Source organism: Hymenobacter arizonensis, assembly GCF_900115775.1.
GTDB classification, from domain to species: domain Bacteria; phylum Bacteroidota; class Bacteroidia; order Cytophagales; family Hymenobacteraceae; genus Hymenobacter; species Hymenobacter arizonensis.
On record NZ_FOXS01000002.1, the window covers coordinates 1 to 113606 of the forward strand.

The 113606-nt window shown below is 59.2% G+C and carries 104 protein-coding genes and 1 riboswitch; of the genes, 65 read left to right on the forward strand and 39 right to left on the reverse strand.

The window, feature by feature from the left end:
- Positions 1-365: 365 nt before the first annotated feature.
- The 4 genes from BMZ66_RS06450 to BMZ66_RS25075 all read left to right on the forward strand — a co-directional run bounded on the left by BMZ66_RS06450 (position 366) and on the right by BMZ66_RS25075 (position 4546).
- The gene (locus BMZ66_RS06450; RefSeq protein ID WP_177204622.1) at positions 366-1931 is read left to right on the forward strand and encodes an ABC transporter substrate-binding protein; all 1566 of its coding nucleotides are present in this window, start codon (positions 366-368) and stop codon (positions 1929-1931) included.
- 3 nt (positions 1932-1934) lie between these two features.
- Positions 1935-3005 carry an ABC transporter permease gene (locus tag BMZ66_RS06455; protein ID WP_092670330.1) on the forward strand — a complete coding sequence of 357 codons (1071 nt, stop codon included), beginning with the start codon at positions 1935-1937 and terminating at the stop codon, positions 3003-3005.
- On the forward strand, positions 2993-3958 hold the full coding sequence (locus tag BMZ66_RS06460; protein WP_214606967.1) for an ABC transporter permease: 966 nt from the start codon (positions 2993-2995) through the stop codon (positions 3956-3958). The genes BMZ66_RS06455 and BMZ66_RS06460 overlap by 13 nt, the downstream gene beginning before the upstream one ends.
- 384 nt (positions 3959-4342) lie before the next feature.
- Positions 4343-4546: a hypothetical protein gene (locus BMZ66_RS25075; protein WP_143080079.1), complete on the forward strand. Its 204-nt coding sequence runs from the start codon at positions 4343-4345 to the stop codon at positions 4544-4546.
- A gap of 147 nt (positions 4547-4693) precedes the next feature.
- Here BMZ66_RS25075 and BMZ66_RS06465 read toward each other — a convergent pair whose 3' ends face one another.
- The 7 genes from BMZ66_RS06465 to BMZ66_RS06495 all read right to left on the reverse strand — a co-directional run bounded on the left by BMZ66_RS06465 (position 4694) and on the right by BMZ66_RS06495 (position 10634).
- Positions 4694-5605: an SDR family oxidoreductase gene (locus BMZ66_RS06465; RefSeq protein ID WP_092670334.1), complete on the reverse strand. Its 912-nt coding sequence runs from the start codon at positions 5603-5605 to the stop codon at positions 4694-4696.
- Positions 5606-5684: 79 nt separating this feature from the next.
- The gene (locus tag BMZ66_RS06470; RefSeq protein WP_092670336.1) at positions 5685-6335 is read right to left on the reverse strand and encodes a peptidylprolyl isomerase; all 651 of its coding nucleotides are present in this window, start codon (positions 6333-6335) and stop codon (positions 5685-5687) included.
- 91 nt (positions 6336-6426) lie between these two features.
- Positions 6427-7359 (reverse strand): hydroxymethylbilane synthase, encoded by a 933-nt coding sequence (gene hemC, locus BMZ66_RS06475; RefSeq protein WP_092670338.1) that lies wholly within the window; start codon positions 7357-7359, stop codon positions 6427-6429.
- 39 nt (positions 7360-7398) lie between these two features.
- A complete protein-coding gene (locus BMZ66_RS06480) occupies positions 7399-8544 on the reverse strand; it encodes a DNA polymerase III subunit (RefSeq protein ID WP_092670340.1) in 1146 nt (381 codons plus the stop codon).
- A complete protein-coding gene (locus tag BMZ66_RS25080) occupies positions 8544-8972 on the reverse strand; it encodes a hypothetical protein (RefSeq protein WP_143080080.1) in 429 nt (142 codons plus the stop codon). Before BMZ66_RS25080 ends, BMZ66_RS06480 begins: the two co-directional genes overlap by 1 nt.
- Before the next feature lie 8 nt (positions 8973-8980).
- The gene (locus tag BMZ66_RS06490; protein WP_092670344.1) at positions 8981-10189 is read right to left on the reverse strand and encodes a GlmU family protein; all 1209 of its coding nucleotides are present in this window, start codon (positions 10187-10189) and stop codon (positions 8981-8983) included.
- Between the two features lie 175 nt (positions 10190-10364).
- Positions 10365-10634 carry a type B 50S ribosomal protein L31 gene (locus tag BMZ66_RS06495; RefSeq protein ID WP_068191230.1) on the reverse strand — a complete coding sequence of 90 codons (270 nt, stop codon included), beginning with the start codon at positions 10632-10634 and terminating at the stop codon, positions 10365-10367.
- Between the two features lie 374 nt (positions 10635-11008).
- Here BMZ66_RS06495 and rdgB point away from each other — a divergent pair, with 374 nt between their 5' ends.
- From rdgB to secDF, 6 genes are all read left to right on the forward strand, one after another.
- Entirely contained in the window at positions 11009-11593 is a 585-nt protein-coding gene (gene rdgB, locus BMZ66_RS06500) for an RdgB/HAM1 family non-canonical purine NTP pyrophosphatase (protein ID WP_092670346.1), read from the forward strand.
- 93 nt (positions 11594-11686) lie between these two features.
- Positions 11687-12313 (forward strand): uridine kinase family protein, encoded by a 627-nt coding sequence (locus tag BMZ66_RS06505; RefSeq protein ID WP_092670348.1) that lies wholly within the window; start codon positions 11687-11689, stop codon positions 12311-12313.
- Between the two features lie 76 nt (positions 12314-12389).
- Positions 12390-12977, forward strand: a complete 588-nt coding sequence (locus BMZ66_RS06510) for a Uma2 family endonuclease (protein ID WP_092670350.1) — start codon at positions 12390-12392, stop codon at positions 12975-12977.
- Between the two features lie 12 nt (positions 12978-12989).
- Complete coding sequence (locus BMZ66_RS06515) at positions 12990-13451, forward strand: DUF4268 domain-containing protein (RefSeq protein WP_092670352.1); 462 nt, start codon at positions 12990-12992, stop codon at positions 13449-13451.
- A gap of 87 nt (positions 13452-13538) precedes the next feature.
- Positions 13539-13913, forward strand: coding sequence for a hypothetical protein (locus BMZ66_RS06520; RefSeq protein WP_092670354.1), 375 nt, complete (start codon positions 13539-13541; stop codon positions 13911-13913).
- Positions 13914-14033: 120 nt separating this feature from the next.
- Positions 14034-17018, forward strand: a complete 2985-nt coding sequence (secDF, locus tag BMZ66_RS06525) for a protein translocase subunit SecDF (protein ID WP_092670356.1) — start codon at positions 14034-14036, stop codon at positions 17016-17018.
- 247 nt (positions 17019-17265) lie between these two features.
- Here the strand turns inward: secDF and BMZ66_RS06530 are convergent, their stop codons facing one another.
- The 3 genes from BMZ66_RS06530 to BMZ66_RS06540 all read right to left on the reverse strand — a co-directional run bounded on the left by BMZ66_RS06530 (position 17266) and on the right by BMZ66_RS06540 (position 20873).
- Positions 17266-17868, reverse strand: a complete 603-nt coding sequence (locus BMZ66_RS06530) for a NifU family protein (RefSeq protein WP_092670358.1) — start codon at positions 17866-17868, stop codon at positions 17266-17268.
- 146 nt (positions 17869-18014) lie between these two features.
- On the reverse strand, positions 18015-19094 hold the full coding sequence (gene aroC / locus BMZ66_RS06535) for a chorismate synthase (protein WP_092670360.1): 1080 nt from the start codon (positions 19092-19094) through the stop codon (positions 18015-18017).
- A gap of 198 nt (positions 19095-19292) precedes the next feature.
- Positions 19293-20873, reverse strand: a complete 1581-nt coding sequence (locus tag BMZ66_RS06540) for a BatD family protein (protein WP_177204623.1) — start codon at positions 20871-20873, stop codon at positions 19293-19295.
- Between the two features lie 369 nt (positions 20874-21242).
- On the opposite strand from BMZ66_RS06540, the gene BMZ66_RS06545 reads away from it, so the two are divergent.
- The 7 genes from BMZ66_RS06545 (at position 21243) to BMZ66_RS06575 (ending at position 27378) form a co-directional block, all read left to right on the forward strand.
- On the forward strand, positions 21243-21974 hold the full coding sequence (locus BMZ66_RS06545; protein ID WP_092670364.1) for a ferritin-like domain-containing protein: 732 nt from the start codon (positions 21243-21245) through the stop codon (positions 21972-21974).
- Between the two features lie 34 nt (positions 21975-22008).
- The gene (locus BMZ66_RS06550) at positions 22009-22896 is read left to right on the forward strand and encodes a ferritin-like domain-containing protein (RefSeq protein WP_092670366.1); all 888 of its coding nucleotides are present in this window, start codon (positions 22009-22011) and stop codon (positions 22894-22896) included.
- A gap of 416 nt (positions 22897-23312) precedes the next feature.
- On the forward strand, positions 23313-24113 hold the full coding sequence (locus BMZ66_RS06555) for a ferritin-like domain-containing protein (protein WP_092670368.1): 801 nt from the start codon (positions 23313-23315) through the stop codon (positions 24111-24113).
- Positions 24114-24153: 40 nt separating this feature from the next.
- On the forward strand, positions 24154-25170 hold the full coding sequence (locus BMZ66_RS06560) for a ferritin-like domain-containing protein (protein ID WP_092670370.1): 1017 nt from the start codon (positions 24154-24156) through the stop codon (positions 25168-25170).
- 146 nt (positions 25171-25316) lie between these two features.
- A complete protein-coding gene (locus BMZ66_RS06565; RefSeq protein WP_092670372.1) occupies positions 25317-26033 on the forward strand; it encodes a ferritin-like domain-containing protein in 717 nt (238 codons plus the stop codon).
- A 23-nt stretch (positions 26034-26056) separates the two neighbouring features.
- Positions 26057-26950: a ferritin-like domain-containing protein gene (locus BMZ66_RS06570; RefSeq protein WP_092670374.1), complete on the forward strand. Its 894-nt coding sequence runs from the start codon at positions 26057-26059 to the stop codon at positions 26948-26950.
- A gap of 212 nt (positions 26951-27162) precedes the next feature.
- Entirely contained in the window at positions 27163-27378 is a 216-nt protein-coding gene (locus BMZ66_RS06575; RefSeq protein ID WP_092670376.1) for a hypothetical protein, read from the forward strand.
- A gap of 41 nt (positions 27379-27419) precedes the next feature.
- On the opposite strand, the gene queG is transcribed toward BMZ66_RS06575, so the two are convergent.
- From queG to BMZ66_RS06595, 4 genes are all read right to left on the reverse strand, one after another.
- Positions 27420-28355 (reverse strand): tRNA epoxyqueuosine(34) reductase QueG, encoded by a 936-nt coding sequence (queG, locus tag BMZ66_RS06580; protein WP_092670378.1) that lies wholly within the window; start codon positions 28353-28355, stop codon positions 27420-27422.
- A gap of 136 nt (positions 28356-28491) precedes the next feature.
- Positions 28492-29550, reverse strand: a complete 1059-nt coding sequence (ruvB, locus tag BMZ66_RS06585) for a Holliday junction branch migration DNA helicase RuvB (RefSeq protein ID WP_092670380.1) — start codon at positions 29548-29550, stop codon at positions 28492-28494.
- 207 nt (positions 29551-29757) lie between these two features.
- Positions 29758-30105, reverse strand: coding sequence for an HIRAN domain-containing protein (locus tag BMZ66_RS06590; RefSeq protein ID WP_092670382.1), 348 nt, complete (start codon positions 30103-30105; stop codon positions 29758-29760).
- Positions 30106-30260: 155 nt separating this feature from the next.
- A complete protein-coding gene (locus tag BMZ66_RS06595) occupies positions 30261-30692 on the reverse strand; it encodes a hypothetical protein (protein ID WP_092670384.1) in 432 nt (143 codons plus the stop codon).
- A 255-nt stretch (positions 30693-30947) separates the two neighbouring features.
- On the opposite strand from BMZ66_RS06595, the gene BMZ66_RS06600 reads away from it, so the two are divergent.
- The gene (locus BMZ66_RS06600; protein WP_092670386.1) at positions 30948-31364 is read left to right on the forward strand and encodes a hypothetical protein; all 417 of its coding nucleotides are present in this window, start codon (positions 30948-30950) and stop codon (positions 31362-31364) included.
- Between the two features lie 581 nt (positions 31365-31945).
- Here BMZ66_RS06600 and BMZ66_RS06605 read toward each other — a convergent pair.
- Both BMZ66_RS06605 and BMZ66_RS06610 read right to left on the reverse strand, forming a co-directional pair.
- Entirely contained in the window at positions 31946-33067 is a 1122-nt protein-coding gene (locus BMZ66_RS06605; protein ID WP_092670388.1) for an acyltransferase family protein, read from the reverse strand.
- Between the two features lie 732 nt (positions 33068-33799).
- Positions 33800-35035: an acyl-CoA dehydrogenase family protein gene (locus BMZ66_RS06610; RefSeq protein WP_234795006.1), complete on the reverse strand. Its 1236-nt coding sequence runs from the start codon at positions 35033-35035 to the stop codon at positions 33800-33802.
- Between the two features lie 225 nt (positions 35036-35260).
- Between BMZ66_RS06610 and BMZ66_RS06615 the strand changes: the two genes are divergently transcribed.
- The 3 genes from BMZ66_RS06615 to BMZ66_RS06625 all read left to right on the forward strand — a co-directional run bounded on the left by BMZ66_RS06615 (position 35261) and on the right by BMZ66_RS06625 (position 39633).
- Positions 35261-37081 (forward strand): TrkH family potassium uptake protein, encoded by a 1821-nt coding sequence (locus tag BMZ66_RS06615; protein ID WP_234795007.1) that lies wholly within the window; start codon positions 35261-35263, stop codon positions 37079-37081.
- Between the two features lie 21 nt (positions 37082-37102).
- On the forward strand, positions 37103-37783 hold the full coding sequence (locus tag BMZ66_RS06620) for a potassium channel family protein (RefSeq protein WP_092670390.1): 681 nt from the start codon (positions 37103-37105) through the stop codon (positions 37781-37783).
- 110 nt (positions 37784-37893) lie between these two features.
- Positions 37894-39633 carry an APC family permease gene (locus BMZ66_RS06625; RefSeq protein WP_092670392.1) on the forward strand — a complete coding sequence of 580 codons (1740 nt, stop codon included), beginning with the start codon at positions 37894-37896 and terminating at the stop codon, positions 39631-39633.
- 226 nt (positions 39634-39859) lie between these two features.
- Here BMZ66_RS06625 and BMZ66_RS06630 read toward each other — a convergent pair whose 3' ends face one another.
- The gene (locus BMZ66_RS06630) at positions 39860-42346 is read right to left on the reverse strand and encodes a TonB-dependent receptor (protein ID WP_092672832.1); all 2487 of its coding nucleotides are present in this window, start codon (positions 42344-42346) and stop codon (positions 39860-39862) included.
- Positions 42347-42408: 62 nt separating this feature from the next.
- Positions 42409-42513, reverse strand: a riboswitch (TPP riboswitch).
- A gap of 175 nt (positions 42514-42688) precedes the next feature.
- Between BMZ66_RS06630 and BMZ66_RS06635 the strand changes: the two genes are divergently transcribed.
- The 3 genes from BMZ66_RS06635 (at position 42689) to BMZ66_RS06645 (ending at position 45293) form a co-directional block, all read left to right on the forward strand.
- Positions 42689-42913, forward strand: coding sequence for a hypothetical protein (locus tag BMZ66_RS06635; RefSeq protein ID WP_092670394.1), 225 nt, complete (start codon positions 42689-42691; stop codon positions 42911-42913).
- A 377-nt stretch (positions 42914-43290) separates the two neighbouring features.
- Positions 43291-44064 carry a bacteriorhodopsin gene (locus BMZ66_RS06640; RefSeq protein ID WP_092670396.1) on the forward strand — a complete coding sequence of 258 codons (774 nt, stop codon included), beginning with the start codon at positions 43291-43293 and terminating at the stop codon, positions 44062-44064.
- A gap of 167 nt (positions 44065-44231) precedes the next feature.
- Positions 44232-45293: a Brp/Blh family beta-carotene 15,15'-dioxygenase gene (locus tag BMZ66_RS06645; protein ID WP_092670398.1), complete on the forward strand. Its 1062-nt coding sequence runs from the start codon at positions 44232-44234 to the stop codon at positions 45291-45293.
- A gap of 144 nt (positions 45294-45437) precedes the next feature.
- On the opposite strand, the gene BMZ66_RS06650 is transcribed toward BMZ66_RS06645, so the two are convergent.
- Together BMZ66_RS06650 and pnuC are read right to left on the reverse strand one after the other, a co-directional pair.
- A complete protein-coding gene (locus tag BMZ66_RS06650; RefSeq protein ID WP_092670400.1) occupies positions 45438-46874 on the reverse strand; it encodes an aldose epimerase family protein in 1437 nt (478 codons plus the stop codon).
- Positions 46875-46992: 118 nt separating this feature from the next.
- A complete protein-coding gene (gene pnuC / locus BMZ66_RS06655) occupies positions 46993-47667 on the reverse strand; it encodes a nicotinamide riboside transporter PnuC (protein WP_092670402.1) in 675 nt (224 codons plus the stop codon).
- A 44-nt stretch (positions 47668-47711) separates the two neighbouring features.
- Here pnuC and BMZ66_RS06660 point away from each other — a divergent pair, with 44 nt between their 5' ends.
- From BMZ66_RS06660 to BMZ66_RS06680, 5 genes are all read left to right on the forward strand, one after another.
- Positions 47712-48044, forward strand: a complete 333-nt coding sequence (locus BMZ66_RS06660; RefSeq protein WP_092670404.1) for a rhodanese-like domain-containing protein — start codon at positions 47712-47714, stop codon at positions 48042-48044.
- Between the two features lie 441 nt (positions 48045-48485).
- Positions 48486-49274, forward strand: coding sequence for a YqjF family protein (locus tag BMZ66_RS06665; protein WP_092670406.1), 789 nt, complete (start codon positions 48486-48488; stop codon positions 49272-49274).
- Positions 49275-49283: 9 nt separating this feature from the next.
- Positions 49284-51887 (forward strand): ATP-dependent helicase HrpB, encoded by a 2604-nt coding sequence (hrpB, locus tag BMZ66_RS06670; protein WP_234795008.1) that lies wholly within the window; start codon positions 49284-49286, stop codon positions 51885-51887.
- Between the two features lie 135 nt (positions 51888-52022).
- Positions 52023-52937, forward strand: a complete 915-nt coding sequence (locus tag BMZ66_RS06675) for a fatty acid desaturase (protein WP_092670408.1) — start codon at positions 52023-52025, stop codon at positions 52935-52937.
- Positions 52938-53133: 196 nt separating this feature from the next.
- Complete coding sequence (locus tag BMZ66_RS06680) at positions 53134-53871, forward strand: DUF2490 domain-containing protein (RefSeq protein WP_092670410.1); 738 nt, start codon at positions 53134-53136, stop codon at positions 53869-53871.
- Between the two features lie 8 nt (positions 53872-53879).
- Here BMZ66_RS06680 and BMZ66_RS06685 read toward each other — a convergent pair whose 3' ends face one another.
- A complete protein-coding gene (locus tag BMZ66_RS06685; RefSeq protein WP_092670412.1) occupies positions 53880-54722 on the reverse strand; it encodes an FRG domain-containing protein in 843 nt (280 codons plus the stop codon).
- A gap of 111 nt (positions 54723-54833) precedes the next feature.
- Positions 54834-55685, reverse strand: a complete 852-nt coding sequence (locus BMZ66_RS06690) for an oxidoreductase (protein ID WP_092670414.1) — start codon at positions 55683-55685, stop codon at positions 54834-54836.
- 241 nt (positions 55686-55926) lie between these two features.
- Between BMZ66_RS06690 and guaB the strand changes: the two genes are divergently transcribed.
- The 9 genes from guaB (at position 55927) to BMZ66_RS06735 (ending at position 67278) form a co-directional block, all read left to right on the forward strand.
- Positions 55927-57405 carry an IMP dehydrogenase gene (gene guaB / locus BMZ66_RS06695; RefSeq protein ID WP_092670416.1) on the forward strand — a complete coding sequence of 493 codons (1479 nt, stop codon included), beginning with the start codon at positions 55927-55929 and terminating at the stop codon, positions 57403-57405.
- Between the two features lie 177 nt (positions 57406-57582).
- Positions 57583-59676: a PP2C family protein-serine/threonine phosphatase gene (locus BMZ66_RS06700; protein WP_143080081.1), complete on the forward strand. Its 2094-nt coding sequence runs from the start codon at positions 57583-57585 to the stop codon at positions 59674-59676.
- A gap of 21 nt (positions 59677-59697) precedes the next feature.
- Positions 59698-60027: an STAS domain-containing protein gene (locus tag BMZ66_RS06705; protein ID WP_092670420.1), complete on the forward strand. Its 330-nt coding sequence runs from the start codon at positions 59698-59700 to the stop codon at positions 60025-60027.
- Positions 60028-60136: 109 nt separating this feature from the next.
- Positions 60137-60550, forward strand: a complete 414-nt coding sequence (locus BMZ66_RS06710) for an ATP-binding protein (RefSeq protein WP_092670422.1) — start codon at positions 60137-60139, stop codon at positions 60548-60550.
- A gap of 386 nt (positions 60551-60936) precedes the next feature.
- Positions 60937-63258, forward strand: a complete 2322-nt coding sequence (locus BMZ66_RS06715) for a peptidylprolyl isomerase (RefSeq protein WP_092670424.1) — start codon at positions 60937-60939, stop codon at positions 63256-63258.
- A 226-nt stretch (positions 63259-63484) separates the two neighbouring features.
- On the forward strand, positions 63485-64876 hold the full coding sequence (locus BMZ66_RS06720) for a peptidylprolyl isomerase (protein WP_092670426.1): 1392 nt from the start codon (positions 63485-63487) through the stop codon (positions 64874-64876).
- A gap of 130 nt (positions 64877-65006) precedes the next feature.
- Entirely contained in the window at positions 65007-65972 is a 966-nt protein-coding gene (locus BMZ66_RS06725) for an AAA family ATPase (RefSeq protein WP_092670428.1), read from the forward strand.
- Between the two features lie 133 nt (positions 65973-66105).
- Positions 66106-66531 (forward strand): hypothetical protein, encoded by a 426-nt coding sequence (locus BMZ66_RS06730; RefSeq protein ID WP_092670430.1) that lies wholly within the window; start codon positions 66106-66108, stop codon positions 66529-66531.
- Positions 66532-66711: 180 nt separating this feature from the next.
- Positions 66712-67278, forward strand: coding sequence for a GNAT family N-acetyltransferase (locus BMZ66_RS06735; RefSeq protein WP_092670432.1), 567 nt, complete (start codon positions 66712-66714; stop codon positions 67276-67278).
- Positions 67279-67281: 3 nt separating this feature from the next.
- On the opposite strand, the gene BMZ66_RS06740 is transcribed toward BMZ66_RS06735, so the two are convergent.
- Positions 67282-68559: a lipid A deacylase gene (locus BMZ66_RS06740; RefSeq protein WP_500778585.1), complete on the reverse strand. Its 1278-nt coding sequence runs from the start codon at positions 68557-68559 to the stop codon at positions 67282-67284.
- A 228-nt stretch (positions 68560-68787) separates the two neighbouring features.
- On the opposite strand from BMZ66_RS06740, the gene recA reads away from it, so the two are divergent.
- The 10 genes from recA (at position 68788) to BMZ66_RS06790 (ending at position 77036) form a co-directional block, all read left to right on the forward strand.
- Positions 68788-69840, forward strand: coding sequence for a recombinase RecA (recA, locus tag BMZ66_RS06745; protein ID WP_092672839.1), 1053 nt, complete (start codon positions 68788-68790; stop codon positions 69838-69840).
- 175 nt (positions 69841-70015) lie between these two features.
- Positions 70016-70834: a DUF3108 domain-containing protein gene (locus tag BMZ66_RS06750; protein WP_092670436.1), complete on the forward strand. Its 819-nt coding sequence runs from the start codon at positions 70016-70018 to the stop codon at positions 70832-70834.
- Positions 70835-70937: 103 nt separating this feature from the next.
- On the forward strand, positions 70938-71633 hold the full coding sequence (locus BMZ66_RS06755) for a response regulator transcription factor (protein WP_177204625.1): 696 nt from the start codon (positions 70938-70940) through the stop codon (positions 71631-71633).
- 129 nt (positions 71634-71762) lie between these two features.
- A complete protein-coding gene (locus tag BMZ66_RS06760; protein ID WP_092670438.1) occupies positions 71763-72815 on the forward strand; it encodes a sensor histidine kinase in 1053 nt (350 codons plus the stop codon).
- 114 nt (positions 72816-72929) lie between these two features.
- Positions 72930-73643, forward strand: coding sequence for an RluA family pseudouridine synthase (locus BMZ66_RS06765; RefSeq protein ID WP_092670440.1), 714 nt, complete (start codon positions 72930-72932; stop codon positions 73641-73643).
- Between the two features lie 212 nt (positions 73644-73855).
- A complete protein-coding gene (gene rplM, locus BMZ66_RS06770; protein WP_092670442.1) occupies positions 73856-74308 on the forward strand; it encodes a 50S ribosomal protein L13 in 453 nt (150 codons plus the stop codon).
- A gap of 36 nt (positions 74309-74344) precedes the next feature.
- Positions 74345-74731 (forward strand): 30S ribosomal protein S9, encoded by a 387-nt coding sequence (rpsI, locus tag BMZ66_RS06775; RefSeq protein WP_035563789.1) that lies wholly within the window; start codon positions 74345-74347, stop codon positions 74729-74731.
- 18 nt (positions 74732-74749) lie between these two features.
- Positions 74750-75517, forward strand: coding sequence for a 30S ribosomal protein S2 (gene rpsB / locus BMZ66_RS06780; protein ID WP_092670444.1), 768 nt, complete (start codon positions 74750-74752; stop codon positions 75515-75517).
- Positions 75518-75816: 299 nt separating this feature from the next.
- Entirely contained in the window at positions 75817-76653 is an 837-nt protein-coding gene (gene tsf, locus BMZ66_RS06785) for a translation elongation factor Ts (protein ID WP_092670447.1), read from the forward strand.
- 77 nt (positions 76654-76730) lie between these two features.
- Complete coding sequence (locus BMZ66_RS06790; protein WP_092670449.1) at positions 76731-77036, forward strand: hypothetical protein; 306 nt, start codon at positions 76731-76733, stop codon at positions 77034-77036.
- 15 nt (positions 77037-77051) lie between these two features.
- Here the strand turns inward: BMZ66_RS06790 and BMZ66_RS06795 are convergent, their stop codons facing one another.
- The 3 genes from BMZ66_RS06795 to BMZ66_RS06805 form a co-directional block, all read right to left on the reverse strand.
- Entirely contained in the window at positions 77052-78125 is a 1074-nt protein-coding gene (locus tag BMZ66_RS06795) for a DUF3089 domain-containing protein (protein ID WP_092670451.1), read from the reverse strand.
- A 76-nt stretch (positions 78126-78201) separates the two neighbouring features.
- On the reverse strand, positions 78202-79209 hold the full coding sequence (locus tag BMZ66_RS06800; RefSeq protein ID WP_092670453.1) for a hypothetical protein: 1008 nt from the start codon (positions 79207-79209) through the stop codon (positions 78202-78204).
- Positions 79210-79329: 120 nt separating this feature from the next.
- Positions 79330-79731 (reverse strand): hypothetical protein, encoded by a 402-nt coding sequence (locus BMZ66_RS06805; RefSeq protein WP_092670455.1) that lies wholly within the window; start codon positions 79729-79731, stop codon positions 79330-79332.
- A gap of 171 nt (positions 79732-79902) precedes the next feature.
- Here BMZ66_RS06805 and BMZ66_RS06810 point away from each other — a divergent pair, with 171 nt between their 5' ends.
- Complete coding sequence (locus tag BMZ66_RS06810) at positions 79903-80274, forward strand: hypothetical protein (protein ID WP_092670457.1); 372 nt, start codon at positions 79903-79905, stop codon at positions 80272-80274.
- An 88-nt stretch (positions 80275-80362) separates the two neighbouring features.
- Here the strand turns inward: BMZ66_RS06810 and BMZ66_RS06815 are convergent, their stop codons facing one another.
- The gene (locus BMZ66_RS06815; RefSeq protein ID WP_092670459.1) at positions 80363-81952 is read right to left on the reverse strand and encodes a hypothetical protein; all 1590 of its coding nucleotides are present in this window, start codon (positions 81950-81952) and stop codon (positions 80363-80365) included.
- Positions 81953-82188: 236 nt separating this feature from the next.
- Between BMZ66_RS06815 and BMZ66_RS06820 the strand changes: the two genes are divergently transcribed.
- The 5 genes from BMZ66_RS06820 (at position 82189) to BMZ66_RS06840 (ending at position 85584) form a co-directional block, all read left to right on the forward strand.
- Positions 82189-82473, forward strand: coding sequence for a hypothetical protein (locus tag BMZ66_RS06820; RefSeq protein ID WP_177204626.1), 285 nt, complete (start codon positions 82189-82191; stop codon positions 82471-82473).
- Positions 82474-82747: 274 nt separating this feature from the next.
- Positions 82748-83539 carry a hypothetical protein gene (locus BMZ66_RS06825; protein WP_092670461.1) on the forward strand — a complete coding sequence of 264 codons (792 nt, stop codon included), beginning with the start codon at positions 82748-82750 and terminating at the stop codon, positions 83537-83539.
- 12 nt (positions 83540-83551) lie between these two features.
- On the forward strand, positions 83552-84184 hold the full coding sequence (locus BMZ66_RS06830) for a hypothetical protein (RefSeq protein ID WP_143080083.1): 633 nt from the start codon (positions 83552-83554) through the stop codon (positions 84182-84184).
- A gap of 171 nt (positions 84185-84355) precedes the next feature.
- Positions 84356-84574 carry a CsbD family protein gene (locus BMZ66_RS06835; protein WP_092670466.1) on the forward strand — a complete coding sequence of 73 codons (219 nt, stop codon included), beginning with the start codon at positions 84356-84358 and terminating at the stop codon, positions 84572-84574.
- Between the two features lie 179 nt (positions 84575-84753).
- Entirely contained in the window at positions 84754-85584 is an 831-nt protein-coding gene (locus BMZ66_RS06840; RefSeq protein WP_092670468.1) for a DUF1206 domain-containing protein, read from the forward strand.
- A 52-nt stretch (positions 85585-85636) separates the two neighbouring features.
- Here the strand turns inward: BMZ66_RS06840 and BMZ66_RS06845 are convergent, their stop codons facing one another.
- Positions 85637-86869, reverse strand: a complete 1233-nt coding sequence (locus BMZ66_RS06845) for an NAD(P)-dependent oxidoreductase (protein WP_092670469.1) — start codon at positions 86867-86869, stop codon at positions 85637-85639.
- Positions 86870-87148: 279 nt separating this feature from the next.
- Here BMZ66_RS06845 and gcvP point away from each other — a divergent pair, with 279 nt between their 5' ends.
- Positions 87149-90067 carry an aminomethyl-transferring glycine dehydrogenase gene (gene gcvP, locus BMZ66_RS06850; protein WP_092670471.1) on the forward strand — a complete coding sequence of 973 codons (2919 nt, stop codon included), beginning with the start codon at positions 87149-87151 and terminating at the stop codon, positions 90065-90067.
- 120 nt (positions 90068-90187) lie between these two features.
- On the opposite strand, the gene BMZ66_RS06855 is transcribed toward gcvP, so the two are convergent.
- Complete coding sequence (locus BMZ66_RS06855) at positions 90188-90499, reverse strand: hypothetical protein (RefSeq protein WP_092670473.1); 312 nt, start codon at positions 90497-90499, stop codon at positions 90188-90190.
- Between the two features lie 230 nt (positions 90500-90729).
- Between BMZ66_RS06855 and BMZ66_RS06860 the strand changes: the two genes are divergently transcribed.
- Positions 90730-91332, forward strand: a complete 603-nt coding sequence (locus BMZ66_RS06860; RefSeq protein ID WP_092670475.1) for a DUF4136 domain-containing protein — start codon at positions 90730-90732, stop codon at positions 91330-91332.
- 99 nt (positions 91333-91431) lie between these two features.
- On the opposite strand, the gene lipA is transcribed toward BMZ66_RS06860, so the two are convergent.
- A complete protein-coding gene (lipA, locus tag BMZ66_RS06865) occupies positions 91432-92325 on the reverse strand; it encodes a lipoyl synthase (protein ID WP_092670477.1) in 894 nt (297 codons plus the stop codon).
- Between the two features lie 151 nt (positions 92326-92476).
- Positions 92477-93298 carry a hypothetical protein gene (locus BMZ66_RS06870; RefSeq protein WP_143080084.1) on the reverse strand — a complete coding sequence of 274 codons (822 nt, stop codon included), beginning with the start codon at positions 93296-93298 and terminating at the stop codon, positions 92477-92479.
- A 107-nt stretch (positions 93299-93405) separates the two neighbouring features.
- Between BMZ66_RS06870 and BMZ66_RS06875 the strand changes: the two genes are divergently transcribed.
- Complete coding sequence (locus BMZ66_RS06875) at positions 93406-93813, forward strand: OsmC family protein (RefSeq protein WP_092670481.1); 408 nt, start codon at positions 93406-93408, stop codon at positions 93811-93813.
- A gap of 92 nt (positions 93814-93905) precedes the next feature.
- Here the strand turns inward: BMZ66_RS06875 and ytxJ are convergent, their stop codons facing one another.
- From ytxJ to BMZ66_RS06900, 5 genes are all read right to left on the reverse strand, one after another.
- Positions 93906-94253: a bacillithiol system redox-active protein YtxJ gene (gene ytxJ, locus BMZ66_RS06880; RefSeq protein WP_092670483.1), complete on the reverse strand. Its 348-nt coding sequence runs from the start codon at positions 94251-94253 to the stop codon at positions 93906-93908.
- Between the two features lie 149 nt (positions 94254-94402).
- Positions 94403-94780, reverse strand: a complete 378-nt coding sequence (locus tag BMZ66_RS06885) for a hypothetical protein (protein WP_143080085.1) — start codon at positions 94778-94780, stop codon at positions 94403-94405.
- Positions 94755-95291 carry a hypothetical protein gene (locus BMZ66_RS06890; RefSeq protein ID WP_143080086.1) on the reverse strand — a complete coding sequence of 179 codons (537 nt, stop codon included), beginning with the start codon at positions 95289-95291 and terminating at the stop codon, positions 94755-94757. Before BMZ66_RS06890 ends, BMZ66_RS06885 begins: the two co-directional genes overlap by 26 nt.
- A 252-nt stretch (positions 95292-95543) precedes the next feature.
- The gene (locus BMZ66_RS06895; RefSeq protein ID WP_092670489.1) at positions 95544-97607 is read right to left on the reverse strand and encodes an alpha-ketoacid dehydrogenase subunit alpha/beta; all 2064 of its coding nucleotides are present in this window, start codon (positions 97605-97607) and stop codon (positions 95544-95546) included.
- Between the two features lie 62 nt (positions 97608-97669).
- Positions 97670-98269 (reverse strand): Riean_0653 family protein, encoded by a 600-nt coding sequence (locus BMZ66_RS06900; protein ID WP_092670491.1) that lies wholly within the window; start codon positions 98267-98269, stop codon positions 97670-97672.
- Positions 98270-98466: 197 nt separating this feature from the next.
- Here BMZ66_RS06900 and BMZ66_RS06905 point away from each other — a divergent pair, with 197 nt between their 5' ends.
- Complete coding sequence (locus tag BMZ66_RS06905; RefSeq protein ID WP_092670493.1) at positions 98467-101118, forward strand: TonB-dependent receptor plug domain-containing protein; 2652 nt, start codon at positions 98467-98469, stop codon at positions 101116-101118.
- 14 nt (positions 101119-101132) lie between these two features.
- On the opposite strand, the gene BMZ66_RS06910 is transcribed toward BMZ66_RS06905, so the two are convergent.
- Complete coding sequence (locus tag BMZ66_RS06910) at positions 101133-102791, reverse strand: FAD-binding dehydrogenase (protein ID WP_092670495.1); 1659 nt, start codon at positions 102789-102791, stop codon at positions 101133-101135.
- Between the two features lie 101 nt (positions 102792-102892).
- Between BMZ66_RS06910 and BMZ66_RS06915 the strand changes: the two genes are divergently transcribed.
- Positions 102893-104128, forward strand: a complete 1236-nt coding sequence (locus BMZ66_RS06915) for a M16 family metallopeptidase (protein WP_092670497.1) — start codon at positions 102893-102895, stop codon at positions 104126-104128.
- Between the two features lie 118 nt (positions 104129-104246).
- Here the strand turns inward: BMZ66_RS06915 and BMZ66_RS06920 are convergent, their stop codons facing one another.
- The 3 genes from BMZ66_RS06920 to BMZ66_RS06930 all read right to left on the reverse strand — a co-directional run bounded on the left by BMZ66_RS06920 (position 104247) and on the right by BMZ66_RS06930 (position 106091).
- Positions 104247-104609 (reverse strand): hypothetical protein, encoded by a 363-nt coding sequence (locus tag BMZ66_RS06920; RefSeq protein ID WP_092670499.1) that lies wholly within the window; start codon positions 104607-104609, stop codon positions 104247-104249.
- Positions 104610-104809: 200 nt separating this feature from the next.
- A complete protein-coding gene (locus BMZ66_RS06925) occupies positions 104810-105247 on the reverse strand; it encodes a hypothetical protein (RefSeq protein ID WP_092670501.1) in 438 nt (145 codons plus the stop codon).
- 166 nt (positions 105248-105413) lie between these two features.
- Positions 105414-106091, reverse strand: a complete 678-nt coding sequence (locus tag BMZ66_RS06930; protein ID WP_092670503.1) for a hypothetical protein — start codon at positions 106089-106091, stop codon at positions 105414-105416.
- Positions 106092-106219: 128 nt separating this feature from the next.
- Between BMZ66_RS06930 and pheS the strand changes: the two genes are divergently transcribed.
- From pheS to BMZ66_RS06960, 6 genes are all read left to right on the forward strand, one after another.
- Positions 106220-107266, forward strand: coding sequence for a phenylalanine--tRNA ligase subunit alpha (pheS, locus tag BMZ66_RS06935; protein ID WP_092672845.1), 1047 nt, complete (start codon positions 106220-106222; stop codon positions 107264-107266).
- Positions 107267-107483: 217 nt separating this feature from the next.
- Positions 107484-108644, forward strand: a complete 1161-nt coding sequence (locus BMZ66_RS06940) for an acyltransferase family protein (RefSeq protein ID WP_092670505.1) — start codon at positions 107484-107486, stop codon at positions 108642-108644.
- 129 nt (positions 108645-108773) lie between these two features.
- A complete protein-coding gene (rimO, locus tag BMZ66_RS06945; protein ID WP_092670507.1) occupies positions 108774-110087 on the forward strand; it encodes a 30S ribosomal protein S12 methylthiotransferase RimO in 1314 nt (437 codons plus the stop codon).
- Positions 110088-110331: 244 nt separating this feature from the next.
- A complete protein-coding gene (gene bshC, locus BMZ66_RS06950) occupies positions 110332-111924 on the forward strand; it encodes a bacillithiol biosynthesis cysteine-adding enzyme BshC (protein ID WP_092670509.1) in 1593 nt (530 codons plus the stop codon).
- Between the two features lie 95 nt (positions 111925-112019).
- The gene (locus BMZ66_RS06955) at positions 112020-112883 is read left to right on the forward strand and encodes a carboxypeptidase-like regulatory domain-containing protein (protein WP_177204628.1); all 864 of its coding nucleotides are present in this window, start codon (positions 112020-112022) and stop codon (positions 112881-112883) included.
- Between the two features lie 38 nt (positions 112884-112921).
- Complete coding sequence (locus BMZ66_RS06960; protein ID WP_092670513.1) at positions 112922-113524, forward strand: 5-formyltetrahydrofolate cyclo-ligase; 603 nt, start codon at positions 112922-112924, stop codon at positions 113522-113524.
- The last annotated feature ends 82 nt before the right edge of the window (positions 113525-113606 follow it).

Genomic DNA, 113606 nt, shown 5'->3' on the forward strand with positions numbered 1-113606 from the left:
GCCGGCGACATCGCCGCCGTGGGTGGCAGCGGCGGCTGGGCCGGCGACATCGCCGCCGTGGGTGGCAGCGGCGGCTGGGCCGGCGACATCGCCGCATAAGCCTCATCGTCCTACACCTGGTTTCGTGTATATCTTGCCTAACTGTTTCGGCAGTAGCCGTTCAGATACACCGCATGAAGCCAACTTTTTCAGGTAGTTTATTGCTCTTTGCTGCAATAGCCTTACTGCTTCAAGGCTGTTCAAGCCCGGAGGATAAGTCGAGCAGCATTCGGGTACGTTGGTCTCACGACCCTGAGACACTAAATGTGCTGCAGCCACCGAGCCAACCAGCTTTTGATGCAGCCAACCTTATTTATACTAGCCTGTTGCATAGCAACTTCTCAACCGAGAAGCTTGAGCCAGCTCTGGCGGAAGACTATCCGACAACCCAGTACATCGGCGACTCGCTGACCCGGCTTTCTTACCACATACGGTCGGTGGCGACCTGGGATGATGGCCGGCCGGTGCTGGCCACAGATGTGGACTTCACCCTGAAGCTGATGTTTTGTCCGGGCCTGCCGAACGAAACGGCTCAACTCGAATTTGACTTTATACGGGCCCTAATTCCGGACCCCAACGACCCACGCCACTTTACGCTGGAGTGCCGGGGACAGTCGTTGGAATACCCACAGTCCTCGGGCGAATTTTTTATCGTGCCAGAGGCTGCCGTCGACCCCAAAGGCCTCCTGCGGCGTTTTACGCTGGCCGAATTACAACGCCTGCCTCCCAACGCCCCGGCAGACTCGGCATTGGTAAGGGTGGCCCGGCAATACCAGGCTTTTGCCCCGGGTGCGCTGCCGGGTTGTGGCCCCTACCAGCTGTCTGCCTGGGAGAAAGACCGGTACCTGACCTTCCGCCGCAAAGAAAAATGGTGGGGAAGTAAGATTCAGCCGACGCCTTTCGTGCTGCAGGCCCGCCCCTCGCAGCTCGACTTCGTTATTATTCCGGATGCTTCCACGGCAAGTCTAGCCCTTCAGCGGGGCGACTTGGATGTATTTCCGCAAGTGCCCGCCCGTGAGTTTGCCCGCTTGCAAAATTCCTCCGCTGCTCGTGCCAAGCTGGCTTTTTATTCGGTGCCTTCGTACGATGTCGTAACGGCGGGGTTCAATACCCGCCGACCGGCCCTAGCCGACGCTCTAACGCGTAAGGCACTGGGACGCTGCTTCGACACGGCTGGTTTGATTAAAGCTACCCAACTCGGAGCTGGCCAGCAAACGGTCGGCATCATCAGCCCCCTCGACCGGGCCAACTACAACGACAGCCTTGCCCCTCTGCCATTCGACCTGACTGCCGCCGCCGCCATGTTGCGCCAGGCCGGTTGGCGCCGCGAGAGCACAGCCGATGACGCGGGTTTGGTTCGGACTAAGGCGCAAGGGGAACTTCAGCGGCTTCGCTTGGTGGTGCGCTACCGTGCCGAAGAGTCGACTTTTGCCACTGCCGCGCTGCAGTTTCAGGCGGCGGCGGCGAGCATCGGCGTGGCCGTGTCGCTATTGCCAACGGAGGCAGGGTCCTTCGCGGCAACCTTGAAATCGGGCGACTTCGACATGTACGTGCGCACCCTGAAAGGCAACCCGTTCATGTTCAATTACGTGCCGCTGTATCACTCCCGGGCCCTGGGCCAGAGCAATGTCACCGGCTTCAGCACACCAGCAAGCGACCGCCTCATTGATGCAATTACGCGCGCCAGAACCCCCAAGCGCAAGTCTCAGCTACTGCGGCGTTTCCAGACAATGCTCCAGACTGAAGCCCCAATCATCCCGCTATTCTTCCTCCCGACCCGCGTGGCGGCCAACCGCAACTTAACTGGCTTGCACGTCAACAGCCTGAAACCAGGCTTTGCCATTACCACTGTGGAGCGCTCGGCCGTGCCCAGCCCAACTACTACCCCCTAACGAATGGCGTGGTCGTTACTCTGGCGCTTCTCTCGGACGCTGCTCGCCGTGTGGGCCCTGGCCTCGGTGGTCTTTCTCCTAAGCCACCACGACACTGATACCGCCGCACAGTTTGCTTTGTCCGATTCGTCGGAGTTTGTTGGCTCAGGCAGCTCTTCTGATTCCGCAAAATACCAGGCAGCGCAATCGGCCGTCCTCCATCGTCTGGGTCTCGACCTGCCCTTGTTTTATGTAGGCCGTATAACGTTTTCCCCCTCCGGCGCTAGTCAGTGGCAATGGCATGGCTTCGCCAATCAATACCACCGCTGGCTTACCGGCGTGCTGAAAGGCGACCTGGGCACCTCCTTTCGCACGGGCCAAACCGTGAGTGCCCGCCTGCTTCAGGCGCTTGCTTACACATTGCCGCTCACCGGCACGGCGGCCATGTTGTCCGTTCTCGCGGCTCTTGGGTTGGCGCAGCGCCTAGCGGCGGGCCCTTGGTGGCAGCGCCCTGTACGCACCTTGTTGGTGAGCTTGCACGCGCTACCGCTTTTTGTAGTAGCGCTATTACTGCTACTGCTTTTTGCCAACCCCGAGGTTTTTGCCTGGTTTCCAACGTATGGACTGGACCAGCCCACTACCCTAACGGCGAGCCCCTGGGCCCGCACCGCCACCTACGTGCTGCACATGGTGCTGCCCATTACGGCTTTAATCCTCACAGCACTGCCAGACCTCACCCTCCAGCTCACCGCTTCCCTAACGCACGAGTTGGGCTCCGACTACGCCGCTACTGCCCGCGCCAAGGGCTTATCCGGCAGCGCCGTGATTCGGCACCACGCCCTGCGCAACGCTCTGCTGCCCACCCTCACCCAAATTGCCGAGCTACTGCCCGCATTGGTCGCGGGGGCATTGGTGGTGGAGGTGGTATTTGCGCTTCCCGGCATGGGCCGCTTGCTTGCGGAGGCTGCGGCAAGTCGCGACTACCCGGTGCTGGTGGGGGGCGTGCTGCTAACGGGGGCGGCCCGCCTGCTGGCCCTCTTGCTCGCCGACCTCCTTTACCTCTGGGCCGACCCCCGCATCCGTTGGCAGCCTTGACCCGCACATTCGGCTCGTGGCCCCGGAAACTGGCCGTTGGGTGGCTGACGCTGGTGGTGCTTACAGCATTGCTTGCCAGCGTGCTGCCCCTGCCCTACTCGCCGGGCGTGCCCGATTTGCTGAACGCTTCCGAGCCGCCCTTCACTTCGGGTTCACACTGGTTGGGCACCGACCCCCAGGGGCGCGACGTCTTGAGCCTGCTCGTCTTTGGAGCCCGCACTGCCGTGCTACTCACCTTGCCCGCCGCGCTTTTTTCGGCAATAGTGGGAGGCGTGCTGGGTGGAGCTGCAGGGTTTTGTGGCAACCGTGCCCGGGTTGCGTTTCCCTACTGGCTGCTGGCTGTGGGGGTTATGTGGTGGGCTTTGCAGCTGCCCCTGCCCATGCTGGGAGTGGCGGTGGCAGCCCTTGGCGCTGGTTTGGCAGCTGCTGCTCAGCTACGCGAGAACACGTTGGCTGCCTGGCCGGTCCCCATTAACGCCCTGGTGATGGGAGCCGCTACCACGCTCGATACTATTCCCCGGCTGGTGCTGGTGGTGGCCATTGCGGCGGGCACCGGGTTGTCAACCACCGGCTTACTGGCGCTTTTCACGCTTACGACCTGGCCGCATGCGGCCCGCTTAGTACGTGCTCAAATGCTGCGCGTGCGAACCCTGCCCTTTATAGAAGCAGCCCGGGCAGCCGGCGTAACAGAATATAGAATTTGGCTGCAACACGCTATGCCACATGCCCTCCAGCCCCTGCGAACGGCCTTTCCGCTGAGCGTAGCGGGCCTGTTAGGATTGGAGAGCACGTTGTCGTTTTTGGGCATTGGCTTGCCCCCAAACGTAGCCAGCTGGGGCCGGCTGATGGCCACAGTTCGCGTCGCTCCAGATGCTTGGTGGAGCTTTATTTTTCCGTCTATCATGTTGATATTAAGCATTATAAGCTTGTCATCATTAAGCAAAAAGCAGTAGATATATTGCGTGTTCAATCGCTGCTGCTGTAGGATAACGGCAAGCAAAAAATGACTGGAATTGACTACTTCATTTCAGCAACACCAATGTCGCAAATTGCTATTTTTTGCGAGTGTTTCGGACCTAAACCGACTCAACCTACACTTGCGTCAATTATTTGTCTATCAGTATTATAAATCAATTATAAAATAAAAGTCCTTCTTAACCATTGGTTAATTTTGGATATTCCATTGTGATTTTCTATCCCCGAAATCGGATTTTGAATGTCTCACTGAGAAGCAGAGTGTCCTTTTTTTAGGCAATATGCAGCCCTAACATTGTATTGACTTAGGGCGATTCCACTCGTTCGTGTCGACCTACACCGCCCTCCTCTACCAAGAATCTATGTATCTACTTATTTACCCCTCTTTAGCTGCTCCCCGCCGCTCAAAAGCACCAAGTCGTCCGGCACGGCCAGCAGCCATCGCCACCGACTTTGTTACCCCTGATGGCATGGTTGTTCCGCGGGCCCTGGGCGAAGCTGCTTTGCTAGGCCGCACTGCCGTGCTGGTAGGAGGCCTTTTGGTAGGCATCTGGCCTCCTGCTTAAGTCGCTTTCTGTTTGGCGTTTGGCCAATTTCAACCCCTAATCTACCCCCTCTGCTCTAATTCTACCGTCTACCCAACGCACCTGTCTATTGCTCACCGTCTACCCCGGTTGAGCTTAAACCCGCCGTCTACCCCGGTGGGTTTTTTTTTAGCCCACCGGGTCGATGCTTTGACTGCTTACAATGCCAATGCCTTCGGCAAAGGAATGCGGCTGGTAGCCCAGGTCGCGCCGGGCTTTATCGATGACAAACCCGGTGCGGGCCGGACGGCGGGCGGGCTGCGAAAAGGTGCTGGCGGTAACCCGTTCAATCAGGCCTTTGTCCAGACCAAAGTGGTCGGCTACGCGCAAGGCCATGGCATAGGGCGTTAGCATCTCGTCGCTGCTAAGGTGGTAGATGCCTTGTGCGCTGTGGCGGGCCAGCAGCCAGCAGCCCTGGGCCAGGTCCTCGGCCAGGGTGGGCGTACGCCACTGGTCGTCCACTACTTTAATGGGCTTGCCGGCGCGCAAGGAATCGCGCACCCACACTACAATATTGGTGCGGCCGTATTCGTGAGCCACCCCATACACCAACACGGTGCGGGCAATGGCCCAGCGGCCGGCGCTGGCTTGCACCAGGCGCTCAGCGGCGACTTTGCTCTGGCCATAAAAATTAATGGGGTCCGGCTCATCTTCTTCCACCAGGGGGCCGGCCTCCCCACTAAAAACAAAGTCGGTGCTTAGGTGAGTGAGGTGAATGTTCTGCTCGGCGCAGGCCGCGACAAGGTGTTCTACCGCAGTTACGTTGTGGAGCCAGCACGCCTGTTGGTTTAGCTCGCATTCGTCCACATTTGTCATGGCTGCAGTGTGGATAACGTGGCTCGGCCTCTCCTGCGCCAGCACCTGCCGCACCTGCGCCGCATCGGACACATCGAGGGCTACAAAAGGAAGGTCGGGGTAAAGGCCGGCCAGTTTGTTGGCCCCGCGGGAAGTCGCTACCACGGCTACTTCTGCTTGTAGGCGAAGCAGCGCCACTAGTTTCTGGCCCAGCAGGCCGTTGGAACCCGTTATTAAGATTTTCATAACCAACCCAAAAGCAAAGGAACGGACCCGGACAGCTGCCTACGCAGCAACTTGTCGGGCCCGCTCCTTTTGTTTCATATTAATACGTGTAGCCGTAGAGCTTGGCAATTTTCTTGCGATTCAACTTCTGCGTCTTCATGGTCATTTTGATGTCGGCAATTGGGTGGTCGCGCTCGTTGCGGGGCAAGTTGGCAATCTTGTCGATGACGTCGAGGCCCTGAATTGTTTGCCCAAACACCGTGTACTGCCCATCCAGAAAGTGAGTACCGGTGCGGTTTTGAACCAGGTAAAACTGCGAAATGCTGCTGGCACGCTGCGGGTTGGCAAAATCGCCTTGGCGGGCGGCGGCCAGGGCGCCGTAGTTGTGCTGGTGGCCGGCGGCAAACTCGGCCGGGATGGTGCCTTCGTTGGCTTGGCCCAGGCCATCGTTGCTGGGGTCGGCATCTTTCGAGTTGCTGTCGCCGCCCTGAATCATGAAGTTGGGGATGACGCGATGAAACGAGGTACCGTCGTAAAAGCCACTCTTGGCTTTCTGCAGAAAGTTGGCCTTGTGCAGAGGCGTGTCATCAAAAAGGATAAGCCGAATAACGCCCTGCGTCGTGGTGATGGTGACGACTTCGTCCCGGGTTTTTCTTTTCGCCGGTTTGGCAGGTTTTTCGGCAGCGAAAACGGGGCCAGCTACCCACAACAAGGCCAGCAGTAGCAACCCCAGGCGATGAATATTGGACATGATTAGAAGCAAATAGTAAGATGAAACTGCCTGCAAAATTACAGCCACCCGAATTCAACGCTAGGCCAGTGACTCGCCATGAGCCCCTGCTTTACCCGCGGTGCTCCCGGATGCTTGCCAGAATTTCGCGCCCCCCGCGGGCCAGCACCGAGTCGGCCACGGCCACGCCCAGTCCGCGCGCACCCGCCGCTTCGGCGTGCTGAATTTCCTCTACGTACTCCTCGCCGCTCAAGCTGATGAGCCCGCCATGCAGGCGTAGTAGGCCTTCGGCATCGAGCGTGGCCAGAGCAAACGAAGGAATGCTGCAGCCGCCTTCCATGGTATGCAGGAAAGCGCGCTCGGCCAGCAGGCAGGTGTGCGTGGCGGGATGGTCGAGGGCCGTCTTGAGCTGGACCTTCAGGTCTTCGTCTAGGTCGGCGGCGCACTCGATGGCGATGCTGCCCTGCCCCGTGGCGGGCACAAACTGATGGGCAGGCAGCACGTGGCGCACGAGGTGGTCATAGCCCATGCGGTGCACACCGGCATAAGCCAGCACCAGCGCATCAAACTGGCCTTCTTCCAGCTTGCGAAGCCGCGTTTGTAGGTTGCCGCGGGCCTCGGCCGTGGTCGCGTTTGGGTAGAATCGGCGCAACTGCGCCTTGCGGCGGGTGCTACTGGTGCCCAGCACAATGCCCGGCTTATCGAGCGAAAACTGCTCATTGAAGCTCAGCACCACGTCGTTTACCTGCTCGCGTTCCAGGAAAGCCAGCAGTTCCAAGTCGCTTGGGATGCTACTTTGGACGTCCTTAGCTGAGTGCACAGCTAAGTGCGTTTCGCGCCGCCGCAGGCTTTCTTCCAGCTCTTCGGTAAAAACGCCTTTCGAGCCAATTTTGGCCAGGGAACGGTCCTGCACGGCGTCGCCGGTGGTCTGCATAGGCACGATTTCGGTAGCAAAGCCGGCGTTGTTTAGCAGGTGGGCCACGTGCTCGGTTTGCCAAAGGGCAAGGCGGCTGGCACGGGTAGCCAGGCGAATGGGAAAGCTCATGTAATAGGTTCTATTATAACAGTTGAAGCTCTGGCCGTTTTAGGCCTGCGCCAAGCGCAGTTGGCTGCCCAGGCGCAGCGAGCTGTCGACAAACACCATGCGCGGGTTGGCGTTGCGCTCGATGTGGTAGTGGGCATCGGTCAGCTCTTTGGTGAGCAGGTCGGCGTTGCGCGGCGTCACAAACTTGGCAAAGCCAATAACGAATTGTTGTTCGCTGCCGGCTAAGTGCGGCACAAATTTCGGGTCGATGCCAAATAGCAACACCTTGCGAACCAGCCCCAACGAGTAAGCCAGCAGCTCCTTTTGGTTTTCACGGCCCAGCTTCTGAAATTCTTCACTTTTCTTCAAAATGTCCCCCGCCTTGCTACCATAGTTGAAGCACATACGCATCCAGTCCCGAAAGAATTCGAAGTAATCGTTATCAGCGTTGGAGTCGCGGCTTGCCAGGGCGGCCCCGAGGCTGCCGTCGGCCAGTTGAGCTACCTGCCGGGCTTTGGCCTCGGGCACGTGGTGCTGGGTGTGGAGGTAGTTGGTGATGTCGTCTTCCGAAAACGGGCGCACCACCACCGGCTGCACCCGGCTGATGATGGTGGGCAGCAGCTGTTCGGGCGCGTTCGCCACAAGCAGAAAAATGGTGGCGGGCGGCGGCTCCTCCAGCAGCTTGAGCACGGCGTTGGCAGCGGCGGGATGCATGAGTTCGGGCAGCCAGAGAATGACGATTTTGAAGCGCGCCTCAAAGGCCTTCAGCGACACCAGCTTGAGGATTTGCACGGCCTCTTCTTTGGAGATGTTGCCCTGCTTGTTTTCGGCCCCAATGTGCTGCATCCAGTCGTTGAGGCCCTGATAGGGGTTGTCGAGCACGAAGCTGCGCCACTCGGCCATGAACTTGCTGCTCACCGCGTCCTTGGTCACCGTTTTGGTGGTGGTCACGGGCACAATGAAGTTTAGGTCGGGATGGGCCAGCTTGGCGGTTTTGGTGCAGGCGGGGCAATGGCCACAGCTGTCCTCAGCCTCCGGCGTGCGCGCTTCGCAGTTTAGGTACTGGGCGTAGGCCAGCGCCAAGGCCAGCGCCGCGCCACCCTCGCTGCCCCGGAATAGCTGGGCGTGCGCCACGTGCTGCCGCTGCACCGATTGGCGCAGCAGTTGCTTGACAGGGGCCTGGTTGGGGATTTCAGAAAAACGCATTATTCGGCTAATAGGTCTAAGCGCCAAGTTTTATCAGGGCGGATTACCTGCCAATCCCAATAAGCCCCGAAAAACTCATCGTGCAGAAACTCCCGGTGCTCATCATAAGCCGGCTTATCTACCAGTACGACTTCGCTCCATTGTCCTTGCTTAGGGTCCGTGGTGCCGTCAATGAGATTCAACAAGTCAAAAACAACGTTCGCAGCACAATCAGCCAACACTTTACGCAGAGCCAATTTCATGGCCGTATTGCCTTGAAGCAGTTTGAGTGCCTGTATTTCTTCAGCAGTAAATCCGCCATTAGGAGGATAAACCATTTCAGGGTCCCGGCCCTCTTCCAGAGCTTCCGCACAGCCCGTAGCATATTCCTCAACAGATTGATTGGCTGCTATAAGTAAAGTGTGTCGGTTGGCTTCTGAGAGGTGCATCGTTTCCTTTATTTACCCTTATCCCAGATTCTATCCCCGGCCGTGGCCTCAAATACCGCCTGCATAATACCCTGCTCCACCTCATTATAAGGCAGCGCCCGTCGGGCCATCACTCGCTCGGCTACTTCCGCTACTTTGGGCAGCTTAAAAGTCTCGAAGCCCGCGGCGCCGCCCCAACTGAAGCTCGGAATGAAGGTGCGCGGAAAGCCCGCCCCGAAAATATTAGCGCCCACGCCCACCACCGTGCCGGTGTTAAACATGGTGTTGATACCGCACTTGCTGTGGTCACCCATCATCAGGCCGCAGAAGGTTTGGCCGGTATCGACGAAGCGGCCGGCTACGTGGCTCCAGATTTTGACGGGCGCGTAGTTGTTTTTGAGGTTGGAAGTGTTGGTATCGGCCCCCAGGTTGCACCACTCGCCAATGACGGAGTTGCCCAGGTAGCCGTCGTGGCCTTTGTTGGAATAGCCCAGCAGGATGCTGTTGCCCACTTCGCCGCCCACTTTGGAGTGCGGGCCCACCGTGTTGTCGCCGCGCATTTTGGCGCCGGCGTTGATGTGCGAACCTTCGCACAAAGCCAGCGGACCTTTGATAATGGCGCCCTCGTGCACCTGCGAGTTCTTGCCCAGGTAAATGGGACCGTCTTCGGCGTTGAGAATGGCAGCCCGGATTTTCACTCCTTCTTCGATGAAAATGTTCTCGGCCCCATACACAATGGTGTGGGGGTCATTCACGGGCTGCGAGGTACGGCCTTTGGTGAGCAAGGCAAAATCGCGCCGGATTTCACTTCCATTAAATAGGAAGAGCTGCCAGGGACGCTTGATGACAAGAACCGGCTCGGCTACTTGCTGGGTTTCGGGCAGGCCATCTTGGATGAGCTCGGCCACCAGAGATGCATCGGCCACGTGGGCAGCTACCAGCAAATCGTCGGAATACAGGGCCTGGCCGGGCTGCAGGGCCTGCACTTGGCGCGTGAGCAGCTCATCGGGACACACGGCGCCGTTGATGATGAGGGCCGGGCCGCTCACGTCGCCGGCCGGGAACTTGGCTTGCAGGTAAGGCTGCGTGAGGTAGCCTACCGATGCTACCCCCAGCCGGTGCTGCCACTTCTCGGCTAGCGTTAGGATGCCGCAGCGCAAGGCCGCCACGGGCCGCGTGAAGGTGAAAGGCAGCAGGTGCGGCCGAATGGCGGGGTCATCAAAAAGCAGAACGTGCATGGTTTTTTAGCTATCGGCTAATAGCTGCTAGCTGTTAGCTTTTTCGTTAGAGCAACACAAATCTACGGCCGGCAGCTTGGCTGCCCGGCACAAAAAAAACTCCTTCCGGGCACACCGAAAGGAGTTCTTAAAAAGCTAATAACTGACAGCCAATGGCTAACAGCTAATTAACCAGCTATTCTTTGTTGGCGCTGTTCTGCTCTTTCTTGGCGTAACGGCTGCGGAATTTCTCCACACGGCCGGCCGTGTCAATGAACATGTTTTTGCCGGTGTAGAAGGGGTGCGAAGCACTGCTTACTTCGATCTTCACCAGCGGATAAGTTTTGCCGTCTTCCATGGTGATGGTGTCGGTCGGCTTCATCGTGGAGCGGGTGATGAACTTAAAATCCGAGGAAGTGTCTTGGAACACGACTTCCTGATACTCGGGATGCGTCTCTTTTTTCATATCGGGGGCCAGTTTTACCAGTTGAACCCTGCCGATTTTGCGGAAGGGACTGCAAAAGTACGGCTTAGCTCCTAAATACCCAACTCTGCCCCCAATATTTTCCATGCCTCGCGCCTCGCGAGTGCGTGCGGATGAGGTTGTTGCCTTTTTAAACAGGTCTCCGTCATACTGAGCTTGCTAAGCATCTTTTATACCTGAACCGTTCGTTCGAACATGATAGGATGCTTCGCATGCTCAGCATGACCGACAACTAGCAGACGCAGCGAAGGCAACGCTTATCCACGCAGACCTTCACTTCGACGAGCTCAGCAGAATTGCTGCTAGCCGCTTCCTTTGCAACGGCCTTACCGCTCCCCCACTGACACCTACTATATATGTCCCAACTTTGCTTTGCCTCCAATAATGAGCACAAGCTCGAAGAAATTCGGCCGCTCCTTCCCGCTGGCCTCACGTTGCTGAGCCTGGCCGACATCGGCTGCCAGGAAGAACTGCCCGAAACCCAGGACACCCTTTCGGGCAACGCCCGCCAAAAAGCCGAATACGTGCGCGAGCACTACGGCGTGGATTGCTTTGCCGACGACACCGGCCTGGAAGTAACCGCCCTCAACGGCGAGCCGGGCGTGTACTCGGCCCGCTACGCCGGCCCCCAGCGGCTGGCGGCCGACAACACAGCCAAGCTCCTCCAGGAGCTGCGCGGCGCTACCGACCGCTCGGCCCGGTTCCGGACGGTGGTGGCCCTAGCCCGCGCCGATGGCTCGGTGCAGGAATTTGCCGGGGAAGTAATGGGCCACATCACCGAGGAGCCGCGGGGCACGGGCGGCTTCGGCTACGACCCCGTGTTTGTGCCCGCCGAGGGCGACGGCCGCACGTTTGCCGAAATGAGCGGCGCCGAGAAAAACCGCATCAGCCACCGGGCGCGGGCTGTGGCTGGGCTGCTGGCTTTTTTGAATGCCGAATAAGGAAATGAGACAGAAGGGGTTTCGGCGGCCCTAATTAATTCTTCAGGCCTCGGTTCTCCTACCTCATTCCGCCAAGCGTTATCTTTGCCAGCTATGCAAACCCCTTATCTTATTGGCATCACCGGCGGCAGTGCTTCTGGCAAAACCACGTTTCTGCGCCGGCTATTGGCGGCCTTTCCCGAAGACCAGATTTGCCTCATTTCGCAGGACAACTATTATCACCCCCGCGAAAAGCAGACGCGCGACGATAAGGGCATCGAAAATTTTGACCTGCCCGCCAGCATCGACGCGGCCGCTTACGCCGCCGATGTGCTGCGCATCAGCCAAGGCCACGAAGTGCGCCGCACAGAATACACGTTCAATAACGCGGCCGCTACGCCCAAGGAATTAGTGTTCCGCCCCGCCCCCATTGTGGTGGTAGAAGGCATTTTCGTGTTTCACTTCGAAGAAATCGCCAAACTGCTCGACCTCAAGGTGTACATCGACGCTCAGGAGCACGTGAAGCTGCACCGCCGCATCATCCGCGACCGCGACGAGCGGGGCTATGACCTGGCCGATGTACTCTATCGCTACACCCACCACGTAGCGCCTACTTATGAGCAGTTCATTGCCCCGTACAAGCACTACGCCGACATCGTTATTCCCAACAATCGGCACTTCGAGAAGGGGCTGGAGGTACTGGTGGGCTTCCTGCAGGGCAAGGTGGTGGCGGCCCAATAGCGCGCGACAGCGGCAGGAGCGGAACAATTTCCGAGGCCGGGTGCGTATCTTCAGTCTACTTCTAACTGCTTGAGTTATGCCTGCTGCTTATCAATTCGACGAGTTGCCCGTGCTCCATGGGTTATCCGAGGAGGACTTTTTCCGCCTCTGCCAGGACAACCCGCAACTGCGTCTGGAACGGGCCGCCAACCAAGACATCATCATCATGCCTCCCGCCCACCCCGACGCCAGCGAAGACGGGCTGGAAATAGCCTACCAGCTCAAGCATTGGGCCCGTACTTCCGCCCAACCGGGTCACACCTACGAGTCGTCGGCCGGGTTCCGGCTGCCCGATGGCTCGGTGCGCGCACCAGACGTGGCGTGGTTGAGCAGCGCCCGCCGCGCCACCGCCGACCAAGCCGCTGGCTTCCTGGCGGTGTGTCCGGAGTTTGTGGTAGAAGTGCTTTCGCCATCCGACCGCTTGGCCACCACACAGGTCAAAATGGAAGAATACATTGCCAACGGTGTGCAGCTTGGCTTTCTGTTGGATGTGGCGCAGGAAACCGCTTACATCTACCGCCCCGGCCAAGTGCCCGAAACGGTGCACAGCTACGAGCAGGAACTCAGCGGCGAGCCAGTCTTGCCGGGCTTCTCTCTTGACTTACGGCCCTTGCGCCGTCGCTAACCCGCCCGCGCCTTGTATAGCAAAGCAGAAGTAACGCAGCTCCGCCAGGCTTTCTGGACGGCTTTTGGGCAGTACATGGCCCCGGTCCCCTCGGCTGAGGGCGAGACCACCAATTGGATAAACTACAAGACCGGCGTCAAAAACCTATACTTCCGGATGCAGGCCGACAACCGCAAGGCCACCATTGCCATTGAGCTAAGCCACCCGGATGCGGGCATACGGGAGCTGTTTTTTGAGCAGTTTTTGGAGTTAAAAAGCCTATTGCACGAGACCTTGGGCGAGGAATGGACCTGGGAAGCCGATGCTACCGATGCCCAAGGCAGTCCGTTTAGCCGCATTTATGCCGAGCTGAGTCCGGTTAATCTTTTTAATAGGGACGACTGGCCGGCGCTGATTTCATTTTTTAAGCCCCGCATTATCGCCCTCGATGCCTTCTGGGCCGATGCCCAATACACGTTTGAAGCCCTCAAATAGCGCTCTCACAAGCTGCAACTGAGCGTAATGCCCGCCCTTGCCTTCATTCGCTTCAAAAGATTATCTTTGCAGTCCCCGTACATACCCATGCTGGACTTGCTCTCTCGTTTTTGGTTTTCGCTTCGCTTTGCCCTGCTCGCCATTACGGTGCTGCTGGTGCTGGGCCTGAACCAACGCGCCGTGAGCGTATTGCGGCTGCCCGTGGGCAAAGGCGAAACCCGCCTGGCCGCGCCGCCCAAGGCAACGGTGGTGAAACAAAAAGTATTGCTGGAAGCCACGACCATGCTGGACCACTTTGTGGCTCCTCCCATGGTGGCGTGGCTGCCTTCGGCCGTACCGGCCATGTGGCTCCCGGCCTTGCGCCGGGCCCTGGCGGTGCCGCGTCTGCACGCTGGCGTTCGGGCTGGCGAGGTTTTTCGGGCCCGGCTTTTGGCCGTGGCGCTGTCGCCGCAAGCCCCCTAAAGTCATTTATCATTTAACAGGCATCATTTAACACTCCAAGTGAGAGTGCTGAATAATGCCTGTTAAATGGCTTTTGCTTGACTTGATAAATGTTAATCGCTAAATGTTAAATGACTCAAAATGCGTAATAAAGGATTAATTATCGCCCTAACCGTCGTGGTGACGGCTCTGTGCGCTTACTTCCTCTTCTTCACCTACGTCTCGCGCGGGGTGCAGCAGAAAGCAGTGGCTTACGCCACCACCAACGGCAAACTCAACGAAACGGCCCGCCAGCACTACCTGGATTCGGTGTGGCGCGCGCCGGTGTTCGGCCCCTTCACTTACCGTGAAGTGCGTCAGAGCGAACTGGGCCTCGGCCTTGACTTGAAAGGCGGCATGCACGTAACGCTGGAGGTTTCGCCTGTGGAAATTGTGAAAGCCATGAGCAGCAACAGCAAAGACCCTGCGTTCAACAAGGCGCTCGAGCAAGCCCAGGAAGCCCAAAAAACTAATTCGGGCACGCCGTTTACCACACTCTTCGCACAGTCTTACCAAGCAGTTGCTCCCGGCAAGCCGTTGGCTACCATCTTCGCTAATACCACCAACAAGAGCCGTGGCCTCGACATCAACTCGTCGAACGACAAGGTGATTGCCGCCATCGACAAAGAAGTTGACGAAGCCATCGACCGCTCGTTCAACATCCTGCGCACTCGCGTCGACAAGTTCGGCGTGAACCAGCCCAGCATTCAGCGCGTGAAGGGCACCGGCCGCATTCAGATTGAGCTGCCCGGCGTCGACAACCCCGACCGTGTGCGCAAACTGCTACAAGGCCAAGCCAAACTGGAGTTCTGGGAAGTATGGAACCAGAACGAAGTTGGTCCTTTCCTCGTGCAGCTCGACCAGCAGCTTTCGGCTAAAGAAGCCGCTGCAAAAGCCGGCGCTAAGCCTGCCACTGCTAGCGCTACTCCTACCACCGCCGCCGCTGGCGACACTACCTCCCTGGCTGCCCAGCTCGCCAAGAAAACCAAAGATGCCGCTGCTGACTCGGCTGCCACGTCGGCTAAAGGTGGCCTGCTGGCCCGCCTATTCACCATGCCCGGCCGCCTGGGCGTGAACCTGCGCGACACCGCTCGCATGAACGCCATCCTGCGCTCGCCCGAAGCCAAAGCCGTACTGCCTCCTACCCTGTCCCTGCTCTGGAACCTGAAGCCGACCACCATCGACAAGCAGGAATACCTGGAGCTGGTGCCCGTGCGCAAAACCCGCGACGGCGTGCCTCCCCTGAGCGGCGAAGTTATTAGCGACGCGCGCTCCGACATTGGCCAGAACGGCCAGCCCGAAGTATTGATGAACATGACCCCCGCAGGCTCGCGCAAATGGGCTAAAATGACCGGCGCCAACATTGGCCGTCAGGTGGCCATGGTGCTCGACGACTACGTGTGCTCGGCCCCGGTAGTGCAGAGCGAGATTACGGGCGGCGGCACCAGCATCACGGGCAGCTTCGCCATCGAAGACACCCAGGATTTGGCCAACCAGCTGAAAGCTGGTAAACTGCCCGCGCCTACCCGCATTGTGGAAGAAGCCATTGTAGGCCCTTCGCTCGGTAAAGAAGCCATCAACCAGGGCCTGTACTCGTCGCTGGCTGGCTTGATTATCATCATGGTGTTCATGGCCGCCTACTACGGCCGCGCTGGCTTGGTAGCCGACGTATCGCTGCTCTTCAACATGTTCCTGATTCTGGGTGTGCTGGCGCAGTTTGGCACGGCCCTCACGCTGCCCGGCATCGCCGGTCTGATTCTGGTAATTGCTTCGGCCATCGACGCCAACGTGTTGATTTTCGAGCGTATTCGCGAAGAGCTGGCTCACGGCTACACCGTGCCAGATGCCATCAACAAAGGCTATTCGCGCGCTTTCTCGGCCATTTTCGACTCGAACGTAACTACCATGCTGATTGCCGTTATCCTCGGCTTCTTCGGCACGGGTCCGGTGCAAAGCTTCGCCGTAACCCTCGGTATTGGCGTACTGACTTCGTTCCTGTCGGCTGTGTTCGTATCGCGCCTCATCATCGAGTGGATGGTGAAAGGCAAAGAAGACCACAGCCTGACCTTCAGCACCTTCCTCTCGCGCAACCTATTCAAAAATCTGAACTTTGACATCGTGGGCAAGCGCAAAATTGCCTATGCTTTCTCGGCAACGATTATTGTCATCGGCTTTGTTCTGATGGCCATTCAGGGCGGCCCCAACCTGGGCGTCGATTTCCAGGGCGGCCGGGCTTATGTAATTGATTTCAACAAAACCATGGTGGCGTCCAACGTGGCCGACCAGCTGCGCCCTGCTTTCCAAGGCGCTGGCCTGGAAGTGAAGCAATTCGGCAGCCCTAGCCGCCTGCGCGTTACCACGGGCTACCTGGCCCAGGACGAAAGCACCACGGCTGACGCTACCGTGTTGACCGCCCTCAACCAAGGCCTGCAGAAATACAGCGCCGATGCCCCGGAAATCCGGTCGAGCACGAAAGTGGGCGCCACCATTGCCGACGACATCAAGCGTACCTCGGTGCTCTCGCTGGGCCTCACGCTGCTGGGCATCTTCATCTACGTGCTGTTCCGCTTCGATAAGTGGCAGTTCTCCATGGCAGCAGTTGTGGCGCTGTTCCACGATGCCCTGCTCGTTATCGCGGCCTTCCCCATTGCCCGCGCCTTCGGCGTGACGTATGAGATGGACCAGATTTTCGTGGCCGCCGTGCTCACAGTGCTGGGCTTCTCGATGAACGACACGGTGGTTATCTACGACCGCATCCGGGAATACCTGCGCGAGAATCCCAAGCTAACTTTCGCCCAAGTGGTGAACCCGGCCCTGAACTCGACCTTCTCGCGGACCATCATCACGTCATCAACCATCCTGATGGTGGTTATCGTGCTGTACATCTTTGGTGGCGAGACCCTGCGCTCGTTCTCGTTCTCGATGATTGTTGGTATGATTTTCGGCACGTACTCGTCGCTGTTCATCGCTACGCCGATTATCCTTGACACCTATGGCAAAAAAGAGGAGCGTGAGCGCCTCGCCGCTGGTGAGAACGTAACCAACGTAGCGGGCGACGCTCCCAAGCTGAGCTCGGCTTCGGTATAACGGAGTTTTACGCAGCGTTTGACTGCGGCAAAGCGCAACAAAAAAGGCAACCCAGTTGGGTTGCCTTTTTTGTTGTTGAGTAAACGGCAAAAGCCATTTAGCTCTGCTCGTTTCCAGCATAAACATTAAAAAACCCTGACTCTTTAGAGGGTCAGGGTTTTCTTTTGGACTATCTACTGAAGCTGTATCGTCTTGCGAATCCGACTTGTAACGGCTAGCGAGGACAACTGCTTAGCAACGCTGGTAATTACACCGTGATGCCTTCGGCAACTACGCTTTGCACTTCGGGCACCATGCGCTTCAGCAGGTTTTCGATACCCGACTTGAGGGTCACCGTAGCAGAAGGGCAGCCGGAGCACGAACCTTGCAGGTTCACGGTCACGATGCCTTCGTGGTAGCTTTTGAAGGTGATGTTGCCACCGTCCTGCTCCACGGCAGGGCGCACGTAGTTATCGAGCAGGTCGATTACTTTCTGGGCAATCTGGCCGTCTTGCTGAGTGGGGTCGCCGGCGGTAGCGGCTTGGGCGGCCTTTTGCTCGGCGGCAGGGTCAACCAGGAAGATGGGGCCACCGGCCTCTACGTAGCTTTTCAAGAACTGGCGCAGCTCGGGGATGAGCTGGGTCCAGGCCAGCTCGGGCTGGTTTTTGGTGACGGTTACAAAGTTCTGGGCAATGAAAACGCGGCCCACATAGTCGAACCCAAACAACTCCTGCGCCAAGGGCGAGTTGGTAGCGGCTTCGAGGTTGGGGTAATCCACGCTCACGCCGTCGGCCAGCAGATTAGCGTTCAGGACAAATTTCATGCTCTCCGGATTGGGAGAAGCTTCGGCATAAATAGAAACAGCAGACATGGCTTAGGGGCTTAAAATCGAAGGGGTGGTTGCAGGGTTTGCAACAGCTAATCTACAACCGCATTGGGGCGATAGAGGTTGCAAATGTACCTACATCGTTTGACTTAAGAGGCTAGGCGCCCACGGCGGCGTCCGGTTATGCGTCTTTACAGCCGATTAGCCCGGGCGCGCAGCAGCAAATCAGCCAGCACCAATTGCGTCATAGCTTCTACAATGGGCACGGCGCGGGGCAGCACGCAGGCATCGTGCCGGCCGCGGCCCACCAGCGTAATGGCTTCGCCTTGGTCGTTGATAGTTTGCTGGGGCTGCAGCAGCGTGGCCACCGGCTTGAAAGCCACCCGGAAATAAATATCCTGGCCGTTGCTGATGCCACCCTGGCTGCCGCCGCTGTGATTGGTGCGGGTGCGCACAGCGCCGGTTTCGTCGGTGTAAAACTCGTCGTTGTGCACCGAACCAGGCAGCTTCGTGCCCGCAAACCCGGACCCGAATTCAAAGCCCTTCACAGCGTTGATGCTGAGCAGGGCGTGGCCGAGCACGGCCGGTAGCTTGTCGAACACGGGCTCGCCCAGTCCGGCGGGCACGTGGCGCGCAACACCGGTGATGACGCCGCCTACAGTGTCGTGCGCAGCCTGGGCCTCGCGGATGCGGGCTTCCATGCGCACAGCGGTTTCGGGGTGTGGGCAGCGCACGGGGTTGGTCTCGGTGAGGCTCAAATCCAGCTCCTGGTATTCCAGGGGCACTTCTACTTCACCTACTGAGGAAACATAGGCGGCGATTTCGACCCCGAAGTGGGCCAATAGCTGCCCCGCAATGGCGCCGGCCGCTACGCGAGCGGCCGTTTCGCGGGCCGAGCTCCGGCCGCCGCCGCGGTGGTCGCGCCGGCCGTACTTGGCGTCGTAGGTATAGTCGGCGTGGCTGGGGCGGTAGGCCTTGGCGATGTGCGAATAATCGTCGGAACGCTGGTCGGCGTTAGGAATGAACAAGCTGATGGGCGTGCCCGTGGTGTAGCCCTCGAACAGGCCCGATTGAATTTGAACGGTATCTGACTCTTTGCGCGGTGTGGTCAGGTCCGACTGGCCGGGCCGGCGCCGGTCGAGGGCGGCCTGAATATGGGTGGTCTCCACGGCTACGCCTGCCGGGCAGCCGTCGATAATCACGCCGATGCCCGCCCCGTGCGACTCGCCAAATGTGGTGATGCGAAAGAGGGAGCCGAAGGTGCTGGACATGAATGGTTGCGGGTTATGAGTGGCTGGTTTCTGGGTTAATTGGCAACTAGTGAGGCTGATGCTGGCAATCATGCCGGTGCGGCTGCAAGTCCTCTTGCTTGGCGCGGTGCCTGCCGTAGCTATAGTGCCTGCGGCCACAGCTTGAATGATAATAAGCCCAACAACCCGGCCGCAAAGTTGGCACGGCGCCGCCGAAAATCAGCTCGACCGCCCGGCCCGCCACCAGCCAAACCCGGCCACGCCCGCCAAGCCTATCAGCAGCCAGCTGGCGTAGCGGCGCACATCGCGGTACACATCCAGCGACTGCAGCCGGGTATCGGCCTCAGCCAGCGCCGGGCCATAAAAGGGGTCGTCCTCGGGCTTGGGCAGCGCGGCAGGCAAGGCCAGCTCCCCACTAACGGTGGGCCGGAGGCCGGGCCGCAGCGTATCGTAGCGCACGGTTACGGGGTTGAACGCAATGAGGCGCACGAGGCTATCGAGCGGCAAGAGGCCGGGCTTGCGGGCCACTAAGCGGTAGCGAAACAACTTGCGCCCACCGCCCGGCGCAGCTTGCTCGCGCACCTCCGGACCGTACACCTCCAGGCCCGGGTAGGCATTGAAAACCGGTGCCAGCACGGCCGACAAATTTCCCCGGCCTTCTACCCCAAAAGTGTAGGTGACGGACTGCCCCACCCGAAAGGCAGTCTGGCTGATGGCCTCGCGCAGGCGGAAGCTGCCCACCGGCACCACCCCGCCCTGGGGGTGAGGCGGCAGGGGCCGTACCTGCACTGCAGTGCCCGCCGACAGGTAACTCTTGTAGCCCGCCAGGCGGTTGTCCTGCCCAGGCTCAGGCTTTTTGAGGAACTTGAATTTCACCATGGTCAGAGCCAGGGGAGGGAAGGTCAGGGCCTGGGGCGTGAGGGGGTAGTAAACGTTTTCGGCGAGCCGGAACCGTAAGTACAGTTGGCCCTGGCTGCGCACTGTGTCGGGGGTGATGCTGGGCTCGGGGCCGGGCTCCTGCCAGGCCGTGGACTGGTGTAGGGCGCGCAGCAGCGGCGGCAGCTGGTTGTTGAAGTCGTGGAAGGCCAGCATTGCCTGGTCGGGCGGTGTCAGATAGAAGTAGAGCCCAACCCGCACGCCTTCGCCCACAAATACGCTTTGGCGGTCGGCCACCACGGCCAGAAAGGCGCGGTCGTGCAGCTCTTCGTAGAGCGCCTGCTTGGGCTTGCCAAACAGCTTGTCAAGGTCGCCCACGGCCTGCAGCGGGGCCGTGGGATTGGCTGGCGGGGTCAGGGTCGAAGGATTGGGCGGTGGAGTAGCTGGCAGGCCCGCCGCCGGGTTGGTGGGCCCGGCAGCCGGGGCACTACCCGGTGGGGTGGCTGGCGAGGTAGCCGGTGGGGTGACTGGGGTGCTGGCCGAAGGTGGCGCCAGCTTTGCTCCCGGGGCTGGCGGGGCCGGCCCCACCCGAACCACTCCCCCACTGCTGCGCACTACCACCCCGTTCACGGTGAGCTGGAAGGGCTTGATGACGTATTCGCCCTCGCCGTAGGGCACGTAGCGCTGCGTAATGGTCAGGTCTAAAAATTGGCGGCCCTGCACGCTGCGGGTGGTGGTGGTGCGGGTCTTGCCGTTCTTCTTAAACCCCTCCAGCTCGGGAAATTCCGAGTACTTGTCCAGTGCCTTCCCCTGTAGTCGGAAAGCCAGGGTGAACTCCCCCGTAACGGGCAGCGAGCTGGGGCCGGGCAGTAGCGTCACATCGGCCGGAGTGGTGGCGCTGGGGTTGGGTTGGGGGGCTGCCACGGGTGCAGCGCGGGGCGGCACAGCTGCCTGCCCGTGGGCTGCAATCGCACCCAGCCAGCCGAACAACAACGCCACCCACCCAAATAATCTTCCCATAACCGCAGGCTCGTTAGCGAACCTCAAAAGTAGCTTTAAACGCGGAAATCCCCTTTTTCAGCAAGATTACAATTGTTAAAACTGCAACGCTGCTTAGCAAAACGATAATATTTTCAGGGTTACCCAATCCTTATTGCTAGGTATCACCGTATCTGCCTTCAAATTCCCCTAAGTGTTCAGGTTTCTTTTCAAAAAACGGGCCTCTGGCGCCGTGCGGGATTTTATTGCCTACCTGGTAATAATTCAAATTTTCACCTAACCAATTTCTAGCTCATGTCTGACAACCTTCAGCCCCGTGGCTCCGACGAAACCACGCTCGACCAGCCGCTGTACACGCCCATCAAGCGGCGCTCATTCTTCATGTACGCCGGTGCTACTGCTGGCGCTACTGCATTGGTACTGGCGGGCTGCTCGAAAGACAGCGACAACAACCCTAATGATGCTGCCCTGATTGATGTAGGCAGCAGCGACGTAGGCGTTTTGAACTATGCGTACGCCCTTGAACAGCTAGAAGCGGCATTTTATGCCCAGGTGTTGACTGGTGCATACTTCACCGGAGCACCTGCGGCTGAGAAAGCTATTCTCACCGATATCAGCATCCACGAGAAGATTCACGCCGACTTCTTCAAGACAGCCATTACAGCTGCTGCTCCGACCCAAATCATAAAAGCGTTGGAGGTCGACTTCTCAAGCATTGACTTTAGCAACCGCACAAGAGTGTTGGAAGCCGCTAAGCTCTTCGAAGACACCGGTGTAGCTGCTTACAATGGTGCTGGTCGTTACCTGACCAATGATACCTACCTTACTCTGGCAGGCAAAATTGTATCGGTCGAAGCGCGTCACGCAGCATTGATTCGCGACTTGATATCAAACGGCACGTTTGCCGATAACACTGTACTAGATGCTAATGCATTGGAGATGTCGAAGACTCCCCAACAAGTGGCAACAGCTGTAAACACTTATTTGAGAAACGGCTCCAAAATCAGCGCAACCCGGCTGGTGTAGTCCTCTTTTTCTTCTTTCCTTAAAATATCGCATCATGAATTTTTTTCAAATAATCGAAGAAATTGAGAAGGTAGATCCAGAGGTATACGACCGTCTTGATTCACGCCGGGCAATTTTTAACTCCCTAAGGGGCATTGGCCAAAAGGTCACGCTTGCCACGGCGCCGCTCGCTTTGTCGGCCCTATTTAGCAAAGCTTATGGCCAAACCTCTACCATTCCGGCAGGTGTGAGAGGCGTGCTGGAATTTGCTCTGGGCCTCGAAGACTTAGAGTACCAATTTTATCGTCAGGGCCTAGATGCGCCCGGTCTGACAGCCACCCTGACCGGTGCTGGCCGTACTGCCATCACGACCATTACTGCCCACGAAAGAGCTCACCAAATTTTCTTGCGTACAGCTCTTGGCGCTACTGCTCCCGCTGACCGCGGAGCTGCCCCGTTTGACTTTACGGGTTCAAAGGGCGGCACGCGTCAGGCGCTGTTTCCTACCGTATACACCGACTACAACACCTTCTTGGCAGTAGCCCAAGCACTTGAGGACACAGGTGTTCGGGCTTACAAAGGCGGCGCGCCAGCTTTAAAAGTTAGCCCAGATATCCTCACTGCTGCGCTTAACATTCACTCGGTAGAAGCTCGGCACGCCTCTCACATTCGCACCATGCGCCGGACAATTGCTGGCGGAGTAGCTGGTACGCCTAGCTTGAGCGCATCGCCAAAAAGCTGGATTTCGGGTAACGATGGCGGCGGCCCAGCCCCTTCGGCCACGGCAGGCATTTATGCTGGTGAAGAAATTACCACCCAGGCTACCATTAACCTCCTCACCAATACCACCCCAAACCCTTCGGTAGCGCTAGCCTCGGAATCGTTTGATGAGCCTCTGGACGCTGCCACTGTAACAGCTATTGCTTCTAACTTTCTAAGGTAGACAGCATCTTTAAAAAGCTAAAAGCTTATGGACCCAAAAGCCGGTTCCGCACATGCGGGGCCGGCTTTTTTGCGTTTTTGAGTCCAATGGTAAAGGTGCCACTCACCCTTGCTTCCAACACTTCATCTTTTTTACAGCACCTTTCGCCCAAAATTGGTTTTTCTGCCGATATGCTACCTAAGCTTCGCAGCTTTGTTCAAACTTAAAAGCATTACAATTGCCATTACTACTAACTGGCCTCCATTCCTAGCTATGGCTACTATGTAAACGGTCTAAGTTGTTAACTCAATTTAATTTGTTGTGTCCACCTAGCTTTCACGCTCTTCGAAATAGCTCTGCGCTCGCTCCTGCGGACCGGTTAAAATGGAGCCGCCTTAGCATTTCTCCTCAATAATTAATCTCATTTCTCTTAACTTATGTCAGACACTATTCCGTCTACCAACTCCGACGGTTCTCCCGCCGCGAAGCCTTTGCATGTGCCCATCAAGCGGCGCTCTTTTTTCATGTATGCTGGCGCTACTGCCGGGGCCACTGCCCTGGTGCTGGCCGGGTGCAGCAAAGAAGAAAGCACGAACCCCGCCCCGGGCCTCGTCAACGTAGGCCCCACGGGCGCGAACGACCTGGGCGTGCTCAACTACGCCTATGCCCTGGAGCAGCTGGAAGCCGCGTTCTACACCCAAGTCAAAGAAGGGGCCTACTATAAGGCTTTGGGAGCAACAAGCGCTGAGAAGCAAATTCTCGACGACCTGCAGTATCATGAAGTAGCGCACCGCGAGTTTTTTAAGGCCGCGCTGGGCAGCAATGCCATTCGGGCGCTGGAGCCCGAGTTCGGCAACATTGACTTTGGGGTGCGCGAGGGCGCAGCCGGCGGCAAGCTGGGCGTGCTTCAAGCGGCCAAGGCGTTTGAAGACCTCGGTGTAGCAGCCTACAATGGCGCGGGCAAGTTTATCCAGAACCCGCTCAACCTGTTGCTGGCCGGCAAGATTGTGTCGGTAGAAGCGCGCCATGCCTCGCTCATCCGCGACCTGCTGGCCGAGGGCACATTTGTGGCCGACGACGTGGTGCAGGTGACCACCGGCGGCCCCATTGTGGCGGGCGGCCCCAGCTCTGCCACGCCCACGGGGCTGGAGCGCTCCAAGTCCCCGGCCGAGGTTGTGGCCATTGCCAATACGTTTCTCAAAGAGGGCTCGAAGCTGGACGTTTCCGGTCTGGTGTAGGCCGCGGCGGCCCTTTCTTCTGTTTTAATCTTCCTGCTCCATGAATATTCTCAATCTCCTCTCCGACATCGAAAAGGTCGACCCCGAAGTGTTCGACCGACTCGACTCGCGCCGCCGCGTGTTCCAACACCTGAGCGGACTGGGCGGCAAGCTCGCTGCCGCCGCGGTGCCGCTGGCCCTGGGCGCCGTGCTCAACAAAGCGTACGCGGGGGCCACCGCCACCCAGGCCTCCGTGCTGGAAGTGCTCAACTACGCGCTGCTGCTCGAACACCTTGAAGCCAACTTCTACAACCTTGGCATGGTAAACACCAGTATTACGGGCGGCCTCAGCGCCAACAACGTCAAAGCCCTCAACACCATCCGAGCCGACGAAAACAACCACGTGATTTTCCTGCGTGGGGTGATTTCGGCGGCGCCTTTCAGCTCGACACCCGTAAACCCCGCGGTTTCTGACTTCGACTACACCGGCGCCCAGGGCGGCGCACGCGCGGCGCTGTTTCCCGATGTGCTCTCCAACGCTGCCACTTTCCTGGCCGTGGCCCAGGCGCTGGAAGACACCGGCGTGCGCGCCTACAAAGGCAGCGCCACCGACCTGATGGCAAACAAAACTGTGCTCGAAGCCGCGCTCAACATTCATTCCGTTGAGGCCCGCCACGCGGCCCGCCTGCGCACCATGCGCCGCGGCGGAGCACTGACCGACCGCGCCTCTCTGGTAGCAGCAGTCCCTGGCAGTGCCAGCACCTCGCCCAAAAGCTGGGTAACGGGCCGCGACGCTAACGGCCCCGCCCCCGGCAAAACCGATGCGGTGTACGGTCCTGGCACGCCGGCCACGGGCACTGCCGCCACTATTTTCTTCCCCGCCGAAGACAACCTGACGCAGGCCTCAGCCAACATCGCCACCCTGCTCAACTCGGCTGCCATTGCGGGCCTCACCTCGCCCAACGCGACACTGGCCGCTTCCGAAGCCTTCGACGAGCCCCTAGACATGGCCACCGTGAAGGCCATTGCCCGCAATTTTGTGAGAACAGGCACACCGACGTTTGCGCTGCTTTCGTAGGCAAGCCGCTGTTTATCATACAACTTCAGTAAAGGATGGCTCCTTGGGAGCCATCCTTTTTTTGTAGGCATGCCACCCCCGCGCCGCTGCGAGTATCTTTGTAGATAGCGACGAGGTGCGCCTGGGCACCTGCTGGTTCTTTTCTTATGTCTGATTCATCTTTTTTCGGGAGCGGGGCCTTGGAACGCCGCACCTTTTTGCGGGTTGTGGGCGCTTCGGCGGCCACGGCATCGCTGGTTCTGGCCGGCTGTTCCGACCCCGCTCCTGAGCCTACTCCCACTGTTCAGAACCAGCTGCTGCTGGGCGAAAGCGATACCGGCCTGCTCAACTACTTCTACTTATTGAAGCAGCTTGAAGTCGCGTTCTATCAAAAGATAGTAGACACGCCCCCCAGCAACCTCGTAGCGGGCGACAAAGCCGCTTTCGACGACCTGCGCGACCATGGGCTGGCGCACCGCGAAACCCTTCGCTTTGCACTTGGCGCAAGTACCTACGAAACCCGCCTAGAGCGCCCCCTGGCGTTCGACTTCTCTTCCATCGTGCTCACCTCCCGCGTTGGCGTGCTCACCGCCGCCCAGCAGCTAGAAGACCTGAGCGTAGCAGCCTACGCCGGCGCCCTGCCCCTGCTGGTAGCCCCCACTACGGTGGCCCTGCTGGCCAAGATAGCCTCGGTGGAGGCCCGCCACGCAGCGTTCGTTCGCGACCTGCGCACGCCCGGCACCTTCGCCGGCAACGACGTGGTGGTGAACGCAGGAGCGCTGCAAAGCGTGAGCCTGGCCAAAACGCCCGTTCAGGTGGTGGAAGAGGCCAAAGCCTTCTTCCTGCCCTTTGTGGTCGTAACCCAATCCCTGCCCTCGGCTTAGGCCTTTTTATCGCCCGTCTTCGCATGAATTTCCTCTCACTCCTCGACCGCCTTAGCACCGTCGACGCCCCTTCGGCCGCTGCCCCGCGCCGCGACCTGCTTCGCCAGCTAGGACAGGCCGGTGCCCGCGCCGCGGTTGCGGCCGTGCCGCTGGCCCTGGCCCTGGCCACGCCGGCCCTCGCAGCGACTACCAACACCTCGCTCGATGCCACGGTGCTGCTGCTTAAGCTCGAAGACCTGCTGGTAGCGCTTTACACCCAAGCCCTGGCCACGGTGCTTGCCAATCCGGCCCAAGCGGCCGTGCGGCCCAACTTCCAGCTCATACTTCAGCAGCAGCAGGGGCATGCGCAGTTTCTGCGCGCCACCCTTGCCACGGCTGGGCTCACGCCTCCCACGGCGCCAGCTTTCGACTTCAGCGGCCGCCGCAACAACGCCGCCAACCCGGAGCTGTTTCCTGGGGTAATGAGCGACTACAACGCTTTTCTGCAGCTCGCCCAGCAGCTCGAAGACGCCAGCGCCAGCAGTTATCTTGGCCAAATCGGCTTTTTTGCTTCCGACAAGCAGCTTCTCAGTGCTGTGCTGCGCATGCAGCTCGTAGAGGCCCGCCATGCCTCGCACTTGCGCACCTTGCGCCGCACTTCCCCCAGCCCCATCGCCGTGAAAAGCTGGCCCAGCACCGCCGACCCAGCCCCCTCTCCCGCGGTGCTTGTGCCCAGCCCAGCGGGCGGCAGCAACGCCCCGGTTGGCATCTACAGCTTCGAAGCCAACGAAACCCAGCGCCTTGGCAACAACACGGTGGTTCCCTTCCCCACCGTCCTCACCGGGGCCAATGCCGTGCAGTTTCGGTCCATTGCCGAGGCCTTCGATGAGCCCCTGCCCACGGCTCAGGCTACGGCCCTGCTTGCCATATTCGGCTAGGCTTACAAAATTTTGGCATTAGAATACGAAAGAGCGGCCTAGGCCGCTCTTTTCGCGTATATGGGGCAGTTACAAGGGTATTGGCGGGCACTAGCCACTTGCACAACCCTCCCCAAACTTCGTATATTTATTAAGGGTTGCAGGTCAAGCTCTTCGCTAGGGTTCGCCTGCTCCTTCCATCTACTTTCCTACCCTTTCGTACTCCTGTTGCTATGCTAGACTACGTAAAAATGATTCTGCTGAAGGTTAGCTTCAACAAGGCTCTATTTGAAAAAGAACTCCGCAAGGCGTTGAAAATGCTCACGCCCACGGAAGTCCCCGATTTTCGGGTGTGGTGCTACCAGCAATTTGCCCGCATCTACCGGCGCGTGCTGCAGCGCGTATTCGGTAGCTTAGACGAATCCAGCTTCCGGCTCGATATCGGATAGTCGAAGCTTAGCCCTACTCGTGTTCGCGCAGCGGCTCGTGCTTAGTCGCTGCCGAGCACAAACTTGATATTACGTTTTAGCCCTTCGTAGCCCGTGCGCTTCACGGCCGACTGGCGGAACAGCTCCGTAAATAATTCGTGGGTGATTTCACGCCAGTCGCCGGGCGTCAGGTCTTTCAGGCCAGGCGCGGGGTTGAACTGCGGCTCGGTGTGTGGCCTCGAGAAGCGATTCCAGGGGCATACGTCCTGGCAGATGTCGCAGCCGAAAACCCAGTTGCCGAACTGGCCGCCTACCTCAGTGGGAATCTGGTCCTTCAGCTCGATGGTGAAGTAGCTGATGCACTTGCTGCCATCTACCACGTAGGGCTCGGTGATGGCCTGCGTGGGGCAGGCATCGAGGCATTTGGTGCAGGTGCCGCAGTAGTCGCGGATGGGGCCATCGGCGGGCAGTTCCACGTCCACTATCAGCTCGGCGATGAAGTAGAACGAGCCGGTGCCGGGTGTGATGAGGTTGGAGTTTTTGCCTACCCAGCCCAAGCCGCTTTTCTTGGCCCAGGCCTTGTCAAGCACAGGGGCCGAGTCGACGAAGCAGCGGCCACCAATGTGCCCAATCTCAGCTTCCATGTCGGCCAGTAGCGTCTTCAGCTTGTCTTTGATGACGAAGTGGTAGTCGCGCCCATAGGCGTACTTGCTGATTTTAAGCGTGTCGTCGGGCTGCTGGTCTTCCGGCGCGGGGTAGTAATTAAGCAGCAGCGAAATCACCGATTTGGCGCCGTCCACTAGCAGGCGCGGGTCGAGGCGCTTGTCGAAGTGGTTTTCCATGTAGCCCATGCGGCCATTCATGCGCTTGGTGAGCCAGGTTTCCAGGCGCGGGGCTTCTTCTTCCAGGAACTCAGCCTTGGAGATGCCGCAGGCCATGAAGCCAAGCTCGGCCGCGCGGCGCTTAATGAAAGGGGCCCACTCGGACTGGGGAAGCATTGGCAAAGGGGGGTAACTTATTAAAAATACGTCATCCTGAGCGCAGCGAAGGACCTTATCACGCTTGGCCGACTGTATCTAACAATCGTTCCGACGTGATAAGGTCCTTCGCTGCGCTCAGGATGACAAAATGGGATTACCCCTGCGTAATCTCATCAAACAGGCTGGCGCCATTATTGCCGCGCAAGTGGTTAGGCAGCAGGCGGCCCAAGTGCTGGTACGCTGCCTCCGTAGCCTCGCGGCCGCGCGAGGTGCGCTTAATGTAGCCTTCCTGAATAAGGAATGGCTCGTAGACTTCCTCAATGGTTTCGCCTTCCTCGCCGCAAGCCGTGGCGATGGTGCTAATGCCCACTGGGCCGCCTTTGAACTTGTCGATGATGGTGGTGAGGATGCGCTTGTCCATGTCATCGAGGCCGCGGGCGTCCACGTCGAGAGCGTTGAGCGCAAACTGCGCAATTTCTACCGTGATGGTGCCATCGCCTTTGATTTGGGCAAAGTCGCGGGTACGGCGAAGCAGGTTGTTCGCAATACGCGGGGTACCCCGCGAGCGGCGGGCAATTTCGAAAGCCGCGTCCTCGTGAATGGGCGTGCCCAGAATCTCAGCCGAGCGCTGCACGATGGTGGTGAGCAGCTTGGAGTCGTAGTACTCCAGGCGGGCCGAAATGCCGAAACGGGCCCGCAGCGGCGCCGTGAGCATGCCCGAGCGCGTGGTGGCGCCCACGAGGGTGAAGGGCGACAGCGAAATCTGCACCGAGCGGGCATTCGGACCCGAATCGAGCATGATGTCGATGCGGTAGTCCTCCATGGCCGAGTACAGGTACTCTTCCACCACGGGGTTGAGGCGGTGAATCTCGTCGATGAACAGCACGTCGTGCGGCTCCAGGTTGGTGAGCAGGCCAGCGAGGTCGCTGGGCTTGTCCAGCACCGGGCCGGACGTCATCTTGATGCCTGAGCCCAGCTCGTTGGCAATAATGTGCGAGAGGGTAGTTTTGCCCAGGCCGGGAGGGCCGTGCAGCAGCACGTGGTCGAGGGCGTCGCCGCGCTGCTTGGCTGCGGCTACGAATACCTTCAGGTTCTCCAGAATCTTATCCTGCCCCGTGAAGTCGTCGAAACTAAGCGGCCGCAGGGCTTTGTCGATGTCCTTGTCGGTGGCATCGAAATTTTCGTTGCTGCCAGTGAGATAGGCTTCGCGCATAATGATAGTTGCTAAAATTATTGGTTGCTTTTTGCTAAGCTAATGAGTAACCGCGCTGCTGGCAAAAAAGCTCCTTTGAGATGGTAAAAATCTCTTGTCATCCTGAGCGTAGCGAAGGAGCTTATCACGCTTGCGCCTAATGCCACTTCTGCAAGCTGTTCAGCGGCGATAAGGTCCTTCGCTACGCTCAAGATGACAGGCGGTTTTTTACTCGTGTAGCAGCACTTCAATATCCAGGTGCAGCCAGTCGGTTTCCCAGGATTTGTGGTTGAGGCGGGCCGTGAGGTTTTTGCCGGCATCGAGCAGGCGCGCTACGGTCTCGTTGCGGCCCTCGGGCAAGTAGCCGAGCCATACGTTGGCGGGGTCGGTGGCAGGAGCAGTGTGCACTTGCACGGCCCAGTCGTCGTACTTGCTGTCCACTTCGCGGGTTAGGTGCAAGGCCTGCCCCACCTTGAGTTTGGGCTCGTATTTCTCTAGGTTTGGCCGGTGCGAGGTGCCCGCTACGAGGCATTCGAGCAGCACGAGGGGGTCGGAGTCGGTGACGATTTTCATCATGGGACCAAATTACGGCATGAGCGGCTGGATTGAGCCACAGCCGTAATAGGCCGTAGTGCACCAGGCCGGATATCAGGGGTCCTTATTAAGCAACAAGCCGGCATGGAGTGAAGCCGGCTTGGTACTGTAGCAATCAAAATACTTGTGAGCCACTGCTAGCTCTGGTTGCCGCTTTTGCTGCCTTGGCTTGTGTCCTGGCCGCCATCGCCGCGTGGGCCTTTGGCCGTGTGCGAGGTTTGGGCGCTGGGCGTGCGCAGGTGGGGCTCGTTGCTTTGGCCAGCGCCTTTGGTGCCGCCCTGGTCTTTGTTGGGGCTGGTGGTGTCGGGGTTGAGCTCGGCGTGGCGGCCGGGGGTGTTGCCACCGTCGCCGCTCACGACGCTAGACACGCCATCGGACGAACCGGTGTCGGCGGTGCTGTCAGGGGAGTAGAAGCCTTCGCCGGTGCGGGTGCGCTCGTGGTGGGGCAAGTCGGGGTTGGGGCCGCCTTGGCGCATTTCGATGCCTTCGCGGCGGTATTCTTCTTTGTCGTGCTCACGGCGCTCCTGGCGGCGGGTTTCGGCGTTTTCGTGCTCTTGGTTGTCGGACATGGCTGGGTAAGAATAAGTGGAAAGGATGCTTTTTATACGAGCAGCTTTCCAACTGTGATACCCTCTTTTCCTGGCGTTTGACTCTTTGCCCGCAGCTTTAGCGGCTTATGTTTACTAGCGACGAAGTAATCTTTCAGCAGTTAACTGGCGCGAGTTTCGCGCAGCGTAATGCTTGACAAATTTTGGGAGCTAGCATGGGTAATTCTGAGCCTATGCGTACGTTGCAGGCTTCCCACTTCACATTTTTCTACGCTTATGAAAAAAGTATTCTTCTCTACCGCCTTGGTGCTTACACTGCTCGGCTTCTGGGCATTTCGTCCAAAAGTCATCGCACCCGCACAATATCTAATGGTAATCCGCGAGTTGGACCGTACAGATTTGAGCGAGCAGCCCAAGCCAGCACTCACCGTTATCGAGCCCGATGGCACGTTCAAAACAGAAGAGTTGCCGGTTATTGCCTCCAACTTCCCCCGCAAAAGCATCAACGCCACCATCGTAAAGGGCACCACTGTTGATTCCACTTCCACGCGACTACGCCGTTTTCGCTACGCCCGCAACTACATCTACCAAGCCGAAGTCCGCAAGCTTAACGAACTGAGCGCACAGGGATGGAGCTTGGTCAGCACCACTCAGGAAGGCGTTTCAACGCGCTATTTGCTGCGGAAGGAATAAGTTTACATTACTTTATCCATGGCTACACTTCTGTTGCACGGACCTGATTGGGTTTTCCAACTGTTATGTGTTTACATAGCATATTATTGGGTTTCGCTGTTGCTATGCGTCACTTTACTTGTGTTGGCTTTTAGTAAAACCCGTCCATCCTATGCTCGTTAGGTACTTGCGCTGTGTGCCCCGGCTTTGCTTGGGCTTCTGTGGTTTCTCTATGTCAATAGGGACAATCCATCCCGCAATCCCATTTTTCCTATTCTCTGGCCCCACTCGATTTCAGCTCAGGTCCCTCAACTGGCGCGGGTTTAGCGCAGCGTAACTCGTGACTTGCCATAACGGGAGGCTGCGCCTCACCTGCCGCGGAGCGGTAAGCCGGAGCGGTACGGCTCAAAGGTGCGGGTAAGTCGTTCTAATGCGAGGCGCAGCCTCGCCCGAATGCTAAGTCACGAGGTACGCTGCGCTAAACTCGCGCCAGCGGGGGGACGATTTTCATCATGAAGCCAAATTATGGCACGAACAGCGGCTTGTGCTTTCCGGCCAGCGCCGCGTGAGGCCATGTGGCACTGCCAAGTGCTCATTTGCCCTTACACGGCTATGGCCAGCGGCGGCTGCGCAAAGGCACTTTTGCGGTAGCGGTTGCGCACATAGCGACTGCAAGGCACCTCCACGTACTTATGCAGCACGTAGCTTAGGCCCAGGCTGAGCGAGAAGATGATGGCGGCCAACACATAGCTGTTACCAATCAGCTCACGGCGTTGATTCTCGTAAATTAACAAACGCATAATCAGCTGGTGAATCATGTAAAAGCTAAAGCTGATTTCACCGAGAAACACCAGGAATTTGGTGGAAAGCATCGTTGATAGATACCCGCGCTGATACGAAAACGATAGGATGATAAGAGCCATGGGCAGCCAGTAGTAGCACGAGTAGCGGTACACCTGGGGCACGGCGTTGTGATAATGAAATATGAGCACCATAATTCCTATCGACAGCACTTCCATAGCCGTGGCCCTCAGCCGAGAACGAAATGCCTTGGCTACGTAGCCGTGCTTATAAATCTGGTGTAGCAGGATACCCAGCAGAAAGTCGACAATGCGGAAGAACGGGTTGATATAGAAAAACCGGTGGTACCCAGTATCGGGCGACAATTGAATCAGGTACGGAATGGCCAGCAGCAACACCCAGCCGAAACGGAGCAGCAGCTTATTGCGAACAAGAAGGAATACGAGAAAAGGAAAGGCGAAATAGAAAAACATTTCGACCGAAAGGCTCCATGAAGGCCAGTTGCAAGAGAAATAGTACGACATTTCCGGTACAAAGGCATGTAATAGTGCCGCATTGGTAAACAGCCGGCTTAAGTTCGCTGGCACGTCCAGCATGAATTCGGCTCCTGGATTCGGGGCATAGAGTAGCAGCAGCAATCCTAGCAGCATCGTCATCAGGTGCAGGGGGTACACGCGCGCAATACGGGCCACCCAAAACTCCCGAAACGACACCTCGCGGCTCAACAGCCGGTCGTCGTAGTTGAGCGACAGAATGAACCCGCTGAGAATAAAGAAAAAACTGACGCCAATGTATCCTTCGCCAAACACCAGGTAGTACAGTTTGGCGAACTTGGGATACTTATCGGCATCGAAGAACTGTAAGTGGCTTCCAAACACCATGAGGGCGAATAGAAACCTAAATGAAGTAAGCGGTTTAATCATAGCACATTGTGGATGCAGGGAGCGAATAAGGAGCTGCACCAGCCTTTTACAACCAGCGGCGCGTGCGTGGCACACGGGCCCAAGCTAGATGCTAAAGTACCCCTCAACTGGCGCGAGTTTAGCCCAGCGTACCTCGTGACTTGCCACAACGGGAGGCTGCGCCTCCCCTGCCGCACAGCGGCAAGCCGGAGCTGCGCGACTAGAACGTTCGAATAAGTCGTTCCAATGCGAGGCACAGCCTCGCCCGAATGCTAAGTCACGAGGTACGCTGCGCTAAACTCGCGCCAGCGGGAGGTAACGCAAGGAATCGGGAGCGGACATGGCAATAAATCTGATAGGATATTATGACAAATTACTACGCAAGTGGATTTTGGTGGTTCCGCCACCTTCGGTCCTCGGTAGGCAGCGCACGAACAACAATTACCCAAGCAACTATACAGCCTATGAACCAAACCAAACCGCCGGCTAAATAGCCCAGTATGCACAGCCCTCCGTCGCAGCCACCATCACCTCGCCAATTTATACTCGTTACAAACCAAGTCACCAAGCTGCAAGCAATTAGCCACAACAGCGTGCCACGCCAGCCCAATGGATAGCACAACGCCCCGAAGACTACCGCAGCGAGGAGAAGAATAAACACAAACTCCATGAGGGTACTTTGGTGGGTTTGAAACAAAGAAAAACCGGCCGCTTCGAATAGAGCGGCCGGTTTTTCAATAAGTCAGCAGAAATCTACTTAAACGCCTGAATACCCGTGATATCCGCCCCCGTAATCAGCAGGTGAATATCGTGGGTACCCTCGTAGGTAATCACCGATTCCAAGTTCATCATGTGGCGCATGATGGGGTACTCGCCGGTGATGCCCATGCCGCCGTGAATCTGGCGGGCTTCGCGGGCAATGTGTAGGGCCATGTCCACGGAGTTGCGCTTGGCCATGGAGATTTGGGCGCTGGTGGCTTTGCCTTCGTTTTTGAGCACGCCCAAGCGCCAGGCCATGAGCTGGGCCTTAGTGATTTCAGTAATCATTTCGGCCAGCTTCTTCTGCTGCAGCTGGAAGGCTGCCAGCGGCTTGCCAAACTGCTCGCGCTGCAATGCATACTTCAGGGCCGACTCGTAGCAGTCGATGGCCGCGCCGATGGCGCCCCAGGCAATGCCGAAGCGGGCCGAGTCGAGGCAGGACAGCGGGCCGCGCAGGCCTTCGATGTTGGGCAGGATGTTCTCCTTGGGGATTTTCACGTCTTCGAACACCAGCTCGCCGGTGGTGCTGGCGCGCAGGCTCCACTTGTTGTGGATTTCGGGGGTGGTGAAGCCCTCCATGCCGCGCTCCACAATCACGCCCTTGATGCGGCCGGCTTCGTTTTTGGCCCACACCACGGCCACCTGGCACTCGGGCGAGTTCGAAATCCAGAGCTTGGCACCGTTCAGCAGGTAATGGTCGCCCATGTCCTTGATGTTGGTGGTCATGCCGCCGGGGTTCGAGCCGTGGTCGGGCTCGGTGAGGCCGAAGCAGCCCAGCCACTCGCCGGAGGCCAGCTTGGGAAGGTACTTGTTGCGCTGCTCCTCGGAACCGTACTGGTAGATGGGGAACATCACCAGCGAGCCCTGCACCGAGGCGGTGGAGCGCATGCCGGAATCGCCGCGCTCAATCTCCTGCATGATGATGCCGTAGCTGATGTAGTCGAGCCCGCCGCCGCCGTATTCCTGCGGAATGGTGGGGCCGAAGGCGCCCACGTCGCCGAACTTCTTCACAATTTCGCTGGGGAAGTGGCCGCTCTGGGCCCACTTCTCGATGCTGGGCGAAATCTCCTTCTTCACGAAGTCGCGGATGCTCTGGCGGATGAGGATGTGCTCCTCGGTGAGCAGGCCGTCGAGGTCGAAGTAGTCGGTGAAGCCGTTGGCGTTGGTGCTGCCTTTTTGGGCGGTGTGAGATTTGGACTCCGGGGAAAGAACGTCGGCTTGGGATGACATAGCAGGGAATGGGTTGGGTGGGAGGCTCAAAGATAAAAGTTTTGAGACGAGCCGGCTGCTAACAGAACAGTCCGTGGCCGAGTGGGTTCCGGCTTATCCCGAATTCGTTCTTCATCTTTCCGGCGCCAAACCCCGTAGCGCATATCCGTTGCCCAGCGGATTCGTTGGGCGGGGTCGACGTTTGCGGCCTACCGCAGGGCTGGCGCACGGCTCCAATTATACCTTATGCAACTTCCTAAATTCAGCCAACACCTTCACGAACGCCTGCAGGAACAGCGCCCGCAGCTCGTGAGCCGGGCCGATGCGGTGCTGTTTTACCTCAGCCTGGGGGGCTTGTTTGTGTTTCTCTACGACCTGGGCTTTGCCCACAGCGTGGCGGCCGAGCAGGTGCTCACCTACTTCTACGGGGCCTACATGCTGTGCATGATGCTGGTGCTGGTGCTGCGCTTGTTCTTGCTCAACCAAGCCGGCGTGCCCCGAAGCTGGATACTGGCGGAATACGTCCTGCTCTTTTTTGCGGCGTGCGGCGTGGTGCTCGCCTTTCTGCCGGCCCAAACCGTGCTGCCCGGCACGCTGCTGGGCCGGTACGTGGAGCAGGATCTGGTGATTCTGGCCGTGCTGCTCTACGTGTTTCTGATTGAGCTTTCGCGCCGCTCGCTCGATTTTTACCGCCTGCGCTACAACCCCGCGCTGCTGTTCATCGCCAGCTTCATCCTGCTGATTGTGCTGGGCACGGGGCTTTTGCTGCTGCCCCGGGCCACAACCAACGGCATCAGCCCACTCGACGCCCTGTTTACCGCATCGAGCGCAGTGTGCGTCACCGGCCTGATTACGGTGGATACGGCCACGGCCTTCACCACCTTCGGCAAGGTGGTTATCCTGGTCCTGATTCAGCTCGGGGGCCTGGGCATCATGACGTTTACGAGCTTTCTGGCCCTGTTTTTTCAACGCTCGTCGTCGTTTCAGAACCAACTGTTTATGCAGGGCCTCATCAACGAGGAAAGCATCGGCAACACCATGCGCACCATCGGCAACATCGTCTGGATTACGTTTCTGGTTGAGTTTCTGGGGGCCTGTTTCCTTTATGCCTGCATTGGTCCGGCCGAGATTCCGCGCCTGCACGACCGCATTGGTTTCGTCCTGTTTCACTCGATTTCGGCTTTTTGTAATGCCGGCTTCTCCACGCTTTCGGCGGGCCTCTACGACCCGGGATTCCGCTTTAACTACGGGTTTCAGCTCGTCATCATTGCCCTCATTCTCATTGGCGGCATCGGCTTTCCCATCATTTTCAACCTCTACCGCTACCTCAGGGCCACGGGGCGCAACCGGTGGCAGCAACTCTATCACCGCGAGCGGCTGCAGTACACGCCGCGCATTGTCAACGTCAACACCAAGCTGGTGCTGCTTACTTCAGCGGTGCTGACGGTGGCCGGCACCGTGCTGTATTTCGGCATGGAGTACAACAGCACCCTGCGCGAGCATTCGGGCATGGGCAAGGTGGTGGCGGCGCTGTTTGGCGGCGTCACGCCCCGCACCGCCGGCTTCAACACCGTGGACATGGCGCAGCTAACCATGCCGCTGGTGCTGATTTACCTGCTCCTGATGTGGATTGGGGCCTCGCCCGGCTCCACGGGCGGCGGCATTAAAACCACCACATTTGCGCTGGCTTTGCTCAATATTTTCAGCATTGCGCGGGGCAAGGAGCGGCTCGAACTCTTTGGCCGCCACATTCCGGCGAAGTCGGTGCAGCAGGCTTTTGCCGTGATGATGCTGTCGGCGCTGGTCATTGGGCTGGCCATTCTGCTCATCAAGTTCTTCGACCCCGACATTCCGCTTACGCAGGTGGCGTTCGAGACTTTTTCGGCCTATAGCACCGTGGGCCTTAGCCTGGGCGTGACGGGCAGCCTGAGCGCGGGAAGCAAGCTGGTGGTCATCGTCACCATGTTTTTGGGCCGCGTGGGCACGTTCACGCTCATTGCCGGCGTGGTCACCAAGATTAACGACCTGGCGTATCGGTACCCTTCCGAAAACATCATCATTACGTAGCGCCCTCGGGCAAAAAGCCGCATGAAATACATCATTATTGGATTGGGCTACTTCGGGTCGTCATTGGCGGTGAAGCTCACGGCCATGGGCCATGAGGTGATTGCCGTCGACAGCGACATTGCCAAGGTCACGCAGCACAAAGACCGCATCACGCATACCGTGTGCCTCGACGCCACCGACCAGCAAGCCCTGGCCACGCTGCCGCTCAGCGACACCGACATGGTGCTCGTGGGCATTGGCGAAGACTTTGGAGCCTCGGTGATGGCCGTGGCCAACTTTAAGCAGCTGGGGGTGAAGAAACTCATTGGCCGGGCCATTTCGCCGCTGCACCAAACCGTACTGGAGGCCATCGGCGTCGACAAAATCATCAGGCCCGAAACCGAGTCGGCCGAGCGGCTGGCCAAGAGCCTCGACCTGAAGGACATTCTCGACTCCCTGGATTTGACCGAGGACTACAACATCATTCAGGCCACGGTGCCGGTGCGCTACGTGGGCAAAACCATTCAGGAAGCCAACTTCCGCCAGAAGTACAACATCAACGTGCTCACCATCATCCGCCCCAAAGATTCCACCAACCTGTTTGGACGGACGCAGCGCAAGCCGGCGGCCATTGGCGTGGTAGCGGCCGATACCGTGTTTCAGGCCGACGACATCATGGTGCTGTTTGGTAAGATGGAAGACATCCGCAAGGTGTTGCACTAAAGCCGGGCGGCGGGTGGCCGTGCGCCGGTTTTTTACGTTAGCCGCAGCTTGAAGCCAGCCCGCCCCGGCTTGTCCGAACGCTGTTACATTAGCCGCCCCATTCAGCTGCCATGAGCCACGATAAGAAACTTAACGAACTGGAAGCCACCGCTATATGCGGCAACGACATTTCCTCGTCGTGCCTCTATGTGTCGGCGCTGGCCATTTCCTATGCCGGGCAATACGCCTGGCTGGCCCTGCTGACGGTGGGCGCGGTGTTGTTTTTGTTCCGCCGAATCTATGGCGAAGTGGTGGGTGCCCTGCCCCTGAACGGCGGCGCCTACAACGTGCTGCTGAACACCACCAGCAAGCGCAACGCCGCGCTGGCCGCCTGCCTCACCATCCTATCGTACATGGCCACGGCCGTGCTCTCGGCCAACGAGGGCATGCATTATTTGCACACGCTGTGGCACGGGCTGCCTATTATTCCGGCCACCATGGGCCTGCTGGGGCTGTTTCTGCTGCTCACCATCCTGGGCATTTCGGAGTCGGCCATCGTGGCGGTGGGCATTTTCATTCTGCACCTCATTTCGCTCACGGTGCTGGTGAGCGTAGCGGTGTGGTACCTGGCCACCCAGGGCATGCCCAACCTTACGCTCAACTTTGCGGCGCCCGTGAAAGGCGGCAGCGTGCTCAACGCCCTATTTTTTGGGTTTAGCGCGGCCATGCTGGGCATTTCGGGCTTCGAGAGCTCGGCCAACTTTGTGGAAGAGCAGGACCGGGGCGTGTTTCAGAAAACGCTGCGCAACATGTGGGTGGTGGTCACGGTGTTCAACCCACTCATTGCGTTTCTGGCCATTGCGGTGCTGCCGCTGGTGGAAGTGGGCAAGCACACCGAAACGCTGCTTTCGCACCTGGGCACCGTCACGGGCGGGCCATGGCTGGGCACGCTCATCTCCGTCGATGCCGTGGCCGTGCTTAGCGGGGCGGTGCTCACCTCCTTTGTGGGCGTGAGCGGCCTGATGAAGCGCATGACCCTGGACCGCATTCTGCCCCAGTTCTTCCTGAAGGAGAACAAGCGCGGCAGCAACTACATGATTCTCATTACGTTTTTCCTGCTTTGCGTGTCGGTACTGCTCATCACCAACGGGCAGCTGGGGCCGCTGGCGGGCGTCTACACCATCTCGTTTTTGTCGGTAATGGCCTTCTTTGCCATCGGCAACTTCCTGCTGAAGGGCAAGCGGCCCAACCTGCCGCGGCCGGTGTACGCGGGCATTGTCACGGTTACGCTGGCTTTGGTGGGCGTGCTGGTAGCCTTGTTCGGCAACGTCAAGATTCACCCCGAGTACCTGGTGGTGTTTCTGCAGTATTTCCTGCCCAGCATGGCCGTGGTTTCCATCATGCTCAACCGCATGGCCATTCTGAACTTCCTTTTGTCGACCGTGGAGTCGTTTGAGCGGCACCTGCCGCGGGCCTCGCGCCTGGGCCGCCTGCTGGTGCACCGGCAGCTGCGGCAGCTGGCCCAGCAGGAGTTTGTGTTCTTCACCAAAGGCGACAACGTGGCCAACCTCAACAAGGTGATGGCCTATGTGGTGGAAAACGAATTCACGAACAAGCTGAAAATTGTGACCCTGCTCCGCGACGGCGAGAAATTTCCCGAAGAGCTGCTGAACGACATTCGCGTGCTGGACCGCGCTTACCCGCAGGTCGACATCGATTTCGTGACCATCGACGGGCAGTTCGGCCCCCCGCTGATTGAGAAGCTGTCGGCGCAGTGGAACATCCCAAAAAACTTCATGTTCATCGGCTCGCCCGGCGACCGGTTTCCCTATCAGATTTCGGAGCTGGGCGGGGTGCGGTTGATTATCTGATTGGGGCTTTAGTGATGAAGACCGAACGACAACTCCCCTCCTCAGATGAGGAGGGGATGTTCGCGCTTTAGCGCGGACGGGGGTGGTTGAACTCGTTGAACGACACCCGAACGACTCGCTCTAACGGCGCGACCGGCTTAACCACCCCAGTTTCCGCTTTCGCGGAAACATCCCCTCCTTGAAAAGGAGGGGAGTTGTCGTTTCGTCTTTCATTACCACAAACACGCTAAAACTTCAAGTTCACCGAAGCCAGGAAATTACGGGTAGACTGCGGGAAATACCAATTAAAGGTTTCAAGCTGGCTGCTTGCGCCTAGGTAGCTGTAAGTATAGCCGTTAGCCACGTACTCGCGGTTTAGCACATTGTTTACGAGCACGGCCAGCTCTATCTCCTTCACAAAAACCGGCCGGATGGCGTAGCGCACCCGGAAATCGAGCACCTGATAGGGCACGATGCTGCGGTTGGTGTTTTCAGAGTTGTCAAGAAATTGCCGACTCACGGTTTTGTAGAGGAAGGCCAGGCGCAGGTTTTTCACCGGCTGGCCTTCCAGCGTGTGGGCCGATACAGCGGCCGGCGAGTAAGAAATAACCGACGTGCGAGGCGTGGCGGCCACCGGGTTAAAATCGGCGTCGTAGGTCACGTCCTGGTAGTTCAGAATGCGATTTTGGCTCAGGGTGAGCGTGCTGCTGAGGCTGATGAGGTCGTTGGCCGATACGAAGCCGGTGAGCTCCACGCCGCGGCGGTAGCTGCGGGCCACATTGGTGCGCAGGGGCGCGCCCACGTCGTTGAGCTGGCCGGTGGCCACTAGCTGGTCGCGGTAGTTCATGTAGAAGCCGTTGGCTTCCAGGCGCACGGCGGTATTGCCGCCCAGCAAGTCCAGGCCGGTGCGGTTGAAACGGTAGCCGGCTTCAAAATCTTCGAGGCGTTCGGGCTTGGCGGTTTGGTCGCCGGCGGGGCGGTCCACAAAGTCGGCGCGCACGGGCTCGCGCTGGCCTACGGCGAAGCTGGCGTAGAGCTGCTGGCCCTCGGCTAGGGCGAAGGTGGCGCCGGCTTTGGGATTGAAGAAGGTATAGCGGGCGCGGGTGGCTACGTCGTTTTGGTCGTCCTCAATGCCAGCTATGTTGTACCCAATGCGGCGCAGCTGCAGGTCGCCGTACACGCCCAGGCGGGGCAGCAGTTGCCAGGTGGCGCGGGCGTAGGCGTTGTAGTCGGTTTTGGTGGCGTTATTGAAGTAGTAGCGCTGGCGGCGGCCAATGGTAGTGGCGTACTGCGCCCAGATGATTTCGCCGTAGTGGTCGTTGTCGAACTTGTTGGCCGCGCCGCCCAGCGTGGCCTGGAATTTATCGTTATCCTTGGGCTGGTAGTTCAGGGCGAACGTGCCGCCATAGAAGTAGTTATCGAGCCACTTCTGGTCGATGAGGTCGGTGCGGGTGATGGTTTGGTTGCCGATTACCACGTTGGGCAGGCCGTAGGCCGAGAAGCGGCGGCGGGCCCGGAAGCTTTCGTAGTAGCCGAAGCCGCGGGTGAGGTGCAGCGCCGCGCCAAGGTTCCAGTTTTCGCCCAGGCCCTGCGAGAGGTGCAGCTGGTAGTGGTTCTGCTGGTAATTGTCGGTCTGGTTGTCGTAGGTGTAGTAGCTGTAGCGGCGGCCTTCCTGCAGCACGCGGGCGGCGTCGGGGGCGGTCAGCTCGCCGTTGTCCACGTAAGTCTGGAGCAGGGCGCGGTTGCCGGTAATGGCCGGCTCGGGCACACCGTTCCAGGCCTGGTAGGTTTTTTCGCGGCCTGAGAAAGTGATGAACTTAAGCAGCGTGTTCTTGGCCTGGTAGCCAGCAGCGAGGTAGTACGACTTCAGGTCCGACGAGGCCCTGTTCATGTAGCCGTCGGTGGCGATGCGCGAGAGGCGGCCATCGATGGTGAAGTGCCCGCCCAGCAGGCCGGTGCCGAACTGCACGTTGTTTTTCCAGGTGTTGAAGGAGCCGTAGCTGTTGTTGGTTTCGGCGTAGGCCTCGCGGCGCACGTCCAGCGTGCTGATGTTGATGCTGGCCCCAAAGGCCGCGCCGCCGTTCTGGCTGGTGCCCACGCCGCGCTGCACCTGCAGGCTGTTGATGGACGACGCCAAATCGGGCAGGTTCACCAGAAACGCCCCGCGTGATTCCGGGTCGTTGAGCGGCACCCCGTTGATGGTCATGTTAATGCCGATGTTGCTCGTGCCCCGGATGCGGATGTCGGTATATCCCACGCCAGTGCCGGCATCGGAGGTCACCACCACGGAGGGCGTTTGGTCGAGCAGGTAAGGCAGGTCCTGGCCGAAGTTGCGCTTAGCCAGGTCTTCGCGGCCCAGGTTGGTGTAGGCGGTGGCGGTGCGGTCGCTGGCGCGCTGGGCCGTCACGAGGGCTTCGCCGGTGAGCACCGCGCTGGGTTGGAGCGGGGCATTCAACAGTTGTTCGGCATCTTGGCCCTGCACCTGCCGCACCAAGGGCTCGTAGCCCAGGAAGCTGATGCGCAGCTCGTGGCGACCAACGGGCACGGCCGGCAAAGAAAAAGAGCCCGTGGTGCTGGTGGCCGGGCCTGCAGCTCCGTCGAGCAGAACGGTGGCCCCGGGCAGCGGCTCGCCGGTGCGGGCGTCGGTAACGGTGCCGGACACGGGGCCTTGCGCCCATGCCGGCGCGGCAGTCAGCACGCACAGCGCTGCCCCCGCAAGGAATACATTTTTCAAAAAGATTTTGGCCTTACATAATGGAACACGCCGGCGCCCCAGGGGTCGGAGCGGCAGCGGAAACGTCCGCGGATTGTTTATTCCCTTCGCCGGCATTACCCGGTTCAGGTTCGATGGGTATCATCTCAGCCGCCTTCTTTGCGAAAGCAGCACCCCTAAACAGGGCGCAAAGGTACAACTCCCGCTTTGGTACGACAGCAAAAATTTGGCAATAGACTCCGCCGGCCGCAACACATCCCTTGGTCGTTTGTTGAAAGTCAATTAATTTAGAGACGTCGGCCGGCGCAACGCCAGCGGCCGAAGCTTCGTTTTAAGTTTTGCACCGCCCTAGCTGCTTCCGCCATGTTTAGCCTCATTTACGCCGTTGCTTTCTGCGCTTTCTTCCTCTTTATGCTGGTGCTCCCTCGTCGGCGGCGCGCCATTCCGCCTACCCCGCCGCACGATGGCGACGACGACGGCGGCGAACCACATGACCCCGGCCTGCCCGACCTGGACTTGCCGCCCGGCATCTCGCGGCCCATCAACGACTGGGAACCGGACTACAACAAGCGCCGGGTAGGCGTATAGCGCACTTCGCGCACCCGAAACAGAAATCTAGCACGTTTACTTCGTGTGAACTCAGGAGCAGCTTTATGGCCACCGAAAGGCCGTAAAGCTGCTCCTTTTTTGTGCCGTTTTCAGTGGGCAGCTTTCCGGCCTTTTGCTTGTGGCTACCGAGCACCCTTTCCATTAAAGGGCAGCATTTTCATGGCCTACTTCCCTGAGCGACAAGCAGCACAGCACCACTGGCAAAAATTTATCAAATAAGAAATGGCCAAGACAGGCTGAATAAGCACTTTTATTATTTTGTTTAATATTTGCCTGCTACATCTTAAACAATAATTTATCCTATGTGATTCTATCAACACAATCAATCCATCCTTTAACCCTTAAGATTCAGCTGTATGCGAAACATGTTCTTGGACGTCCTGACCATCCCCGTCGACGACCCCGTTGCGTTCACATTCTTCATTGGGTACATGGCCATGGCTGCGGCAGCTGTGTTCTTCCTTTTCGAGCGCAGCACGGTGGCCGACAAGTGGAAAACCTCGCTCTTGATTTCGGGGCTGATTACGGGCATTGCGGCGGTGCATTACTACTACATGCGCGACTACTACATCATGTCGAAAACCACGCCCATTGCGCTGCGCTACATCGACTGGACCCTCACGGTGCCCCTGATGGTGGTGGAGTTCTACCTGCTGGTGCGGGCCGCGGGCGCCAAGGTTGCTTTGCTCTGGAAACTGGTGCTGGCCGCGCTGGTCATGCTGGTGTTCGGCTACATTGGCGAGGCCTTCACCGATGGTTCCATGAGCCATTCGTTTATCTGGGGCACACTGTCCACGCTGGGCTACCTCTATATTCTGTACTCGGCCTGGATGGGCGAAGTGGCCAAACTGGCGGCTGCCTCGGAGTCGGAAGCGGTGCGGAAAGGCGTGCGGGCCCTGGCTTGGTTTATTCTGGTGGGCTGGGCCATTTACCCCATTGGCTACATGGCCATGCCCGGCGGCCTGCTTGGCCCCGATGGTGCGGGCATGCTTCGTCCCTCTGACCTCGACCTGATTTACAACATCGGCGATGCCATCAACAAAATCGGCTTTGGCCTGGTGGTGTACGGCATTGCCCGGAGCGAATCGGCGATAAAAGTCGCCCCTGCCAACGCGGCTTCCGTAGTATAGGGCAGGTTACGCGTCGGCTTTGCCCAAGGGTAACCATATGCTCCCTGGCAAAGTGCACGGCTCAGTACAGGCTCGCCAACTTGGTTGGGAGCGAATAAATAACAGGCCGTTGTGCTGCGCCAGCGGTGCAGCGGCCTGTTTTGTTTCTCACTGCTCACTGCCACTCCATGCCTCGCTCTTTCGCCCCCGACTGGTCTTCTCATCGTTCCTACTCCTACGCCGCCGTGCTGGCGCTGGTGGGCCTGGGAGTGGCGTTTCCGACGCTGGCCGGCTGGCTACTGGGGGTGCCGCTGGCCGTGGGCATGGTGGTGCTGGGCGTGGCCCACGGCGCCTGCGACCAGTTTGTGCTGCCAGCCAGCCAGCCCGTGGGCATTCCCGTGAGCGGCTGGCGCTACTGGCGCCAGTTCCTGATAGGCTACCTAGGCCTAGCTGCGCTAGTGGGCGGGCTGTGGTGGTGGTGGCCAGCGGCCACGGTAGCAGGCTTCTTTCTACTAACAGTATGGCACTGGGGCTCAGCCGATGCGCCCGCCAACACGCAGGTGCCCACCACTTGGTGGCTGACGCACAGCTTACTGCGCGGCCTGCTCATTTTTGCAGTACCCGCCTGGGGCCGGGCGCAGGAAACCATGAGCTTGGTAAACGAGCTGCTTGCCTTTGTGGGCGCAGCGCCCGTTTCGGCCGCCACTTTCGAGACCATTGCGGTGGTGCTGGGCGTGCTGGTAATAGGCGGGCACGCGGCGCTTTGGGCCGGATATACCGTGCAGCACCGCACCGATCTTCTCAAGACTGAGCTGGTGGAGGTTTCGGTGCTCACGCTGCTGTTTGTGGCTTTGCCCCCGCGGCTTTCAGTCGCAGTGTACTTTGTGTTCTGGCACAGCTTGCAGCACATTCTGCGCCTGAATGGCTGGCTGGGCTACGCTTCTGGCGCTAAGGGTAAGGCAGCCCGTTCGGAACTGCTGGCGCAGCTGGTTTTCTTTCTGCGCCGGGCAGCGCCGCTGCTACTCTTAAGCTGCGTGGCGTTGCTGGTACTGGGCCGTGTGCTGGCCCCGCGCCTGCCCGATGCTACGGCTTGGTTTAGCTTGGCGCTGGTGGTGGCGGCCATTGTCACGCTGCCCCACGCCTTGCTAGTGACAGCTGTAATGGACGGGCACCGGTGGAAAAGCTTGAGGCTGGGCAAGCGCACTTCAGCTCCGGCTCGAACGACTGCAACGGCTCGGGTACACTCGTAGAGCTGTTTTTCGGTCTGTGTATCTTTTTGCCGACGCACCCCACCCCCGGCCCCTCCCCTCCGGGAGAGGGGTGCCAGACGAATTGTTGTTTATCAGAACGCACCCCTCTCCCGGAGGGGAGGGGCCGGGGGTGGGGTGTGACGCCTAGCCTACCTCAATGGTATAAGCGGCCGAAAACACCTGCCCGGGCTCCAGCGTGAGAATGCCCTCTTTTTCGCGTAGCTCGCCGGGCTCGCCTGTGGGGCTGGCAATGCCGTGCCAGGGTTCCACGCACACGAACTTGGCCCCGGGCCCTTTGGTCCAGAGGCCGAGGTAGGGGAAGCCATCAAACTGAAACCGCACAAAATGCGATGACTTGCGCGAGCGCAGGGTGAGCCGCGTGAAGTCGTAGTGCTTGAAAACCAGCGCATCGTCGGCAAACAGCTCGTAGCTAAGCGGCAGCTCCCGCTGGTCATTCAGCACTGGTGCAGTTTTGCCAGTGAGCAGGCCGCCCTGCAACAGGTGGCGCTCCAAGGTTACGGGGTGGTCGAACTCAAAGAAATAGTCTTCAAATGTCTCGTTTGGCAGCAAGGGGCAGCGGACGGCAGGGTGCGCGCCGATGCTGAACAGCAAGGGCTGGTCGGTGGCGGGGTTGCGCACGTCCCAGCGCACTGTGAGCAAAGAATCGCGCAGGGCATAGGTGATGGTGAGCTCGAAAGCGAATGGGAACACTGCGCGGGTGGTCTCGTCGTGCCGCAGCTGAAACACCAGTTCGGTGGGGTTGTGCCGCAGCACATCGAAAACCTGGTCGCGGGCAAAACCGTGCTGCGGCAGCTTGTAGTCGCGGCCCTCGTGGTGGTAAGCATCGCCGGGCAGGCGGCCCACCAGCGGAAACAGCACCGGGGCGTGGCGCGCCCACACGGCCGGGTCGGCGGGCCACAGGTATTCAAGGCCATTGGCCGAGGTAACCAGGCTGGTAAGCTCGGCGCCGTGTGCGGCAAACGTGGCCCGGCAGCTGGGGGAAAACAGGGTGTAGTGAGCAGCAGGGGCCGACATGAGCTTTTCGGGTAAAGGAGTGGGTTGGGAAGTTGTGCGCAACAACTCATCAATCAAAAAGCAGGCCTGGGCAAAGCGCCGGTCGCCGTCGCCGGTAATCTCGGCAAAATTGGCCATTTGCTCGCGCAGCTCGCGTTGGTAGAGGTCGTAGAACTGCTGGCGCAGGTGTGGGTGCTCGCGCAGCGGGTCGGGTTGCCAGGGCATGTCGATGCCCATTAGCAGGACTAGGTCGTAGCGCTGCTGGTTCAGGCGGCGCAGTATCCACTCTGGGCACTGCCCGAAGGCGTGCTCAGCCCAGATTTTAATCACCAGCATGTCGCTGTCGTAGAAAACCACTCGGTGGGCGCGGGCCTCGGCTTCGGCCTCGGCCGCCACTTGGCCGCGGGCTATTTCTTCCAGGTCTTCGGGCGTGTAGTGGGGGCCGGACGCGGCCAGGTATTCGCGGGCAAACTCGGGGGCAAAGGCGGTGCCGTAGTGCGCCGCCAAACGGGCGGCCAATGTGGATTTGCCCGTTGATTCGGGGCCAGTAAGGGAAACGCGCAGCAACGGAGGGTGGAAAAGGGCGGTGAAGGAAAAGGGTTGGCGATGAGCCAGGAATTGTGATTGGGAGAAGAATAAGCTTGCCTGCCTAGGGCGGGGTGAACCCCAAGGCGCTGGCAATTAATCAGGCTACTATTTGCTGAAGTTGGGCTTGCTGCATCCGTAGCTCGCGGCGCCATTGCAAATAGCCGTATATGGCCAAGGCGGTAAACACCACGTAGAGGCCGCTGGTCAGGTAAAGATGTCGGTGCCAGTACATGCCAATGTAGACCACATCGACGCCTATCCACAGCAGCCAGTTTTCCAGGTTACGGCGCGAGAGCAGCGTTTGGGCCGCCAGGCTGATGGCCGTGGTGGTGCTGTCCAGATATGGCAGGGCCGCGTCGGTGTGGCGGCTGAGCAGCACCCCGGCCACAACCGCATACAGCAGCCCCGCTCCACTCAGCCACCACCCCACCTGCCGCGGCGTGCGCGTGATGGGCAGCTGAGGAGCATCGGGCGTGGCAGCGCCCCGCAGCCATTTCATCCAGCCGTAAATCAAAAGACAGATGAAAGCCAGCTGCAAGCCCGCGTCGGAATACAGCTTGGCTTGCTTGAACACCACCAGATACAGCAGGCCATTGACGATGCCAATGGGAAAATTCCAGATGGAATTGCGGGCCGCCAGCCACACGCAGGCCACGCCCGTGAGCACGGCGGCTACTTCCAGGGAGCTAGCCGATTGCACCTCGGCCCAGGCGGCAGTAAAAATATCGGGAGAGAGAAACGCAGCCAACACCAGCAGGTAAGAAAGCCGCAAGGTAGAACGCCGGAACCTACTTTTGCGCCCTGTACTCCCAACCTATGGAAAGCGTATCCCTGGAAATCAGCGCCGAAGAGCTGCACCACCGCTTGCAGGCCGGCGACGACCTGCAACTAGTGGACGTGCGCCAGCCCGAAGAATTCGACTATTGTCACCTGCCCGGGAGCATGCTCCTGCCGCTGGACGAAGTCCCGCGCCGAGCCGATGAAATTCGCGCCGACGGGCCAGTGGTCCTCATTTGCCACCACGGTGTGCGCTCCGCGCAAGCCCTGGGCTACCTGCGCCACCGCCTGGGCCGCACCAACCTCCTGAACCTGCGCGGCGGCGTAGCTGCTTGGGCCGCGCAGGTCGACCCAGCGTTTCCTCGTTATTGAAATTAAAGGCTAAGCCCGGAAATCAGAGAACGGTCATGCCGAGCGCAGCCGAGGCATCTCGCGTGTGGTAGTAACTCAATCGGGAGGACAATGCGAGCAAGATGCCTCGGCTGCGTTCGGCATGATGCCCAGTTGTAGGCTCTAAGTTGTAGGCTCTAAGAGGTTGATTAAGTTAATTTTGATGGCTCTGATGGCGCGGGGCTATGCCCCGCGCCGCTTACTAGCGGGCCTCTGGCCCGCGCAAGTTGGGGGGTGTCAGGCGGTCTTATTCCACGACCACAGGCCAGAGGCCTGCTAATAGCCCGTCACGAGGCATAGCCCCGCGCCATCAGAATTAACTTGAACAGCCTCTAAGCCCAATTCCGCGGCGGGCAGTTTCAAACCACCACCATCGTTTAAGGGTTGGTCCTGTTGAAGGCACACGTTCTTCCTCCGCTACCTATGCCCGATTTTTCGCTGCCCTCTGCTTTACTAGCCGAGCCTGGGGCCCCCACCCTGGCCAGCCGGCTGGCCATGCGCGACCGCCCGCCCGGCGCTCCCCTCCTGCGCCAGGAATGGGGCGACTTGCTGTTTATGCACTGGCCCGTACCGGCCGAGCTGCTGCAGCCTTACCTGCCGCCCCGCCTGACAATCGACACCTACGACGGCATGGCGTGGCTGGCGGTGGTGCCGTTCCGCATGTCGAAAGTGCGCACTCGCATCAGCCCGCCAGTGCCGGGCGCCAACGAATTTCTGGAGCTGAACGTGCGCACCTATGTGCACCTCGATGGCGTGCCAGGCGTGTGGTTTTTCTCGCTCGATGCCACTAATGCTCTGGCCGTATGGGCCGCACGCACGTTTTTCAACCTTCCCTACATGCGTGCCACCATGAGCATGGAAAGCCCAAGCGCCCAGCTCCGGCAGTTCAAGGCTGAGCGCACGCACGTGGGCATGCCAGAAGCAAGCTTCCGCGCCACCTGGTCCATAGGGGCTCCCCTGCCGCCCCCAGCTCCCGACTCCCTGGCATTTTTTCTCACCGAACGCTACTGCCTCTACGCCAGCAATAAGGCCCAGACGAAGCTCTACCGCGGCCGAGTGGCCCACGCCCCGTGGCCGCTGTGCGCCGCCAAAGTGCTGCACTACGAATCAACGCTAATCGAAAGCCACGGCCTGCCCACGCCCGAGGGCCTGCCGTTGGTAAGTGCCGGTGGCCCCGTGAGCGTGGAGCTGTGGCCAATGCAGCGGGTGTAATTTTGATGGGTGAATTCTGCCTTTGCCCTCCCGCCTCTGCCCGACTTGCCCATTATCGCGGCGCTGCCTGCCCTGCGGGCTGCCCTGGCCGCCAATGCCCGAGTCGTGCTGGAAGCCCCACCCGGGGCCGGCAAAACCACGGTGGTGCCGCTGGAGTTGCTGGCCGCAGAGTGGCGCAATCCCGCCGATAAAATCCTAGTGCTGGAGCCCCGGCAGCTGGCGGTGCGCGGCGCGGCGGCCCGCCTGGCCCAGCTGCTGGGCGAGCCTGTGGGCCGCACCATCGGCTATCGGGTACGTCTCGACAGCAAGGTATCGAAGGAGACCCGCGTCGAAGTCATCACCGAAGGCATCCTGACGCGCATGATTCAGGACGACCCAGCCCTGGAAGGCGTAGCCGCAGTGGTATTCGACGAGTTCCACGAACGCAGCCTCAACGCCGACCTGGGTCTGGCACTGGCCCTGGATGCGCAAGCGGTATTGCGGCCGGAGCTGCGCATCCTAATCATGAGTGCCACGCTTGAGGCGCAGCGGCTGGGGCAATGGCTGCCGGCCCCGGTAGTATCATCGGCGGGCTTTTTATTTCCCATCGACACCCACTACCTCGACCCGCGCCGGGCCGCAGCCCTGCCCAACAAGCCCACTGAGCGCTTGGCCGAATTGGTGCCGGCGCAGGTACGAGCCGCCCTGAACACCCACGCAGAGGGCGACGTGCTGGTGTTTCTGCCCGGTGTGGGAGACTTACAGCGCTGCGCCCGCAAGCTGACCGACTCCTTGGCCGATACCACCGACCTGCACCTGCTGCACGGCGAGCTGCCCCTCGAAACCCAGGATGCGGCCCTGCGCCCCTCCCGCGCCGGGCGACGCAAGGTCATTCTAGCCACCAGCATCGCCGAAACCAGCCTTACCATTGAGGGCGTGCGCGTCGTCATCGATGGTGGATTTGCGCGGGTGCCACGTTTTGTACCGCGCACCGGCTTTACTACTCTCGAAACCGTGCCCGTAGCCCGCGCCGCCGCCGACCAGCGCCGCGGCCGGGCTGGCCGCCTGGCGCCCGGCACCTGCTATCGCCTCTGGACCGAAGCCGAGCACCACAACCTGCCCGCGCACCGCCCGCCCGAAATCCATACCGCCGACCTCAGCAGTCTGGTGCTGGAGCTGGCCCTCTGGGGCGCGGCCGAGCCAACCAATTTGCGCTGGCTGGATGTGCCCCCCGCAGCAGCTTTTGCCCAAGCCCAGGAGTTGCTGTTGCGCCTGGGCGCCTTGGAAAACGCGGCAAAGCCTACTTCGCACGGCCGTCAGTTGGCGGCGCTGGGGTTGCCGCCGCGCCTGGGCCACTTGGTGGTGCGTGGCCAAGAGCTAGGTTATGGCGCAGCCGCAGGAGCTTTAGCGGCCTTGCTGGCCGAGCGCGACTTGCTGCGCTGGGCTTCCCCAACCGATACCCGCCCCGCTCCGCCCGACCTGCGCCTGCGCCTCGAAGCGCTGGGCAATGGACGCCCGCCGCTACCGGGCCTGGCCCTGCACCACGCCACACTACAGCGCGTGCGCGACGTGGCCCGCAACCTCGCCGGCCGACTCCCCAAGCCCGTGGCCGCCTCGCCTTCGGCGCTTGCCGAGGCGCCCGTGGGCCTGCTCACAGCCCTCGCCTACCCCGACCGGCTGGCCCAGCGCGAAACCCACGACCGGCTGCGCTTGGTAACCGGCCAGCGGGTGAGCCTGAACACAACGGACGTGGACGCACAAGCAGATTTCTTCGCGGTTGCGCACTTGGCCGGCACGGCGTCGGCTCCCCGCGCCACCCTGGCCGCCCCGCTGGCAAAAGAGGAATTGGAACTGGCCTTTGCTGACCAAATCACCACCACCGACGAGGTGCGCTACGACCCTGCCGCCCAGCGCGTGACTGGCCGCCGCGTGCGCCGCCTGGGCGCCTTGCTGCTGGCCGAGGCCGTCATCGGCCAGCCTGACCCCGTGCTGGTGGGCCAGGCCTTGCTAGCTTATCTGCAGGAAGCCGGCTTGAACAAGCTGAACTGGACACCCGCGGCCCGCCAGCTGCAGCAGCGCCTGGAGTTTTTGCGTCAGCATTTTCCGGCTCAGGACACTACCCCGGCTGAAGAGCTGTGGCCCGCCTTCGACGAGGAAACGCTCGCTCAAGAGCTAGCTGAGTGGCTTGGCCCGCACCTCACCGGCCTCAAAACCCTGGCCGATGTTCAGCGCCTCGACCTTAGCGAGCCGCTGCTGAGCCGCCTGCCCGGGGGCTGGAACCAGCGCCAATTGCTCGACCGCTTGGCCCCGGCTGCGCTTGAAGTACCCAGCGGCTCCGATATCACCCTGGACTATAGCGATGCCACGGCTCCGGTGTTGGCCGTGAAGCTGCAGGAGCTGTTTGGCCTGACCGCAACGCCCACGGTAGCCGGGGGCCGTGTGCCGCTCTTACTGCACCTGCTCTCGCCCGGTGGGCGCCCCGCCCAGGTCACACGCGACCTGCGCAGCTTCTGGGAGCGGGGCTACTTCGAGGTGCGCAAAGACCTGAAAGGCCGCTACCCCAGACACCCCTGGCCCGACAAGCCCATGGAGCATATCCCGACTAGGCTCACCAAGAAACGGTTGGGGCAATAAAAGAGACTTCAGCAATGACATACTCGCTGAACCTCGCAGCCAGTATTTCGCTGATAGCTCAGGAAATATACCACTTTGTCTATTTTCGCAAACCGCCCCTTACCTTAGTAGCAGACAAGGCTTTTTATAGCACATATGCAGCCCACAGCTACTTCTGAATCACCCGTTATTCCCGGCGACCGGCTTGTTCCGGGCTGGCTCAAGATTTTTTGGCTGTACTTAATGCTGGTGCCGGCCTTGGTGTGGGGATTGTCAAGCCTGTCGGGCCCATTGAGCCTGGCCTCGGCGGTGCTCACTGTGGTCACGGTTGGGTTCGGGCATTCCATCGGCTTGCATCGGGGCATTATTCACCGCTCATATCGCTGCGCGCGCTTCACGCGGGGCCTGCTGGCGTATTTATTTGTGCATACCGGCCTGGGCGGGCCGCTGTCATGGGTGCGGGTCCACTACTTCCGTGACTATTGGCAAAACCGCCTCGACTGCCCGGCTTATTTCCGCTACGACCACTCCATAGCCCGCGACTACTACTGGAACCTGCACTTCGCCCTAAAGTCCGGCGACATCAGCCGGTATGAAATTCCGGCCGAAGACCTGCACGACCCCTGGCTCGTGTTCCTTGAAAAGACTTGGTTTCTGCACGTTCTGGTTGCCGCGGGCCTTATCTGGGCCGCCTTTGGGTTTGAAGCGATGATAATATGCGTGCCCGTACGCATAAGCGTGACCATTTTTGGCCATTGGTTCGTCGGCTTTGTGTCGCACAAATACGGCTACGCCCGCTACGATATCGATGAGGCCACGGAGCACGGCTACAACAACTGGGTGCTGGGGGCCTTGTCGTTTGGCGAAGGGTTTCATAACAACCACCACGCGCACCCAAGCTCTGCCAAGATGAGCACCGCTTGGTACGAGTTGGACCTGGGCTGGTATCTGGTGGCCCTACTCCGGGCCCTCGGCTTGGTGTGGGACGTGCAGGTTGTGGGCCAGGACAACACCCAGAAGCCCAAGGCAAAATCCCGGTCGTTCCGCTGGCACTGGCCCTGGCAGGAATAGAAAGCAGCCGGCCATCCATCGGCAACTGTAGCAACATCCCCAATGCCCGGCCTTCCAGTCGGGCATTTTTGTTAGCACCGATAATTATTCATCGTCTTATCAATCATTCAGTCAACCGTTTAGCCCCAATGTTATCTTTTGCTTTCCCTCGGTAACAATTGCGTAATACTGGATAACAATTACGTAACTTGGGTGCATGAAACACCTCTCCTTGCTACTCCTGCTGATATTGCTGGCCTGGGCCGGCTCGGCCCGGGGCCAGGGCGGAGGAGCACCCGTGGGCTGGGTAAGGCTGAGCGCCGACATGCCGTTGCGCGGCCGCTGGAGCCTGTATTCGGAAGTAGAAACGCGCCAGAGCAACGCCCAGCTCACTGCCCAGCAACTCGGCCGGCTGGGCTTCCGCTTCCACCTCGCACCCAGCTTCACGCTCACCACCGGCTACGTGCTGGCCGGTAACGAATACGATACCCCCAGCGGCGACAACGCCATGGCGCCCGAACACCGCTTGTACCAGGAAATAGCTGTGACCGACGTCAGTGGGCCGGTGCGGGCCAGCCACCGCCTGCGCGCCGAGGAGCGTTGGCTTCGCCCCACCCCGGAGGCTGCCTTTGAGTTTGCGCCGCGCCTGCGCTACCAGTTGCGCGTGGTGGTGCCGCTGCATTCGGGCGGAGTGTTGCCCCGAGGGGGCTTGTTTCTGGTGGCAGCCAACGAGCTATTCGCGGGCCTGGGCTCCAACGAGGGCCGTAGCTTTCTGGAAGAAAACCGCATCAGTGCCGGCCTGGGCTACCGCGTAAGCCGCCTCGCCACCGTAGAAATGGCCTACCTGCACCAAACCCAGGCGGCCGGCGCTGCCGGAGCAGCCCGCTCCCGCAACGCCGTGCAGGTGAGCGTGGCCGTGGCTACACCCAACCATGTTTCGCTGGTGCGCCGGTAAGGTTGCGCTTACCCCGGTAGCTCACTGCCGGGTCCGCTGACATCGCGGCCGCGGGCCGGCGAATAGTGGCGGTGCAGCCAGCGGCTCAGCCCGCCCAGGCCGGGCAGCAGCACCCGCTCTGTAATGTTGGCTTGGTCGAGCTTGTCGCGCACTTCCCACTTGAGGTGGGCCGGAATCACGATGCGGAAATACAGCTCCGGGCGCTCTGTCAGCCAGTCGTGCAGCACGCTTTGGGCCGTACTCATCAGCGAAAACAGCGCGTATTGGTGCACGATGCGAGCATCGAGGCTCGGCGGCTCCAAAAACAGGACGTAAGGGGTTTCTTGCAGCTCTTCCAGGTCGCCGAGGTTGTTGCCCAAGGGCTGAAGCAGCTCGGAGGTGAAGACGTTCGAACCTTCTTTGCGCAGAGCCTGCTGCAGGCGCTTGGGCAGGTGCTCGGCGGCCTTCACGTAGTTGAGGGCCCAAATGATGCCGTCTTCGTGGTAGGCTTCTAGGTCGTCGGTGGCGAAGTGCAGGGCCACGTAGGGCGAGTACGTCCAGTCGAGTAGGCGCGTGGGCAGGCCGTGGTGCTGGGCCAGGGCCAGCCAGTCCCAGGTGCTGGCCGCCTGAATGGTTTGGGTGGTGTCGTGGGCGTACTTGCGAAAGTTGCGCAGCAAGTGGTTTTCCAGCTGGTGGTAGTTGCCGCCGAGACGCTGCAAGCTGGTACTCAGCTGGTAGTGGCGCGAGCGGCTGCCGCGGTACACAAACGGCGAACGGAACCGGCCCAGCCCTTCGTCCCAGGTTTCCTGAAACAGCAGGCGTTGCAGGTCTTCCCAGGAAGTGGCTTCGTAATCGTTGGCAGGAAGGGACATGGGGCGAAGATACGCGGCGCCCGCAGCCGCAGTTCGGTCGAGCTTACCCAGCCAGCGGGCCGTTAGGCGAGCCTTCTGCCTGATAGCTAGAAGGCTCGCCTAGCGTAATTATTACTCGCCCGCCGGAAAATCGGCCGCTTCGCCCATCTCCGCGTACTGCTCCAGCTCTTTGCTCAGGTTAGCAAACTTTTCGTGGGCACCTTTTACTGCTGCCTTGCCCAGGGGCAGGTGCAGGGGCGGATTCTCCATCTGCACTACTTCGTACATGGCCTTGGCAGCGCGCACGGGGTCGCCGGGCTGGCGGCCGCTGTAGCCCTGAATGCCCCGCAGATTTTCGCCCACCGTGGCCTGGTAGTCCTCAATTTGGGTTTCGGCGATAGTAGCAGACTCGCCGGCCCACTTGGTGCGAAAGCCGCTGGGTTCGATGTTGGTCACTTTAATGCCCAGTGGCCCCACTTGCTGGCTCAGGCTTTCGCCAATGGCTTCGAGCGCAAACTTGCTGGCGTTGTAAATGCCCACGCCGGGGAAGGTCTTCAGGCCGCCGATGCTGGTGATGTTGAGAATGTGGCCCGAGCGGCGCTCGCGCAGGTGCGGCAGCACGGCCCGCAGCACGTGCAGCGCTCCGAACACGTTCACGTCGAACTGCCGCTGCACTTCCTCGGCAGGCACTTCCTCAATGCTGCCCATAGAGCCGTAGCCGGCGTTGTTCACCACCACGTCGAGGTGGCCAAAATGAGCAATGGCGTCGGCCACGGCGGTTTTCACCTGGGCTTCATTGGTCACGTCGCACACCACGCCGAAGGTGCGGTCAGCTTCTTTGCCGGTAAAAGCCTCAGCCTGCTCAGGCTTGCGGAAAGTAGCGGCCACGCGGCCGCCTTGCTCAAGAATATAAGTAGCCAGGGCTTCGCCAAAGCCGGACGAAGCGCCGGTAATAAACCAGGTTTGGGATGTGGAATCAGCCATAAAAATCGTACTGTGAAATGGTAGGTGCTAAGACGGCTTGCGGCCTCGAATTGTTTGCACAAGTCCGTACAACCTCCCGTGTGGTCCCCGATGCCGCCTTCGTCAACGACCTCACAAGCCCACAAAAAATCTACAAAAACCACAAATACTTTACCCAGCAGCAACTCAAGGCTGGGCTTTAACCCAACTTCTCGCCGTACCTTTGCCTGGCAAAAGGCCCCAACCCCCAACCCCTTTTGCTATGGCGGATTCCGCAACCCCAAAAATTGCCTTCGAGGCGCTAACCTACGACGACGTACTGCTGCTCCCAGCCTACTCCGAGGTACTGCCCCGAGACTGCGACACCGGCACCCGCCTCACCCCCAACATCCGGCTGCAAACCCCGCTCATTTCAGCGGCCATGGACACCGTCACGGAGTCGGACATGGCCATTGCGTTGGCGCAGGAAGGTGGCTTGGGCATTATTCACAAGAATATGTCCATCAAGGCGCAGGCCGACCAGGTGCGGCGGGTAAAGCGCAGCGAATCGGCCCTGATTCAGGACCCCTTCACCCTCGCTCCCACCCACACCCTGGCCGACGCCCGCCAGCTGATGCGCAAGCACGGCATTGGCGGCATCCCCATCATCACCGACGACCGCCGCCTGCAGGGCATTCTCACCAACCGCGACCTGCGCTTCGAGAAGGACCTGACCCAGCCCGTCACCACGGTAATGATTCCGCTGGCCCGCCTCGTAACGGCCCCGGCCGGCATCGACCAGGCTGCCGCCGAGCAGCTCCTGACCGATAGCAAAGTAGACAAGCTGCCCCTCGTGGACAGCGAAGGCCGCCTCGCCGGCCTCATGACCTACAAAGACATCCGCAAGCGCCGCCGGGCGCCCCACGCCAGCAAGGATAGCAAAGGCCGGCTGCGCGTAGGCGCCGCCGTGGGCGTTACGCCCGACCTGCTCCAGCGCGTGGCCGCTCTGGTAGAAGCCGGCGTCGACCTCGTCAGCCTCGACACCGCCCACGGCCACTCCAAGGGCGTGATGGACGCCGTGCGCGCCATCAAAGCCGCTTACCCGAACCTCGACGTGATGGCTGGCAACGTAGCCACCGCCGCCGGGGCCCGCGCCCTGGCCGACGCCGGCGCCGACTGCGTGAAAGTGGGCGTGGGACCGGGCTCCATTTGCACCACCCGCATCATTGCCGGTATTGGGGTGCCGCAGCTCTCGGCCGTGCTCGAAGCCGCCCGCGGCCTCGAGGGCACCAACGTGACGCTGGTAGCCGACGGCGGCATTAAGTTTTCTGGGGATGTAGTGAAGGCCCTGGCCGGTGGCGCCGCTGCCGTGATGGTGGGCTCGCTGCTGGCGGGCACCGAGGAAGCTCCCGGCGACCTCATTATATACGAAGGCCGCAAGTACAAATCGTACCGCGGCATGGGCTCGGTGGAGGCCATGGAAGACGGCAGCAAGGACCGTTACTTCCAAGACGCCGAAGACGACGTGAAGAAGCTAGTGCCCGAGGGCATCGTGGGCCGCGTACCGTTCAAGGGCAATGTTTCGGAGGTGATTTACCAGCTTGCTGGCGGGCTCCGGGCCGGCATGGGCTACGTGGGTGCCGCCAACATTGTGGCGCTGCAAGCCGCGCAGTTCGTGCGCATCACCGGAGCCGGCCTGCGCGAGTCGCACCCCCACGACGTGCAAATCACGCAGGAGGCGCCCAATTATTCGAGCCGGTAGCGGCTGCTAGTTAAGCTTTCATAACCAAGGGGCAGCCCCGGCTTTACGCTGGAGCTGCCCCTCGGCCTTGTACCATTGGGCAGAAATTTCGCAGGGTCGATTGTATCTTGCATGCCGATTGGGCGTCGATGAAGACGCGGCGGGCTGGTGCGCTTGTGTTTTTCCTGGTTTTTGTCTGTGCCTAAACGCTTACTCTCATTCCTGCTGCCGTTCAGCCTGCTTAGCTGGTTGCTGCTGCTGCTTAGTGCGCTAAGCCACTCAGGGGCTGGCCAGTGGCTCGGCGACTGGCCGCAGTGGACCACCCAGCTCACCCAAGGGGCCTTCGTGCTGAGCGTGTTCCTCTACTACCGCTACCAGCCTTCGCCGCTGCAAGGGCAGGCCTTTGTGAAGCTGCTGCGGCGCTTGCTGCTGGGGCCGGGCCTGCTGGCCCTGGGCTGCGTAGCCCTGCACTTAGTGGAGCGACTGGCCAAAGACGAGCCTATTTTCAACAGCAACAGCCTACTTTTCACCAGTATATACACCCTCAACCTGGGGTTGTTTGTGATTTTCCTGGCCCGCACCAACTACGCCTGGCGGGCGCTGGTGCTGTTTCGTTCCTCAAGCAGGCTTCAGCGCGAATGGACCGTATTTGAGGTACTGCTGGGCGCTACGCTGCTGTTCCGCCTGGTGGGCGTGAATCCGCCCAACTACATCGGCATTCCCATAGTGGTGCTGTTGGGCTTGTACGGCATCTACCTCAGCGGGCACCAGAAGTGGGTGGCGTATCTCAGCCAGCGCGATAAATGGAACGCGGTGCTCCTGCAGGCCGGCTTACTCTTCGGCGTGTTGGTGTTTGTGCAGTACTTCCGCGTCACGCAGGCCGACCCGCAGCTCATTGCCCCGCGGCCGCAGTATGCGTTTTTGCTGCTCACGGCTTTTTTCTCCACTTTCTATGCCCTGATGGGCCTGTTGGTCACGTTTTTCAACATGCCCATTGCCGATATTATCGAGCAGCGGCGCAACGAGATTCTGCGCCTGCAGCGCCTCACCCAAATTATTCAGCGCGGCCAAACTTCGGCTGAGGTATACAACATCCTGCTGGAGTCGGCGGTGCAGACGGTTCATGCCGAAGCCGCCTGGCTCGACCTGGACCCGGGCCACGCCGGGGCTGATGTCGCCGAAACTTCGTTCTACTACAACCTAGTGCCCGACCAGGCCAGCGTCTTGCGCGGCCTCCTAAAAGGGCACGAGTTGGCCGAGGGCGAGTTCATTACCAATGACCTCAACCTGCGGCCCGGCTTTGGCAACCGGCCCCAGGCCTTCCGCTCGTTGCTGCAGTTGCCGTTGCGGGGCCTGCACTACAACTACGGCATTCTCCACCTGTTAAAAGTGGAGCCTCACACCTTCGACCGCGAAGACCTCAACATCCTGCAAACCTTCACCAGCCAGGCCGTGCTCAGCATCGAGAACCTGGAGCTGGTGCGCACCTCGCTCGAAAACCAGCGCACGCAGGAGGAGCTGAAAATCGCCTCTCAGGTTCAGGACAGCCTTATTCCGAAAAACCTGCCTACCGACAACTGGTTTGAAATCAGCTCGCACTCGCTGGCGGCCAAGGAAGTAGGCGGCGATTTCTACGACTTCCTGCACCTGCCCGGGCGGCGGCTGGCCGTCATCATTGGCGACGTGAGCGGCAAGGGCGTCACCGCGGCCTTCCACATGGCGCAGATGAAAGGCATCTTTCATTCGCTGATGCAGGAAAACCCGCTGGCCAAGACCGAGCGCGACAAATTCCCCGTGCCCAGCCGGTTCATGACCCAGGCCAACACCGCCTTGTCTCACTGCCTAGAGAAGTCGTCGTTCATCACCTCGTCGCTCTATATTATTGATTACGAGCAGGGTGGCTTCGTTTTTGCCCGCGCCGGCCACTGCCACACACTCTACTACCACGCCCTGCGCGAGGAAGTGTTCTACTTCGAGTCGACCGGACTTGGCCTCGGCATCATCCGAAACGAGACCTACGAAAAGCACATCAAAAACCAGTTCTACGACTACAGCCCCGGCGATGTGATGGTGATTTACACCGACGGCATTGTGGAGGCCCGCGGCGAAGGCGGCGCCGAATACGGCGAAGACCGGCTCAAGCTCCGCCTGGAGGAAACTTACTACCAGGATGCCGAAGACATCAAGGCCTTTATTCTCAAGGACCTTAATGCCTTCACCCAAGGCTACCCCATCCACGACGACCAGACCCTGCTGGTTATTAAATTCAAGTCGGCTCAACCCCCACTGTGAGCCTGACGTATCGCCCTCATTATGAAAGTAACTGCCCAACCCTCCGCCGATACCCTCACCCTCATTCTAGACGGTGAGTTGGACGCTAGCTCCGCCATTGTTCTTGACACTGAACTGGCTAAGCCCGATATTCTTGAGTACCGCAAAGTGCTGGTTGACTGTGCCAAGCTCAGCTACATTTCTTCGGCTGGCCTAGGGGTGTTCATTTCGCACCTCCAGCGCTTCCAGGATGCCCACGTGAAGCTCGTGTTTTTCAACATGCAGGAGAAAGTATTTAATGTATTCGAAATCCTGGGCCTTGATGCCCTGATGACCATCGTCCCCAGCGCCACCGAAGCCGAAGCCGCATAGTTGAGTTATGAGTTTCGAGTTATGGGTTATTAGCTGAAAAAGAGGCTTCAATGCCATTCGGCTGCATAACCCATAACTCGAAACTCATGACTTTTCCTCCTAACTCCCGATGAAGTCTGCTCTCCGCATTGCTTGCTCACGCAGCCACCTCCAGCAGGTGCGCGACTTTGTGCGGACTTACCTCAGCCACCGGCAACTGCCAGAAGTTGCTGTTAACCAGATAGTACTAGCCATTGATGAGGTTGTAGCCAACTTCATTATTCACGCCAACGGCGAGGACGAAACCCAGTTTCTGGATTTAAAGCTCGACTTTAAAGAGAAGGAGCTGAACGTGGAAATTGCCGACCACGGCAACACCATCTACCTGCCTGGCCCCCACCAAACGCCCAATTTGCGCGACTACATCCAGCAGGGCCGCAAAGGTGGCATGGGCATGACGCTGGTTAACCGGCTCATGGACAAAGTGGAATTCTTCACCCGCGGCAACCACACCGTTTGCCACCTCAGCAAGCATCTGGCTTAGCCCGGAAATGCTTTAGCGCACGCGCCTGAGCCAATACGACGCCGTGCCGACCGTAGCTCAAGCAGCTGTACCACCTCATCCGTCGTGCCGACCAGTGCACTGCAGTTCGGTGTTGCTAAGTGCCCTATTCCGATGCAAATTTTGGTTCATCGATAAGAGGTATTTGGTAGCTTCGGCAATTGACTGTTGCTATGAAGCTGCTTCGACTTCGCTCGGCACGGCGTCCTTTTTGGCGTGTTCTGCGGTTCTAACACGAACAGAGCATGCACCCTTGCTCGGCAACCACCTTCGTTTCCCTCCAAAAATTAGTTAATTTCGCACTGGTACTTTTATGCCCGCGCTATTGGCTTCTACTTGCACGGCGCTCTCGTCTCCTATCTGTTAATATGCACAAACGCTTTCTGTACGCCGGCACTGCCGTCGTGACACTGCTGGCTGGCTGCCAAGCCTCTAAAACTGCTACTTCGGCCACTACGGGGACTGCTTCCACTGGCCCGGCTGTCGAAACACTGGGCAATTATCCGGTATCAGCCAACGAGTTTGCCTACGTCTACCGCAAAAACAACAGTACGGCCCCCGACTACGGCACCCGCCAAAGCGTGACCGAGTACCTCGACCTGTACACGAACTTCCGGCTGAAGGTGCTGGAAGCCGAGCAGCGCGGCCTCGATACCACGCAGGCTTTCAAGCGCGAGCTCGACGGCTACCGCCAGCAGTTGGCCCAGCCCTACCTCACGGAAAAGAGCGTGACCGACCAGCTGGTGCGCGAAGCCTACGACCGCATGAGCCAGGAGGTAAACGCCTCCCACATCCTCATCCGGGTAGCTCCCGACGCTGCCCCTCAGGATACCCTGGCAGCATATCAGAAAATTGAAGCCCTCCGCCAGCAGATTGTCGGCGGGGCTGATTTTGCCCAAGTAGCCAGCACGCAGAGCGAAGACCCTTCAGCCCGCGAAAACGCCGGTAAGCTTGGCTACTTCACCGCCATGCAGATGGTGTACCCGTTCGAGTCGGCCGCTTACAAAACGCCCGTGGGGCAAGTGTCGGCCCCCATTCGCACGCGCTTCGGCTATCACATCATCAAGGTCAACGACAAGCGGACCGCGCAGGGCGAAATCAAGGTAGCTCACCTCATGGTGCGGATGAACGCCAACGCGGCCAAGTCCGACTCGCTGACCGCCAAGAAGAAGATTGACGAGCTGCACAACCGCCTGAAAAAGGGTGAGAATTGGGACAAGCTCGTGGCGCAGTTCTCGGAAGATGCCGGGTCGGCTGCTAATGGCGGCGAATTGCCGCCCTTCGGCACGGGCCGCATGATTCCTTCCTTTGAAGAAGTAGCCTTCAAGCTGCAGAAACCCGGCGAAATTTCGGCACCCGTGCAAACGCCCTACGGCTGGCACGTCATCAAGCTGCTCGAGCGCCAGCCCCTGGCCCAGTTTGCCGACATGGAGGCCACGCTGAAAAGCAAAGTTTCCAAAGACTCCCGCTCGGAGCTGAACAAGGCCGCTTTCCTGAAGCGCGTGCGCCAGGAAAATCAGTTCATGGAAGTTCCGGCAGCCAAAACCTACGCTTTCAGCAAGGCGGATACTGCCCTGGTGGCGGGCCGGTTTGCTTATACCCCCGCAGCCACTGCCACTGGCAAAACGGCTAAAGGCGCTGCGAACGACAACGTTGCGCTGTTCACCATCAAGGGCAAGCCTTACTTGGTGAAGGACTTCCTGAGCTTTGCGCAGCAAAACCAGCGCCCCCGCACTGGCGCGCAGCCATCGTTTGCCATGCAGCAGCTCTACGACCAGTACGTGGAGCAGTCGCTCACCGACTTCGAGAAAAACAACCTCGAAAGCAAGTACGAGGACTACCGCATGCTGGTGAAGGAGTACCGCGACGGCATCCTACTCTTCCAATTGATGGATGAAAAGGTATGGAGCAAAGCCATTGAAGACACAGTAGGACTGAAAACCTACTTCGCGGCCAACCAGGATAAGTATCAGTGGGAGCAGCGCGTGCAAGGCACCGTGGTAAGTGCTGCTACGCCAGCGCTGCTGGCCCGGGCCCAAAAGGAGCTGAAAACCGGCCGCTTCCCGGTTACCCGGAATGTTCCTAAAATCGCTCTTTACCCCACCGGCTCCGCCACCGTGGGCAAAGGCGTCGCTACTTCCTTGGGCGATGTTGCTAACCGCATGCTGCAAGACACCCTGGCCCGCGTTACCCTCACGGGCCGCGTGAAAAAAGGCGAAAAAGCTAGCTTGGCCCGCGCCCGGGCCGAGTCGGCCGCCAGCTACCTGCAGAGCCGTGGCGTGCCCGCCAGCCGCATCAGCAAAGCAGCCCAAACCGCTGCGGGTGGCGAAGGCGGCGCTCAAATTGCGCTGGTTAGCGGCAACCCTGCCGCCATTGAGGCTGCTCTGAATGAGAAAAGCCCGCTGTCGGTTCAAATCACCCAGCGTGTGTTTCAGAAAGGCGACAACAAGCTGGTCGACGAGCTCATGGCCAAAGGCCCCGGCACCTACACCGTGCAGAAAGATGGCCGCCACAACGCCGTGACCATCGAGCGCATGCTGCCTCCGGGGCCCAAAACGCTGGCTGAAGCCCGTGGCCAGGCTACATCCGACTACCAGACCTACTTGGAAAAAGAGTGGATTACCGAAATGCGCAACACCCGCCCGGTTAAGGTGAACGAGCAGGAGTTGAACAAGCTGGTAACCAAGTAACCGATTACCGAACGACCGAATGGGTGGAGGGTGAATGCGAACAATTCACTCCCCACCCATTCTCTTTTTTCGCCTGCAGGCCCTGTTTGCAACCTTCCGAGCCGGGCGGCGCTCCTTGTTTTTGTCTGCCCACGGATTTATCGTGAAATTTGTGGGCCCGTTTGTGTGTTATGCTTCCGTGGCGCAAGCCCCGGCACTTGGCCGCAGGGCTTTACATTACTACTCTATGCTTTTTAAAGTAAATCGCGCCGCGGCGTTGGCTCTGCTTACGTTGCTGCTGCTTTTGGGCTTTGCCCCCGCTTCCCAGGCCCAGCTGGGCATCACCCGGACCAGAGGCCAGCAGCTGCTGGATGGTATTGTGGTGAAGGTGGATAATCAGATTGTACTCCAGTCCGATGTGGAGAACATCTACTTGCAGGAACTGGCCCGGGCCGAAGGCAAGCCGCTGCCGCCCGACTTCAAGTGCAAAATTCTACAAAGCCTGGTGCTGAACAAGCTGATGCTCGCCCGCGCCGAAGTTGACTCCGTCACGGTGTCGGACCAGCAGGTGAACGGCGAGGTAGACCGCCGCATGGCCTACTTTGTGCAGCAGATTGGTTCGGAGAAGCGCCTGGAGGAGCAGTACAACAAGCCTATCAAGGCACTGAAAGACGACCTGCGTCCTCAAATCAAGGACCAGCTAACCCAGCAGAAAATGCAGGAAACCATCACCGGCAAGGTGGCGGTGACGCCGCGCGAGGTAGCGCAGTACTTCAGCAAAGTGCCCAAAGACAGCCTTCCGTACTTCAGCACCGAAGTAGAAGTTGGTCAGATTATCATCACGGCCCAGGTAAACGACAAAGCCAAGCAAGCTGCCATTGCCAAGCTCAACGACCTACGGGGCCAGATTCAGGGCGGCGCTGACTTCGCAACCTTGGCCAAGCAATATTCCGAAGACCCGGGCTCAGCCAAAGAAGGCGGCTACCTCGGCTTTTTCGGTCGCGGCGAACTGGTGCCCGAGTACGAAGCCGCCTCGATGAAGCTTGAGCCAGGCCAGATGTCGCCGGTGGTGCAGTCGCAATTCGGCTTTCACCTTATCCAGTTCATTGAGCGCAAAGGCAACAAGTATTCCACGCGCCACATTCTGCTCAAGCCCGAAGCCGGCGCGGCCGATGCCAGCGAAGCAGCCAAAACCCTGACCAAGCTGCGCCGTCAAATTTTGTCCGACAGCACCAGCTTTGCCAAAGCGGCCAAGGACTTTTCTTCTGACAAATCCAGCTCCGGCAACGGCGGCCTGCTCCAGAACCGGCAGGACGGGGGCACGCGCATGCCCCTCGACAAGCTGGACCCGGCCGTGTTCTTCACCATCGACACCATGAAAGTGGGTAGTATCACGCGTCCCCTGCCCTACCGCACCGACGACGGCAAGGACGCCATGCGCATCATCTGGCTGAAGTCGAACACGCCCCCTCACCAGGCCAACCTGCAGGAAGACTACCAGAAGATTGCCGCCGCTGCCCTCAACGAAAAGCGCAACAAAGCTCTGGACGAGTGGTTCCTAAAGAATCGCGGCACGGTATACCTGGAAATTGCCCCAGAATATGCGCAGTGCAAAGTGCTCGACGTAGCGGAGCGCTAAAAAGAGCCCAGCTAACAAAGCATGTCATGCTGAGTTTGCCGAAGCATCTCGCGTGGTGAAGTACCATTTTTTGGATTAGTCCCCCATGCGAGATGCTTCGGCAAGCTCAGCATGACGTTCTACTGTTCTTATGCCCACATTCGCCAACGATAAAGAAGCCGCCGATGCCCTAGCCGCCTCCTTCCAGAAGCTGCGCCAGGAAATTGGCAAAGTCATCGTGGGCCAGGATGAAGTGGTGCGGCTGGTACTTACCGCCGTGTTTTCGCAGGGCCACAGTCTATTGGTCGGGGTGCCCGGCTTGGCCAAAACCCTCCTCATCCAAACCATCGCCGACTCGCTGGATTTGTCGTTCAACCGCATCCAGTTCACGCCCGATTTGATGCCCTCCGACATTGTGGGCTCGGAAACCATGAACCAGCAGCGCGACTTTCACTTTGTGAAGGGTCCCGTATTTGCCAACATCATTCTGGCCGACGAAATCAACCGCACGCCGCCCAAAACCCAGGCTGCGCTGCTGGAGTCGATGCAGGAATACGCCGTCACGGTAGCCGGCCAGCGCTACGCTTTGGCGCGCCCGTTCTTCGTACTGGCCACCCAAAACCCCATCGAGCAGGAAGGCACCTACCCCCTGCCAGAAGCGCAGCTCGACCGCTTCATGTTCAACATTGAGCTGGGCTACCCCAGCTACGCCGAAGAGCTGAACATCGTTAAGAACACGACTTCTGACCGCAAGCACTCCGTAAACAAGGTGCTGCACGCAGCCGATATTCAGGCGTTTCAGGAGTTGGTGCGCCGCGTGCCCGTGGCCGACAATGTAGTGGAGTACGCCGTGAGTCTGGTGCATAAAACCCGGCCCGGTACCGAACGCGCCGCCCCCCGCGCTACCCAGCTCTTGGAGTGGGGCGCTGGCCCCCGCGCTTCGCAGCACCTCATTGTAGGCGCCAAGTGCAACGCTCTGCTCAACGGCAAGTACTCGCCCGACATTGAAGACGTACGCGCCGTGGCGGTGCCCATTCTGCGCCACCGCCTTGTGCGCAACTTCAAGGCCGAGGCCGAAGGCATCGGCGTAGAGCAGATTGTGAAAGAATTACTGTAAGAACAACCAACAGAACGTCATGCTGAGCTTGTCGAAGCATCTCTATTGCAATAGTAAATTAGATTACTAAGTAGTAGAGATGCTTCGACAAGCTCAGCATGACGTTCTTTGTGACTTCATTGCCTGATATAAAATGGAAGTTCAAGCCTACTACCAACAATTTGAGCGCAACGTGCGCATCATCCTCGACGCCCTCGCCGCCGGCCTCGACCTGCGCACTACTTCTCTCGAAACCAGCCTGCCCATTGAGGTATATGTGCTTTGTGAAGTGCTGAACCAAGGCGCCGGCGAAGACTTTGTGCTCACTGCCACAGGCGTGGCTCGGCTAGCCGAGTTTCAGCAGCAGTTCATGAAGCACGAGGGCCAAACCCTCGCCGCCATGGAGCGCGTGCTGGCCGACAAGCGCGGCACCATGCGCACGCCCGAAGGCCGCGTGCTGGTGAAGGAAATGCTCATTCGCCGCCTGGAGTTTTTTAATGAAGCAGCCCGGCAGGTGAACGTAATGCGCACACAGCAGGCCCTCGGCAGCCCCAGCCAATACGTAGGCGCCAATAAGTAGCGCGTGCTGTTCCGTCAGTTTTCAAAAGCCGCTTCTGAGCAACAGAAGCGGCTTTTTGCGTTTCAGCCCTTTTCCCACGAATCTACTTTTTAGCCAATCTCACTAGTCAATTGTTATCCTTGTTCCCTTTCTGCCGTTTGCAGTGTTGACCTGCGTCACACTCTACCCGCCGATGCCTTCATGCTGCCTCGAACCTCGCTATTTACGCCTCGCCTATGCCTGCGGCCTTATGAGCTCGCCGATGCTCTCGCGTTTTTCGGCCTGATTGACGGCGACCGGGCCCGCTTTCGCACGTCTTTCCCCGACCGCCTGCAGGCCGTGCGCACCCTTTCCGATGCAACCACTGCCCTCCGCGATTTTGCCAATGATTGGCGCACGGGCCGCTTCTACGTGTTTGGCATGTGGCACCGCCACCGCCCGGCCTATCTCGGCGATATCTGCATAATGCCTCAGGGCAAAGGGCAGGCTGAAATTGGCTATTACCTGTCGGCTAGTGCCGAAGGCAACGGCTACGCCCGCGAAGCCCTGAGCGCCATTATTGCGTTTGGCTTTGAGGACATGGGCAGCCAGCGCCTGCTCATCCGCTGCTACGCCGACAACGAGCGGGGCCAGGCTGTGGCCAGAGCAGCAGGCTTCGTGCTAGAGGTTCAGCCCAAGCGCCCTACATGGTTTCGCAACTCCGATGGCCCGGCCAACATCCGACGCTTTGTGCTGACACGCGCTCAAAGCCAAGCATCGGCAGGTTAGCTGCTACTGCCCTACCCGCACCCGCTGGCTTGCATTGCCCAGCAGCCACTCCTGGCGGAAGTTCAGGTACACCCCAAACGAGAAATCCAGCAGCCGAGCATTGAAGTCGTAAACCGGCTCCATACGCACGGTGAGCGCCGCCGAATCGGCGATGCGGAAGTCGCGCAGCAAGCGCACAAAAAGCAGACGGCGGTTTGTGTCAGTAAACTCCGGGCTAAACACTGCCCGCGAAACGCTTTGGTACAGGTCGCCTCCCAGCGGTGCCACAAACCGCTGGCCCTGCCAGTAGCTCAGCATCACATCGGCGTAGCGCGTTTCGAGCGTGGTATTCAGATACAACGCCCGGCCGTATTTGTAGGGCGTTAGGAAAGTAGACGAACGGTCCTGAAAGCCGAGGACGTAGCCATTGAAGCGCAGGGCCCGCACATTGGGCCCGTTTAGGATACGGCGCGCTTCCAGCCCTACTGCTTCGTTGAGCAAGGTTTGCAAAGGCCTATCTACGGTATCAATCTGACCACCTCTGTGCGTGGCCGTGAATTGAACCGGCACCGATACCTGCCAGCTGCTTTGGTCCCCACTGAGACGGTAGCTGCCACTCAGGCCGCCGGCAATTTCCTCCTGAAAATTGCTGAAGCGGTACTGCTGCCGCTGCCAGTCGACCCAAGCGTCCAGAAACAAGCGTCTACCCAGGTAGCGGTACTGCAAGCCTTCTTCCAGCGGCCTCAGCATCACCCGCTCGAAATTGAAAAGCGGCTCGATGTAGCCGTGGTTGAGGTGCGGCCGAATATTGCCCAGAATGATTTGATTATGGCCCTTGGTCCAGGTTGCCCGGTAAGTAGGCCGCACCTGCTGCAAGGTGGGGTTGCCGAAATCCTTCCACAGAAAAACGCCGGCTTCTAGGCGCAGGCTCGCTGTAGGGTAAAATACAAGCTGCGGGTTTAGCTGCGTGCCGAAGAGGGTATAGCCTTCTATTATCGGGTTGAAGTATTCGTTATCCTTAAAAAATGTGAAAGCGTTTAGAGAAAGTCGTAAGTCACCGCCTTTTGCTTCTGGTTCATCTTCCCAACTTTTAAGAGTGGCTCTCGCACGCGCACTTGCTGAATCGAGTGGTACAACATGGACATTTACACCATTATTATACTTCACCTCTGTCACTCGCAACTCGCTCGGTGCGCCCGGACGGGGCGAAGTAAACGCCGAATTATCCAGCTGCGCCCGGGCCTCTCCCACTGTAATTAGCACAACCACAAGGCCAACTAAATTTTTTAGATAATTCCCCATATATTTCCGCTTCAAACGGCACGAAACCGCCGAGCATTGTGTTAAAAAAAGCCGTCTTAAAAGGGCTAATCACTACCCTAACCCGGGAATAGATTAATCTGACTTTGACAGCTCCAAAACCCTTAACTTTACCAAACCTAATCCCTTTTTCATAAATACCCCCTCATGGCACTAGCTACCAAAATGGCCCCTAAGGCCGATAAAGTCGAAAAGGCTGAAAAAGGCGATATGAATGTCGCGGCCGAGAAAATGAAAGCTCTTCAGCTCACGCTTGATAAGCTGGACAAAGCCTACGGCAAAGGCACCGTGATGAAGCTCAGCGACAATAAAGTTGGCGACATTCCGAGCATCAGCACTGGCTCGCTCTCGCTCGACATTGCCCTAGGCATTGGCGGTGTGCCCCGTGGCCGCGTGATTGAAATCTATGGTCCGGAATCGTCGGGCAAGACCACCCTGACCATGCACATGATTGCCGAAGCGCAGAAGAAAGGCGGCATGGCCGCGTTCATCGACGCCGAGCACGCCTTCGACAAATCTTACGCTGAGAAACTGGGTATTGACACGAGCAATTTGCTCATTGCCCAGCCCGACAACGGCGAGCAAGCCCTCGAAATCGCCGACCAGCTGATTTCGTCGGGAGCCATCGACATCATCGTTATTGACTCCGTGGCCGCCCTGGTTCCCAAAGGCGAACTCGAAGGCGACATGGGCGACTCGAAAGTGGGCTTGCACGCCCGCCTCATGAGCCAGGCCCTGCGTAAGCTCACCGGCACCATCAACAAAACCGGCTGCTGCTGCATCTTCATCAACCAGCTGCGTGAGAAAATCGGCGTGATGTTCGGCTCGCCCGAAACCACCACCGGTGGTAACGCCCTGAAATTCTACGCTTCGGTACGCCTCGACATCCGTCGTATTGGCCAAATCAAGGAAGACAAAGACAACGTAACTGGCAACCGCACCAAGGTGAAGGTGGTGAAGAACAAAGTTGCTCCCCCCTTCAAAGTGGTCGAGTTCGACATCATCTACGGCCAGGGCATTTCCAAAGTCGGTGAGATTGTGGACCTGGGCGTCGACATGGGCATCATTGGCAAGTCGGGCTCGTGGTTCAACTACGGTGAGACCAAGATTGGCCAAGGCCGCGAAGCGGTGAAGACCCTGCTGCTCGACAACCCCGAGCTGGCGCTGGAAATCGAGAACAAAATCCGCACCATGGCCAAGGGCGACGAAGACGTCATTCCCGTTGACCTGACCATCGTGGAAGACGGCGAAGACACGCTGTAAGCACCGCTAAAAGACAAAGGCCAACAGGTTTAACTCTGAACCTATAACCTTTGACTTATCGAAGAAAAGCCCGCTGCAACCCGCAGCGGGCTTTTTTACGTCCGTATATTTGAAGAACCTGAGGATGGCACTAGGTTTGTCTAGGTCGGGCTTAGCCTCTCTACTTCGTATAGTCATGAACCGTCGCTGGCTCCTGTTTGCTCCTCTTTTTCTACTCCTGACGGCCGCCGCGCAACGGACGCTGGGCCCCGGCGATGCCGTTCGCAACCTGCCACAGTCGAGTTTCGGGCGGGGCGAAGTCATTAAGTACACAGTGCACTACGGCCTCATCAACGGCGGCGAAGCCACCGTGGAAACCGACAACCGCTTGGAGCGCGTGAACGACCGGCCTTGCTACAAAGCCACCGTGAGCGGCCGCACCACCGGCTCGTTCGATTTTTTTCTGCGCATTCGAGACCAGTGGCGCGCCTACATCGATACCACCAGCATTCTGCCCATTCGCTCGCAGCGCGACATAGCCGAGAAAAACTACCGCAAAAAAGAAACCGTCAACTTCGACCATGTCAACGACATAGCCGAGGTGCAGGACCACGACAAGGAGAAGCCCAAGCGCACCACCGTAAAAATCGGCAACAACTCTCTGGAACTAGTCAGCGGCTTTTACTACCTGCGCACCTTCAATTTTGACCGCATGCGGGTAGGCGAGGTCATCAAAATGCCAGCGTTATTAGATGGCGACAACTTTGTGCTCGAAGTGGTATTCAAAGGGCGGCAAATTGTAAGCACCAAAGCCGGCGACATTCGCGCGTTCAAACTTGTACCCCGCATGCCGGACAACAAGCTCTTTCGCGGCGAAAACGCCATTTCGGTGTACTTCTCCGATGACCGGAATAAAATTCCAGTCCTGTTTCAGGCCGAGATGTTTGTGGGCACAGTGAAGGTGGATATGATGAAGTACTCTGGCTTAAAATGGCCGCTCAACAAGGTAAACTAGCCTGCCAAGCTCTGCGGTGGTCACATAATCGTAACATAGCTATGGCGGCACCAAGCGGTACTTTTGCAGAAACAACGCATTGCTTCACTTAAGCCCCAACGCCGTGACTGCTCCCAAATCGCCCGTGTATAAGATTCTTGTGGTTGATGACGACCCGGACATCGTCGAGTTGCTGGAGTTCAACCTGAAGAAGGAGGGCTACCAGACCGCCTCGGCCAGCGACGGCCGTAAAGCCCTGGAAATTGCCGCTGACTTCCACCCCGACATCATCCTGCTCGATGTGATGATGCCTAACCTCGACGGCATTGCCACTTGCCGCCTGCTCCGCGAACAGCCCAAGTTCAAAGACACCTACATTCTGTTCCTGACGGCCCGCGCCGAGGAGTTTTCCGAAGTAGCCGCTTTTGAGGCCGGCGCCGACGATTTCATCGCCAAACCCATCAAGCCCCGTGCCTTGCTCGGCCGCCTGGCCGCCGTGAAGCGCCGCGACCAAGACCCCCACACCGCTATCGATGCCATCGACATCAATGGCCTGCGCATCGACCGCACCGGCTTTGCCGTGTACCAGGAAGGTCACAAAATCACGCTGCCCAAGAAGGAATTCGAGTTGCTGGCTTTCCTGGCCGCCTCGCCCCACAAGGTTTTCAACCGCGAAGAACTGCTGCAAAACATCTGGGGCAACGATGTTTTCGTGCTGGCCCGCACCGTGGACGTGCACGTGCGCAAAGTGCGTGAGAAAGTAGGCGACCACCACATTCAAACCATTAAAGGTGTGGGCTATAAGTTTAACGCCGACTAGCGCCCTGCTCCACTTGTCATCCTGAGCACAGCGAAGGACCTTCTCACGCCTGAACAACCATCGTTCGGGCCTGAGAAGGTCCTTTGCTGTGCTCAGGATGACTTATTTTTGCTCAATAAGTCCTGTCATATGAATCTTTCTTCCCGCACCATAGCCATTCTCATTTCGCTGCTGGTGGCGGGGGTGCTCACCGCCTATGCCCATTTCGGCCCCACCCTCGCATTCCGGGAAGCTTTTTTAGCGGCGGGGGTCACGGTAGCAGCATGTTTCCTGCTAGTTTATTTGTCGTTTGAAGCCCTTATTTTTCGGGAAATCAACAGCATCTACGCGGGCCTGGAGCACATCAAGCGCAAGGAATTCAAACAGATGAGCAACAAGTTTCTGTTTCGGCCCGAGCCGGTGAAGCGCGTGCGCGACGAAATCCTGCTCATGGCCGAACGCCGGCAGCAAGAGCTCGACGAGCTGGTGCGCCTGCAGGCCCTGCGCCGCGAGTTTTTGGCCGATGTGTCGCACGAGCTTAAAACACCACTTTTCGCTGCCCAGGGCTTTGTGCACACCATTTTGGATGACGAGGACGACGACATTGACCTTGCCACCCGCCGCAAGTTCCTGAGCAAAGCCGCCGCCAGCCTCGACACGCTCGACGCGCTGGTGCAAGACCTGGTCACGATTGCGCAGCTCGAAAAAGGCGTGGTGCGCATGCGTCGCCAGCGCTTCGATTTGATTGCGCTGGTGCGCGAAATCTTTGAGCTGCTGGAGCAACAAGCCGCGCGGCGCGGCACGGCCCTGGAGCTGTTTCCGCCCAATCTGCCGGCAGAGCTACCCGTTGTCGCCGACCGCAACCGCATCCGCCAAGTATTGGTCAATCTGATTGACAACGCCATTAAGTATGGCCGTGAGAATGGGCGAGTAATTGTGGCGTTGGGAGAAAGTGGCCGCACGGTGCGCATTTCCGTGCGCGACGATGGCGCTGGCATTGCGCCCGAACACCAAGCCCGCATTTTTGAGCGGTTTTACCGCATTGACAAAAGTCGCTCGCGCGAGTCGGGCGGGTCGGGCCTGGGGCTCGCCATCAGCAAGCACATTGTAGAGGCGCACAAATCGAGCATTAAGGTGAAAAGCACCATCGGCGAAGGCACAACGCTGGAGTTTAAGCTTAACAAGCCCAAAAGCGTTGGGTAGGCGTTCGAGGCGGACAGGCTGCTGATACGGAGCGTCGGCTAGGCATTATTACTCTTTCGCTTCATTCCTGCTTCGCCACACAGCGTGGCGTTGGCCGTACCTTTGGGGCTGCGTATGAAGCTTCCCAATTTTTCCGACCTCGTTATTTTCGAGAACGACGACTACCTCGTCGTCAATAAGCCCCCATTCCTGGCCACGCTCGACGAGCGGGTGGGCGGCGCGCCCAACATGCTGCGCTTGGCCCGCCAGAACCACGACGACATCCAGGCCGCTCACCGCCTCGACCGCGAAACCAGTGGGGCTCTAGCCTTTGCTAAAACTCCCGAGGCGTACCGCCACCTCGCGATGCAGTTTGAAAACCGCGAAGTGAAAAAAGAGTACCACGCCGTGGTGTGGGGTACCCCGCAGTTTAATGACGAAGTCGTAGAGCGCAGCATTGAAAATACCACGCGCGGCAAAGCTCGCCTCGCCTACAAAGGCAAGCCGGCCGAAACGCACTTCACCACCCTCGAAAACTTCACCCGGCACTCGCTCATTCGCTGCCAGCCCATCACGGGACGCATGCACCAGATTCGCTTGCACCTGATGTATTTGAAGGCGCCCATTGTGGGCGACACGCTTTATGGGGGCGAGGATTTTTTTCTTTCCTCGCTCAAGAAGAAGTTCAACATGAAGGAAGGCGAAGAAGAGCAGCCCTTCATCAAGCGCTTCGCGCTACACGCCATGCAGCTGCAGTTTCAGGGATTGCAGGGCGAGGAAATCTCGGTGGAGGCTCCCTATCCTAAGGATTTCCGGGTGTTGGTAGAGGCCCTTCGTCAGCTGGCTTAGCTGCGCTCTCAAAAGTACCAGCCGAATGACTGCGGCATTTTATAGTTAAGGGTAACAGAGTATCTCCCGGCTATTTGATTGCTTTTCAAGCACAATTAATTGGGCGGGGCTTTGCACTGTCCTGATAAATCAGTACCTTTGTGTCCGTTTTTCCCGAAGCCCAATAGCTTCGAACTCTTATTCAATAGTTTAGCATACCTTTTTTTCGACTCATGGACCACCTGAGCTTCAAGACGACCCACGTCAATAAGGCCAACGCCCAGAAGAGCTGGGTTATCGTAGACGCCAGCGTAGCCCCGCTGGGCCGCGTTTGCTCGCAGATTGCCAACATTCTGCGTGGCAAGCACAAGCCTTCGTTTACCCCCAACTCGGACTGCGGCGACAACGTCATCGTTCTCAACGCCGACAAGCTGCGCGTAACGGGCAAAAAAATGACCGAGAAGGTCTACATCACCCACTCGGGCTACCCCGGCGGCCAGAAGCGTCGCACCGTGCGCGAGCAGATGGACCGCGACTCGCGTCGTGTTATCGAGCACGCTGTGAAAGGCATGCTGCAGGGCAACAAGTTGGGTTCGGCTCAGTACCGCAACCTGTACGTGTACGCTGGCACCGAGCACCCCCACGAGGCACAGCAGCCCGTAGCTATCGAACTCAAAAACCTGTAAGCCACGACGGCTTACTTTCTTTAATTTTTCCACTAAATGGCAATTACCAACACCTCTGGTAGAAGAAAAACCTCGGTGGCCCGCATCTACATGCAGGCCGGGCAAGGGAATATCACTATCAATGACCGGGACATGAAGGCGTATTTCAGCAACGAGTTGCTGGAAAACGTTGTGAACCAGCCCCTGGCAATTCTTGAGCAAGTCGGCCAGTACGACATCAAGGTGAACGTGAAAGGCGGCGGCATTTCGGCTCAGGCTGAAGCTATCCGTCTCGCAATCACTAAAGCTCTGGTTAGCGATAACGAAGAAACCCGTCCCGCTCTGAAGAAGGAAGGCTTCCTGACCCGCGACCCGCGCATGGTGGAACGCAAGAAATTCGGCAAGCGCAAAGCTCGTCGCTCGTTCCAGTTCTCGAAACGCTAAACCAGGAGGAAATATATCATGGCTCAGACGACTTATAAGGACCTGCTCGACGCAGGTGCCCACTTTGGTCACCTCACCCGCAAGTGGGACCCCAAAATGGCGCCGTACATCTTCATGGAGAAGAACGGCATCCACATCATTGACCTCAACAAGACGCTGGTTTCGCTCGACTACGCTGCTACTGCTATTCGCAACATCGCGAAGAGCGGCCGCAAGGTAATGTTCGTGGCTACCAAGAAGCAGGCACAAGAGATTGTGACTACCGAAGCCGAGCGCTTGAAAATGCCTTTCGTTACCGACCGGTGGTTGGGCGGCATGCTCACCAACTTCGCTACGGTTCGCAAGAGCCTGAAGAAGATGGCCACCATCGACAAGATGGTGAAAGAGAACACGGCCTACGCCGCTCTCGCTAAGCGCGAGAAGCTGATGATGTCGCGTGAGCGCGCCAAGCTGGACCGCGTACTCGGTGGTATCGCCGACCTCGGCCGCCTGCCCGCCGCCCTCTTCATCGTGGACGTGAAGCGCGAGCACATCGCCGTGAAAGAAGCTCACAAACTGGGCATCCCGGTGTTTGCTATCTGCGACACAAACTCGAACCCCGAATTGGTACAGTTCCCGATTCCTGCCAACGACGACGCCTCGAAGTCTATCCAGCTCATCGTGAGCGTGATTGGCAAGGCCATCGAAGACGGCCTGTCGGAGCGTAAAGTTGACAAAGAAGACGCCGACCGCAAGGAAGCCGACGAGGCTGCCATTGCTGAAAAAACGGCTGCTGACGAAGAATAGTCCCTTCTTAGCTCTTTGAAAAAAGGGAACCTTCGAGTAGCTAGGCTCCGGAGGTTCCCTTTTTTATTTTAGGGTGGTGTGAAAGCACGACAACTCCCCTCCTTACCAAGGAGGGGATGTTCGAGCCAACGGCTCGGACGGGGGTGGTTGCGGTCGTTGAACGACTTGCGGCCGCATCGTTCGGGTTTCGTGCAACGACTTCAACCACCCCAGCTGACGCTTCGCGCCAGCATCCCCTCCTTTGTAAGGAGGGGAGTTTGATGTTCATTCTTCAACTCTCCCAACAAAAACCACATCTAATGGCCGCTATTACCGCCGCAGACGTAAACAAGCTCCGCACCATGACCGGTGCCGGCATGATGGATTGCAAAAAAGCCCTGACCGAAGCCGATGGCGACTTCGAAGCTGCGCGTGACATTCTGCGCAAGGCTGGTCAGAAAATCGCTGACAAGCGTGCCGAAAACGAAACGTCGGAAGGCTTTGTAGCCGTGAGCGTGAGCGAAGATGGCACCACCGGCAAACTGGTGGCCCTGGCTTGCGAAACTGAGTCAGTAGCCAAAGTAGCTAACTTCCGTGAGCTGGTTCAGCGCATCCTGGACGCGGCTGTGCGCACCAACGCTACAAGCAAAGAAGACCTATTGGCTACTAAGGAAGAGGATGGCCTGAGCATTCAGGAGCACATCACTGACTTGATGGGCAAAATCGGCGAGAAGCTGGACCTGACTTATGCTACCCTGACGGCTGAAAAAGTAGCTTCGTACATCCACTCCGACAGCAAGAAAGGCGTACTCGTGGGCCTGAAGAACGTAGGCTCGGCCGACGCTGCTGCCGTGGGCCGCGACGTAGCCATGCAAATTGTAGCCATGAAGCCCGTTGCCGTTGACAAAGACGGTGTGGATTCGGCTACGGTTGAGCGCGAAATTGAAATCGGCAAAGAGCAGGCGCGTGCCGAAGGCAAGCCCGAGGCAATGCTGGAGAAAATTGCTCAGGGCAAGCTGAACAAGTTCTACAAAGAGAACACTCTGTTGAACCAGGAGTTTGTGAAAGACAACTCGCTGACCATCGCCGCCCTGCTTGACAGCAAGTCGAAAGGCATGACGGTTACGGACTTCAAGCGTGTGGCTATCGGCGCTTAATTGCGAATTTTAGCTTTGATAGAAAAGGCCCGCTAGCGCAAAGCTAGTGGGCCTTTTTTCGTTTAATTTTAAAACTTATGGAAGAGCAACGCAAAGCGCTGTACCGTGAACTACTCGCTTGGGGAATGATAGATATGAGAGCTCACAGCGCTACTTGGGCTTCCTGTTCAAATCTGTGGAAAGGAAGACGGTCGGCGGCAACGGTTCAGTTCACTTATGCAATGAATGATTTTTTGCACAACGTCGCATTTCACTCCGCCTACGATTTCGAAGAATTTGACGAGAAGTCATTCTGGAGCGCTTATCGCACTTTCCGCAAGTCATATCCTGCCGATAGATGGGCACCACATATCGAGGAAACAATTGAAGCGCTCCGAAGCTGAAACTACAAATCGGTTTCAATTATGCTGCTGCCACGCCCGAACTCGCGCCTTGGCGTTTTGGCGGATGTTCATATAGAACAGGCCATAATCGGCGATGTGGAAGGAGTGGCGTAACTCGGGGCGGCCGGGTAGCAGGAAACGGGGGTAGCCGCCGGGCTTGGGCGGAGTCACCCACAGCAAGCCCTGGTGAACTTGGGCATCGGTAACCTGCGGGTCGATGCGTTTGAAGTCCTGACTGACGCCGCCACGGTTGAGAGTGGCGGGGGCGAGTAGCGTATCGAGCGACCAAGTGAGGGGATTGGTAGAGGCAAACGTCCGGAAAGGGGCAAAGCTGTTCCCAGTGGCCACGGCATTGTAGCTGACAAAGCAGCCCGTGGCCAGAGAATCCGGGCAGGGCCGGAGGGTTTGGTACTCGTCGGGCTTCACTTTGTAGCCGATGAGGTAAGCCGCTACCAGTTGCCGACGCAACTTGGAATCATTCTCGAAAAACTCGTGGAGCAAGCGCGTGGCATGGTGAGTGCCCTGGCTGTGGCCGGCAATGATGATAGGACGCCCTTGGTTGTGGTGGGCGAGGTAGTACTGAAAGGCAGCTTTTACGTCGGAGTACGCGAGGTCGAGAGCGGCCTGGCCGTTGGGCGTTTGCTCGTCGAAAAAGGAATAAAGCGTAGCCTGCCGGTAGCGCGGGGCATAGATGCGCCCCGCCGCGTTGAAAGCAGTGGCCTGGTGGCGGATGGTGCTGCGGTCGGTGAAGCGGTTGAGCTTGATGATGCCAAGGTCGGCGTTCCAGGCGGCGGGGCGGTAGAAGGTGGTGGGGTGTACAAAGAAGACATCGGCCTCGGCGGTGGCTTGCTCGTCGCGTAAGCCCGAATTTCGGGGCACGGCGTCGGCAGAATCGCGGCGAGTGGGCAAGGCAGCCCAGCAGCTGTCCAGGGCATAGTTGGGGCCAGCGGCGGGGGTGTACGTTGTGAAGTCGCGACGGGGCTTTAGCAGCGTGATGCAGGAAGCAAAAGCCAAAGAGGCGAAAAGTAGCAGTGGTAGCCAGCGCACCGCCAGATAGCGGGCGCTAAACAGTATATTGAAATAAGACACGAATAAAAAGGCAGAAAAGAGGTAATAGGTAAGTGCGGGACGCTGGCAAGCGCCGAACGTGCGGTGGGCAGGGGCTTTACTGGGCCGGCGGCCAAGTAGACAGCGTCCGAGGAGTGCCGGCTTCGTCGTATAACAAGCTCAGGGGCTCGGTGGGTTTCTGGACGACATCGGCCAGGGTAATATTCCAGCGCTGCCACATTTCGGCCAAGGCCTGGGTGTATGGGCCATTTTCCCAGGGGTTGAAAATGGCCCCGGTTACGTCATCAATCAAGGCATCAAACACCAGCTTGGTATCGCCGGGGCGCGGGGTACGGGGGTAGATGTCGGGCACGACGTGCAACAAGTGGGCCGCGTAGTAAACACGGGCCTTGAACTCGGCTATCTGGACGGGGTGCAGGGGCCGCTGCGCATCCTGGTACACCTTGCCCATGGCTTGGCCAATGAGGCCGATATCTACCAGGCAGGCCACCAGTACGGCCTTGTCCAGCTTGATGCTGAAGACGAGAGTATTGAGGTCGTCGTCGCACTCAAAGGGCGTGACGTCTTCGGCGGGGTCGGCTTCCAGCACGAAAATAGAGCCCGGCACAAAGTCAGCGTATTCCGTGGGCACGCGCAGGCCTTGCAGCAGCTGGAAAAAGGCCTGGAAGCGGCGGACGAGGGCGGCGTTTTCGGCCAGGGGGTATTTGGGCTTAATCAGCGGCTCGAACTCGTTCAGCAGTTCGGTGATGAAGATGCCGTAAAACATCTTGCCCATCCACAAGAACAGGGTGTCGTCGCCGAGGGCGCGCAGGGCGGCGGGACCGGCAGCTGCGGCAACTTCTACCCTGCTTTCCAGCTCGTTGATGCGGTGCTGCACGGCGGGGCTGGCGGGCAGGCGCAGGTCGCGGAACTGCACGGTGCGCTGGTCGAGCAGCTGGATGGGACGGTCGGACAGCTGGTAGCGCGCCTGCAGCCAGTCGGCAAATACTGGAATGGTCTCGTCGGGGCCCACGGGCTGGCCGCTGAGAAAGCACGTGGTGGGCCCGAAGCGCATGCCATCGAACGGGTCGTAGGGAATGAGGTCGGCGGGGGTGAGCGGGGGCATAAAGTAATAGCGCGAACGTTGTGGTTGGCGCCGCTGCGCCTACGGACGAATCCGAAGGAGGCAGCGGCGCCAACCACAAAGTTCGCGCTACAACGGTTAGGGAACCAGGTCGGGCTGAATTTAACGCGACAGCGAAGACCCGGCTTTGATGAGCATTTTGCTCAGGTTGTTCAGGGGGCCGCTGTATTCGCCGGGGGCGTCTTCGGCTACCTTAGCGGTTTCGGCACCCAGGGTGGCCAATACCTCGGCGATGTCGTGCGAGGGGCTTTTGGACTCGGCCAGCAACTCGTCGAGCTGACGTAGCCCTTGCTTGATTTTGGCCAAGCCCGGGCGGTCGGAAGAGGACAGAACCGCTTCCCAACGCTCAATCTCGACGCGGCCCTGCGGGCCGGAGTTGGTGGGCGTGCTGGCCGTCAGAAACGTGAGCGTATCGTCGAGCAGAGCGGTATTTTGTTGGTCGGTCACGGCCAGCGGCACTTCGGGCGTGGCGGGCGTGTGCGGGGTGGCAGCAGTGGAATCCATGGTGGGTTGGAGGTAAGAAGGATACGTGAGGGCTATACTAGTGCGGAGACTAAAAAGTTAGCCTACCGCGTTGCCGACTCGTGCCCGAAGCAGTGCAGATGGCCGGAGCCGGGTTACCTTTTCAGGCTGTTTTTGATTAATCAGCATCTTTCACCTCTTATCCCTGAAACCATGAAAACGCCGTTGAAAACCCTGTTTGTGGCCACCATTGTGGCGCTGAGCAGCACTGCCTGCACCGAAACCGAGAAGCGCAACGCCGATGCGACCGGCGACCGGGTCGAAGCCGACCTCGAACGCGCGGGCGACAAAATGGAGGCAGCTACCGAAAGAGCCGGCGAAAAAATGGAGGCCGCAGCCGAAAAAGCGGAAGCTCGGATGAAAGTTGCCGGCGACAAGCTCGACACCAAGCTGAAAGCCGCCGGCGATAAGATGGAGGCGGCCGGCGATAAGCTCGACGCCAAACTCAAGAACATGGGCAACGCCGCCAAACGCACGGGCACCCAGGCCAAAGAGAACACCGAAGAAGCTACCCGCAGGGATTAACTGCGAATTTTAAAGCCGCAAAACCACGAACGGCCGGGCTTATGCAGCCCGGCCGTTCGTGGTTTTGCGGCGCCGGAGTAGCACGCGCCTACAGTGTTGAGGCTTCCATCAGCACCTCGTAGTAGGGGCGGCCCAACATGCGGGCCCGCAACCACGCATAAAAGCTGATGGCCTGCAGGTCTTCGCGCTGCAGGGGCAGCGAGTCGGGTAAATCACCCACTAGGGTGGCGAAGTCGGGGTGGCGCGCTGCGGCGGGGTTGTCAATAATCTTACGCACTAGGGCGAGGTAGCTCAGCACGTAGAGGTAGGGCCCGCCACTGGGGCTGCTCGCGCTCGAAGCCGCCGACGTTTCTCCTGGTGCAGTAGCGGGCGTCTCAGGAACGGGCGTAGCGGGGAAGTGCTCTCGCAGCGTGCGCTCAATGGCATGCAGGCGGCCCAAGGCTAAATCGGGGTTGCCAAGCTCGATTTGGATGAGCATTTCGCCCAGGTTGCGATTGAGCAGCCACTCCAGGCCCATGTGCTGTTCCAGCCAGTGGTCGGTGCGGCCCAGGCTTATCAGGGTGTGGTTGGCGCGCTGGTACATGCCCTCGGCAAAATAATGGAAGCTGAGCTGCAAACGGGCCGTGAGGTCATCAGCCAAAGGCAGGGTTACCGGGCCCTTCAGCAGTTTTTCCAACAAGACTATGCTATCGGCGTTGCGGCGCAGAAAGGCATAGTTGGCACCCAGCAGCATGGTGAAACGGGGCCAGAACTCGGTTTGCTGCCGGCTGGGCATGGCGGCCAGCAAGGCCCTCCCCTGCTCCAGATATTCTACCGACTGGGCAAAATGCCGCGACCGGTACAGCGCGTGGGCCAGCATGTAGAGCAGCTTGAGCTGGTAGCCGCGCTGAGCGGGGGCAAAGCCGTGGCGACGCTCCATTATCTTGTAGCAGCGCTCGATGAACGGCGCAAACGAGGCAAAGTCGCGGCGCACCAGCATGGCGCTGCGGGCAATGGACATGAGCCGGCTCAGGAGCGAGGGTGAACGGGCAAAGGCCTCCTGCAGGTCGTACTCGGCCAGGATTTCGCGCATAATGGCGTCGAACGATACGCCGGCGCGGCCCCGCACCCGGGCTTCGCGCAGGCGCAGGCGCAGGAGGCTGTCGGCAATGTTGGCCCGCTCTTCCTCGTCGGCGGCTTTTTTGTTGATGTGGCGGCGGGCAATGATTTCGGCCAGCGGCTCGGCGTGGGGCGAGTTGGCGTACTGAATCTGCAGGTTGTACACGGCGTTCAGGGGCTCGTACTGCTCGTTGTCGCGGGCCAGCTTTTCGGCTTTGCGCAGGGTGCTCCAGGCCAGGCGCGGAATGCCGGCCTCGAACAGGTACTGGGCCAGGGTGAGCTGCCCGCGCACCGAAGCGGCGGCCGTGGTGTCGAGCTGGCGCTGACGCAACAGCAGGAAATCGGTGAGGTGGCGCAGCAGGCGCTTGCGCAGCGCGTAATAGGCCACAGGGTTGGGCTCGGCGGGGTAGAGCTTGGCGATGAGCTGAGGAGCGGTGAGCTCTTTGGGCTGCACCAGCAACTCGTAGAGGCGGGAGTCTTGCCGGCCGGTAGTTTTGCGCCGCTGGCGCTGAATGAATACTCCGAAGTCGCGCCGCTCGTCGGGGCCCAGCGTTAAAAGCGTCGTGCGCAGGTCGTCCATGCAAGCAAATTACGATGCTAACACGGTGCAAGACAATAACAAACATTGCTTGTTGTCAATCAACAACTTATATATGCACTAGAGACCAGCTGCCTGGTTCTGCTCGAGCAGAGCGCTCGAGCTACAGTTTGTTAGCCGTTCGAAACCAAACAGCTATATACCGGGTAAAAGCAGGTTACCTTTTGGTAGATTCTTGATTAAAGATGAATTTTCATCAACTCTTTCTTTCCAACACTATGAAACTTTCCCTCAAGTCCCTGTTCGTTTTGGCTGCATTTGGTGCCTTTGCTACCACTTCCTGCTCCGAACAAAAAGCTGAAAACGCAGCCAACAGCACCGAGAATGCCGCTGAAAATGCTGGCGATGCCATGGAAAATGCGGCTGACCGTACTGGCAACGCCATGGAGAATGCCGTTGACAATGCCAAAGAGGACATCGCCCGCGAGCCCGGCGACACCGCTATTGTGCGCAACCGTCCGGCTAACAAGATTGTAGAGCAAGTTCCCGACAAAAAAGACTAGTAAGGTCTCGCCTTAACGGTCTTAAAAGCCCTGCTACTGAAGTAGCAGGGCTTTTTGTTTTTGCTAACCGCACTTTGGGGGCATCAGGAAGCCAGTATAGCTATTCTATAAGCTGTCGTCAATATCCCAAAATTATTACTTTATTAACTGATTAACAGCGCTTTTATTAATGTAATTACCAATTTATAAAGTCCAATAAACTATAAAATGAGCTAGCATTCCGCAGGTGGTTCGTTCACCTTTACGCATGGTTTCACCTAATCGCTCCTTCACCATGTGTACACGTTTACTCTTTGCTTTGCTAGCCTGCCTGATGCTGACCAGCGCTGCGCACGCCCAAGACTTGCTCACCAAGCGCAACGGCGACGAACTGACCGTTAAAGTGGTCGAAATCACCCCGACGGAAGTGAAGTACCGGCGCACCGACAACCCCGACGGCCCACTCATTAGCGTGTGGCGAACCGATGTGTTTATGATACGCTACGCCAACGGCACCAAGGAAGTGTTTGGCAACGGCGCGGCGCCTGCAAGCTCGCCGGCTCCTAGTTCGCCGGCTCCCAGCTCAGCGGCGCGGGTGCCCTTGCCCGGCGAAGTGCCCGTGGTAGGCAATGCCTCGCCCAACGACGCCATTCTTTCTGAGCCCATTCATCTCGACGGGCCGCGCATTGGCTTCACGGTATTGTCGCAGGGCGTGGTGGACAAAGCGCGGGGTGAGGGCACTGAGCTTCGCCCCTTCCTCACGCAGTTTGGCTGGCAGTTTGAGAGCCGGCTGTTCCGGCTGCCCAACGGCGTGAGCGGGCTGGTGGAGTTTGTGCCTCTGGTTGGCGGGCTCGAGCAGGGCAAGTTCATTCCCAGCATCAGCGGCCTGGTGGGCATTCGCGGGGCCAAGGGCTTCGAGTTCGGCCTCGGCCCCAACCTTACACCACTGGGTGCCAACATCGTGCTGGCCATGGGCACCTCCATTCAATCCAATGGCATCAACTTCCCCATCAACCTAGCCGTGGTGCCCGGCAATGACGGCGTGCGCTTCAGCCTGCTCGTGGGGTTCAACGCCCGCCACCGCTAACCAAGTCCGGCCATGAGAACCCTTGCCCCGCTTCCGAGGCTTAGCAGCTGCCTTATTGCTTGTGTGCTGGTGGCCCTGCTGAGCCTGCTGGCCGGCCCCGCCCTGGCCCAGACCGATACCATTGTTCGCACCAACGGCGACGAGGTGCCAGGCCGCGTGCTTAGCATCTCGCCACTATCAATCAGCTACGTGACTGGGACCGATACGGTGCGTGTGCCCACCACCGGTGTTTTCTTGATTCGCTATGCCAATGGGACCAAGGAAGTTATTTCGCGACTAACGACGCCCACGGAGCCGGCAAAGCAGCCAGATGGCCCAAGCGGAACCCAACTAGAGGCTCGCGGCCGGGCCGATGCGCTGGTTCGCTACCGGGGCAGCCAGGCGGTGACCGGGGCGGCAGCAGCGACCTTCTTTTTAGGGCCTGTGCTGGGTTTGCTTTCTACGTCGGCCATCGCCAACGCGCCGGTGCAACTACGCAACCTGGACGCGCCCGCTCCCGCCATGCTTACGAACAGCAACTACGCGGCCGGCTACTCCCAGCAAGCCGACGCTACCAAGCGCCGGCAGGCCTGGAAGGGGTATGGTATTGGAGTAGGCTTACAGCTAGTGCTTATCGGCCTCGTTATAGGAACCGCTGGGAATTGAGCGCGGCTAGACGGAAAGGTTGGCCGATGCAAAACGGATTGGTTGTGGCCCAACAAGATTCCGGCATTGGGCAGCAGTAGCTCAACCTTAACCCTAGCTATAGCGTACAAATACCACGAATTCCACCTTCCCACCCATCTTTCCTTCCTTCCACATTTCCTTCTTTCAGCCATGGACCTCAACCAGAATAACATCAACGACCAAACCGAGCTGAAAGCTCGTGGCAACTGGAACCAGCTCAAGGGCGAAGCCAAGCAGAAGTGGGGCAACCTCACCGACGACGACCTCAATTACGAGGATGGCAAGCAGGACGAGTGGTACGGCCGCTTGCAAGAGAAAACCGGCCACGCCGTTGAAGACATCAAGAACTGGTTCAACCGCACGTTCTAACCCGTAGCAACACCAATGAGGTAACGCGCCTTCCAATCCACACGCATTACTTCATTTAGAAAGCCCTTTCTGGCAACAGAAGGGGCTTTTTGCTTGCGGCTTGAGCCCAGAGCCTAACCTTTACCCGCGGGCAGCGTGTATTCAGAATCCTCCTTCACCTCTTTTGTCCAGCGCCTGCTATGTCAGCTACCGACACCCTTCTTTCAGCCGTTCCCCAGTCGCCGTCGGCCGGCATCAAAACCATGGCCCGTTTTGGCTTTGCCGCCATCGGGATTGTTTATATCCTGATGGGCGTGCTGGCGCTGCTCGCCGCTACGGGGCTGGGCGGCGGCGCCCGCCCCGACCGCGAGGAAGCCGTGCAACGCCTGCAGGACCTACCGGCCGGCAACATCATGCTCGGGCTCATTGCGTTTGGCCTGCTGGGCTACATTGTGTGGCGCTTCACCCAAGCCATTCGCGACACCGAAGACAAGGGCACGGGCCTAAAGGGCGTGGGCACGCGGCTGTGGTACATCGCCAGCGGCTTGCTCTACGCAGGCCTAGCCCTCTATGCCGGGCGCCTCGCCCTAAACGGCCGCACTGAAAGAGGTGCTGACACCTCTCAGACGCTCACGGCCAAGGTGCTGGGCTGGCCCGGCGGCGACTGGCTCATCATCATCCTGGGGGTGGTGATTATCGGCGTGGCTATCTTTCAGGTGTACCGAGCCTATTCCGGCAAGTTTCAGAAAGACGTAAACGCCAGCGGCCTCTCCGCCAACCAAGAACAGCTTGTGTACCGCGCGGGTCAGGTTGGCTTCACGGCCCGGGGGCTGGTGCTGGCTATTCTGGGCTACTTTTTTGTGCAGGCGGGCCAGCAGTCGCGGGCTTCGGCCGTGGGTGGTACCGGCGAGGCGTTTGACTTCCTGGCCGAGATGGGACCAGTTGTGCTCGGCACTGTGGCGGCGGGGCTCGTGGCCTACGGCTTGTTCATGCTGGTGCAGGCGCGTTACCCGGTGTTGCGTGGAATTTAGTGCGTTTCAGTTATCAGACTTTTAAGTCAAGCTGACAACGAACAACTAACAGCTAGCTCAAAGAAGCTTCTGCCTTTTCGGCCACGTAATCGGCCAAATAATGGTAGCGAGGCATTAGTTCGCCGTCTCGGGCAATGGTGGCGCGGGCAATGATGCCTTCGCTGTCGTTGCCCACCAAGTGGGGCAGCACGTTATCGAGCAGCTGGCGGCCAAAGTCGCGGCTGGCGTTGCGGGGCAACTCGCAGGGCAGGTTATCCACGGCCATCACCGTGATGTTATCGGGACGGGCGTAGGGAGCTTCCAACTCGCCGGTTTCGGGGTTGTAGTCGAAAGCCGGGTCGGCGATGGAGCTGCTGCGCTTGGTGGTGGGCACCGAGCCGTTGACGTCGCAGGTGACATCGGCAATGGTGTTGATGCGAAAATCGGGGCGCTGGGTAGCAGTTTCTTCAAACAGCCTGGGCGCCGAGGGATGCCAGTAGGCACAGGCAATGAGCAGGTCCGTCACGGGCAGAAACAAGCCAAAAGTGGACTCGTACTCCTGCGGGTTGGCGTGAAAATCGGCGGTGTCCCACACCCGGCCATCGCGCCGACGATTGTAGTCGGAGCTGCGCAGCTGCGTGTACACTGGCTCTTTAAATGTCAGGTACAGGTAATCGTATACGCTCACGCGGCGAATGCCCATGCGGTCGAGTACCTCCAGGGCGCCTTTGGCTACCCGGCCCGAGCCAGTAACTGCCATCTTGATAGGCGGCAGCTTTTTCACCTTGAAAAATTCCTCCTGCATGTCGTCCATGTCGAGGCACTCGTGGGCGGGCTTGAGGGCAAACAGGTTGTGCTTGCGGCCATAGGTGAGCAGGCCGTTGTAGGCGCCTACAATGCCCGCGTAGCGCCCAAACGCCACAATGCGCTCGCCCTGGGCGTTGGTCAGCAGCTCGTAGTCAATCAGGGTAATCTTCTTTTTCAGCACCTCGCGCAGCAGGTTGCGGTTGGCGGGCTGCTTCTTCACGGTGTGGGAAAAAATGAGGTAGGTCTTTCCGGCAATTAGCTGAGCGGGCGGCACTTCTTTCACGCCCATGAGCACGTCGCAGTCGGAAATGTCATCGCGCACCTCGAGGCCCAGGTCGCGGTATTCTTGGTCGGAGTAGCTGCGTACGGGGCTGCTTTGCACCACAATGGCCAAGTCGGGAAAGGTGGCCTGCGCTTCCACACACTTTTTGGGGGTAAGCGGGACGCGCTTATCGTGAGGTGTTTTGCCTTCGCGAATGAGGCCGATGGTGAAAGACATGGGTGGGGTTGGGTGAAGTGGAAAGAGAGAAACAAATCGCCTGTCATCCTGAGTGCAGCGAAGGACCTGCTCACCGTCGAACAGTTTATAATCAGCAATGCTTACGGGAGATGGTCCTTCGTCTTTGCTCAGGCTGACAGGTTATGAGAAGGAGTTGCGGTCAAAATTACGGTTTTGCTATCAGTCGGCCGGACCTTTTGGGGCTTACCTTTGTTAAGGAATCTGAACCTGAAAATCACCACGTCAAAACTGCTTCTCACTCCTCCATTTCTCGCCTATATGACGCTGAAACCCCAGCCTGCCGACGTTTTTGAAGACCGCCACAATGCGCCCGGCGCCGACGAGCAGGCGGCCATGCTCCGCACCATCGGCGTGAGCAGCATCGAGCAGCTTATCGACGAAACCGTGCCGCCGGCTATCCGCCTCAAGCGGCCGCTGGACCTGCCTGCTGCCCTTAGCGAGCGTGCCTTCCTGGCTAAGTTCAAGCAGATTGCCGGCCAGAACCAGGTGTTCAAGAGCTACATCGGCCTGGGCTACCACGACACCACGCTGCCCCCGGTTATTCAGCGCAACATTCTGGAAAATCCGGGCTGGTACACAGCCTACACGCCTTACCAGGCCGAAATTGCCCAGGGCCGCCTCGAAGCCCTCATCAATTATCAGACAATGATAATTGACCTCACCGGCCTCGAAATTGCCAACGCCAGCCTGCTCGACGAAGGCACCGCTGCTGCCGAGGCCATGACCATGCTGCACAGCCAGACCAAGAAGAAAGGCGCGCACCAGTACTTCGTGTCTGAGCAGGTGCTGCCCCAAACCATCGACCTGCTCCGCACCCGTGCTACCCCCATCGGCATTGAGCTGGTAGTGGGCGACCACCGCCAGATTGACCTGAGCAATGAAGGCTTCTTCGGCGCCATGGTGCAGTACCCCGCCGCCGACGGCGAGATTTTCGACTATAAAGAATTTATCAGCCAGGCCCGCAGCAACAACGTGTTTGTGGTAATGGCCGCCGACTTGCTGGCCCTCACGCTGCTCACCTCGCCCGGTGAGCTGGGCGCCGATGTCTGCGTAGGCAACTCGCAGCGCTTCGGCGTGCCCATGGGCTACGGTGGCCCGCACGCCGGCTTCTTCGCCACCAAAGACCAGTTCAAGCGCGTGATTCCCGGCCGCCTCATCGGCCAGAGCATTGACGCGGCCGGCAACAAGGCCTACCGCATGGCCCTGCAAACCCGCGAGCAGCACATCCGCCGCGAAAAAGCGACCTCCAACATCTGCACCGCGCAGGTGCTGCTGTCGGTGCTGGCTGGTATGTATGCCGTGTATCACGGCCCGAAGCGCATCCTGCAGTTTGCTGTGAACACCCACAGCCTGGCCCAGACCCTGGAAGCCGGCTTGAAGAAACTCGGCGTAGACCAGACCAACGAAAACTATTTCGACACCCTGAACCTGCGCCTCGAAAGCGCCGAGCTGCAGCAGTCGCTGCGCCAGGAGGCTGAAGCCGCGCGCATCAACTTCCGCTACTTCGACGAGGTGCGGGTGGGCATTTCGCTCAACCAGAACACCGAGTTGCACGACGTAAACGACATTCTCGATGTCTTCGCCAAAGTACTGGGCAAGGAAGTTGAGCAGCTGGTGGACCTGCCAGAGGAACTGGAGCTGACCTGGCCCAAGAGCCTCGTGCGCACCAGCGAGTACCTCACCCACCCCGTCTTCAACACGCACCACGCCGAGCACGAGCTGTTGCGCTACATGAAGCAGCTCGAAAACAAGGACCTCAGCCTCGCGCACAGCATGATTCCGCTGGGTTCGTGCACCATGAAGCTGAACGCCACCGCCGAGATGATTCCGGTGACCTGGCCCGAAATCGGCCAGCTGCATCCCTTCGCCCCTCTCGACCAAACCAAAGGCTACCAGCAGATTTTCTCTGACCTGCAAGCTTGGCTGTGCGAAATCACCGGTTTCGATGCCGTTAGCCTGCAGCCCAACTCGGGCGCACAGGGCGAATACGCCGGCCTGCTGGCCATTCGCGGCTACCACGAAGCCCGCGGCGACCACCACCGCAACGTGTCGCTGATTCCGGCTTCGGCTCACGGCACCAACCCCGCCTCGGCCGTAATGGCCGGCATGGAAGTGGTAGTGGTGAAGAGCACCGAAGATGGCAACATCGACGTGGCCGACCTCAAAGAGAAAGCGGCCAAATACGCCGACCGCCTTTCCTGCCTGATGGTAACTTACCCTAGCACGCATGGCGTGTACGAGGAAACTATCATCGACATCTGCGAGACCATTCACCAGCACGGCGGCCGTGTGTACATGGACGGCGCCAACATGAACGCCCAAGTGGGCCTGACCTCGCCTGCTAACATTGGTGCCGACGTCTGCCACCTCAACCTGCACAAGACCTTCTGCATTCCGCACGGTGGCGGTGGCCCCGGTGTAGGCCCCATCGGCGTAGTGGCCGACTTGGCTCCCTACCTGCCCGGCCACGCCGTGGTAACCGTGGAAGGCCGTAGCGATGGCTCGGTTTCGGCGGCGCCTTGGGGCTCGGCCAGCATCCTGCCCATCAGCTACGCCTACATCTCGATGATGGGCGGCGACGGCTTGCAGCGCGCTACCGAGCTGGCCATTCTGAACGCCAACTACATCAAGGCTCGCCTTGAGGAGCACTACCCAGTGCTATACTCGGGCAGCCACGGCCGCTGCGCCCACGAAATGATTCTCGACTGCCGCCACTTCAAAAAGGCGGGCATAGAAGTGGAAGACATTGCCAAGCGCCTGATGGACTACGGCTTCCACGCGCCCACGGTGTCCTTCCCGGTAGCCGGCACGCTGATGGTGGAGCCCACCGAAAGCGAGAGCAAGGACGAGCTGGACCGCTTCTGCGACGCCATGATTTCGATTCGCAAAGAAATTGCCGAAGTAGAGTCGGGCAAGGCCGACGCCAAGGACAACGTGCTCAAGCATGCCCCGCACACCGCCGCCACGGTACTGGTGCACGACTGGACCCGCCCTTACTCCCGCGAGAAAGCGGTGTACCCCATGGAGTACGTGCGCGCCGCCAAGTTCTGGCCCACCGTTAGCCGCATCGACTCGGCTTACGGCGACCGCAACCTCATCTGCAGCTGCACGCCCATTGAGCAGTATGCCGACAAGGAAGAGGAGTTGGTACAGGCCGACAAAGGCCCTTCGTACTAGTAGCGTAATGGCGAACTTGCGCCCGACTGCTCACTAACCAACAAGAAAGCCCGATTCGATGAATCGGGCTTTCTTGTTTCTGGCAGCTTGGAGCTTGCTTCGAATCAGGCTAGCACAAGGCTATTTATCTCCCCGCTCGCCGAAGCAACGGCGGTCCATGTAGCCAACTTTGGTTTGGCCGTCTTTGTCGAGACGCACCCGCACGAAGTAGGCGTTGATGGTGTCGGTTACCTGCACTTCGTTGCCGGCTGTGGTTTGGGCCAGCACAATGGACGTTTTCTTCATGCCGTCGTACACGGGGCAGTTCACAATGGTGTTGTGCGCCACGGGAGTTCGGTTTCCAGGGGCCGTCTGCAGCTGTCCGTCGCGGGTGGTAGAGCAGGCAGCCAGCAGGCCGGAGATTGCCAATAGCAAAATGGCGGTACTTTTCATTGACGACGCGAAGGTGTTGAGTGGAAATTCGGGGGTAAGGTAGGACAAAATCTGTTTATACCAAACTAAAATGCCGATATCTGCCGTTATGAAGGCGGGCCGGCACACCAGGAAAAGTGGAACGCCAGAGGGCGTTTTATCGTTATTATTGCAACTCCTGAACCCGCTCTGTTTGTCCCGAGACACAGCGCTTTGGGCCCATCAATCAACCTGTCTTTTTCCAAGATTATATGAACCGCATCACCCGTTTCCTGGCTCGTCCGGCTGCGTTGGCAGCAATGAGCATTGCGCTGTTGTTGGGCACCAGCGCTTGCTCTTCCACTTCTCGTGTGGGCGTGACCAATGATTTTGACCATTCGGTCAATTTCCGTGCTTTTAAAACTTGGGCGTGGTATCCCCAACAGCCCGTCGACACCGAGGGCGGCCCGGCCAAAGGCTACGAGTCGTTCCTGGACAAGCGCATGCGCGCGGCCGTCTCGGCCGAGATGACCCGCAAAGGCCTAACCGAAGTAGAGAAAGCTCCCGATGTTTACGTGGCATACAGCGCCCGCGTCGAAGACAAGCAGCAAGTATCGCCAGGCTTCAATGGCATGGGGTATCCCTACGGCTACGGCTGGGGGGGCTTCTACGGCCGTGGCATGCAGCCCATCACTCAGTATAAAGCCGGCACTGTAGTAATCGACATCATCGACGCCCGTCGCAAAGAACTTGCCTGGCGTGGCACTGGTCAGGCGCAGGTCGACCAGAACACCATTAACGAAGCAGAAACCCTGCGCATTGTGAACGGCATCCTGGGCACCTACCCTCCCCAGGACGGCAACGCTCGTCGCTAATTCATCTAGCTTTTAGTCAAACAAAAGGCCGCTCCAGTTCTGGAGCGGCCTTTTTTGTTATAAGAATGGTTTGAAGGTTCCGTTTACCAAGCAAGGCTACTAAACCGGAACATTCACATGGCGTTCGGCGTGGTAGGAGCTGCGCACCAGCGGGCCGCTTTCCACGTACTTCAAGCCGCGCTTCAGTCCCTCTTCTTTGTAGTGGGCAAACTGGTCGGGCGTGATGAATTCGGCCACGTCGAGGTGGTGCTTGGTGGGCTGCAGGTACTGACCCAGGGTCAGGATGTCGAGGCCATTGGCCACGAGGTCGTCCATGGCCTGGTACAGCTCATCGGCCTTTTCGCCAAGGCCCAGCATGATGCCTGATTTGGTACGGTGGCCAGCCAGCTTGGTGCGGCGAATCTGCTCGAGGCTGCGGTCGTAGCGGGCCTGTGGGCGCACGAGGCGGTAGAGGCTGCCCACGGTTTCAATGTTGTGCGAAATCACCTCCTGGCCGCCCGAAATCATCACATCCAGCGCGTCCCAATTGGCTTTCACATCGGGTATCAGGGTCTCGATGGTGGTGTCGGGGCTGAGCTGTTTGGTGAGGACTACGGTTTCGCGCCACACGCTGGCGCCGCGGTCCTTGAGCTCGTCGCGGTTTACGCTGGTAAGCACGGCGTGCTTCACCTTCATGAGCTTGATGGCCTCGGCCACGCGGCGGGGCTCATCGAGGTCATACTCGGTGGGGCGGCCGGTGGCCACGGCGCAAAACGAGCACGAGCGGGTGCAGATGTTGCCCAGAATCATAAAGGTGGCCGTGCCGGCGCCCCAGCACTCGCCCATGTTGGGGCAGTTGCCGCTCTCGCAAATGGTGTGCAGCTTGTGCTCGTCCACGAGGCGACGCACAGCGGCATACTCTTCGCCCACAGGCAGCTTCACGCGCAGCCAGTCGGGCTTGCGGGGGCGGGCAGGCGCAGCCGTTTCGGGCTGAATAACGGGCAAATCAATCATTGTATAAGAAGGAATGAAGAATGAAGGAGGAATTGTCCTCGGCCCATTCGATACTATGCACTAACAAATTTACGGTGCAATTGATGCGCCTTACCCATCTGCCGGCACCGGGCCCTCGTTCTTCATCGTTAATTTCTCACCGGGCGTTGCGCTAGGAGCGGTGGCCAAAGTAAAGGGTGAGGTACACAGAAGGAAAAAACTGCCGGTTCAGCACGTCCTTCTCAGAAAGGATGGTGGGGCTGAGAATGAGCATGCGCTTGGTAAATCCTTCTACCAACACCCCTACTTCCAGCCCCGTAACGGCATCGCGGTAGCGGCCATATTCGAAGCTCAGGCCCCCGCGCAAGTGGAAACCGGGCACCACTCTGGTTTGGCCAATGCCACTGAAAAGCGGCCCGCGGTCCAGAATGGAATTAACATCGGTGTGCTTAGCGGGGTCGAACTGCTCGGTCACAATATCGTTGTTGGCCCCATTGGGCGGCGTGCCGATGCTGCCAGCCGAAGTACGGTCGTAGACGATGTAGTAAGGCAACAGCAGGCCAAAGGAAGGGCCTGCGCTTGCCAGAGCATTAACCTGAACGCCGGCATCGGCAGCTTTGCGAAACAGGACGCGCTGCAGGCCCACCGAAGGCCGCAGCACAAACGCATAATTAGACTTAAGATAGATGTAGCTTCCGCCGACAATGGTGCTGCGGCGCTCCTCTTTGGCATTCTTGAGCATTACGCCTTCGATGCTCCAGAAGCGCAGCATCCGGTCGTCGAGCACGCGCGTCGAACGCACGGACGCGCCGCCCAGCAGGCCACCCTGGGTGTTAAAATTGACCCCGTACACAAACTCCTTGTGGTACGACTGTTCTTCGGACGGTGCCGCGGCTCCGGCCGAGGGCCGCACAGGCGCCTGGGCCTGGGCTTGGGCAACGACGAGCAGGACAGCGCCCAACGGACCCAGAAAACGAGAAGTGAAGGAATACATAGTCAACCAGAATTGAGCCCGACCTGACGCCACAGGCGCGGCGCATTGAAGTAGTACGTAAATTAGCTAGCGAAGAAACAACTTTTTAAAGGTAACTCCCTGACTTGATGAACACCGCTACTGCCCGCTACGCGGGCCAACTCCGCACCGAAGCCACCCACGTAGCCTCGGGCAACGTTATTCAAACCGACGCGCCCACCGATAATCACGGCCGGGGCGAAGCTTTTTCGCCGACCGACCTAGTAAGCGCCGCTCTGGGCTCGTGCATGATGACGGTGATGGGCATCGTTGCCGACCGCCATGAGCTGAATCTAACCGACAGCACTTTTGCGGTGGTGAAGCACATGAGCACCGAGGCGCCGCGCCGCATTGCGCAAATTGACGTGACGTTTACACTGCCCGCCGCCCTCTCGACCAGCGACCGGGCCTTGCTGGAGCGCACCGCCCTCACCTGCCCCGTAACGCTGAGCCTGCACCCGGATATCCGGCAGAACGTGGTGTTTTTGTACGAATAGTGGGAAGAAGATAGTAGTGAGGGGGAACACTGAAAAGTGGTTTCGGTTCGCCCGCTAAATGCATTGGGCCACCGATTCCCCCTCTCACTTACTTACTTCGTCACCTTCGCCGACACGTCGCTGAGGCGAATGCCCATGTGCGAGGCATCGTATTGGCATTCGCCGTCTTTGATGAGCAGCAACTGGGGCGACTCGTGGCGAATACCGAACTGGTCAGCAATCTGGGCCGAGAGCGGACGGAAACGTAGCAAATCGAGGTAGTAGATGGGCACGTTGGCCAAGCCGCTGTCGGCCCACTGGCGCTCAATCTTGCTTTTGGCAGCGGCGCTGATGGAGCACGTAGTGCTGTGCTTAAAGATGAGCACCGGCTGCTCGTGAGATGCCTGCGCCAGTTCGGTTAGTTGTTCGGGCTGGGTTAGGGGGAGCCAGGGAGTAGACATTATTGCTAGTAAGGGGTAAATATTATCGGTGAGTTGCTGCCTGAAAATTTAGGTTCAAGGGGCAGCCCGGCTATCGGGCACTGCTACTACGGAAAACGGTAGCACTTGTACTACAACAGTCCTACAACACTTGATTCCCCCGTCACCATTCATTTTTTTTCGACTGCCGTGGTCTTGCCGGGCTGGGCCTTCTTTTTATTACGGCGCAGCCCCAAGAAACCGGACTTTTTTGCCTGCACTACCGGCTCGGGCTCGTAGTCCACTTCGTTGTCGAGCTCATCGTAAGGCTTAAGTTTGGGCGGGTCGCTCTGGCCGCGCTTGAGGCGGGCAGCCGTCACCCCGAGGTGGCTGTCCTTGTAGGGGGCGTCGGTGCGCTTGGCATCGCGCAAGGCCCGCCGGGTAGCCGCCTTGTGCTGGCCGGGCTTCTCGTGCACGATTTGGGCTGAGGCTGCCTGGCTGCTTAGTAGCAGCACCAGGGCCAGCCACAAGCCTAGTAGGAGGCTACGGCTTGCCTGCTGGGGTAGCATCGGGAGCGGGGTCGGGCATGGCAGAGGGCTCCGCAGATTGCTTGGGAGCAGGCCGGTGGTCGGGGCTGTAGTTGGGTTTGCCATGCTTTTTAAATTTAAAGAAGTGACGAATGGACTTCAGGGGACGAAAGGGCTTGGGAGCAGGCTTGTTGATGCGTCGGCGCATCAGTTTGGGCTTTTTCATCAGCCCGTTTTTGTCGTAGCGAACTGTGGAGCGCTCGGGTAGCGTGCGGGCTTCGGGCGTGGCGGTTGAAGCTTTTATGGTGCCTCCGGTGGGAGTGGAAACGTCGGTAGCGGCCTCTTCTTTGTCGCGGTCCCTTTTCTTGAGAAAGCTAGGAGGCTCGTTGTTTTTGCGCGCCGCCGCGGCAGCTTTTTGCTGGGCCTTGAATTCAGGCGAGGGTTTGGGAGTGGGCAGGCGGTAAGGCCGAAAAATGCTGCAGCTGCCTAACGCTAACAACAGCAGCACGCTCAGCACCGAACGAATAGTAGTAGAAGGTAGAAAGTATATCACCGTATAGCGTGCAGAGTTAGAGGAATAAAGAAGAGAAAGATACGAGAGCAGGCGCGAAAATCGCGCCAATACCGTTTAACCAGCTACCAAGTAAATGCAATTGATACCTCACGCACTGCCTGCTTGGGCATCTTTGGTGCAGCAGCAATCCTATTAGCAAGCATCAACGGTGCGCTATAGCTGCTTGGGTGAGAGCGGCAAGCCATGTTTCCCCGCCGCCCTTTTCCACATAATAAAATAGCTTAGGCTCCTTTAGTAATTGCGCAGTGCCTGCACCTGCTCGCGCAGGCGCTGCTGGGGCAGGAAGGCTGCTTCCAAAGGTGGCGCGAACGGAATAGCGGTATCTAGAGAGGCCACACGGCGCACGGGAGCGTCGAGGTGCTCGAAGCAATTTTCGCCAATCCAGGCCGCGATTTCGCCGCCGATGCCGCCGGTGAGGGTGTCTTCGTGCAGCACGAGCACGCGGCCGTTTTTCTCCACGGTTTGGCGCACGGCTTCCTGGTCCCAGGGTAGCAGGGTGCGCAGGTCGAGGATGTCGGCCGACACCTTCAGGTCTTCGCACACCTGCAGGGCCCAGCGCACGCCCATGCCGTAGGTGATGATGCTCAGCTCGTCGCCTTCGGCGGCCAGCGCGGCTTTGCCGATGGGCGTGGTGTAATAGGCTTCGGGCACGGGGCCGCTCAGGCTGCGGTAGAGCATCTTGTGCTCGAAGTACATCACCGGGTTGGGGTCTTCGATGGCCGCGCAGAGCAGGCCTTTGGCGTCGTGCGGGTTGCTGGGGTACACCACTTTCAGGCCGGGCACGTGCGTGAACCACGCCTCGTTGCTCTGGCTGTGGAAGGGGCCGGCAGCGCTGCCGGCGCCGGTGGGCATGCGCACCACCACGTCGGCGTTCTGGCCCCAGCGGTAGTGGCTTTTGGCGAGGTTGTTTACAATCTGGTTGAAGCCACAGGTCACGAAATCAGCAAACTGCATTTCGACCATGCTCTTCTTGCCCTTGATGCTCAGGCCCAGGCCGGCACCCACGATGGCCGACTCGCAAAGCGGCGTGTTGCGCACCCGCGCCTTGCCAAACTCGGCCACAAAGCCTTCCGTGATTTTGAACACTCCGCCGTAGTCGGCGATGTCCTGGCCCATGAGCACGAGGTCGGGGTAGCGCTGCATGCTTTGCTTGAGGCCCTCGGAAATGGCGTCGATGAAGCGAAGGTCCTTCGTCGCAGTTAAGAGTTTAGAGTTAGGAGTTAAACCGTTTTGCTGCCCTTTTAACTCTTCACTTTTAACGCTTAACTCCATTTGCAGCGACGCATCGGGCGTAAACGGCTGGTACATGTCGGCAATTTCCTCCTGCACATCAGCCGTGGGCATGGGCACGGCGTCGGCTTCCTGCAGGCCGGCTTCGATGGCTTGCTTGATTTTATCGCGGATGCCGTGCTTGGCGGTTTCGGTGAGAATGCCTTCTTCGAGGAGCCACTTTTCGTAGTTCTCCACCGGGTCTTTGGCGGCCCACTCTTCCATCAGGGACTGGGGTACGTACTTGGTGCCGCTGGCTTCTTCGTGGCCGCGCATCCGGAAGGTGAGGGCTTCCACCAGCACGGGGCGTGGGTTTTGGCGCAGGTCTTCGGCCAGGCGCTTCACGGTGGTGTACACCTCTAGCACGTTGTTGCCGTCGACCTGCACGGCTTCCATGCCGTAAGCTGGGCCTTTGTCGACGAAGGACTTGAAGCGAAACTGCTCGTTGCTGGGCGTGCTGAGGCCGTAGCCGTTGTTTTCAATCATGAAAATGACCGGCAGCTGCCACACGGCGGCCACGTTCAGAGCCTCGTGGAAGTCGCCCTCGCTGGCGCCGCCGTCGCCGCTGTAAGTCAGGGTCACTTTGGGCTTTTGGTCGAGCACGTCGGCCAGGGCAATGCCACCGGCCACGGCCAGCTGCGGCCCGAGGTGCGAAATCATGCCCACGATGTGGTGTTCGTTGCTGCCAAAGTGGAAGCTGCGGTCGCGGCCTTTGGTGAAGCCCGTCCGCTTGCCCTGCCATTGCGCAAACAGGCGGCCCAGCGGCACCTCGCGCCCCGTGAATACTCCCAGGTTGCGGTGCAGGGGCAAAATGTACTCGTCGGGCTCCAGGGCCAGCGTGCTGCCCACCGAAATGGCTTCCTGCCCGATGCCCGAGAACCACTTGCTCACCTTGCCCTGGCGCAGCAGAATGAGCATTTTCTCCTCAATCAGCCGGGGCCGCAGCAGGTGCTGGTAGAGGTGCAGCAGGGTTTCGTTGGAAAGGTCGAGGCGGTCGAACCGGAGAGCCGTGGCAACTGGAGTCATGGGTGGGAGTGCGAGAAGCGGAGGAACCCGGCAAAGGTAACAGGCCTCCGCTTGCGCCGTTCCTAGCGACTCAGCTGAATATCGAAACGACCCTCGGTTACCTGCATTTCGGCGGGCAGCTCGGCCGAGCGGCGGGCGCCGTGGCGCGGCGCGGCCTGCAGCTCAAAACGGCCCGCTACGAAAGCCTGCGCACCGGTGGTGTCGAGGCGCGTGATGGTGAGTGTGCCCGTGTGCTGGCCGTCGCTGACATAGTTCATCAGCCCGTTGGCGGTTTTGAGTTCCGCGGAATTGCCCGCCTCGGACACGCCTAGCTCATAAACGCCGGGGCCCTTCACACTACTGAGGCTAAAATGGAAATTGGTAACCGGCCCGGCCACCTGCAGGCGCCGGAACGCGTCGATGCGCAATTCGCCTTGGTCGTAACGGGCAGTGGGCGTAATGACTTTACCCGCGAGGGTGCTGGCGTTGTTGGCTTCCCACACCTGCCCGTTCACGCGGCAGCCAAAGGTGTTCAGGCCAGCCTGGGTGGCAGCAGGCACTTGCACGGGCTGCACCTTCGGATACAGGTCATCGAGCGAGTCTTCGCAGCTCATGAGCAGCGGGAGCAGCAGCAGGAAACCGGTCCGTTTGAGCAAGGTGGCAGTGGGTTGGAAGTTGTGCATAGCGTGGCAGAAGATAAGGCCAATGTGGTCCCGTGCGAAAGTACATAGCATCCTCTGAATACTAGGTTGGCTGGCACTTACCAAACTTACAATAGCACAAATTAATCAAGTAGTGGGCCGAACCTAATTTACCTGATTTTCATGCGCTATGATGCCCAAAACGGCATCTACCTTCGTGGTGATTTCACACAATTTCTATGCCCCGAATTCTACCATTTACTGTTCTTTTTTTAGTAGCCGCCGAGGCTCATGCTCAGCAAGCCGACACCTTGGCTACGGCCACAAGCGACAGTGCGCACACCACCTTGCCGCGTGCTGGAAGCATCCCCGCTTTTACCACCATCCAGCCAGCTTTAAGCCAAGTAGCTGGGGTGCAAGTCACGCCGTACTCGGGAGCGCCGGGGGCGTGGGCCACGGTACGCATCCGGGGTGTCATCAATGTCACGGGCAATAGCCAGCCTCTATATGTGGTGGATGGGGTGCCCGTGTATAATACCGAAGTCACGCCCGAGCAATGGAGCAATGCCGAAGCCTTTTACCAACGCAACAACTACAGCAACGGCACCGTCATCCCGTATAGCCCCAACGCCAATCCTATGCTGGACATGCCGGTAGCTGACGTGGCGCGGATAGAAGTGCTGAAAGGTGCGGCGGCTACGGCTCGCTACGGTGCGCAAGGCGCCAACGGGGTCGTGGTCATCAGCACACGACGTGGCGCCGGTGAGGGTGTTACTCCCCAACCGCTGCGGGTGCGCTACACTGCCTGGGGCGGGCTGCAACAGGTACGGCAGCGCTACGAGTTGCTTGGTGCGCGTCAATACGCCGAACTGGTCAATGCAGCGAGAGCAGGCTGGGCCCCCCAGCCCCCTTATTCGGCCACAGCACTTGATAATTTGGGCGAAGAAGACTGGCAAAAACGAGTGTTTCGAGTAGCTGGCATACAAAGCCACAACCTGAGCCTGGATGGCCAAGCCCACCACACCAGCTACTATGCGGCCGCAGACTACCTCCGCCAAGCCGGCGTGGTCGACCAGTCAAGCCTGAACCGCTACCACCTGCGCCTCAACCTAAACCAGCACCTCACGCCCAAGCTCACCGTGGGCCTGAACGCCAGCGCCAGCCAAACCGACCAGCGCTATGCCGGCAGCCAGTTCCATAGTGGGCGCTTGCTGCAAGACGTGCTGTTTGCAAAGCCGGCCGTGCTACCGGGTGCAGCCCCCAGCACGTTTCTCGAGGACCCACTTCGGGACTTGAACTATTACCGAGCTACTCCGCGCACCCAGCGCTTGCTGGCGCAGCTGAACGCCACGTATCGATTCAACGACGACTGGCTGCTCACCCTGCGCGGCAGCCGAGAACAGGTCGACGCGCGAGCCCTTGGCTACTCACCTGTGTTTATCGGGCAAAACCTTACGCCCCCAGTAGAACAAACCTCCACCTCAACAACTAACGCTACCAACTGGGTGGCCAATGCGGCATTGCGGTACCAGCACACTTTTGCCAACCAGCACGCCGTGGTGGCCTCGCTGGACTACCTCCGGCAACAGTTCAAGCGAACACTGCGGCGCGAAGAGTACCTCCTTGCCAGCAACAACGGCTTTGGCTTTGATATGCGCGGCTACTACGAGGAGTCACAGAAGGCCCTAGAAGGCATTCAAAGCCCCTCGGGCAGTATTGGCTACACCTACGCGGGGCGCTATGAGCTGCAGGCTTCAATGCGAGCCGACTTTATCTTGAACACCGACGATTTTTCGAAAACCGAATACAATTGGTCGCCGGGTGGGCAACTCAGCTGGCACCTCCACAAAGAAGCATTTTTGGCTGGTGCGTCGGGGCTGAGCGACTTCACGCTGTGGGCCGGAACAGGACGCACCAGGGGCTTCTTTTATGATAAAAGTCGCACCACCCACCACGATGCGGGCCTGCGGCTCGGTCTGCTGGAGGGGCATCTTACGCTGGAAGCCGGAATCTATCAACGTCGCACGCTTCAAGCGCAGGCCATGGTGCCAGTAGGAATCATGACGGGCAGTGGGCCATCCATCATTAATATGTTTCCCGATGTGACGCTCCTGAACCAGGGCCTCGAACTCACGGTGGGTAGTACCTGGCAGCGGGGCCCTTTGCAAGGCACTACCCACCTAGCGGCGGCTACTAACCGCAACCGTGTAGCGTCCCTGAGCCAGGAATTTTTCATTGGCGGCTCCGGTAAGACTTTGCAAAACGGCCAGCCCATTAGCAGTTTTTATGTTTTCGACCAAGACGGCATCTATCCGTCCGGCTCTGCCCGGGCCGGCTCCATTCGCTATCGTGACCGCAACAACGACGGAGAAATAGACTACCGCGACGGTTACGCCAGTGGCAGTGGCCTGCCGCGCTACACCCTCGCTCTCACACAGCAACTGCGTCTGCATCACTACCAGCTAGATGCCCAGTTTGATGGCCTGTTTGGCTATCAAATCCTGAATACTACCTTGATTACGCTCGATACGCCCACTGGCTCCATCAACAGCTCGCCACGGGCCCTAGACTATTGGACGCCGGCGAACCCCAATACGTCGGTGCCCCGGGCTGGGAGCACTACCCCATTCAACCAGATTAACCACCAATCCTTGGAAAGCGGCAATCATTTGCGCCTTTCGCAGCTCACGCTAAGCTACGAGGTGCTGAATACCGGAACCCGCCAAGCCAGTGTGTGGGTCGGTGGCCAAAACCTATTCGTGACGGGCAAATACCGCGGCTACGACCCCAACGTAAGCAGCGGTGGCGCTTCTCCCCTACTAGCCGGCCAGGACGCCAGCGTGTACCCCGTGGCTCGGGTGTGGCAAGTAGGCGTGCGGGGAGCTTTCTAACCAACGAATCTCACTCAGCTAACACCTGCTGCAGCCCGCCCTGCCGCCCTGCCCGAAAAAATGCAGCCGCCCAGAAACGTGCCCTCTAAGGCCCGGTAGCCGTGCATGCCGCCTCCGCCGAAGCCGGCCACCTCACCGGCCGCAAAAAGCCCGGGCAGGGGCTGGCCAGCAGCATTCAGCACCCGGCCCTGGAGGTCGGTGTGCAGGCCGCCGAGGGTTTTGCGGGTGATGATGTGCAGGCGCACCGCAATGAGTGGGCCGTTGGCCGGGTCGAGCAGGGCGTGCGGCTTGGCCGTGCGAATGAGGCGGTCGCCGATGTATTTGCGGGCGCCGCGCAGGGCCGTGAGCTGCTCGTCTTTGCCGAAGGGGTTGAGGAGCTGTCGGTCGCGACTTTCGATTTCGGCTTGCAGGGTGGCTAGGTCCAGCAGCGGCTCGGGGGTGAGGGCGTTCATGCCGCGCACGAGGTCGGGCAGGTTGTGGCGCACCACAAAGTCGGCTCCTTTTTCGATGAAAGCGCGTAGCGGTGGGGTGCCCCCGCCACGCACCCGGCCCAGCGTTTGGGCAATGCTTTTGTTGGTGAGGTCGGGGTTTTGCTCGGAGCCGGAGAGAGCGAATTCCTTCTCGATAATCTTTTGGGTGAGCACAAACCACGTGTAGTCGTAGCCCGTTTTCTGGATGTGGGCCAGCGTGCCCAGCGTGTCGAAACCCGGAAATAGCGGCGCGGGCAGGCGCTGGCCCCGCGCATCAAACCACAGCGACGACGGCCCCGGCAAAATGCGGATGCCGTGCATGGGCCAGATGGGGTCCCAGTTCTGTATACCCTCGGTGTAGTGCCACATGCGGTCGGAGTTTATCAGCTGGCCGCCCGCGGCTTCGGTGATGCCCAGCATGCGACCGTCGACGTGGGCCGGCACGCCCGAAATCATGTGGGCCGGGGGCGTGCCCAGGCGGGCCGGCCAGTTGCGGCGCACCAGTTCGTGGTTGCCGCCAATGCCGCCGGCCGTCACGATTACCGCCCCGGCGCTTAGCTCGAAGTCGCCCACCACCTGGCGGCTGCTGGGCGCCCCCCGGGGCACGTCGCTGGCCTCTAATATATTGCCGCGCACGCCTGTGATGGCGCTGTTGGTATGCACCAGCTCATTCACGCGATGGCGAAATTTAAAGGCGAGCAAACCCTTGGCTTCGGCGGTGCGGGCCTGGGCGATGAAGGGCGCCACTACGCCCGGCCCGGTGCCCCAGGTTACGTGGAAGCGCGGGACCGAATTGCCGGGGCCGCTGGCGCCGGCCCCGCCCCGCTCGGCCCAACCCACGATGGGAAAGAACCGAATGCCCCGCTCGCGCAGCCAGCTGCGCTTCTCTCCCGCAGCCCACTGCACGTAGGCCTCGGCCCAGCGGCGGGGCCAGGCGTCTTCGGGGCGGTCGAAGCCGGCAGTGGCCTGCCAATCGTGCCAGGCCAGGTCGGCGTTGTCGCGAATGCCCAGGCGACGCTGCTCGGGCGAGTTCACCAGAAAGAGGCCGCCGAACGACCAGAACGCCTGACCGCCAAGGTTCTGTTCAGGCTCCTGGTCAAGCACTAGTACCTTTTTGCCCGCGGCGGTGGCTTCGGCCGCGGCTACCAGGCCCGAGAGGCCGGCCCCGATGATGAGAACGTCGCAAGAAAGAGGAGTTTGCATGTGGTAAGATAGTAAGCAAGCCGACCATTTTTTGCGTACACCTTTTTGGGGCCAGCGCTGTTAAGTTTGTTCCAACAGACCGTATTCACTTAGCTTTTATAATGATTCAATTCCAGGAATTCACCCTCGACAACGGCCTGCGCTGCATTGTGCACGAAGATTTTTCGACGCCCATGGCGGTGCTCAACGTGATGTACGACGTGGGCTCGCGCGATGAGGACGCCGAGCACACTGGCTTCGCGCACTTGTTTGAGCACCTCATGTTTTCCGGCTCGGTGAATATTCCCAGCTACGACGAGCCGCTGCAGCGCGTGGGCGGCGAAAACAACGCCTTCACCAGCTCCGACGTCACCAACTACTACCTCTCGCTGCCGGCCGCGAACCTCGAAACTGGCTTCTGGCTAGAAAGCGACCGGATGCTGAACCTGGCCTTCTCCGAAAACGGGCTGGAGGTGCAGCGCAAAGTGGTGGTCGAAGAGTTCAAGCAGAGCTACCTCAACCAGCCCTACGGCGACGTGTGGCTCAAGCTCAAGCCCCTCGCTTACCAAACTCATCCTTACCAGTGGAACACCATCGGTAAGGAAATTTCGCACATCGAAAATGCAGTAATGGACGACGTGCGCGGCTTTTTCCAGAAGCACTACGCGCCCCAAAACGCCATTCTGGTGGTGGCCGGCGCCGTGAGCACCGCCGAAGCCCGCCGTTTGGCCGAAAAGTGGTTCGGGCCCATTCCCGGTGGCCCGGCCTACCAGCGCCAGCTGCCCGCCGAGCCCGCCCAGCAGGCGCCCCGCCACCTGCGCACCTCGGCCCCCGTGCCGCTGAGCGCCTTGTACAAAGCCTACCACATGCCCGCCCGCTCCGACGAGGGCTACCACGCCGTGGATTTGCTGAGCGACGTAATGGGCCGCGGCAAATCGGCCCGCCTGCACCAGCGCCTAGTGAAGGAGCTGGCCTTGTTCAACAATATCTCCGCTTCCCTCACCGGCTCACTCGACCCCGGCCTGTTCGTTATCAGCGGCAAGCTGAACGCGGGTGTGGACCTGCAAGCGGCCGACGCCGCGGTTGAAGCCATCGTTTCGGAGTTCCTGCAAGAAGACGTGGACGCCCAAGAGCTGGAAAAAGTAAAAAACCAGGCTGAAAGCAGCCTGGTTTTCGGCGAAATCGACCTGCTGAACCGGGCGCTGAACCTGGCGTACAGCAAACTGCAGGGCGACGCCAACCTGGTGAACGACGAGAGCCGCCGCATTCAGGCCGTGACCGTGGCCGATGTGCGCAGTGCCGCGCAGTCGGTGCTGCGCCCTGAGAACTGCAGCACCTTGTATTACGAAGCTGTGTAGCTGCGGCGCAAGCTAGCTTGAACCAAGCCCGCCGCTGAATGACAAAAGCCCGTTGTGCTGAGCACAACGGGCTTTTTATTGTTTGAAGTAGGTAGCCAACTATGGCGCGGACCGCCGCTTACTTGCGCTTGGCCGGAGTTGCAGGAGTTTCGCTGTCGCGGCTCAACGAGCTGTTGACGGACTTGGGCGCGGCGGGGCGGCGGGCGCGGTTGTCGTTGTATTGGCCGTTGGCGTGGTAACCTTCCTGCTTGCGCATGGGCACACCGGGGGCCAGGTAGGCAGTGCCGTCCTTCAGGTCCTGCGATACGCCGGCGCCGTAGGGCTTGCCCGTGTGCGGGTTGATTTTTACAGCAGGCTTGCTGGGGCCGCGGCTGGAATACGGCGCGATTTTTTTGCGCGCGGCGCGGGGCTTGGTTTGCGCATTAGCATCAGCCAGGGTCAGGCTGAACAGGACGAGGGAAGCAAAAAAGTAACGTATCATAACATAGATGTTTAAAAGTCAGGCCAAACGCCTGTGTTGTAAATGGTGAAAAAGTGGGCCCAGCTTGCTCGGGCTAGGCCAAAAGCTCATCGGCTTTTATAATACGCGCATTCACCAGCAGAGTGTCAGCACGCATAATAAAAGCCGATGAACAAGGGAAGATACTCGGTGAGCCCGACGCCGGGCCAGACCGATAAAGATTAGTTGCCGAGGGTGGTTTGGGTGCTGGTAGCAGCGGGCTTGCGCGGCGGGCGCACGCTGTAGGGCACAGGCACCTTGCTGGTGCGAATGTGCACGGGCATGCCGGGCGCCGCATAAACGTTGGCGTTGTCCAGCTCGCCGCGGGAAGTTGAGGCCCCGGCATTTCCGTATTCCCAGCCTTCGTTGGCAGAGGTGGCGCTGGTGGCAACAGCCGTTTGCAATTCTTCCAGAGCCGGCCAGCCATCGTTGATAACAGGTGACTTGGGGGCCGATTTCACAGCTACTTTCCGGGCCTTTTTGGCGGCGCGAGCCGAGGCATTGGCCGACTTAGCGGTGGCTTTGGCAGTCGATTTGGGGGTGGCTGCAGGAGCAGTTTGGGCGCTAGCCTCAGCTACTAAAAACACCGAGAGGGCGAGGGTAATGACGGAACGGAACATAGCTGGGAAGTGGATAAGTGAGTGGATGCTTACCCCAAAAACGAAAACCGTGCCGAAACATATTTCACACCCTAAATCACGCAAAACGGCCCGGAAACCCACTTTTATCGGGGGTTTCCGGGCCGTTAAATATCAAGCAGCTGTGTTGTAGCTCGAGGCAAGCAGCTTACCAGCCCGAGGGGGCGGCAGGTGCTTTTGCTTTGGTTTTAGCGGGAGCTGTTTTGTTGGTGGTGCCAGAGGCGGGAGCCGTTGCGCTCGGAGCGGCAGCGGGAGCAGTCATGGCATCGGCACCGGTGGCACCCGTACGGGGGGCTACCGCGCCGTTGGCGCCACTCGTGGCCTGGCTGGCACCCGTCATATCGCCGCCGGTTACTTGCGTGGGGGCAACGGCGGGGCGGTTGATTTTATTCATGCGATTTTGGCGACGCTCGCGCGCCGCGGCGGCGTCGTTGGCCATCACGCTACGGCCGCTTTGCAGCATCACCGGCGTGCCGGGAGCAGCCGACATGCCGGCGCGGTCGTTGCCGCCATTGCCGTTGCCTCCGCTGGTAGGACCGGGCACGAAGCTGTTATCGGGGGGCGTAGAGGCCGTATTGCCTGGGTTCACATCGGGCTGAGCCGGTGCGCTGGGGTAGGGCGACACCGTACGTCCGTCGTTTTGCGGAGTCGCTTGGTTGCCGGGGGCACGGGTTTGGCCGCTGGTAGCAGCTTTCGTGGTCGTGGTTTTCTTGGTAGAGCTCTTCTTGGGAGCACCCCAGGAATCGTCGGAACCCCAACCGGCTTGGGCAGAGGCGCCAGTGGCCACGGCCACGGTGAAGAATAACGAAAGCAACGTGCGTTTCATAATAACAGAGGGATAAATGCCGAAGAAGGTTAGCGTCCGAATGAAGACGAAGCGTAGCAGATAAGTTCCGAATGCATACGCTAAAGGTTCGGACAGGGTACGCCTATTGCCCTAACTTTGTGCCTATGATGCAGGAATCCATTGCTAGCCTCGCGGCCGAAATTACGACAGCTGACTTAAGCAACGCCGCCCACCTCGATGCGTTTCGCATCAGCTACCTCGGCCGCAAAGGCCGACTGGCCGATTTGTTCGACCAGCTCAAGACTGTGCCCGCCGAAGAAAAGCGCGCCGTGGGCCAGCAGCTCAACGCGTTAAAGCAGCAGGCCCAGGCCCGCTTCGACGAAGCCCAGCAAGCCGCCGAGGCTGCCACGGACAACGCGCCCGCTAATCCCGACTTTGATTATACCCTGCCGACCGTGCCCAACACCTTGGGCACTCGCCACCCGTTGAGCTTGGTGCGCGAAGAAATGATGCGCGTATTTGCGCGCATCGGCTTCGCCATCGCCGAAGGCCCGGAGATTGAGGACGACTGGCACAACTTCACCGCCCTCAACTTTCCCGAGAACCACCCGGCCCGCGACATGCAGGACACGTTTTTCGTGGCGCCCGCCGCGGGCGCCGAGCCTGGCACCCAGCCCCACCTGCTGCGTACCCACACCAGCACTGTGCAGGTGCGCGTGATGGAAACCGAGCCCCTGCCCATCCGGAAGGTGATGCCGGGCCGCGTGTTCCGCAACGAAGCCATTTCGGCCCGGGCGCACATGATGTTCCACCAGGTGGAGGGCATTTTTATTGACGAAGGCGTGAGCTTCGCCGACCTCAAGCAGACGGTGTACTACTTCGTGCAGGAGTTGTTTGGGCAGGACATCGACATTCGCTTCCGCCCTAGCTTCTTCCCGTTCACGGAGCCCAGCGCCGAGATTGATATCACCTGCCTCATTTGCAAGGGCGCTGGCTGCAACATTTGCAAGCAGTCAGGCTGGGTCGAAATCGGCGGCTGTGGCATGGTGGACCCCGCCGTGCTCGAAAACGCCAAAATTGACTCGGATAAATATTCGGGCTACGCCTGGGGCATGGGTATCGAGCGCATTGCCATGCTCAAGTACCAGATAAAAGACCTGCGCCTGTTCACGGAGAACGACATGCGGTTCCTGCGGCAGTTCGAGGCGCTGTAGGGCCCACAAAAACTGGTTGTTTTTGAGCATAAATAAACGCCTGTCATCCTGAGCGGAGCGAAGGACCTTATCACGTAAGCACGAAAAGCGCAACGGTGATAAGGTCCTTCGCTCCGCTCAGGATGACAGGCGTTTGTAGCTACTCCTGGGTGATGGACTTCGTGAACATCAGCAATTGCCTATACAACCTTGGCGCGCCGTTTTGCATCTTGGGAGCATGCCGCTTACCCAAGCCACTCCTGCCCCTACCCGCCTCGACCCATTCCTGAGCCAGAAGCTGCGGTTTTGGTCGTTGGTGGCAATGATTCTGCTCATCTACGTGCACGCTTACAACCTGCACCCGCGCTACCTGCAGCCGTTCACGCCGGTGCAGGAACCGCTCACGCCGGGCACGTGGCTGCAATATTTCTTGGCCAATGGGCTGCTGCGGTTTCGCATTCCGATTCTGTTTGCCATTTCGGGCTACCTCTTCGCCCTGCGCGATGGCGCCGAGCCGCACAAACAGCGGGTGAAGCGGCGGTTGCGCACGCTCGGGCTGCCCTATTTGCTGTGGAGCTTGATTTGGCTGGCGGTGCTGTGGGGGCTCGAGCAATTTCCGGTGACACGCCAGGCCATTGTTGATGCGGAAATCAGCCCGTTTTGGCCGCGGCAGCTGCTGAGCCAACTCACAGTGAGCGAGTTGCTGGTGCGCTGGCTGGTGCTGCCCGCGGCGTTTCAATTGTGGTTTTTGCGCAGCCTGCTGTTGTACAACTTGGCATATCCGTGGCTGAAAAAGGCGGTGTTGCGGCGGCCGAAAGTTTATTTCGGAATAGTGGGCGTGCTGTGGCTTGCCATGTTTAGCCTGCCGCCAATTTTTGAGGCCGAGGGCTTATTGTTTTTTGGGTTGGGCGTGTGGCTGGCGCTGCGCAATAAAGACGTGCTGACGCCGCCGCGGTGGTTCCGGCCGTGGCTGTTTGCGGGGGTGTGGGTGGGGGCTTCGGCCTTGCAGACCTGGCTGGCTTTTCAAGGCGGAAATGGGTTTCAATTGCCCATGGCCCTAGGTATGCTCACGCTGCACAAAGTGGGCGAAGCCAGCGGCATGCTTACCGCGTGGTTTGCCCTGAATGGGCTGGTGCGGTGGTTTATGGCTTGGGGCTGGTTTCGCTGGCTCACGGGCTTTTCGTTTATGATTTACGTGCTGCACGTGCCCTTTGTGAACTATGCTACTGAGTTGGTGTTGCGGTACGGACGCGGAGTACCTCACCTTCATTTGCTTACCTACCTATGCCTGCCGCTGCTGGTAATACTGGCGAGCGTGGGGCTGGGCGCACTGCTACGGTGGGCGGTGCCAGGCATTTATGCCACGCTCACCGGTGGGCGGGGACTCGCTACGTCGTAAATTTGTAGCCCCAAAAGGACTGCCCACCTCCGGCGTCTTATATCAGGCTTTTATTTCAGCCCTTCCCGGCTGGCCGCTACCCCTACGAAATCCGCCTATCGGGCGCGTATTCCGACAAAATCGTGATTCATGAAGGTTAGAAATCAAACCACCAATAAAGTAAACGTCATCACCCTGGGCTGCTCCAAGAACATAGTGGACAGCGAAGTTTTGATGGGCCAGCTCCAGGCCAACGACTTCGACGTGACCCACGAAGCGGAGAAGTCGGACGCCAACATCGTTATTATCAACACCTGCGGCTTCATCGACAACGCCAAGCAGGAAAGCATCGACACCATCCTGCGCTACGCGGATGAGAAGGAAGCCGGCCGCCTCGATAAGCTCTATGTAACGGGCTGCCTCTCGCAGCGCTACAAAGACGAGCTGGAAGTGGAAATCCCGCAGGTAGATGCCTATTTCGGCACGCTGGAGCTGCCCCAGATGCTGAAGGTGCTCAACGCCGACTACAAGCACGAGCTCATCGGCGAGCGCCTCATCACCACGCCGCGCCACTACGCCTACTTCAAAATTGCCGAGGGCTGCAACCGCCCCTGCTCGTTCTGCGCCATCCCACTGATGCGCGGCAAGCACGTAGACCGGCCTATCGAGGACCTGGTGAAGGAAGCAAAGCGCCTGGCCGGCATGGGCACCAAGGAGCTGATTCTCATAGCCCAGGACCTGACCTACTACGGCCTGCAGGCCTACGGCGAGCGCAAGCTGGCCGACTTGCTCCGCAACCTCTCCGATGTAAACGGCATCGACTGGATTCGCCTGCAATACGCCTACCCCTCGCAGTTCCCGCTGGATGCGCTGGACGTGATGGCCGAGCGCGACAACATCTGCAAATACCTCGATATGCCCCTGCAGCACGGTTCCGACAACATGCTCAAGAGCATGCGCCGCGGCATCACCAAGCGCCGCACCATAGAGCTGGTGGATACCATTCGGCAGCGCGTACCGGGAATTGCCCTGCGCACCACGCTCATCAGCGGCCACCCCGGTGAAACTGAGCAGGATTTCCGCGAGATGTACGATTTTGTGGAGCAAACCCGCTTCGAGCGCCTGGGCATCTTCACGTACTCGCACGAGGAGAACACGCACTCGCACACCCTCGTCGACGACGTGCCGGCCGAGCTGAAGCAGGAGCGCGCCGACGCCATCATGGAGCTGCAGCAGGGCATTTCGATGGAGTTGAACGAAGCGCGGGTGGGCCAGACCTACAAGGTGCTGTTCGACCGCAAGGAAAGCGGCCATTTCGTGGGCCGCACCGAATTTGACTCGCCGGAAGTTGACAATGAAGTGCTGGTGCCGGTGGAGCGCGACACGTTTGTGCGGCTGGGTGATTTCGCGAATGTGAAGATTACGGCCGCTACCGACTTCGACCTGTACGGCAAGCTTGTCTAAACCACGGATTGGCTACGCCGACCTTCGGTTCATTCGGATTAAGCGGGTTTCACGGATTTTGTGGATGGCGCTAATTGGTGTAACCACTGATGCTTATCGCGCTTTTCTCAATATTTAAATTATCAAAAGGCAGCCGAGTGGCTGCCTTTTTTGTTAAAGCCCGACCTTCGTGCCATCAATGCCGAAACACGCGGTTTTGTGCCGTCCACAAAATCCGTGAAATCCGCTTAATCCGAATGAATCCGTGGTTCAGACAATTTCTTACGCCGAAACCGGCTCCTTCTCCGGTCTCCTGACCGACTACATTGCCCAGAAGCCTTCTTTGGCGCCCTTTTACAACCGCTGGCCGGCACTGGAAAACTTTGCTGCTCAGATTGAAGAGAAGAAAGCCGCTTACACACCCGAGGCCCGCCGACGCCTGGTAGCTGCCCTGCGCGACCAGTACGGCCTGGCGCCCGAGCCCGAGCCGGCCATTGAGGAAAGCCTGCTGCTGCTGCGTGAGCCCACTACGTTCACCGTCACCACCGGGCACCAGCTCAACCTGCTCACCGGGCCGCTGTACTTCATATACAAGATTGTGTCGGCCATCAAATTGGCCCGCCAACTCAAAGAGGCTTACCCGGAGTACGACTTCGTGCCGGTGTACTGGATGGCCACTGAAGACCACGACTTCGCCGAAATCAACCACTTCTCGCTGTTCGGCAAAACCTATTCCTGGGACGCAGCCAACCCCGGCGGGCCCGTGGGCCGGCTGCCACTCGATGGCTTCGCCGAACAGCTGCTGAGCCAGTTGCCGCCCGAGGTGCCGGCCGCCTTCCACAAGGCTTATACCGAATCGAAAAACCTAGCCGAAGCCACTCGCAAGCTCGCCGATACGCTGTTTGGCGAGTTCGGCCTGGTGACCCTGGATGCTGACCGGCCCGGCCTGAAGCAGGCGCTGGTGCCGCTGCTGGAGAAGGAAATTTCGGAGCACGTCTCCAACGCTGCCGTGCAGGCCACCAACGCGCAGCTCACGGCCGCTGGCTACAAGCCGCAGGTGTACTCGCGGCCCATCAACCTGTTTTTTATCACCGATGAAGGCAAGCGCGAACGGCTGGAGCCCGACACCAGCGGTGCCGACTGTGTGGAGGTGACCATCCGCAACACGGCCCGCTGCCACAGCCAGGCAGAGTTGCTGGCGCTGGCCAAGCAGCACCCCGAGCAGTTCAGCCCCAACGTGGTGCTGCGGCCGGTGTACCAGGAAATTCTGCTGCCCAACCTCGTGTACATCGGTGGCGCGGCCGAGGTGGCGTATTGGTTTCAGCTGAAGGAAGTGTTTGCGGCATTTGGTGTGCCCATGCCCATCGTGCTGCCCCGTAACTCGGCCGAGTACATCAGCCGCGCCAATGCCGGCAAGTTGAAGAAGCTGGGCCTGACGTGGCGCGAGATTTTCAAGCCGCTGCCGGAGCTGAAGAAGCAGGTGGGCGCAGCCCTGGGCCAGGAAGAAATTAGCCTCAAGGCCCAGCAGCAGGCGCTGGCCGCTGCTTTCCAGCAAGTGCAGGACGTGGCCCAGCGCCTCGACCCTACTTTGGTGAAGACCGTGGCCGCCGAAGCGCAGAAAGCCGCCGCGGGCCTCGCTGGCCTCGAAAAGCGCCTGAGCAAGGCCGCCGAAACCAAGCACGAAACGGCCTACACGCAGCTCACGGCGCTCAAGGAGAAGCTGTTTCCGAGCGGAGGACTGCAGGAGCGCAGCGAAAACGTGCTGAGCATTCTAATTAACAACCCGGAGTTTATCCGGGATTTGCTCGAAGCGTTTGAGCCGCTGAAGCTGGAGTTCACGGTGCTGGAGGAAGAATAAAGCTATGCGGCTAAAGCCAGGGCATGCAACCCGGATGGTTGTTAGTGCATCTGCCGGGCACAGGCCAAGGAAAGCCTGCCATTTTAAGCTTCGCTATGTGCACCTCCTTTTTTCTGCTTGTTTCTTTTTGGCTGATGGTCACGGCGGCGGCGGCCCAAACCATCAGCGGTTCCATTACCAACACGGCCACCCAGGAAGGCTTGCCCTACGTCAATATTGGGGTAGTGGGCAAAGACCTTGGCACGGTAAGTAATGAGTCGGGATATTATAAGCTCGTCTTTAGGGCGGATTTAGCTAACGACACCGTGCGCGTGTCAAGCCTTGGCTACCGAACCCGCCTCCTTACGTTGCGCGAACTTCTAGCTCAGCCCAACGTGGCTTTGACGCCGGAGAGTGTGCCACTTGCTGAAGTGCTCGTAAAAGGCAAGTCCAGGTTCCGTCGCACCCACACGTTGGGCAATACAGGCAATTCCGAGATGGCCACCAACACCCTATCCAGCAATAGCCTGGGCTCACAGGTCGGCACGGTCATCAAGCTCAACAGGCAGCCCACCAAGCTGCTAAACGCTGTTTTCAATATTGCGCGCAGCTCGCCGGGGCAGGTCACTTTTCGAGTGAATATCTATCGACTCGACGCGCGCGGCTTGCCCACGGAAACGAAGCTTTTAAACCGCAACGTCATTGTCAGCAGCCCCATTGTCCGAGGCCCGATTACGGTGGATTTGAGTGCTGACCAGTTGGTGCTGAGCGAGGACTTTTTTCTGGCTATTGAGATGATAAAATGGGTGGATGCCGCTCCTTCGGGCGCCGAGTTTGCCTTCTCAGCGGCAGTGGGCTACTCCCACAACGAAATCTACTACCGCAAAGGAAGCCAGGCGCTCTGGAAAAGGGCCTCGGTTGGGGCGCTGCTGGCAGGTATGCAGCCCAAGCTCAGCTTCTACGTGACGGTGAACGACTGATGCGACCCGCTTCTAAGTTTTCGAAGAATCGCCGATTGATGGAACAGCTCACCAAAGCCACCCTGCGTCGCGCCGCCCTTGCCCGCCGCGCCGTCTTATCGCCCGACGAGGTCCAGTTTCGCAGCGAGCGGCTTTGTGAGCAGCTAATCCAGCATTTCCCAATGGCGCAGTGGCGCTGGCTGCACCTGTTTCTGCCATTGGCCAAGCAGAAGGAGCCAGATACCTGGCGCATCATCCACCGCATTTGGGCTGAGAAACTGCCGGTGCGCCTGGCCGTGCCCGTGGTGCAGGCCGATGGCATCTCGCTCAGGCACTACGAGCTGACGCCCGACACGCCGTTGCACCAAAACCGCTGGGGCATTCCCGAGCCGGTGGCCACTGCCGAAACTGAAGTTTTCCCCGCAACGCTCGATGCCGTGCTCGTGCCGCTGCTGGCCGTGGACGCGGCCGGCCACCGCGTGGGCTACGGCGGAGGGTTCTATGACCGTTTTCTGGCCGAATGTGGCCCCGATACCGAATTTATTGGCCTGAGTGTGCTCGATGAAGCTCCCGTGGCGCGCATCGGCGACGTGCTGCCCACCGATGTGGCTTTGCACGCCTGCCTCACTCCCGCGGGAATCCAGCGGTTTAGGGCATCCTAAGAAAACGTATGCTTGCAGCATATTATTATGTTTATAAAATTTAAATTTTTAAACATAACAAGCTCACAATAAGGCAATCTAG

Coding starts and splice junctions, on each gene's coding strand:
- BMZ66_RS06455 (WP_092670330.1), top strand. CDS start 1,935: ATGGCGTGGTCGTTACTCTGGCGCTTCTCTCGGACGCTGCTCGCCGTG.
- BMZ66_RS25075 (WP_143080079.1), top strand. CDS start 4,343: ATGTATCTACTTATTTACCCCTCTTTAGCTGCTCCCCGCCGCTCAAAA.
- BMZ66_RS06465 (WP_092670334.1), bottom strand. CDS start 5,605: ATGAAAATCTTAATAACGGGTTCCAACGGCCTGCTGGGCCAGAAACTA.
- BMZ66_RS06470 (WP_092670336.1), bottom strand. CDS start 6,335: ATGTCCAATATTCATCGCCTGGGGTTGCTACTGCTGGCCTTGTTGTGG.
- hemC (WP_092670338.1), bottom strand. CDS start 7,359: ATGAGCTTTCCCATTCGCCTGGCTACCCGTGCCAGCCGCCTTGCCCTT.
- BMZ66_RS06480 (WP_092670340.1), bottom strand. CDS start 8,544: ATGCGTTTTTCTGAAATCCCCAACCAGGCCCCTGTCAAGCAACTGCTG.
- BMZ66_RS25080 (WP_143080080.1), bottom strand. CDS start 8,972: ATGCACCTCTCAGAAGCCAACCGACACACTTTACTTATAGCAGCCAAT.
- BMZ66_RS06490 (WP_092670344.1), bottom strand. CDS start 10,189: ATGCACGTTCTGCTTTTTGATGACCCCGCCATTCGGCCGCACCTGCTG.
- BMZ66_RS06495 (WP_068191230.1), bottom strand. CDS start 10,634: ATGAAAAAAGAGACGCATCCCGAGTATCAGGAAGTCGTGTTCCAAGAC.
- rdgB (WP_092670346.1), top strand. CDS start 11,009: ATGTCCCAACTTTGCTTTGCCTCCAATAATGAGCACAAGCTCGAAGAA.
- BMZ66_RS06505 (WP_092670348.1), top strand. CDS start 11,687: ATGCAAACCCCTTATCTTATTGGCATCACCGGCGGCAGTGCTTCTGGC.
- BMZ66_RS06510 (WP_092670350.1), top strand. CDS start 12,390: ATGCCTGCTGCTTATCAATTCGACGAGTTGCCCGTGCTCCATGGGTTA.
- BMZ66_RS06520 (WP_092670354.1), top strand. CDS start 13,539: ATGCTGGACTTGCTCTCTCGTTTTTGGTTTTCGCTTCGCTTTGCCCTG.
- secDF (WP_092670356.1), top strand. CDS start 14,034: ATGCGTAATAAAGGATTAATTATCGCCCTAACCGTCGTGGTGACGGCT.
- BMZ66_RS06530 (WP_092670358.1), bottom strand. CDS start 17,868: ATGTCTGCTGTTTCTATTTATGCCGAAGCTTCTCCCAATCCGGAGAGC.
- aroC (WP_092670360.1), bottom strand. CDS start 19,094: ATGTCCAGCACCTTCGGCTCCCTCTTTCGCATCACCACATTTGGCGAG.
- BMZ66_RS06545 (WP_092670364.1), top strand. CDS start 21,243: ATGTCTGACAACCTTCAGCCCCGTGGCTCCGACGAAACCACGCTCGAC.
- BMZ66_RS06550 (WP_092670366.1), top strand. CDS start 22,009: ATGAATTTTTTTCAAATAATCGAAGAAATTGAGAAGGTAGATCCAGAG.
- BMZ66_RS06555 (WP_092670368.1), top strand. CDS start 23,313: ATGTCAGACACTATTCCGTCTACCAACTCCGACGGTTCTCCCGCCGCG.
- BMZ66_RS06560 (WP_092670370.1), top strand. CDS start 24,154: ATGAATATTCTCAATCTCCTCTCCGACATCGAAAAGGTCGACCCCGAA.
- BMZ66_RS06565 (WP_092670372.1), top strand. CDS start 25,317: ATGTCTGATTCATCTTTTTTCGGGAGCGGGGCCTTGGAACGCCGCACC.
- BMZ66_RS06570 (WP_092670374.1), top strand. CDS start 26,057: ATGAATTTCCTCTCACTCCTCGACCGCCTTAGCACCGTCGACGCCCCT.
- BMZ66_RS06575 (WP_092670376.1), top strand. CDS start 27,163: ATGCTAGACTACGTAAAAATGATTCTGCTGAAGGTTAGCTTCAACAAG.
- queG (WP_092670378.1), bottom strand. CDS start 28,355: ATGCTTCCCCAGTCCGAGTGGGCCCCTTTCATTAAGCGCCGCGCGGCC.
- ruvB (WP_092670380.1), bottom strand. CDS start 29,550: ATGCGCGAAGCCTATCTCACTGGCAGCAACGAAAATTTCGATGCCACC.
- BMZ66_RS06590 (WP_092670382.1), bottom strand. CDS start 30,105: ATGATGAAAATCGTCACCGACTCCGACCCCCTCGTGCTGCTCGAATGC.
- BMZ66_RS06595 (WP_092670384.1), bottom strand. CDS start 30,692: ATGTCCGACAACCAAGAGCACGAAAACGCCGAAACCCGCCGCCAGGAG.
- BMZ66_RS06600 (WP_092670386.1), top strand. CDS start 30,948: ATGAAAAAAGTATTCTTCTCTACCGCCTTGGTGCTTACACTGCTCGGC.
- BMZ66_RS06605 (WP_092670388.1), bottom strand. CDS start 33,067: ATGATTAAACCGCTTACTTCATTTAGGTTTCTATTCGCCCTCATGGTG.
- BMZ66_RS06610 (WP_234795006.1), bottom strand. CDS start 35,035: ATGTCATCCCAAGCCGACGTTCTTTCCCCGGAGTCCAAATCTCACACC.
- BMZ66_RS06615 (WP_234795007.1), top strand. CDS start 35,261: ATGCAACTTCCTAAATTCAGCCAACACCTTCACGAACGCCTGCAGGAA.
- BMZ66_RS06620 (WP_092670390.1), top strand. CDS start 37,103: ATGAAATACATCATTATTGGATTGGGCTACTTCGGGTCGTCATTGGCG.
- BMZ66_RS06625 (WP_092670392.1), top strand. CDS start 37,894: ATGAGCCACGATAAGAAACTTAACGAACTGGAAGCCACCGCTATATGC.
- BMZ66_RS06635 (WP_092670394.1), top strand. CDS start 42,689: ATGTTTAGCCTCATTTACGCCGTTGCTTTCTGCGCTTTCTTCCTCTTT.
- BMZ66_RS06640 (WP_092670396.1), top strand. CDS start 43,291: ATGCGAAACATGTTCTTGGACGTCCTGACCATCCCCGTCGACGACCCC.
- BMZ66_RS06645 (WP_092670398.1), top strand. CDS start 44,232: ATGCCTCGCTCTTTCGCCCCCGACTGGTCTTCTCATCGTTCCTACTCC.
- BMZ66_RS06660 (WP_092670404.1), top strand. CDS start 47,712: ATGGAAAGCGTATCCCTGGAAATCAGCGCCGAAGAGCTGCACCACCGC.
- BMZ66_RS06665 (WP_092670406.1), top strand. CDS start 48,486: ATGCCCGATTTTTCGCTGCCCTCTGCTTTACTAGCCGAGCCTGGGGCC.
- BMZ66_RS06675 (WP_092670408.1), top strand. CDS start 52,023: ATGCAGCCCACAGCTACTTCTGAATCACCCGTTATTCCCGGCGACCGG.
- BMZ66_RS06680 (WP_092670410.1), top strand. CDS start 53,134: ATGAAACACCTCTCCTTGCTACTCCTGCTGATATTGCTGGCCTGGGCC.
- BMZ66_RS06685 (WP_092670412.1), bottom strand. CDS start 54,722: ATGTCCCTTCCTGCCAACGATTACGAAGCCACTTCCTGGGAAGACCTG.
- BMZ66_RS06690 (WP_092670414.1), bottom strand. CDS start 55,685: ATGGCTGATTCCACATCCCAAACCTGGTTTATTACCGGCGCTTCGTCC.
- guaB (WP_092670416.1), top strand. CDS start 55,927: ATGGCGGATTCCGCAACCCCAAAAATTGCCTTCGAGGCGCTAACCTAC.
- BMZ66_RS06705 (WP_092670420.1), top strand. CDS start 59,698: ATGAAAGTAACTGCCCAACCCTCCGCCGATACCCTCACCCTCATTCTA.
- BMZ66_RS06710 (WP_092670422.1), top strand. CDS start 60,137: ATGAAGTCTGCTCTCCGCATTGCTTGCTCACGCAGCCACCTCCAGCAG.
- BMZ66_RS06715 (WP_092670424.1), top strand. CDS start 60,937: ATGCACAAACGCTTTCTGTACGCCGGCACTGCCGTCGTGACACTGCTG.
- BMZ66_RS06720 (WP_092670426.1), top strand. CDS start 63,485: ATGCTTTTTAAAGTAAATCGCGCCGCGGCGTTGGCTCTGCTTACGTTG.
- BMZ66_RS06725 (WP_092670428.1), top strand. CDS start 65,007: ATGCCCACATTCGCCAACGATAAAGAAGCCGCCGATGCCCTAGCCGCC.
- BMZ66_RS06730 (WP_092670430.1), top strand. CDS start 66,106: ATGGAAGTTCAAGCCTACTACCAACAATTTGAGCGCAACGTGCGCATC.
- BMZ66_RS06735 (WP_092670432.1), top strand. CDS start 66,712: ATGCTGCCTCGAACCTCGCTATTTACGCCTCGCCTATGCCTGCGGCCT.
- BMZ66_RS06740 (WP_500778585.1), bottom strand. CDS start 68,559: ATGGGGAATTATCTAAAAAATTTAGTTGGCCTTGTGGTTGTGCTAATT.
- recA (WP_092672839.1), top strand. CDS start 68,788: ATGAATGTCGCGGCCGAGAAAATGAAAGCTCTTCAGCTCACGCTTGAT.
- BMZ66_RS06750 (WP_092670436.1), top strand. CDS start 70,016: ATGAACCGTCGCTGGCTCCTGTTTGCTCCTCTTTTTCTACTCCTGACG.
- BMZ66_RS06760 (WP_092670438.1), top strand. CDS start 71,763: ATGAATCTTTCTTCCCGCACCATAGCCATTCTCATTTCGCTGCTGGTG.
- BMZ66_RS06765 (WP_092670440.1), top strand. CDS start 72,930: ATGAAGCTTCCCAATTTTTCCGACCTCGTTATTTTCGAGAACGACGAC.
- rplM (WP_092670442.1), top strand. CDS start 73,856: ATGGACCACCTGAGCTTCAAGACGACCCACGTCAATAAGGCCAACGCC.
- rpsI (WP_035563789.1), top strand. CDS start 74,345: ATGGCAATTACCAACACCTCTGGTAGAAGAAAAACCTCGGTGGCCCGC.
- rpsB (WP_092670444.1), top strand. CDS start 74,750: ATGGCTCAGACGACTTATAAGGACCTGCTCGACGCAGGTGCCCACTTT.
- tsf (WP_092670447.1), top strand. CDS start 75,817: ATGGCCGCTATTACCGCCGCAGACGTAAACAAGCTCCGCACCATGACC.
- BMZ66_RS06790 (WP_092670449.1), top strand. CDS start 76,731: ATGGAAGAGCAACGCAAAGCGCTGTACCGTGAACTACTCGCTTGGGGA.
- BMZ66_RS06800 (WP_092670453.1), bottom strand. CDS start 79,209: ATGCCCCCGCTCACCCCCGCCGACCTCATTCCCTACGACCCGTTCGAT.
- BMZ66_RS06805 (WP_092670455.1), bottom strand. CDS start 79,731: ATGGATTCCACTGCTGCCACCCCGCACACGCCCGCCACGCCCGAAGTG.
- BMZ66_RS06810 (WP_092670457.1), top strand. CDS start 79,903: ATGAAAACGCCGTTGAAAACCCTGTTTGTGGCCACCATTGTGGCGCTG.
- BMZ66_RS06815 (WP_092670459.1), bottom strand. CDS start 81,952: ATGGACGACCTGCGCACGACGCTTTTAACGCTGGGCCCCGACGAGCGG.
- BMZ66_RS06820 (WP_177204626.1), top strand. CDS start 82,189: ATGAAACTTTCCCTCAAGTCCCTGTTCGTTTTGGCTGCATTTGGTGCC.
- BMZ66_RS06825 (WP_092670461.1), top strand. CDS start 82,748: ATGTGTACACGTTTACTCTTTGCTTTGCTAGCCTGCCTGATGCTGACC.
- BMZ66_RS06830 (WP_143080083.1), top strand. CDS start 83,552: ATGAGAACCCTTGCCCCGCTTCCGAGGCTTAGCAGCTGCCTTATTGCT.
- BMZ66_RS06835 (WP_092670466.1), top strand. CDS start 84,356: ATGGACCTCAACCAGAATAACATCAACGACCAAACCGAGCTGAAAGCT.
- BMZ66_RS06840 (WP_092670468.1), top strand. CDS start 84,754: ATGTCAGCTACCGACACCCTTCTTTCAGCCGTTCCCCAGTCGCCGTCG.
- BMZ66_RS06845 (WP_092670469.1), bottom strand. CDS start 86,869: ATGTCTTTCACCATCGGCCTCATTCGCGAAGGCAAAACACCTCACGAT.
- gcvP (WP_092670471.1), top strand. CDS start 87,149: ATGACGCTGAAACCCCAGCCTGCCGACGTTTTTGAAGACCGCCACAAT.
- BMZ66_RS06855 (WP_092670473.1), bottom strand. CDS start 90,499: ATGAAAAGTACCGCCATTTTGCTATTGGCAATCTCCGGCCTGCTGGCT.
- BMZ66_RS06860 (WP_092670475.1), top strand. CDS start 90,730: ATGAACCGCATCACCCGTTTCCTGGCTCGTCCGGCTGCGTTGGCAGCA.
- lipA (WP_092670477.1), bottom strand. CDS start 92,325: ATGATTGATTTGCCCGTTATTCAGCCCGAAACGGCTGCGCCTGCCCGC.
- BMZ66_RS06870 (WP_143080084.1), bottom strand. CDS start 93,298: ATGTATTCCTTCACTTCTCGTTTTCTGGGTCCGTTGGGCGCTGTCCTG.
- BMZ66_RS06875 (WP_092670481.1), top strand. CDS start 93,406: ATGAACACCGCTACTGCCCGCTACGCGGGCCAACTCCGCACCGAAGCC.
- ytxJ (WP_092670483.1), bottom strand. CDS start 94,253: ATGTCTACTCCCTGGCTCCCCCTAACCCAGCCCGAACAACTAACCGAA.
- BMZ66_RS06885 (WP_143080085.1), bottom strand. CDS start 94,780: ATGCTACCCCAGCAGGCAAGCCGTAGCCTCCTACTAGGCTTGTGGCTG.
- BMZ66_RS06895 (WP_092670489.1), bottom strand. CDS start 97,607: ATGACTCCAGTTGCCACGGCTCTCCGGTTCGACCGCCTCGACCTTTCC.
- BMZ66_RS06900 (WP_092670491.1), bottom strand. CDS start 98,269: ATGCACAACTTCCAACCCACTGCCACCTTGCTCAAACGGACCGGTTTC.
- BMZ66_RS06905 (WP_092670493.1), top strand. CDS start 98,467: ATGCCCCGAATTCTACCATTTACTGTTCTTTTTTTAGTAGCCGCCGAG.
- BMZ66_RS06910 (WP_092670495.1), bottom strand. CDS start 102,791: ATGCAAACTCCTCTTTCTTGCGACGTTCTCATCATCGGGGCCGGCCTC.
- BMZ66_RS06915 (WP_092670497.1), top strand. CDS start 102,893: ATGATTCAATTCCAGGAATTCACCCTCGACAACGGCCTGCGCTGCATT.
- BMZ66_RS06920 (WP_092670499.1), bottom strand. CDS start 104,609: ATGATACGTTACTTTTTTGCTTCCCTCGTCCTGTTCAGCCTGACCCTG.
- BMZ66_RS06925 (WP_092670501.1), bottom strand. CDS start 105,247: ATGTTCCGTTCCGTCATTACCCTCGCCCTCTCGGTGTTTTTAGTAGCT.
- BMZ66_RS06930 (WP_092670503.1), bottom strand. CDS start 106,091: ATGAAACGCACGTTGCTTTCGTTATTCTTCACCGTGGCCGTGGCCACT.
- pheS (WP_092672845.1), top strand. CDS start 106,220: ATGCAGGAATCCATTGCTAGCCTCGCGGCCGAAATTACGACAGCTGAC.
- BMZ66_RS06940 (WP_092670505.1), top strand. CDS start 107,484: ATGCCGCTTACCCAAGCCACTCCTGCCCCTACCCGCCTCGACCCATTC.
- rimO (WP_092670507.1), top strand. CDS start 108,774: ATGAAGGTTAGAAATCAAACCACCAATAAAGTAAACGTCATCACCCTG.
- BMZ66_RS06955 (WP_177204628.1), top strand. CDS start 112,020: ATGTGCACCTCCTTTTTTCTGCTTGTTTCTTTTTGGCTGATGGTCACG.
- BMZ66_RS06960 (WP_092670513.1), top strand. CDS start 112,922: ATGGAACAGCTCACCAAAGCCACCCTGCGTCGCGCCGCCCTTGCCCGC.